Origin of the sequence: Methylophaga sp. UBA2496 (assembly GCF_002341635.1) — a bacterium.
Taxonomy (GTDB): domain Bacteria; phylum Pseudomonadota; class Gammaproteobacteria; order Nitrosococcales; family Methylophagaceae; genus Methylophaga.
The window spans coordinates 415,082-509,670 of record NZ_DDOK01000003.1 but is presented as its reverse complement, the minus strand read 5'-3'; the positions used below and the strand labels follow the sequence as shown (position 1 = coordinate 509,670).

The following is a 94,589-nucleotide window of genomic DNA, read 5'->3' as shown; positions in this document are numbered from 1 at the left end:
TGGCGTTGAAGGGTTAAATAATGCTCATTATTGGCAAAAAGCTCTCGCCGTATGCCCTATTGTCCATATCGGGCCTGCTGGCAGCGTCTGATCAGGCTGTAAAGTGGCTGGTGCAGCAATCAATGGCCTATGGCGAGTATGTTTCGGTGACCCCGTTCTTTAACTGGGTGCACCTATGGAACACCGGTGCCGCATTCAGTCTTTTTGCGAATGGTGGAGGCTGGCAGCGCTACTTTTTTATCGGAATCGCGGTAGTGGTCTCGATTTTTCTGATCAAGCTGATCCTTGAAAATCGTCATAAAGGAGAAGCCATCGCTTACAGTCTTATCCTCGGTGGCGCCATGGGCAACCTGATTGACCGGGTCTTTCGCGGCTATGTTGTGGATTCCTTTGATTTCTATTGGCGAGACTGGCATTGGCCGGCCTTCAACCTGGCTGATATTGCAATTGTCCTCGGTGCCTTACTTTTCGTTTCCAGCAGCTTGTTGGGTAAAAAAGCAAACACCAATGCCGAGCCGGATGGATCTGACTGACACCTACGCCTATACAACACCATGACCGAACTTCCCGACAACATCCTTCACCTGCCGCAATACCAAGTACTGGGCTGCAAATCAACCGACGACGAAATGCACTTCCAGGTGGACGTGCCCGATCCCATCGCCTGCGAGGAATGCGGCGTGCAGGGTGAGTTCGTACGGTTCGGCAAGCGTGACGTTCCCTATCGTGATCTGCCCATCCACGGCAAGCGGGTCACTCTCTGGGTGGTCCGCCGCCGATACACCTGCCGGGCCTGCAAGACAACATTCAGGCCCCAGCTACCGGAGATGGTGGACGGATTCCGTATGACACTGCGGCAGCATGAGTACGTGGAGAAGGAATCCTTCAACCACCCCTACACCTTTGTGGCGGCACAGACCGGCCTGGACGAGAAGACGGTGCGCGACATCTTCAACGCCCGCGCCGAGTTCCTGGGGCGCTGGCACCGCTTCGAGACGCCCCGCATCCTGGGCATTGACGAGCTATACCTGAACAAGCGCTACCGCTGCATTCTGACCAACATTGAGGAGCGAACCCTGCTCGACCTGCTGGCCACCCGCCGCCAGGACGTGGTGACCAACTACCTGATGAAGCTGAAAGACCGGCAGAAGGTCGAGATCGTCAGCATGGACATGTGGAACCCCTACCGGGCAGCGGTCAAGGCTGTGCTGCCCCAGGCCCGTATCGTGGTCGATAAGTTCCATGTGGTGCGCATGGCCAACGATGCCCTAGAGAGAGTGCGCAAGGGCCTCAGAAAGGAGCTGAAACCGTCCCAGAGCCGGACTCTCAAGGGAGACCGGAAAATCCTGCTGAAACGCGCTCACGAAGTCTCAGACCGGGAGCGCCTCATCATGGAGACCTGGACAGGCGCGTTCCTGCAACTGCTGGCCGCCTACGAGCACAAGGAGCGCTTCTACGGCATCTGGGACGCCACCACACGGCTCCAGGCAGAAGCCGCCCTGGACGAGTGGATAGCCACCATCCCGAAGGGCCAAAAGGAAGTCTGGAGCGATCTGGTCAGGGCAGTGGGAAACTGGCGCGAAGAGACCATGACCTACTTCGAGACGGACATGCCCGTCACCAACGCTTACACGGAGTCCATCAACCGACTGGCCAAGGACAAGAACCGTGAAGGGCGCGGTTACTCCTTCGAGGTGATGCGGGCACGAATGCTCTACACCACGAAGCACAAGAAGAAGGCACCGACTGCGAAGGTCTCTCCTTTCTACAAGAAAACCATCGGTTACGGACTGCCGGACTTCGCAGAGGGACTCAACTACGGAGTCGATCTATCAACCATCTGAGGGTGGTATCAGATTGATGGGGTGAAGGTGCCCCATCAACCATTAAATCCGTATACCCTGTTTATATTAGGTAGTGTGCATTGACTTAGTAATAATTTGGGATAAAAGTTGAGTATTGCTAAAGGCTTCAACCCCCTCTTCTGCTGTGTATGCATAGCTACAACAGTCAAACTGGAGTACGAAGCTATGCATTCAACGTTCGTATCAGCCATGGAGACATAAAGTTTGCGGCATCATGATGTCAGCGCAAGTTATGATAGATTGCTCAATCTGTAAGATTTTATGTTATGGGATTATTCTTGAAAGATATACGTCATGCTAGAAGATAAATTGCTTGGCAAACTTACTGGCTCATTGAATATTGTTGATAAAAGGAACATTAAAGTTATAAGTATCGAATATGCTTTGTAGTGGCAATTTTTCTTATGGTTCACCTTTAATTGTTGCTTCAAACTCTTACATTTAAGAGATATTTCAATCTTCTCAGTCATGATCTGGTTAGATGAAACTTTATGATTTTCAGTCTGAATTTTTTGCTCTTTAAGCTGTTTTAGAAGGCTGTTATTTATCGCCTTTATGTCTGAAATCTCATTGATTTTCTCTACTTCATCGACTTTTCTTTGCTCTAGCGCATCTAATGCACTGGCTTGCCGAACTAAAGATTCTTTAAAACTATTAAAATTTAAATATTGAGGTATAAATGTTTTATTTACAGAAGGACTTTTCGCTGCTTCTTTTCGCTGTTTGGAACTAACTTTATGTTTGTGGTTATTCTTAATCATTTCATGCCACTCTATGGCATTGCATGGAAAGTCATTTTTTAACGTTCTGTGAGTATTAGTAATGGCACTCTTACTGACCTGTAATTCTCGAAGATAAGGGTATTTGATAACTATCGAATATGCATTACGCCAATTTTTCCATCTATCATAACTCCAGCCTAAATGTTCAACGAATGCTTTCCATGATTTAAAACCTTGCTGTCCTACCAAACTGCCCTGAATTTCTTGATTTGAGGGCGTACCGTGCTTTCCTAAAAAAGGAATATTCTGGTAGCAAAATTCCACTGTATCAATCCACCCATTTTTACGTTCTAGAGCGAGCATGTCACTCAGCTGCAGCTTAAATAGTTCAGCATCTTTTATGTCAATAAACTTGGCGTTTGCTGCCATTATTCATTACCTCAATACGTAATAGGGTAAAAATTACCCCTTTCTGTTATGGTTTAATTCACCTAGGACTATAGTTATCGTCACCTTCTACTTGTTGATATTGCTCAACTAAGGCCTGACTTTTAGCTAATTCTTTTTTCAAAGCTGCATTTTCTACTTGGATTGCTTCCCAATGTGAAAGATTGTTTTGCATGTGCTCATATTTCTGATTGAGAGCCATAATCATCTGTTGTAATTTCTGTATCTGTGCCTGATTCTCAAGCTCTGTTGCTTTAAACTTTTTATCAGCCTCGGCTTGCTTATCCTTAATTGTTTTCTCTAAATGCTCAAGATAATCAGCTGACTGCTCTTCAGCATTTTTTTTGATGCTCAAGTAAACATCCCTTGTGTAGCGTTTTCGAGCTGGACCAATACGTGCTATATCATGGTGACTCGATACCTGTTCAAAAAATAAATCTTGTAACTTAGACATCTCTGAACGGTATGTACCTGTATAGGTTGTGTCTATCTTTTTGTATTCTTTGGCAGCAAATCCAGGGTGGAGACGTTTAGCGTTAGCATCTATTGTATAAACATGGATGTGAAAATAACTTTCGTCTATGTGGAGTACGGCAGAATCAATTTCACCAAATTGATTTTGATGGAACTCTATACAATCTTTGAAAAAGTCATCCATTGCATCGTGTTTTACCTTTCCGATTTTGACGGGATAACTGTATACAGCAGCAAGCAAAACGTGCGCATCAAACCGAACAGCTCGTTTTTTTAGCCCCCCATGCTTGGTATCCATTATATTTTGACCAGTGTCTTTCAGTAGTTTTTCAAGTCTTTTTGGCAAATCCTCAAGAGGTTTACCTGAAATTAATCTCACTGATTGAGGGACCTTGACGTGATTGCAACTCCCTTTAAATCTGATAGCCTCTTTCACGATTTTATCCACGGTGTTGCCATACTTCTTGGATGACAAACTGGATATCTTTCTTGGATATGTCTTTACGTGCATAAACTGGCTGAGTGTCATAATAAATTTCCTTGCTTAATATAGTAATGCTGAGCTCAAAAAGGTTGATTGATCTACTAACCTATAACCGACTATAGGTTAATGATTTATTGATCAGCTCATGCAGCCCTTCCCTTAGCCACAAATTCTTTAATATCTGCAAGCTCGTACCTTACAGATCCGCCCACTTTATGAAAATTGGGACCTTGACCCGAACTACGCCAATTCGCCAATGTTTGAGTGGAAACCTTTAATAGCTGTGCAACATCCGCAGCTGTCATTAGTTCAAAAATATTGCTGTCCATATTTACCTCTGGTTGTTGTTTACATATGAACAGTATACGGAAGATAAACCACCTTGATAACACCTAACACATTGATATTTATAATGTTTACTAGGTATAGCATCTTACTGTACATTTAATTATCGTTTGATAATTGCCATACAAGCGAAAAAGACAATAAAAATGGTGATTGGAGATAATTGAGATAAGGAAAATTTGATGTGAAGGGGATTTCATTAAATCACAGTAACCGCTTAGTTTAAGTATGCAATCTTCAGTTTGTTATGCTCATACTTGCCTGCGTTTGAAACTTTTTCTGAACAGAATAAAGTGTTTTTTCGTAGATTAGAGGCTCATCAATTTTGACGTTGATCAATTCTTGATAACTGATTTTGTTAACATTAGGCTGAATTCGGCCAGCGATTTTCGAGGGCTGTTACTTTTGGTACGCTTTTTAAGAATAGCTTCTTGTTTTTTCTTGCGTTTAAATAGCTCTCGGTCAATCAAAACAATTTACAAAGTTTTTTATCGTTTCGTTAAGCTTTCACTGTTTCATCTATAAGTTGTGACACCTGATTAAAAGCTTTTCTCAAAGTATCTTGCTCAGTAATGATATATCCACCAGTAACATCACTATCTGTGACATGATCCAACATTCTTTTGATGAGAGTCGTAGGTAGCCCGCAAGCTTCAGCAAGAGTAGCAAAGGTACGTCTAAGATCATGGCTACTAAACTTAAGATTTATATGATTAATAATGCGATTGATCTGTTTTTTAGGCACCCACATAGGATTATCTCCATCTAAATTTGGAAACACCCAAATGTTAGTTCCTGTCTCTTTGTGTAATTCTTCCAATGTAGGTATTAATCGATCTGGAATGGGCAGCATCACATCTGTGCCTGTCTTGGTATCAAATTTTGCCGTTTTGCCGTCAAGATCTACATTGCACCATTTTAAAGATAGCGCACTGCTGCTTCTAACCCCCATGCGAAGCAACATCAATAAATATGTTTTAGCTTTCTGATTCGTCAATTGCTCTACTGCATCAAGCCAGTTTTTTAATTTATTACTAGGAATAACTCGCTTTGAACGATTATTTTTATGCCAAAGCCTGCCATTTTTCAGTACCTTCGTTGGTGATTCTTCAATTAACTCAAGTGCTACTGCATAAAGCATTAATAAGCGAAAAATTCGCATAGTTCCATTAGCCGTTGTTTTACCAATTTCACTCAGCTCCTTAAACTTTGTCTGAACATCATGTGATGATATCGCTGAGACAGGCTTGCTCAGCCAATCACTCAAGTACTTCTCAGTTTTATATTGATAATCTTCGATTGTTTTAGGCTGAAGGCTTCTATTATCCAAATACAGAACAAGCAAATCAGCCAATGTGGTTCTGAGCTTCTCTTTCTTTCGCTTATTCAAAATTGGATCTTCATTCCTGGCCAATGCCAGTAATAAATGCTGAGCTTGCACACGGGCATCTTTAACATTCCAATCGGAACATTTCCCAATTGTGATGTTACGAAGTCTTCCCTGAACTCGCTTTCTGACTATATATGATCGATTACCTGACGAACTAATTCGGCATATGAGCTTGGATTGTTCAATATCTGTATATTCCATATATCCAGATTCAGGAACTGCAAGATTTTTGATTCTTGCTTGTGTAAAAATAATTTGGTTCGTCGCCACCCCAATCTCCAATGTAACTGCTATGTAACTTTTGAAAGTGATATCTCGGTAAAGATCGGGATCTAAAATGAAATACACTTTCTTCAAGTATCACATAAGCGACTGTCCTTGTTAATATTTTGGGAATTTTATTTGGATTAGCAATATAACCTGTATATGACTGTTAATCATTGGGTCGCTGGTTCGAGTCCAGCTCGGGGAGCCAATGATTTAAAGAACCTCAGCAAGTAATTTTTCTGAGGTTTTTTTATGTCTGAGATTTCACCATTACGTCTTCCATATATGCTTTCATTATTGACGACTTCAAACTGTAAACTCTCTTCATCTCGGCTGCTTCACCCAAACTTAATATATATATTCTCTGCACAATTAATAATATAAATATCTCACCCTATCTTCCAAAGCCTGCCTTTGGCTTACTTGACTGTGGTTCCATGGCGTTCAAAAAATTTCGGACACACGGGCCATTAATCCTGTTACCTCGTTGCTACTATCCCCCACACCGTTGAAAAGCCAACAACGCATGACAAATGTTTAATGGCTTTTTATGGCGGCTAACATAGAGGAAACAACATGACTAAAACAAAATTATCTTTACTGATGCTGTCGATGACCATTCCTGGTTACAGCGTTGCAGATGAGTTAGGCGAAATGCAGAAAAACCCTGACACCTGGGTGATGTCAGCAGGTGATTATGCCAACACCCGTTATAGCCAATTGTCTGAAATTAACCTCGACAATGTGCAGGCACTGAAAATGGCCTGGTCATTTTCTACCGGCGTTTTACGGGGCCATGAAGGTAATTCGCTGATTATTGATGATGTGATGTATGTGCACACGCCATTTCCCAATATCGTCTTCGCATTAGATTTAAACAATGACGGGGCGATGAAATGGAAATATGAACCTAAGCAAAACTACGATGAGACGGTTCCAGTTATGTGCTGTGACGTAGTCAATCGTGGCCTGTCTTATGGTGACGGCAAGATTTTCCTGAATCAGGCTGACACCACGCTGGTCGCTTTAGATATTAATACCGGTGAAATGCTGTGGTCGGACAAACGTGATGACCCAAGAACAGGCGCAACTAACACCGGTAACGCCAATGTGTTTAAAGACAAAATCATTGTCGGTATTTCAGGCGGTGAATTCGGTGTGCGTGGTTATGTTCAAGCCTACAATATGAGTGGCAAATCACTCTATAAAGCCTACAGTACCGGCCCCGATGACGAAATGATGGTTGATCCGCAAAACACCACTGCCATGCTGCAACCTATCGGCAAAGACTCTTCATTGAACTCCTGGCAAGGTGAGCAATGGAAAATCGGTGGCGGCACTACCTGGGGCTGGTTCTCCTATGATCCGGATATGAATCTGTATTACTACGGTACCGGTAATCCATCTACCTGGAACCCCTTGCAACGTCCGGGCGACAACAAATGGACCATGTCACTGTTTGCCCGAGATTTGGATACCGGCGTAGCCAAATGGATATACCAAATGACACCGCATGATGAATGGGACTATGACGGTGTGAATGAAAACATCCTGGTCGACCAGAAAATCAAAGGCAAAATGCGAAAAATGCTGGTGCATTTTGACCGTAATGGTTTTGGATACACCATGGACCGTGCAACAGGTGAATTGCTGGTAGCAGAAAAATTCGACCCGAGTGTGAACTGGGCCGATAACGTTAATCTGAAAACCGGCTTACCAGATCGGGTAGCGAAATACTCACCTGCAACCCATGGTGAAGATACGCAAACCACCGGTATCTGCCCGGCAGCGCATGGTGCAAAAGATCAGCAACCTGCTGCTTTTTCCCCAAAAACCGGATTATTCTACGTGCCCACCAACCATATCTGCATGGATCTGGAACCATTTGAAGTGGAATACCTGGCCGGTCAGCCGTATGTGGGTGCTGAAGTAAATATGTACGCCGCGACCGAAAACAATATGGGTAACTTTATTGCCTGGGATGCTCGCGAAGGCAAAATCGTCTGGTCTAATCCAGAAAGGTTCTCAGTCTGGTCAGGCGCAATGGTTACTGCTGGCGATGTTGTTTTCTACGGCACGCTGGAAGGTTACCTCAAAGCACTGGATGCCAAAACCGGTCGTGAACTTTGGCGCTTCAAAACCCCATCGGGCATTATCGGCAACGTCAATTCCTACAAACATGGTGGCAAGCAATACATCTCCATCTTGTCAGGCATTGGTGGCTGGGCCGGAATCGGTATGACCAATAATCTGGAGAATGATACAGATGGTCTGGGTGCAGTTGGTGCTTATAAATCACTGTCCAACTGGACGTCATTGGGCGGTGTGTTAAGCGTGTTTAGTTTGTAACTTAATTAACAGCAGCTTCATAATTTAGCCCGGCACTATTGAATAGTGTCGGGCTTTTTTCTTATCCAAAGCTGATATCAACAAACTCACCCTTAATCGCCGGGCCATTTTAGCTGGTGTTATCAAGTTTTAGCCCACACCAAGTAACCGTTCATCAGATAACCAGTTGTTAAATCATCTCACCGGTATAATTGAGAAAATCAATGATTAGCAGCAAAGTCTCTTCATCAACCGAAGCCGCCTGCATACTGGTGCCGGGAATCAACTCCTGAGGATCTACAAGGAAACGAGCAAGACTTTCTTCATCCCATACAATTTCAGCGCTTCGCATCGCCTCCGAGTAATCAGGATATATCCCGCTACCCGCTGTAGCTGAATATATGTGCTGCAGTCCCGGTGCTTTGCTGTGATCATTTCCAACCAGACTATGACACTGAATACATTGACTAATACCGGATTCAAGCTTTTTCAGCTGACTGTCACTTAAAGATGCCTTATCTGCAAAAGCGAGTACCACTTCATCCATATCTATAAGTTCCGTTGGTGTTATATACCCAACGCTCATATCGTCTGAGAATACAATGAGCTTTCCGTTGAGTTCAGCCAGATCGCGGATCCGCTTTCCATATGGTATCTGCTCAACATAAGCAACTCTGTCATCATGGAGCCTGACCCGGTAAAGTGACTCCGCAACAAGGCTGGAAATCAGTAGATCACCTTGCCAGTGCGCATGAAAATCATTCAAACGGATAATACCCGAAGGAGCAATCGAAGGAACCCAGGAAAACAACGGTGCAGCAAATTCAGCATGCCGACCAAACGAGTTTGAGAAAGGCATAGGGGAACGGCTGTAACTCGTTCCATAAGTTTCTACTGGCCAGCCATAGTGCACTCCCGGCTTCAGTATATTGAGCTCATCTCCCCCTCGTGCACCATGCTCAACTGCATATACGGTATCATTACTGACCGTTAGCCCCCCCATATTCCGATGTCCCTCTGAAAATACCGAACTTACTCCAGTATCAATATTAATGAGAAGAGACTTTCCATAATGATTGTTTGAATCAAGTGCTAGCTCCTCCCTCAGGAACTCTCCGTTTTCCAATATAATCAAGTCATCGCTGTATTGCGCGATACGACCTCCGGCCATCTGACCAATCACTGCCCAGAAATTCGTTTTAAGCGGAAGACATGGCTCAGACCTGTAAATAATTCTCCACGCATCACCGGATACCAACACAGTCTTCAAAGACTCATAGCTGGCTATGCTCTCCAATTCGTAACCTGCAACTATGTTTTGAAAACATTTCTCACTGGCGTTAATGTCGGTATAGGAAATCAGGATTGTCGTTGACTCATTACCAGAATGTAAAAGTAGATCGTTATATTTGAAGGGAGTCTTTTGGAATCTGACATTATTGTAGGCGGGATCGCTCTGCATCAAATTTTCATATGCCTGGTAGTCTATGGAGGGCACCGTGATCCGTGTTTTTTCCGGCCATTGCTGCTCTGTTCCAACATACAGATCACCAATCGGATCCAATAGAAGATAGAAGTCATCTCCAACAGCAATCGCACCACCAGTATAATCATAGGTACCGTAGTAACTCTGCCGGGCATTACTGAAACGCATCCACTCAACTTGCAGATTGAGCAAACCGGTTTCAATTTCCCCTGTTGTAATTCGTCTGGTAATTTCCTTCTGCGTACTGCCAATATCAGAGTCCTGATCCACTAAGTCGCTTTTAACTTTCCCTAACTTCGCATCCAGACTTTTCATACTTTCATATAGTAAACCAGACTGCGATTGATGCACTTTAAATCCCGCAAGCAATGACATCGAAATCGCGGCTATAAGGATGAGGGAGACCAGAAAAAAAATTGTGTAGCGCATATTTATTCGCCTTAGGAATAAATGGCAGTTTCAGTCAGTATATGCATCCTTTCCACTAAATTACCATCCTGAGCAGGATGCCACACACACCCCAAACTCAACCGTTTGATAAATACCGGCATTCAGGGGGCAGTATCTGAAAGATTCATATTTTTTAAACTGCCAATTGCCACGTCAGAGGATGTCGTTTTCTATGGCATGGTGAAAGACTATTTTTCCAAAAGTTATTGAACTTCAGTCGTTTAAAACATTATCAACATAGATAATTCTTAATAACAAAAAAACGCCGGCATTATGAAGCCGGCGTTTTGGTTGAATAATGAAACTACTTTGTTTATTTATCAGAAGTAAATTCCGGATAAGCGGACATACCACATTCGCTGATATCCATACCTTCCATTTCCTCCTCTTCATCAACACGTAGCTTGGCGAATTTATTGATAATCGACAAGACGATAAAGGAAGCGATAAACATCCAGGCAAAGGTCACCACGGTACCGATCAGCTGACCGGCAAATGTGGCATCCGGGTTGCTGAGCATGACCGCAAAGATCCCCCAGATGCCCGCAGTACCATGGACTGAGATAGCCCCGACGGGATCATCAAGCTGCATTTTATCCATTAATACAACGGAGAATACCAGCACGATACCGCCGACTGCACCGACAATCAGTGCCAGGCCAGGGCTTGGCATTAATGGTTCGGCAGTGATTGACACTAACCCGGCCAATGCACCACTGATGGTCATCGTTAAGTCGGTTTTACCAAACAGGAATCGTGCCAGTAACGAAGCGGCAACCATACCTGCTGCTGCAGCCATATTTGTGTTCACAAAGATTTTAGCGACAGCATTGGCTTCTTCGATGTTGGCGATTTTTAACTCTGAACCGCCATTGAAACCGAACCAGCCAAACCAGAGGATAAACATACCCAATGTCGCCATGGGTAAGTTGGCACCAGGAATGGCATGAACTTCACCGTTTTTGCCATATTTGCCTTTACGCGGCCCAATGATAATCACGGCTGCCAACGCGGCGGCGGCACCGGCCATATGTACAACAACTGAACCAGCAAAATCCTGGAAGCCCAGTTGATCGAGGAAGCCGCCACCCCATTTCCAGTAACCTTCTACCGGATAAATGAAGCCAACCATAAATACAGCAAATACCAGGAACGGCCATAAACGCATACGTTCAGCGACCGCACCCGAAACAATCGACATGGTTGCTGCAGCAAAAACCGCCTGGAAGATAAAATCCGCCATTGCTGAGTAATAAGGCGCACCTTCACCACCCGCTAATACCGATTCTGTTGAATTATCTTCACCCAGGAAGAAATCAATGCCCGGAATCCATGAATTGACCGGATCCGCTGGATACATAATGTTGTAACCAACAATGAAATACACCAGACAGGCGATACTATATAAAAGTACGTTTTTATTAAGGATTTCGACCGTATTTTTACTACGAACCAACCCCGATTCCAACATGGCAAAACCGGCTGCCATTAACATAACGATCGCTGTACACATCAGGAAATAGAATGTGTCCAGCGCATAACTCACTTCAATTGCAAGAGTATCCATTCTGTTCTCCTAAATAGCGGCTTCGCCGGTTTCACCCGTTCTGATTCGAACGGCTGACTCCAGCGATGAAACGAAAATTTTGCCATCCCCGACTTTTCCGGATTTGGCACTGGCAGAGATGGCCTCAATGGCTTTAGCCACATCCTCATCCCCTACCACTAATTCAAGTTTGATTTTTGGTTGAAAATTGACCGTGTATTCAGCTCCCCGATACATCTCGCTATGACCTTTTTGTCGCCCATAGCCTTTGACTTCGGTTACGGTAAGACCTGATATACCAATATCCTGAATGGCCCCCCTCACCAACTCGAGAGCATGCGGGCGAATAATCGCCGTTATCATCTTCATTTCTCGCTCCTGTTAATTAAAATTAAATTTAATTTACCCCGGCGAAACAATGAAAAATCCATGCCACGTATTTTTTCACTTTAAAGTCATACAGTTAGGTTTGTAACTTGGGTAGTGAGCGTTTTTATGCCCCAATTTGATGCAGAAAAGCGTTAAAAACGCACTGGCAACGTGCGCATTAACGCAAAATAGGCTTTCTTACTTTTTGAATGTGCGCTGATTCGTTCACTAACAAAGGCTGAACGCCTGATCCAAATCGTCGATTAAATCCTTCACATCTTCCAAACCGACAGATAACCGAACCAGACTGCCGTCAACATGAGCCTGTTTAAGTGTTTCTGCTGACAACCCATGATGCGAAGTGTAAATCGGCTGCGTTGCAAGGCTTTCTACCCCGCCAAGACTGGGGGCAATGGCAAATACTTTAAGCAGATCGATAAAACGCTCCGCCATTGCGGCATCACCATCAATGTAAAAACTGACCATGCCACCAAAGCCAGACATTTGCTGGCTGACAAAACTATGTTGCGGATGTGAGGCCAATCCGGGATAACAGGTTTTACGGACTTTTGGATGTGTATCCAGATAGTCGGCAATTAACTGAGCATTAAGATTGTGACGCTCTACTCTCAATGCCAATGTGAGCAAACTGCGAGACAGTTTATGGGCCACTTCGGTCGCAATGGTCTGCCCCAGATTTTTACGCCATTCATTGATAGCCTCCAGCTCCAAACGACGCCCTGACAGTACACCAGCCGTTAAGTCACTGTGACCACCAAGATATTTAGTGGCACTTTGCACAGTAAAGTCAGCACCTAGCCTGATCGGAGACTGATTAACAGGTGTCGCAAAGGTATTGTCGACCGCCAGCAACGCACCATTTGCATGAGCCAACTTAACTAATTTACTGATATTTTGCAGAATCAAGGTGGGGTTGCTTGGTGTTTCAATAAATACCAGTGCAGGTTGATGTGTTTTCAATGCTGTTTCTATTGCATTCAAATCGGTTTGCTGCAATAAGGCTGTTTTGAGACCCAACGCCGGCAATTGCTTATCTAAAAGCTGCCGGGTTCCACCATACACATCTCCCAGGCAAAGGATACCCTGCCTGGCAAAATGCATAAACAATGCAGAAATTGCGGCCATACCTGAAGAAAATGCCAGACTAGCTTCAGCCTGATCCAGCTGAGCAAGTTTATCTTCCAATGCAATGATAGTTGGATTCATGCCATAGCGAGTGTAGAAAGCACCCGGTGTTTTTCCCTCAATAACATCCCGCATGGCCTGCGTACTCTCAAATGCAAACAAACTGGTGTCATATAAAGGCGGTTGAGGCGATCCCTGGTTATTATGGTTGGTATCACTATGTATGCAATGCGTCATCGTCAGCTTTGATTTCATAAGCTCGGTATCCTGAAAGTATGATGGCTATCATCCACCATCAACATATTAAAAAACAAAACAAAAAAACCGGCCTAAGCCGGTTTTTTTTTAACGCTCTGTGAATATGGTCACCCCAGCCACAGTCCCGATGCAAATTTGTTACATTCACTTTCGGGACTGTGAGCAAGGCAAGTTCACGCTATTTCACGTTCAACGTACCTGAATCAAGGTTTGTTGTCAGTCACAGGATCGACATCCGGCTCGATGTCCCAGTAGACTTTGTCCAGACCTTCAGCCTGTGCATCATCTGATACATCCATGCCAATAGTATGTTTCAGAATAAACGACATCACCAAGGCTGTGACAATACCAAAACCAAGACTCACCACAATGCCAACCACCTGCATCAATACGCCAATTTCACCATGCTGGAAAGCATAGATGCCCTCTTCAATACCGAGGTAACCACCGCGCGGTACGCCTATGTGCAGCAGCCCCGTCATGATTAGACCATAAGAGCCTACACCGGCAAACAACGGCAGTAACTTATGTTCATCAATATTACGTTTTTGCATGAACTCATAAATCAAATACGCTACAACCGGCGCACCCAGTGCTACCAAAAACATCTGCCAGGGCACATAAACGTCAAAGCCTGATGCGCCAGCAACGTAACCGGCCAATGGGCCAAGCAGCAGATAACTGAATTTACGGGTTGAATAGGCCAGAATAGCTCCCATCAGAGCACCACCTGCCCACGCTGCTCCATAGTTGTTAAAGGCAATACCCACGCTGGTATCGGCCATTGTCACACTGACTGCCAATGCTTCAGGATCAAAGAAAAACAGACAGGACAAAATAACCATCGGCAGACCGGCAAAAATGGTCATCACACCGACTGTCAGCAGACCGAGGTTTGGTGGACGATATTCAGAGACGTTTGGATGCGCCGTGAACATGCCCGGACGAGGTCTCAGCTTACGCACAAACACCATTGCCATGCCGGCCGGGAACAGATAAACAAAGCCCACCCCAAAGAAATCATGGAAGCCCATATTGGTCAGTGGACCAACTGATCCCCAAGTCAACCAGCTCAGGATGGATGAAACAATGGTAGCAACAAAAGCAGTAATGTAATAAGCCGATGCTTTCATCCGTTCTGATACTGCAAAATGTAGCAACACATTAACAATACCGGCAAAACAAGCGAGGAAGAAAATAAAGATCTGGAAGTTATTCAAACCCGGAAAAACTGCCGGATCCACATTTTGCGCCATTGCATTTGATAGAGCCCCACCAGCCCACCAGTCTTTCATGGTATCAACCAGTGTGTAACCTTCCATGATGTAATATTGCGATGCCCAAAAAGCGAAACCAATCAGAAAGTAGGCAGTAAAACCGATAAAAAAACCGACCATCTTTTCTATCGTGGCGTTAAAGATATTACGTCTTCGAACTCCTCCCACATCAATCAGCATTAAGCCAATCACAACAAAAATAGCCCCGACTGTACCCGAAGCATAAACCAGGTTTTGCACAAGCATTCCCAAACTGACCTGCTCAGCAAACAAATTTGCGACTTCTGTTTCCATAAAAAGTATCCCTTATTATATTTTTAGCTGCGGATGGGAATTCAACCGCAGGGAACCGAATCTATGCCCCGGCCAAAGGTGTGTCTATTGCTCATTTTAATTACCACTTAGGGGGTAACAACCCTTGATATGGCTTATTTTTTAGGAATTAGCGATTATCTGGGGGATCTGGATGGCTGAATTTTTTTATAAAAAACGCGTATTTTCTTCGCAAACAAAATCTGCGTAGATGATTTTGATATTCTGCGGATCTGATAATGCTTGATTAAAGCAAGAACCACCGTTACAACAACAGCCAAGTTATTGTTTATAAAAGACTACACAAACTGAGTACTACTTCAGAAGGATTGTTCCTAATCCAGTGACGTTATTTAATCGGTGCGTCACTAACGAAGGAGACATTTTATGAAATTTCAAAAACAGGCTGTAAAAGATCCACAACCAACGATGGGTATTGATGGTATCAATGCCACATTGGGTGACAGCATCGTTTCGGACAGCAAGGACAAAACACTTTGTGCAGGCTTTTTTCACCTGAACAAAACGGATAAACCTCTTGTTTACACCTACGATTACGAAGAAATGAAGTATGTCGCTGAAGGCGAATTTTTCATTACAGATGAATCCGGTCAGAAAGTACATGCTACCGTCGGTGACGTGCTGTTTTTTGGCAACGGTGAAACCATTACCTTTGAAACACCAACTCGTGGTGTCGGTTTCTTTGTAGGTCAGCGTAAAGCGTTGTAATTTAACAGGGTCTGTTGATCTTTCAGAACATCCAGCAATGGTCGATATGAAGGATTAACGGACTCAGTTTCCCGGAAAACTCTCCGGGTCATGTCCAGTGATTGCTGCCGGCAAACCTGATGAAGGTTTGTCGGCAGCAATTTATGCGTTATAGCTTGCCGTCCTGTTGATGCTTCCAGACGACCGCCTCCAATCTTGAAGTCAGATTAAGCTTACGCAGGATGTTTTTGATATGCACTTTTACGGTGGTATCTCGAATATCCAGCTTGCGGGCAATCGTCTTATTGTTCATTCCCTCTGCCAGACATTCCAGAATTTCGTTTTCACGTACCGTCAGATTCACATCGTCAGCATTCACTTTATGATGCGGTTCGATGAGCGCATTCTTTAAAATTTCGGTCATGCTGTCCTGCAGCACAGTGACACCGACAGCCGCTTTAAGCAGATTGCTGCGCAAATCTTCCGGCTCCATATCCTTTAGCAAATAGCCATCAGCCCCGATACGTAATGCCTCAAGCAAATGCTCTTCTGCATCCGATACCGTCAGTACCACATAATGGGCATCCAAATCTGTCGCTTTGAAACGTCGTAATGTCTCCAGACCATTCATGCCTTTCATATTGAGGTCCAGCAAAACCAGATCCGGTTTAACGTCCAGCGCCAGATCCAGCCCTTCCTGTCCGGAAGCCGCTTCACCGACAATTTCAAAACTCGGATCATCCGAAATAATCTGCCCTACCCCCTTGCGAAATAAAGGGTGGTCATCAATCAGCAGTACTCTTATTTTCTCAGTCATTTTTTTCTCTCTTTAATAATTATTGTACTGATTTTGGTGTAAACACCAGCCGAACACGGGTGCCTCCATGGCGCTTGGCCATAACTTCTATATTGCCTCCCAGGCTGTTGGCACGTTCCTTCATGATGATCTGACCATGATGATCATAAGTGTTTGTCTTCGCAGTAAAACCTATACCGTCATCCTCAATGGTTAATACAACATTCCCATTCTGACGCAATTCCAGAAATATCGACACATTCTTGGCTTTCGAGTGCCGCACAATATTGGATAGCGCTTCGCGAAGCACGTGCAGCATATGAAATTCTTCATTGACCGTCAGGCGGCAATTGACGAGCCGATAGTCAAGATTGATGTTGATATTGGAACGCTGCGAAAATTCATCAATTGTGGTTTGTATAGCGTAGCCCAGACCACGTAAATCCATATGCACGCGGAAAGTGGTGAGCAATTCACGTAATTCACGATAGGCCGAATCAAGTCCCTGCCGGAGCTCACCCAGCATTTCTGCGCTTTTTACCTTATCATCGCCAGCAGACTGCAATCGGGCCAGTTGGATTTTCATAAAGGATAAAGACTGTGCCAGAGAGTCATGCAGCTCACGGGCAATCGCTGCACGTTCTTCCAGCACCGCAAGTCGACGCCCTTCTTCGTCATGACTATGAAATTTGGTCGCCATTGTCAGTAGTTTGGCGGTAATTTCCAGCACCTGAATTTCGGTATTTTCAAGAAACCGGTCTTTTTCAGTTTCGATCAACAAGATGCCTAATGCTGAAGCGGGGCCACTGAATGTCACGCCAACACAGCGAATTTCCTCTCCTTCCTGGTTCTGTGCCATGTAACTGGACATGCCGTTACGGTGAAGTTCATCGAATCTTTGGTTGTCCAGTTTCGGCGGTGGATGATGCGAAAAAATGATCTGTTCGCTGGTAATCACCGCCGCATCATCTGTATAAATAATCGCAACATTGCTGAAGTTCATCGCCCGCTCAAGTGAATAAAGCACTTTAAGCAACGTTTTTTCACTCAGAATCTCATGGCTGGTAATCTCGATGAAATTAAGAATGAACTCATGCGAGCGTAATAGAATAAGCAATTTTTCATTGGTTCGTTCAGCCCAGGCAACCTGTGATGCATAACCTTCTATCTTGGCTGTCATTTCAAAAATACGCTGCTCAAGGCGAGTAAACTCATCTGAATTCGGTTCATGCTTTTGCGCCGGGAACTTCAGCATCAGGAAGGTCTGCAACCTGTCCATGCGCTCAACCAGGAAACTTTTAGCCCCCAGCATAATGGCAATGATGCAACTGTAGAGAAACAAAAGGCTGATCACATTTAGCAAAGCGATCACCGAAATTTTGATTTCACTGTCCCGATGTAACGCAGCAGCCAGATTTTTATAGGAAAGTAATACATTCTCAGCCAGTCTTAGCTGAGTCGCCATGCGGATGTTAATTTTCGCCACACCATCAAAGTTTTTCTGAGCCTGTTTGACCTCGTCCAGTGCGGCTTTTAACGCATCATTTTTCTGATTCAGCATCCATGCAACGGATTCATGCTCGACATCCAGGTAATTTTTTTTCATTTGAACCAATGTTTTCTGCGCATCAGCAGGACGCAGATTGTTCAAATAAAATAAATGTTTATCCCAATAAATCTTATGTTCATTTACTTTCTCAATTGCACGTTGACTGGACAGCATATAATCCAATAAAAAAAGTGTTCCCGCCTGAATTAAAAGTGTTGTCATCGCAATACATAAAAGCAACGTAATCAGCTTGGAAAAAACAGCTCTTTGGCGTATGCTTTTAAAAATATATTTCAGGTCAAATTTCTTCAAAATCGGGCTTCCCGAAAAAGCTGTTCTCAAGGGTCGGAACAATGGGTCTCATCATATTTACCATGATCATGTTAAGCATGATCACAGCCATCGTATTTGGTACCTGGTGGGACAGTACAGCCCCATTCAAAATACATTTTGCCGTGGCAGCGGCAATATTTGCAGCATTATTTTCCGTTGTCATCACCATTGCCTTTTACCCACGTAGTCAACGGAAATTGATGCTGGCTGGCAATCAGACAGCCGACAGGAATATCGGTTGGGCCAATGATGTGGCAAAGCGACTGTCAACACCCTCTGCCGTCATTGATGGTTTTAATATCATTTTTGCCAATAATGCTTTCCTGCGTGAGTTGGGAATGAATGGCATGCGTGAATTGATCACAAATATGCCGCTCACAAATATCGTGCATCCGAGCAATCATGCGGCACTGACAAATTTCATGAGACATATGAAAAAAAGCGATGAACCGCATCAGACACTGACGCTCCGTATGCTTTATGTTGATGGCACCACCATACCTGTTCACATTTCATTGTCACCACTCAACTCACAAGGTGATTCGAACCTCAATTTGCTACAGTTTTCATCCATTACACAATCACAAAATGAGTCAGAATTAAAATCAGAAAAATTTAATTTCCCGAGTCTTTTAAATAATATCAGACAAATCATTTTTATAAACAATGTTGATCAGGAAATTATATATGCGAATACCGCATGGGAAATTCTTACTGACTTTAGTATTTCAGAATCAATAAACAAACCCTTTTTAAGTTTTATTCACCCTGAAGATATTTTGCTGGTTGAATCAAGAATGAATTCACTTATTCAGGGTAAACGTCAATATTTTCAAATCGAATGTCGCGTCATCACCAAAAACGGTTCATTTCGGTGGATTGAAATCCGTGCTTCACGCAGTTCAAACTTCAAGGGTGAACGTTCCAGTGTGATTGGCACACTGACCGACATCACCCAGCTCAAACAACTTGAAGCCTCCCAGAAACATAATCGTCATTCACCAGTTGATATGATTATGACCAATATTCCAAGCATGATTTACCGCTGTAAGAATGATCGTGACTGGACGTTTGAATTTGTCAGTGACAGTTGTCTTGAAGTCACTGAATATCAGCCTTATGAGCTGATAAATTCGAATAATGTGACCTATATGCAATTGATTCACCCTGAGGATCAGTCACGTTGCTGGGAACATGTACAGGAACAAATAGCCAAACAGCGCAAATTCCAGATGATTTACCGTATCTGTACCCGCACCAATAAGTCCCGCTGGGTTATGGAACAAGGCGAAGGTATCTTTTCCGCCAGTGGTGAGTTGCTTGCACTCGAAGGTGTCGTTATCGATCTAAGCAACGATAACCTATCGCAACTGGAGTTTGGCTTACGAGACATGCTGGAAAATCAGTCCAGATAAAATAAAAGCACCCCTGAAGGGGTGCTTTATCATGAAACATAAATCAATCATGATACAAACCATGAATGATTTAGAAAGATTTTGAAACACTGAAAGTAAAGATATTGTCGACCAAATCTTTATCACCAGCGAAGTCTTCACCGTCACTGTCAGTGTCAGTCCATGTTACTGCGAAGTCCAGGTCAAACATGGTTTTAGATACACCGATCAGGTAATCGGTGTAGCTTTCACCGAGATCGCTATCCAAATCCTGATAACCAATATGTGCCATCAAAGTGATGTCGTATGGCAGGCCATATTCAAAACCAAGGTTGTAGTATGTACCGTCTTCATCCAGATTCAGGAAGTTACTGGAGTGTGCAATACCGAAACTGAAATAGCTGTAGCTTAAGCTACCGTAGATTTCATTAAAGTCAGCACCGCCACCTGTACCAGGATAATAGTAACGAATCGCACCGATATCATAGCCGATACCAGTTTCGCCAATTTCATTGGCAAAACCACCGTAAAGGTTGAACTCTGAACTAAAATCAGCATCATCAAAATCTACATTTGATGCCCAGGTACCGACATACAATCCAGAGGCATGGCCGTAATCAATCCCGCCTTGAATGGTCGGGTTGTTATCGGTTTGTGAAATACCACGGAAAACGTAATCACTACCTAATAAGACATTGGCTGTTACTGAATGTGCACCGTCTTCGCTTTCCCATGCCATAGCTGTATTTGCTACTAACATGGATGAGGCAGCCAAGCAGAGTGCTGATATTTTTTTTAATTGCATTATATTGCTCCTGAACGGTTAGTTGTCGTTGTTATAGTGACCCACATCATCAAAACAATTAAAAATCAAATTGAAGTGGATAACCTTTTATCTGCAGCTGATCAGCGCTGCCCTGGTTGTGTGTCTTTTTTTGATGCGCTTTGTATATTTTTCTGTCTGAAAATATTTATCAGCGCACATTGAAACTCGCTTTATTCCGGCTGCGTACCCAATGACAGCTCGGCACCGTCTTCTAATGGTTCAAGCCAGTCGATGACCGTTTGTCGATAAAGATCCAGACCCTTGTATTCAGAAAGATCCGGATGCAGATTGGTGAGCACCCGACGTAGCCGTTTTGCCCATTTTGGATAGGTGACCAACTCATCCAGGCTAATCAGATAACCACGTACACTGAAAGCAATGGCATTACTGCGTGGCAGACGGAATAGCGCCTGCAGCTCAACCCGAAGATGTACTTTTTCGCCGACGTTCTCCGGCGTCACTGAAGCATTATCAGGTCCCCATAAAGGAAATTCTTCGGGAGAAGTATCCAGACGCGGATTGACCGTCATGGTCCAGTTCAGCCGACGTACCGGACTGCCATATTGCAGATGCAGCAAATATTTCAGTGCCCGGTCAAAAATGCCGATTTCATTTGCCTGCGGAACCGGACCATGCCATTCTTTGAACGACATACCGGCATCAAAGGCAATTGACCAGTCAGCCTGACTGGTGACCATCCCCATATCAGCAAATAAATCGTCATCACGATGATCCATGATGATCCAGTCACCCTGAACCTGGCGTGAGATATATTCAAACGGCTCCATCGGTAAGGTACTGGTATCACCAAAAGTAAATGTCTGATCAATTTCCAGTGGCTTGTTCACCCAGTGCCACTGATCACCGTTCTTGGTCAGCTCAAACCATTGCGGGTAATCCGCTGACAGTGATTCCATAATCAGTTCGACCATGTCCCACTGAGCATCCATCATGTGCGGCAAGGCAATATAACGCGTCGAGTCGCGTTCAAGAGTCAGGCGTCGATCCTCACATTCGGCAATGTAATGCTCATCAATATCGATGGCATGTTCAAAAACCGATCCGGGATTGGTTGAAACATGCTGCTCAATATTGACGCTGTACATGTATTCATCCTCGGCAAACGGAAACGGAAAACGCCGTATTGCCTCAGGTGAATTACGGAAAGTGTAATCATCCCGAAAAGTTTCTTTTTTAAAGGCTGGAGTATTCATAAGACGTCCTCAGATATTGAGTAATAATTTCTGACAGCGGGCCCTGGATACGCAGGGCATGATTTTGTTGCCAGACGCTTTTTCCGCATCAGACAGATAATGATCGTTGTGCATCAGTGCGCCATCGCACTCCAGAACTTCTACTTCACAGCGACCACACGCACCGCCACGGCAGAGAAAATCGGGTTCCAGGCCAGCCTCTTCCATGGCTTCGAGCATGCTCATATCACCCGGCACTTCAATTTCCATATTGGACTTGGCCAGCTGTACCATGAATGATTCACCGATAGGTGGTGCCAGGAACTGCTCACTGTGCACATGCGTTTTTGGCCAGCCCAAATCTTTGGCCGTCAGTAATAACGCATTGACCATCGGCTCCGGCCCACACACATAGATATGGGTACCCAGAGGCTGGTTGGAAAGAAGGTTCTGAAAATTAATCCGCTGGCCTTCACTCTCAATGTGCAGATGCAGACGATCGCCACACATCTGCTTTAATTGTTCGACAAAAGCACCATGTTCTGCTGAGCGGAAGGCGTAATGCATTTCGTAGTCATCACCCAGTCGATTCAAATCAGCGATTTGTGACATGAATGGTGTAATGCCAATCCCTCCGGCAACCAGGATGTGTTTTTTGCCCAATTTGGACAAGCTGAACAGATTGACTGGATAAGTTATCTGTAACTCGGAACCGACCTTGACACCGTCATGCATAAACACCGAACCACCGCGTGACTTCTCCTGTCGCCGAACCGAAATATGGTAACTGTCGGTATTTTCCGGTGATCCCATCAACGAATAAGGATTCCGATGAATACGCCCATTAATATTCATCGACACCACCACATGACTGCCACCGGAAAACCGTGGTAATGGCCGACCATTTTCTTCGACTAACGTGAAATGCTTCACCACATCGGTGACCTGTTCGATTTCGGCCACTCTTACGTTCAGGATACTCATGGATAAACCTCTTCAATCTGTGGAATGTTGCCCGGTTCTTCCGCATCGACCATCACCCCCATATAGGCACCAAGTCGCCGGGAAAAATGGTCACGGACAAACAGATGTCGACCACAATTGCTACATGGGAAGACGTTGTGATGAACATCACGGGTAATCGTTTTGCAGTGAACGCAATACACCGGTCTTGCCAGCGTGCCGCACAACTCTTTCTGCACATCAACATCCTGAACACCTGCCGCACGTGTTTTCTGCAATACTTGCCACATAAAGGCCTCACTACCAGCCACATAAAAGTGGGTTCCCATCGTGCAGTCTTTCAGCCGCTGTTCCAGATTATTCAGCAAGCTCTCTTCTGAATCACATAATTCAAGTTCTTCAGGCACTATTTGCTGAAGAATGTCTGAATAGTTTTTATTTGCCGTGGCTAAATCTGTGTACAGCACCTGAATGGGATCTTTGGGGTACATCTGCTGAAACAGTTTAAGCACGGCAATACCACCCTCACCCCCGGCAATCACCAGATGTGCCACCGCCGGGGTTTGCCACACCAGCGAATCGTAAAGTGGTTTGCTTCTAATCCAGTAACCTCTTTGCATAAAGATTTCCTCATTAATTCTGACAGAGCGAGGCCGGATCCCTGGCCACCGCCGTGCAGACTATTTACTTAGTTGTTCCGGATGAGTACGCAGGCGCATCGGATCATAGAAAGGCATTTTGGCCACATACGCTTTGACCGGCTGGTTGTCTTCCACCACGAGTTGCGTACCGAGTGCCAGATAATCCGGATGCAGATGCACCAGTGCCAGGGATTGCATCAGGTAATTGCTAAAACTGGCGCTGGTCACCACACCAACATCCTTACCGTTGTGGGTAATACGAGAGCCTGGTTCAACGGCTTCAGCGCTCCGACAGATAATGCCGGCCTGTTTGAAACGTTCTTTGCCTTTGGAGGCCAGGACAGCCGCTTTGCCGATATAATCGCCAGGCTTGTCCAGATCGACACCCCAGCCCATATTGACTTCCCAGGGAGTGGTATCACCTTCAGGCATTTCATAAGGGAAAAACAGCAGACCGGCTTCAACACGGGTCAGGTCAAGCGAATCCCAGGAGGCGGCAATCGCGCCAAATGGCTTGCCTTTATCAAGAATCATGTCCCAGAGATGAATGGCGTCATCCGCACTGCAATAAACTTCATAGCCACGCTCACCTGAGTAACCACCACGCGCAATTTTGATATCACAGCCAAATAGCTTCGCATCAACATGTCGGAAATATGGCAGCGTTTCTAAATCAAAATCCAGATGGGGATTCAGTATTTCCAGTGATTTAGGGCCCTGAAGCGACAGAATATGCACATCCAGATCGGGAGCTATCTGGACATTTTTACCCTGAGCGATCTTTTCCAGTTGCTGCGGTGTGGCACCACTGCCATGAGACAGACGGTATTTGTTTGGCGCATCACAAATCACCATAATGTCATCACATAACGCACCGGTCTCATCCACTTCCGCGGCCAATCTGGAAAACCCCGGTTGCATGGTGGTGACATCAATCGTCACCAGTTGATCCAATACCACAGTTGCATCAGGACCACTGACATTCAGAATATTCAAAGCCGATACGTCATACAGGCCTGCGCGTGTACGTACCGCAATCACTTCTTCGTCCGGATTGGATTTATAGCTCCAGGGAATCGGCATATTGTTCCAGGTATCCCCATCCAGTAAGGAACCAAGTTCCTTATGACGCACATTTAGGATTGAATTTCTAAGCATTATGATCTCCGCAGTCATTAAAATTTATGGCTAAACCAAACCATAGCCCAGCAGGCAATACTCTAAAATTCCCAAGATGGCGTACTCCCTATGGAGTAAATACCCTTCAGCTGAACGTATTCAGCAAAGGTCTAAAAAGGTTTGGGAAATTTGGATCAGGCAGACATGGATTTTGGAAGCTGGTGAATTCGTTGCTGAATTTGAATCATTTCCAGTACAACCTGGGCAGCCTCTTTGCCTTTAATACGGGCACGGCTGACCGCTTGTTCTTCGTTTTCAGTCGTCAAAATAGCATTGGCGATGGGGATACGAAAATGCTGTTGGATCTCGGTAATGGCACGAGCTGACTCGTTGCAAACCACTTCAAAATGATAGGTTTCGCCCCGAATAACGCAGCCCAATGCGATTAAACCGTCAAAACCACCACTTTCAGACAGCTCAGATAATATCAATGAGATTTCCAGTGCTCCCGGCACGGTAAATAACACAATGTCATTGCTGGCTACCGCCGCACGATTCAATTCATCAATACAACCACTGACCAACGCACTGCCTATCGATGGGTTAAAGCGTGACTGTACAATACCGATCCGCAGACCTTTGCCATTCAGACCCGCTTTCGTTGCTGACACTTTTAGATCATCTGTCATGCCGCTTTTCCTTCATGTAGGTCGCGAAACCAACGGGGATGTCTGCCAAGGCAGACACTGCCAGTTATCCCCGCCAGCCCGCGATTTAACTAAGTCTAATTGTGAATTAGCCCAGCCTATTCAAAATGGCTGCGCAACTCTTCTTCGATTTCAAAAATATCACCGACGATGCCGTATTTTGCGATAGTGAAAATAGAAGCACCCGGATCACTGTTCACCGCAACAATAGTCGGCACATGTTTCATACCTGCCATATGCTGAATCGACCCGGAAATGCCCATCGCAACATACAATTTGCAGGATCCGACGACCTTGCCTGACTGACCGACCTGACGGGATTTTGGCAACCAGCCGGAATCCGCTATGGGGCGAGAACAGCACAAGGTGGCATCCGCCATTTCAGCCAGCTCGCGGAACTGTTCCACATTGGCTTCTTCAGCAATACCCCGGCCTATCGACATAATGAAATCAACCGTTGTGATATCAATGTCATCAGCGCCACCGGCTTCAACAAACTCCAGGTTGGTACTGCGTGACCCGATACTGGTCATATCCTCAACAGAAACCGTTGGCGAAGCACTTTCCTCCGTCGCTTTGAATACGCTTGGACGAATGGTTAACAACACACACTGCTTTCCGGGGAAATCAAGTTCCACATTGACCTTCTGGTCATATCCGGAGCGTGTGGCCACCAGTTCATCGCCATCGTATTGCAGGCCGTATACATCGGTAGCAAATCCATAATTACCCTTGCGAGCCAGAGTAGCCGCGTAGCCGAGTGAATCCACACTATGAGGCAAAAGAACAACCTCCGGATCCAGTTTTTCCATCAGCGAAGTCACAACAGATTCAAAGATATCCGGATCAAACTCGACGCTGCCCGTCTTGACGCTGATGATTTCATCAACCCCGGCCACCGACAGATCCGCGACATAGTTTTCAGCCTGTTCACCAATCACTGCCACAACGACCTTGTCATCAGCCTGACGCAGTTCCTGCGCAGCCGCAATAACTTCCAGTGAGATAGGTCGCAGTTCGCCACGACGGTGTTCAGCAATTAATAAGAATGTTTTCATGGTTATTCCCCTTTGAACTCACGAATAATTTCAGCCAGTTTGGCGGCCTGTTCGGCAGGTGTGCCTTCGATCATCGAGGCCATACCTTTTTCAGGAATATACATACGACGAACACGTGACAAAGCAGCATCCACACCGACATCGCTGTCACTTAACCCTAGGTCAGCCAGACTGATTTCATCAACCGGTTTGGCTGCCGCCTGCTTGATACCGCGCAATGAGGCATAACGTGGTGTATTAATACCCAGTTGAATGGTCAGCACGGATGGACAATCAATTTCCACTATCTGTGACAGCCCACCCTCAAGTTCACGGGTGATTTTGGCTTTGTTGCTGCCAGGCTGATATTCAAGTCCTGCCACAACGGCGGCATGTGGCCAGTTCAGGCTGGCAGCCAGGGAAATACCGGTTGAACCGGCTGCATCATCGGATGACTGCACACCGGCAAATACCATATCCGGCTTTTCTTTCTCGACGACCGCTGACAGGATGCGACCAATCGTGACTGAATCAGAACCTTCCATGGCATCATCCCAAACCCGGATGGCACGATCGGCCCCTTTAGCCAGGCATTTTCTCAGAATGTCATCGACCCTTTCCGGGCCAACGGATACCACAACCACTTCGACTTCGGTGTCAGATGATTCTTTGATAACCATCGCTTCTTCAAGTGAAAAATCATCCCACTCGTTGAGGTCGTAAAGCAGAAAGTCCTCATCGACATCAAGCTCATCATCACGAATTTCGAAGTCTTCATCTAATGCAGCGACTTCTTTAACTGCAACCAGTATTTTCATCAGATTTCTCTCCTAGTTGACTGTATAAAACAGCATTTCTAAAGCAGCTAAAGCTGCAAATATTTCTGTGCAAACCATTTAAAAACCATGAATCGAACAGATAGATCAGGATCGTCATGCAGGCTCCAGCGGTCGTTATCATTCAACGCGGGGTTGGAGACCAGCAGCAGGCGATGTAAGTAATATGGGTCTTCAAGCAACGGCAGAAGAGTGTCGCGTTCAGCCTGTGGATTGATAATCACGCCACGCCGAATATCGGTTTGTTGGGAGCCGGACAATCTGATTAAAATGGCTTGCGGGGTGTTCGGGTTACTTGCCACACCGCTCAACACATCCACATCACTTTCTTCAGATAGCGTGCTGAGTACATCTGCTGGCGTATTCTTCTGATAAGCTACGCCTGCCCTGACCCAGACACTGCTGTCTTCAGCTAGTTGTCTGAGAATGTCGACAGGTGTCTGCGGATTTCTTGTCACGGCACGGCGAACTTCATCATTCTGGTCCGAAGCCAATTGATTGAGCAGCAAATCAGGCAACTTCGGATGACGGGCTACCCACTGTCTGACCCAATGGTCATCATCATCAACCAGTCGTTGCAGATTTTCAGCCGTCAGGTCCGTTCGACTGGCCAGAGTACGACGCACACTATTGGAGCTGTTTTGGATCATCTGATTGGCCAGTTCAGCACCTAATGATGGGTTGCCAGCCAGAGTACGAAGCACACTGACATCATCATGTTGAGCCAGAACAGCCAGTTTTTCCGAGTCTAACCTTGGGTTCGCTGCCAGGTGACGTAAAATGGTTGTATCCGTCTCATTAAATGCTGAATCCAACAAATGCTCAGGACAGCGTATATGTGAGACCACGGCAGATCGGATAAAGCAGTTGCCACGCTGGTACAGCGTTTCAAGCAACTCCGTCGGCGTTTCTGCATGAACCGCCAGTTCATTATCAAACATGCCGGGATAATGCTTTTCCAGGCACATCAGTGTATTGGCATCGGTATTTGGATGTGCAGCAATGGATTTGAGGATCGGTATATCATCCTCGCTCATTGCCAGACGATTCAATAATGTCGATGAGCTATGTGCATGCTGCGTCAACAGACAGAGCAACTGCCGGTCGTGACCACTGTTTTTGTAAATCGTGTTCAGCGTACCGGCGCGACTGGCAGGATTCTTATCCAGTCTTAATCTGACGGTTTCATCATCAATCTCTGCCAGCATTTGCAGGACTGCCGCGGGTGTATGCTCCCAACGGGCCAGCAGCAATGTATTACGCCGTTCCTCACAGAGTAAATCGCGTAACTGTTTTTTCTTCTCGCCCTGAGCCAGTTCATACACGGCCGCCGCGCTATGCAGATCACCACTGTTTATCACACAGTCAATCAGTGCATCGGCACTATTCGGCAGGCTGATATCAGGCGGAAACAACATCGGCATCGATGACCTCTGCTTCATCAAACTCGACGCATTCGTTGACCAGTTCAATCAGTTCTTTCACCACAAACTTGCCTTCATATCCTGCTGTTTTCAGTGCATCTTCAAACATGGTCAGATCTTTCGGACATGACACGATAAACACATCAAGCTCTTCAATTTCTGCGGCTTCACGCATGCGGTTCTCTGACGGCTTTTCAATGCCGACCGGATCCGGAATCCAGATACGACCACCACCCGCACCACAGCAGAAGGAGTTGTCACGATTACGGTCCATCTCGATCAACTCACAGCCAAGCAGTTTGATCAGTTCACGTGGTGCGTCATAGCCTTTGTTGTAACGGCCAAGATGACATGGGTCATGGAAGGTGACGCGGTAATCCAGTTTTTTACTGAGTTTGAGTTTGCCCTGTTCAAATAGCTGTTTGAGCAATGTGGTGTAATGCTGAATCTCAAATTCACCACCAAAATCCGGGTACTCATTACGAATCGTGTTGAATGAGTGTGGATCGGTGGTCACAATCGAGTTGAAATCGCATTTTTCCAGAGTACTGATATTGGCATTGGCCAGGAACTCATAGAGTCCTTCTTCACCGACCCGGCGCACATCATTACCAGCATTCATTTCAGCCTCATATAGCAAGCCAAAATCAACTCCCGCCTGCTTCATTAACCTGGCAAAAGAACGGGTCACCACCTGGTTACGCGGATCAAAAGACGCGTAGTCACCGACAAACCACATCACATCAACCGGTTCTTTACGGGCATCTTTAATAGTGAACGGCAATTCCTTGGTCCAGCGTGGACGTTTACGTTTCGATTCATTCATCGAGTTGCCGTTTTTGTGGATTGACTGCATGGTTTTCTGCAGTATGGGTTCCATATTTCCCTCATCCACCAGCTTACGACGCATTTGCACAATAATTGGCACATGCTCAACCGCAACCGGACAGATTTCCACACAGGCAAGACAGGTTCTGCAGGACCACAGCGTTTCCATAAACACCTGTCCCACATCCTTGCCATGCACATCCAGCTCTGCTTTTTCAGGCAGTTCCTTGGATTGCAATGATTTATTGGCAAACTCACGCAGAGACAGAATCACATCCCGTGGTGATAACGGTGCACCAACCGCATTGGCCGGACAGGCTTCGTGACAACGGCCACATTTGGTACAGGCATCCAGATTAAGTAACTGTTTCCAGGTAAGATCTGTAATGGTTTTGATACCAATATCTTCCTGATCTTCGGGAACACTCGGCAAACGCTTACCGGCCATCGGATCACGGAACATCAGCGAGCCTGAAGCGGTAAAGATATGTTTGACCTTGGTATAAGGAATCAGCGCGATAAAGGCCAAAGCCAATACACCGTGAAACCACCACAATCCCAGGCGGAAATTGCCTGCAGCTTCTGCGCCCATGCCCAGCCCCATCATCATATGCGCCATCAGCGCACCGATGGGTGACCACCAGCGATAATCCCAGACTGTCGCGGTATCACTTAACCAGACCAGTCGTGCCGCTTCCAGTAAAAAGCCGGTAAAACCAATGAGGATAAGCGCCCATAAAAAAGCCCAGTCTTCACGGCGGTAGCCGCTACGATCATAATCCGGATCGCCGGGTTCACGATCCGGACGGGCATAGTCAAGCTTGGGCAGCTTTAACCATTTTCTGCGATACATCATATAAATCAGGCCGGCAATCAGGCCAACACCAGCCAGATCCAGAATCAATGAAAACCACAGATAGAAGTCGCCATACCAGAACGTGATCCCAAACAGGGGTTCCAGAATGTCGTATTCGAGGGTAATCGTGGCTGTGCCGATAAACAGCAGCACAAAGCCGAAAAATATCAGTGCATGTGCCCGACCCGCTGACTTATCACGTCGTTTCAGGGTGCGATGCGTTGCCATGGTCTTGAACATATCTGCAAAGCGTGCAAAAAACTCACCCCAGGAAGCATCAGGCTTACCGCGGCGATACTTGCGAATCTGCACATAAACACCGTAAAGGAATATACCGATAGCGGTATAGCCAATTACGTAGAAAAGATAAATTGACCAGTTTGAAAAGTCTTCAAACAGAATACGTGTAATTTCATGTGCTTCATTCATGACACACCTACTTTCCTGGGAAATACATAGTGGTTGAGCAAGCGGAATGTGTGCTGCCAACATGGACAGCACACAACCGGTTCCTGCTATTTAGATCTTGTACTCAATTTCATGGTTACCACCCGGCATATGCGGTGTGCCCCAGGCAATTGTTTCGCGCTTGTATGGCAATGGGAATTGAGGATTTTCAGACTCAATCTCACGAGCAACACGATGACCGGTAAAGGTGGCATCTGCGATATATCGTGGTGCTTCAGCATCACCAATCAGATACACGCCTTTGATATCGTTCTCCGCCCATTCACTTTCACGCGCTTTGAGTTCCTGATAAAGCTTGTTATCAGATTTACGACCCGTGACCAGTACCAGAGAATCAAACTCAAGCCAGCGATGTGTTTTGTTCTCATCACGTGGCAATTTACCCGGTCCACGGTAGCTGCGACGGGAACCATCACCCCACATGTTGTAAATTTCCAGACGGCCCGGTTCAATGCGGCTGCAGAAATGATTACCGATTTCTTCGATATGCAGTTCATGCAGACGACGCATCATATTTGGATATTCCAGAGTGAATTCCATATATTTCGCCAGATGCACACCGGACACGATGGTGACCTCATGACCGTCATTGACCAGTTTTTCAGCCAGACTTGGTGCCATGAAATAACTATCCGCATTCAGAATAACGACACGCTTGCCGATTTTCTTTTCACCCGACATGACCTGTTCAGGGGTTAACTGATCCGGTAAAGAGGCATCTGCGCCCGGTATGGCTTCATGGGTCAGGCAGTTATCACCATTGGTATGCCATTTGGCACCGGTGGCAATAATCACTTTTTCTGCACCATATTCCAGTACGTCATCAGCCGTCAGTGCTTTTTGCCCCAACGCCAACACACTGTTTTTGTTTTTCTTGACCAGTTTCTGCAGCTGGGTTTCACGATAATCACGGTGATATCCCCACTCGCCCAGCCCCGGTAACGACGCAATCTGATTCAGATGACCACCGACTTTTTCAGCCGTATCGTATACGTGAACTACATAGCCTTGTTCCATCAGTACGCGTGCCGCTTCAGCACCTGAAGGACCCGCGCCAACAACCAATACTGAATCAGAGGAAGTGGCTTTCTTGAATTTTTCCGGATGCCAGCCGCGACGATACTCTTCACCTGCTGTGGCATTCTGCGTACAGATCATTGGCGGGCCACCGATTTCCCAACGGGAAATACACACATTACAGCCGATACAAACACGGATATCGTCGTAACGGCCTTCTTCAATTTTCTTCGGCAGGAACGGATCAGAGATAGACGGACGTGCCGCACCAATAATATCGGCATAGCCTTTGGTGACGATCTCAGTCATTTTTTCCGGATCGGTAAAGCGGCCTACACCCAGTACTGGTTTTTTGGAAACTTCTTTAACGAATTTGGTCCAGGGAACCTGGTGGCCCTGCTGATAGAACCGTGATGGACCGGCATCTTCGCCCCATTCAGCGATATCACCGACATCCACATCCCATAAGTCCACCAGCGGATCAGCCATCTGAATGAACTTCATACCATCTTCTTCAACTTCGATTTGTCCCGGCCCATACAGGGTATCCACGGCAAAACGAGTCGCAATGGCACAATCACTGCCAACGGCATTACGTACTTTTTCTAATGTTTCAAGCCAAAAACGTGCCCGGTTTTCTAATGAACCACCATATTGGTCAGTTCTTTTATTGTAATAAGGATTTAAAAATTGCAGTGGTAAGTAAGAGTGCGCACCATAGACATAAATAATGTCAAAACCGGCATCGCGTGAGCGATAAGCTGCATCTACATAGTATTGCTGGACCCGTTGAATGTCGCTCAGATCCATTTCTTTACAATAGCTCAGGGTTTCAAATTCTGATGCTATCTGGCTCGGGCCCATTGGGGTTGCCCGGCTTTCCAGACAAGGGGCATGCGCACCGCCGTACCAGAGTTCGACACCAGCCAGAGCGCCATGTTTATGGACTTCATCCGTCATGGCTTTCAGATTGCGTACATCGCCTTCATCCCAGATACGGGCTGACAAACGCATGGTGTCGTCAGATTCAGGATGGATAGAGCAATATTCTGTATTCATCGCCGCCCAGCCACCTTCAGCTTTCAATGAACGATGGGCGGCCTGGAAGCCGGGTTTATCTGAACCAGCACCGATACAGTGTGGTACTTGATAAAAACGGTTTCGAAGTGTTTTAGGACCGATCTGAATCGGTTCAAATAAGATATCGTGCTTGGGATCGCGTGCCATATCATGTTCTCCATTATTGTGAGTTCGGGCAAGCTTATTTTCAGCCTTGCCAGAGGCCACAACAATTCTCCTGATGTGTTACCACCTAGGAAGTATGAGAACTTTGAGCGAAGTAGTTACTCTGCCCAAGACAGCAGATGGGCTGTCAGCTATGGCCTTGATGAAGACCAACACTGCAATGCCATGCGTTTGAGTCAGATTATTTAATTATTATGCTGGAAAAGCCTGCTGAGCCTTTTCACTGTTAATCAGCCACCAGCACACTGCTGAAATACACAATAAGAATACCGAACAGCAATACCAGATAAGGCAGGATACCTGCCCGACAAATTATATTTTTACCATTTTCATCGAGGGACATATCTTCCCGCATCGCTTTCGGAAATATGCCTTTATCCACCAGATAATGACGCCAGATGAAAACCGGAACCACTAACAATGCCAGCAGAATCCCACTCATCAACGTTCCCTTTCCCCATACATTTGCCCCCATGCCCATCAGCACCAGATTGACGTAAGACAAAATGGTGCCAATCACTATCAATATCGTTGGAGCACGATAAGGCCTTTCCCAATTTGGCCTATCCAGACGATGTATCCAGCCGGCATTGAGATTGAGGAAATTGAAAATGATATAGCCCACATTCGAAGCAGCCAGCAAAAATACATAATCCGACATGCTCAGTAACAACAGATTGACAATCAGATTGGTCCACATCGCAGCCGTCGGGGCGCCCTGCTCATTGACCTTTGACAGATACCGCGGCAGCAGTCCGTCAATAGATCCCTGATACAGGGTGCGTGAGGAGCCCGCCATGGTCGTCATCACTGACAGCAATAATGCGAGCACCAGCATGACCACAAACATATTGGCAAACATACTGTCCCCTCCCAGAATACCCGCCAGTACGTTTGCGACTCCCATGCCACTGTAGATTTCTGCCGATAACATGCCATCATAAACTGCCGGTGCCACAACCTGACCCGCGCTATTGAGTGTTTCCCGCTCTACCAGTTGTCCCAGTCCCAGGTGCCCCTGAAAGGCCAGTGGTACGAGTGTAAATACCGCAATACACAATAAACCCGAAAAAAAGATGGCCTTGAAGGTATCGCTTTTGGGATTTTTGAATTCCCGCGTATAGCAGACCGCTGTTTCAAATCCATAGGTTGACCATGCGGCGAGAAACAAACCACCGGCCATCAGCTCCCAACCATCAAGATTCCATTCACCTTCGATAACATTGCCAATCGAGTCGTAGGCCAGTGGCGTTAAGGGTGTGATATTGGATAACGGTAAGTCCCCGGTAATAAGGGGTACCAGACCAACCATTAACAACGGCAACAAACCCGTCAAACCAAAAATCATGGTCGCTCGAGCCGAGCGAAGTATGCCACCGTTCTGGATGGCAAAAACCAGCAGCATCAATGTACTGCCGATAATAAAGGTGGCATTGATCCGTAAACTCAGACCATTTTTGAGATAGGACAAATCGACCAGCGTGATTTGCCAGCTATTGATAACGGCATCGGGTGCAAACAGGGCAGAAAGAATATAACCGGCGGCCAAACCTGAACCAATCGCCAGTACGGGTCCCCAGGCTATCCAGTTGCACCATACCGATATCGGCGCGATAAACTTGATATACCTGATCCAGGCCACGGCACCGTAAACCGATGCGCCACCGGTTTTATGCGGAAACAGCCCGGCGATTTCGGCATAAGTGAAAGCTTGCAGAAAGCCGAAACTGATAGAAATAATCCATATCAGCCAGGCTGGCTTGCCAACCGTCGCTGCCACAGCCCCCATAGAAAACAGCACAAGCGCCGGCACACCACTGGCCACCCAGAAGGCCCCGGTCCAGGTGATTCGTCTGTGCAAGGTGGATGAATCGGTTCCATTCTCAACCAGAAAATCAACTGCTGTCACATTGGCAGTACCTGAAGGCTCCTTCACCTGTTTACCCTTGTTTTTGTGACGACTACGGTTCTAAAGCCGTATGATTAGTAGTAACTCGCAACAATATGATTGCTTAAGACATGGGATGGCAACACACCTTTTGGTGTACACCCAAGGTGGTAGTTAAATAGCTTGCTGCATTTAAACGCATCAATAGGTTTTGACAAAGATCCTTGCACACAACAGAGCAGCCAGACTTATTGCAAATATGAACACAAAAGCCAGTATATCTGCATACGGATAACCCCAGAATTCAGTCATTGATAAACTCTCCCGATGAAGCATTCGAATCTAAAAGGCCGGTATCAAACATACGTTCTCGTCCAAAATCTGAGAGAGCGAATTCAAACTGTAAACGGTCCCTGGCGATAAAACTGCCATCGTCAAGCCGATGGCCGATACGGGTAATAAGTCCTGCTGAGGCCAGCTCATCTAAAGCAATGCTGAAATGGTTTATCCAGTAGTTACCCTTCAGCCCATACTCCGCTATTGCCTGATTGATCAGTTCATAATCCCACAGACTTTGGTGCTGACTAAGTGTCACCAGCAGAAACCCTTTTTGTGGCAGTTTCATGTTTCCACCTCACGCAGGGTTGAAATATTCTCTGCCGGCTCACGGAACATAACAAAGCTGCCAGTCACCGTCAGAATCAAACCCACAACAAAATACCATTCAGGTAAATCCAGCGTAAATACCATGACAAAAATCACCGCAAATACCCCATATAAGTTACCTATGGCCTCACCCCGACCAACGCCAATCAGTGAAAAACTCTTATAAAAAGCGGTGTAGCAATAAGCATGACAAATCGATGCCAAAACCATCCAGATCATCACCATTTGACTGGTCAGCATGTCCACCAGCAACGTCACAATCGGCAAATCAGTCAGCAGAAAGATCATCGGCAATACCAGAACACCCCAGAACAGAATTTCAAAACTGAAACGGCACTGTATACCGACATCAGGATCAGTGACATCCATCGCCCGTGACGCTACGGCACCTTCGGCCCCCCAGCCAATGGCTGACATGATGCCCCCGACATAACCCAGCCAGGCATAGTTTTCACTGATATCAATTTCACCGAACAGCCCGGGACCGTATATCACCACGCCGCCCATGATAATAATCGCCATGCCCAGTGCTGCGCGGCCGGAGATTTTTTCGTGATACCAGAGTCGTGCAATCAGCGCCCCTACCACGGGGTAAAACAATGAAGTAATCGCGGCGAACACCGGACCGACATAGCCCATGGCCATATAGGAACCGAAAATGGCCATCGGACCACCACACAAGGAAGCCAATGCATACCATTTTGAAATGCGCCTGAAACGCATGATGGTGCGGCCATAATCCTTCAGCTTACCCAGCATACCATTCCAGATCACCAGAAACAGCAACACCACTACCGCATGAATCCAGGTCATCACGGCCGTGGCGGCCAGACGCATGCCGTGGTCACCGTTATTGATACTGACGAAGGGCTCTTCGTACCACATCGCTGTACCCGGGACATACCATGCCCCCCAGAGAACAGCGGTCCATAAAGCCCAGGTAAATCCCCAACGCTGGCTGCGTTGAAAATGATTATGCAGTGCTTTATCCAGCGATATTGAAGACATTAAGTTTCCCTACAACGCCTGCATCAGTTCTGCCAGAACAGCATCCATCCCCTGCTCAGACTTTTCAGGTAATACATAGTCATCCACTACCAGACCAAATCCTGTCAAATTATGGATCTTGCGTGGGCGGGTCATCAGGCGCATACGGGTAATACCAAGATCCAGCAGGATCTGTGCGCCGATACCATAATCTTTCAACTCAATAGTTGCTGCAGGCAAGGAATCCGGACTACTGATCTGTCGCAGGATGTCATTTTCAGACTCATCGCGACGCAACAGGACAATGACACCGGCTCCTTCACGGGAAATTTTCTGCATTGATTCATAGACACTCCAGCTATGTGAATGCCTGCCAGCATCAAGCAACTCAATCACTGAAACCGGTTCATGTACCCGAACCAGTGCACTGGACCTTTTGGCCGGTTCACCGTGCACCAGCGCCAGATGCGTTTTATCAGTAGTGATATCCCGGTAACCGATTAGCTCAAATTCGCCAAAAACCGTTTCGATTCGTCGACTGCTTTTACGTTCAATCAAGGTTTCTGTCTGATGCCGGTAGGCAATCAAGTCCGCTATCGTGCCAATTTTCAGACCATGCTCACGGGCAAAGTTTTGCAAGTCCGGCAACCTCGCCATACTGCCGTCTTCATTCATAATCTCACAGATCACTGAGGCAGGCGTTCTGTCAGCCATCGCGGCAACGTCACAACCCGCTTCCGTATGACCAGCACGAGCCAATACGCCACCGGGTTGTGCCATCAGGGGAAAAATATGCCCGGGCCGGACAATATCCGTTGGGGTAGCATTTGCCGCCACAGCCGCTTGAACGGTTCGGGCACGGTCTGCAGCAGAAATCCCGGTGGTCACACCTTCCGCTGCTTCGATGGATACGGTGAAATTGGTACTTAACTGCGCCCGGTTATGTTTGACCATTAAAGGCAAATCCAGCTGGCGACAGCGTGTTTCGGTCAATGTCAGACAAATCAGACCCCGGGCATAACGTGCCATAAAGTTGATATGTTCCGCTGTAACGGCATCGGCAGCAATCACAATGTCGCCTTCATTTTCCCGATCTTCGTCATCGATCAGGATCACCATTCTGCCCTGACGTATTTCGTCAATTATTTCCTCAACCGGCGAAATCACAGGCTGTTGTGAACCGGGGAAACGTAAAGGTTCTAAAGGATAGTTCATAGCGATCACCTGTTTTTCTGCAACATGGCATAAGCCGAATGGTTATGAATGGATTCAAAGTTTTCACATTCAATAATGTAATCGACAATGGCGTCGCAGCTATTCAGCGAAGCAGCCACATCACGCACCAGATCTTCAACAAATTTGGGATTGTCGTAGGCATACTCCGTGACAAACTTTTCATCCGGCCGTTTGAGTAAACCGTACAGCTCACTGGAAGCCTGTTGTTCAATTTGCTCAATCAGCGATTTGAGGCTAATGATCTGATTCAACTCGGCCGTCACGGTAATCATTGACCGTTGATTATGCGCACCATATTCGGAGATTTTTTTCGAGCAGGGACACAGGCTGGTGACCGGAATCGCGACTTTAAGTTTGAGGCTTAGTGTTTCCTGCATATTGGCAATCAGCGTGACATCGTAATCCATCATACTGCTGACGCCGGAAACCGGTGCCTGCTTTCGAATAAAAAACGGAAACTGCATTTCCAGATGACCGCTGTCAGCCTCAAGCTGAGTCAGCATGGTGTTCATGAAGTCTGCAATACTCTCAGTGGACATAACCAGGTCAGGCGTTTCCAGCAGCTCGATGAAACGTGACATATGTGTGCCTTTGACATCATGAGGCAACTTTACATACATATTGAAATCGGCCACCACACGCACTGGTGCTTCATCCGCATCACTTTGAAAAAATATGGGGTAACGCAAAGATTTTATGCCGACTCTATCGATGATTAAGCAGCGTTTATCTGGCGTATTCTGAACATCTTCCAGTTGAATATGCAGGGGTAGGTTCATCGATCTATCCTTCTGTGTTTGGATTGCTGGTCAATCACCTGTTGTCTTCCTCAAAAAAAAAGGTGGATCTGCCTTTGAAAACAAAAAACTGCTGATTTTGCTGTCTGGCATGATCCACCCAAACGTCTCAACAAAGAGAACGGGTCGAGGAGAACCGTTGAAACTGAATAACACCCTCTCATTCAGCTACGATTAAATTATCTCGTTGTGCAAGGGGCCGAACAATTCCAAAGAAGTATTACTCCTTAATCATTAGGGCCTGTTGATATGCAAGCTCAACAAACCTTGGCCACTTTAAACCCGGTCACCATCAACTGTTACTGCAAAACCACGACTCTGTCAGAAAGCTTAACTGAGGCATACCACTCGGAAAACTGCTCACTGTAAGTACTCCTTTGGTAGTAAATTCAGTTGACCGAATATAACCATCAGTAAGGTAATTATCTGAAAGTAAAGAAAAAAAATAACCCGGCACGAGGCCGGGTCAAAATGGGGTGACACTGTCACCCCCGAACGTGATACCGCCTGTCAGTCAGAAGCAACCGGTGATATTCCCCGATGCTGCTCCATAACCTTGTCCAGACCGGCACTGCGATGTGCCGCAGCGGCTTCAGCCAGTTCGCGATTCTCGTCACGGATCTGTTTAATGTGCCACCAGATCCAGAAAACCACCCCGGCAATGGTCAGCAACATTTCGCTGCCAACAAAGGGATAAATAGCCCCAATCGTGTCAGGATTGGCCCATGAACTGATTCCTGTAGACATAATAGTCTCTCCTATTCAGTTATTTATTGATGTACTGTCTTTCAACAGTTTCGAACTCAGATTCGGTCTTGGCAAAATATGGGTACATATCCAGCCCCCGATAGGTATCAGCACCAGCCAATTCAACCTCACGTGGCTCACGCAGAATACCCATTTTCTGGAACAGCTTGGCCAGCAGGTATGTGGGCAAGAAACCCAACAGACCGAACATAATAAATGCACCGATCAGGTTGCCCAGTGGATTAACAGCCGGGTAACCGTCTTCAGTTACACCAAACCAGCCAACACTCTCTACCCACCAGCCACTCAGATCAATCGGCGCGGCAGCTGGATAGCCCCATAACATAAAGCCAGCAACAATTACCCCGAAAGTACCGGCATAACCGTGCACCGCTACGGCACCGACTGGATCGTCAAGTTTGAAACGACGTTCCACCCAGAAATGCAGTTTGTAGGCAATAACGGCTGCGACGGCACCAATAAACATGGCTTGTATCGGGTGATACAGATCATTACCTGCAGACGCCGCAATAATACCGGCCAGACCCAGTGAAAGCGTCCAGTACGGATCACCACGACTCACCATATAACCCGCCATCAAACCACCAGTCAGTGACATGATGAAATTGAATGTAATGGCTGAAAGCGTCGTTGGCATCAGATAGATATTGGTCGTTCCCATCCGCAATGCACCTTCTGTACCGATATCAATGATGGGAATATTGCAGGCAGCATAAAAGCCCCAGAACCCGGCATAGATAAGCAGCAGACCGAAACAGGATAACCATGGGTTGTGACCTTTAATGTCACGGATTTCACCATTTGGTCCGAACTTACCAATACGGGGTCCCAAAACAATGGCCAATGCCAGACAGGCACCACCAGCCACACCATGAATAACACCGGAGGCATAGGCATCATGATAGCCCATCAACTGCACCATCCAGCCTTCTGCATGCCAGCCCCAAGAAGCATCGATTACCCAGGTCACTGAACCGACCAGTACAGCAATAACCAGAAACGCACCGGTTCTTACCCGTTCAATTGCCACCCCGGAAACAATCGCAGCGGCTGTCCATGAGAACAACAGGAAGGCTGCCCAGAACACACCACTTATATTGTCTGAAAGATTAGGTCCCATAGACTCAGACCACGGTAATGCAGCCGCAGTAAAGTCATTACTGATTAATGGGCCGAATATTCCCGGACCCGCATTGAAGGCCCAATACATCCACCACGAAAACAAAAACCAGGTAATCGTCACCAGTGCCAGCACCATAACGTGCCGTATGATTGTCTGGTTAATGTTCTTACGTCGGGTGGCTCCTACCTCGTATGCACATAATCCTACATGTATCAAAAACATCATTACTACCGTTACCCAGTAGTAAAACTCAGTAAATATCGTTATTAAACCGCCTAACTCAGTACCCATCGGCTCTCTCCTCCAAATGTCTGTTTTACTTTATGTTTTCTTTGAGCGGTAATCATCCTCACCGACAGAACACTTCAGTAAAACGAGTTGTGGCTTACGCCTTTTTATTAAACATATCCCTACTCTTATATTAAGTAGAGAATCACATAGTCATTAAAAGTTATAAACAAAATTTAATGCCATGATCGACACTAACGTATTAGTTTTTAAAAAAGGAATACTCTAAATGGTGTACCCCTAAGGTGGTAGGCGTTTATTTCTTTACAAAAACACTGGGGACAAGCTTAAATTCCACAACAAAACAAACCGTAAAAATTAAATATATTAGTTCTTATACTCAATGAAAATATTTATATTTATGTTACTTTTGCGCAAAATAAACTGAATTTTCCTGCATATAACTTGAGGGAATAAAATGAGATGAAGTTTTATCTGACAACTATAAAAATTATCACAATGTGGATACAAAACAATATGTTAAATAACAATATCAAATAACATACTATGAGGTGAAAATTGGAGGGAGAGATAATATCAGACTGGAAAGATTAAGCTAAATAATTACAAAAAAAGCACATAACTAAACATATATAAAAACAACGAATAATCGCCTCAGAAAAACCTGCTTTAAAAATAAATACAAACCTATAAAAAACAAAGCAAAATCACTTAATTTAAATATTTAGTTATTTCTAACTAATAAATTACTCATATACACATAAAAAAAGGACCAATACTATAGCGTCATAATAATTAAGATAACGGGGTAAGTTTATCCAAATTAATTAAACACCATAGCACTGGTCCTGTTCTGATGAACTACAAAATACCGATTAATTATTAACCCATATTATTCCCTGGAATCCAGTTTGTACCTGCCAGTGGAACCCTCGCCATTGCAGCGGATTCTACTGTTAAGGCCACCAGATCTTCAGGTTCCAGATTACGCATATCATTTTTGCCACAGGCGCGTGCCAGCGTTTGTGCTTCTAACGTCAGTACACGCAAATAGTTAGCGATACGGCGTCCACCTTCGACAGGGTCCAAACGCTTACTCAATTCCGGATCCTGAGTGGAAATACCGGCTGGATCGCGACCTTCATGATAATCATCATAAAAACCGGCCGCTGAGCCAATGGCTTTAAACTCTTCATCATATTTAGGATCGTTACATCCCAGGGCGATCAAGGCGGCTGTACCAATAGCCACTGCATCTGCACCCAAAGCCATACACTTGGCTACATCGGCACCGTTACGGATACCACCGGAAACGATCAGCTGTACTTTACGGTGCATACCCATTTCCTGCAGCGCCTGAACCGCTTGAGGAATTGCCGCCATAGTCGGAATACCGACATGTTCGATAAAGACTTCCTGGGTTGCCGCTGTACCACCCTGCATACCATCAACAACAATGACATCAGCACCGGCTTTCACTGCCAGCTTCACATCATAGTAAGTACGAGTCGCACCAACTTTGATATAGATAGGCACCTGCCAGTCAGTGATTTCGCGTAATTCAAGGATCTTGATCGCTAAATCATCCGGGCCGGTCCAGTCTGGATGACGACAGGCACTGCGTTGGTCAACACCCATCGGCAAGGTACGCATTTTGGCAACACGTTCGGTAATTTTCTGCCCTAATAACATGCCACCACCACCGGGTTTGGCACCTTGTCCCAAGACCACTTCGATAGCATCCGCTTTACGCAGGTCATCGGGGTTCATACCATAACGTGATGGCAGGTACTGATAGACCAGTTTACTGGACTGACCACGTTCTTCCGGCGTCATACCACCGTCACCGGTCGTTGTTGATGTGCCCACTGCAGAAGCACCACGACCCAACGCTTCTTTCGCATTGGCAGATAAGGCACCAAAACTCATACCGGCAATGGTGACCGGCGTTTCGATAACGATCGGTTTTTTGGCAAAACGGGTGCCCAATGTGACCTGGGTATTACATTTTTCACGATAACCTTCCAGTGGATAACGCGACATACTCGCGCCCAGGAATAACAAATCATCAAAATGCGGTAATTTGCGTTTCGCACCCCAACCACGGATATCGTAGATGCCGGTATCCGCTGCCCGACGTATTTCGGACATAGTCGCCCGATCAAAAGTCGCTGACTCACGGAGTTCAGTAGTATATTTTGTTTTCTCGCTCATAATAGATTCCTCGTAAAATCAGCATTAATACGCCGAAGCGTTATCGACTTTGAAGTTGTATAGTTGGCGCGCAGAACCATAACGTTTGAAAGCGTGGGGATCTTCCTTGATACCAGCGCGTTCAAACAGCTCAATAAGCTCTTCAATATGCTGAGGTCTCATCTCTTTCTCGACGCAGTCCGCACCCAATGACTTCACTTGGCCTTTAACGTAAATGTGAACTTCATACAATGAATCACCCAACGCATCACCAGCATCTCCGCAAACCACCAGCGTACCTGCCTGCCCCATAAAACAGCTCATGTGGCCGACACTACCGGTCACGACAATATCCGAACCTTTCATGGAAATACCGCATCGTGAACCGGCATCACCTTCTATCACCAACAGCCCACCGATTGAGGTCGCGCCAGCAGATGAAGAGGCATTGCCTTTCACGCGTACACTGCCTGACATCATATTTTCAGCCACGCCTTGACCGGCACTACCATGAATCACGATATCGGCTTCTTTATTCATGCCACCACAGTAATAACCGGCATGCCCCTTGATATCGATTTTCAGTTTCTGGTCAACGCCAACAGCCAGATTGTGCTGTCCTTTAGGGTTAAGCACTTCCCATTCTGTTTCGGTGCATGCTGAGGCCTGATCATGTAAGGCCTGATTCAAATCACGTACCGTCTCTTTTGCTAAATCAATTGTTTTCATTGTGTTCCCCTTAAGCACTTCTGATCAGTTACTACCACGTTCCCAAACGTAGATAGTTGACGGTTCCGGTTCCCAAACTTTGGCGTTTTCAATGCCAGGTAAGGTCGTTAATGCCTGATATTCCGACGCCATCGCCACATAGTCATCGGTTTCTGCAATGACCGCCGGTTTGCAGGCAACAGGATCACGCACCACTGCAAATCCGTCTTTAGTACCGATGGTAAATGTGTAGAAACCATCTAACTCTTTTAAAGCGTTTTCCAGGGCTTGATGCAAAGAATCACCCTGTTGCAAACGATAGGTCAGATAACCCGCTGCCACTTCAGTGTCATTCTCGGTATCAAAATGAATACCATTGCGTTTCAGTTCCTGACGCATACGGTTGTGGTTAGACAAAGAACCGTTATGCACCAGACACAGATCCATCCCAGTTGAAAACGGATGGCTTCCCGCCATGGTCACCGCTGATTCAGTCGCCATACGGGTATGGCCAATAATGTGTGAACCTTGCATCTTGTCCAGATTGAACATATTCACAATACGTTCTGGCAGGCCGACTTCCTTGAGGATTTCAATCGAACTACCGGCACTCATAATCAACACATCCGGATGGTTTTCACGCAGATAGTTCTCGACCAAATCAGCGTCAGCTTCCACTTTGAAAACAGCAACTTTATTGTTCTGAAACCAATCAACTTTAGTAACCAAGGCTTCTTCAATCGCTTTGGCCAAAGCTTCCCAGTCATAATTTTCATCTTCATGACGCAGGGTGAATTTGATACCTGACTCGACGGCATCACCATAAATGGCAAAACCGGCACTATCAGGACCACGTTCTGTCATCGCAATCATCATTGGGGCAAACAACTCACCCAATCGACTTTGATATTTATCATTTTTTAAATAAAGACCAACAATTCCACACATTAGATTTCTCCTAAAAATTCTAACTAGTCAGCTGCTTAATAAAATTCAGCGTAACGATCAATTTCCCAGTCAGAGACATGCCGCATATATTCCACCCATTCCATGTGTTTCAATTCCAAAAACTCATTTGCCAGTCCTTCGCCCAAAGCCCCCTTAACGACACTGTCTTTTTCAAGTGCCAGCAATGCTTCATGCAAATTCTGAGGTAAGATATTGATACCTTTTTCTCTCAACTCCATCGGGCTGAGGTCATAAAGGTTGGTGTTGTGACCCTCGCCCGGATCGAGCTCTCTTTCAACACCATCGAGACCTGCAGCAATAATCGCCGCCGTGGTCAGGTAAGGATTGCATGAGCCATCCGGTAGTCGCATTTCAATGCGGCCGTAAGGAATACGCACCATGGTAGAGCGATTGTTATCGCCATAAGTGATGTAAGCCGGGGCCCAGGTTGCACCCGATAAAGAACGACCTACCACCAGACGTTTGTATGAGTTAACGGTGGGGGCTGCTAAGGCACACAATGCCGGGGCATGTGCCAGCAGACCAGCCATAAAATGGTAAGCCATCTTGCTCAGGCCATGTCCGGCCGGATCACTGTCATCATGGAACAGACATTTTTCACCATCACCAATCGAAATATGCAGATGCATACCATTACCGGGACGGTTACTGAAGGGTTTTGGCATGTAGGTACAAATCATGCCCAATTCATTGGCAATCTCACTGGCTGCCATCTTGAACATAATGAAATCATCTGCACTTTTCAGGCAGTCTGCATAGGTATAGTTAATTTCGAACTGACCGTTAGCATCTTCGTGATCAATTTGATAAACATCCAGACCGACTTCAATCAATGATTCAGTCAGTTTTTCCAGGAAGACACTCTGACGTGTGATGCCTTTATAGTCATAGCAGGGCTTCTGCAACGTGTCGCTGTCTTCAAACGGATGAATGTGACCATACTCATCTTTTTTGAGCAGCGAAAATTCAGGTTCAAGACCGGTAAACATCGTCCAACCACGGGCTTCAAGTCGCTTTATCTGATTTTTTAATACAACACGAGAATCGAAGTTATAGGGTTCGCCATTGACGTGTCCGTTACAGATAACTCTTGCATAACCAGGCTGCCATGGAATAAGTGACAAGGTCGATAAATCACCCATCGCCATGTAATCAGGACCGTTTGGCTGGATACCCATGCCACAGATAGCACCACCGGCAAAACCCGCACCGGTTTTAATGATGTCTTTAAGATGTGCAGAAGGGACCGATTTAACCTTGGCCACGCCATGAATATCGACAAACTGTGCTAGGACATATTTGACGTTGTTGTCTTTAATAAATTGTTCGGCCTGTTCTAATGTTTTCATCTCTTTTTGCTCCTGGTTATCGGTGATAGGCTGGCTAGGTTTGGTTTCAGGTTCATATTTCATAGCTTGCCTTCTGGATTGATTTATTCAGCAACGGGTGACTTAATTACTATTGAAAAACTGGTTGAATCCAACCGGTCCGCCGCCTAACTCTTTGATAATGTCCAACAGGGTTTCCCACAAATAAACGCCAAAAGTACCATCGCACCAGAGACGCATCAGGGACTGCCCTGCAACTTCCTGTCTGAGAACAATCACAGAGACACCTGCTATTGAGGTCATCGCCAGTCGATTGTCAGCCAGCATTGGCCCGCTCAGATCAATTGCACATACCTGGGCCAGTAGCTCATCAAGCAACTCACCACTCAAAATAAAAGACGCATCATTACGTAAAACAACATGAACGCCATCGCCACTTTGCAACTGTTCACTCAAACCTTTGCATTGCTGAACACCAATCGGATCTTCCAGCAGGAATTCACTGCTACCCAGGCGCATGACCAGTGTCTCGTCATGACGACTCCAGCTGTTTGCTGAAGCAGGCAATTCGACACCTTTTGCCTTTAAGGTATCAGCAGCGGCGGGCCCCTTGATAGCAAAACGTGACAAGCAGCTGACATCACAGATCGTCAGTTTTGCCGCATGACGACTTTCCACATCCGGATCCGCATAGCGATTCGCAATCGCCATACCGTTGATAAAACCCAATTCAGGTTTCAGAGACGTCTGGGCAAACGCAACTGAACTTTGTAATACAACATTTTGCATATGCCGACTCCTTAACCCTGACTCAAACTTAGAAAAGCGTCTTCTACTACTTCAGCCATTTCCATCCGTCCACTATCAGTGCGGATGGCAAACTGATTCCCTGCCTTGGCCTGCTCAGGCAGCACAAAGGCGAAGCCAATCACCCGGTTTACATATTCACTGAAAGAAATACTGGTTACCCGGCCGGCAATCTCGTCATTTTCAATCACCAGATTGCATTCCTTGGGCATTTCACTGAAATTCTTATCCAGGACAAACCTCACCAGTTTTTTCTTTAATGGTTTTTTCTGCAGGATTTTCAGGCTGCGCTGGCCGATAAAGAAGGGTTTATCCATTGCGACCAATGAATCTGCATGTGCTTCAAACGGATTAGTCAGGCCATCAGTGTCATGACTAATTAAATGATGACCCATTTCCAGACGCAGCAGACGCTGAGCATCGGTACCAAATGGACGGATACCATAGGTTTTTCCCGCATCCATAATTTTCTGCCAGACATGTAAACCGGCACTGGACGGGACATGAATTTCAAACGCCAGATCCGAGACAAACGCGACTCGCATCACTCTGGCTTTAACCCCGGCTACTAATGCTTCCCGATATGCGCCCTGTGGAAACGCCTCATCCAGCAAATCCAGCTCAGTCACTTCACTGAGAATGGAACGGGATGAAGGACCAGCCAGTGTCATAGCAGACATCACGCCTGTCAGGTTGACCAGCGTGACCTGCATGCCCCAAAGCTGCAGGTTACGTTGCATTTCACGGTAAACCGTGGCGGCATTGGATGAGTTGGTAGACACATAAAACTTGTCTTGATCCAGTCGTACTGCTACACCATCATCAACAATGACCCCGGCTTCATCCAGCAACATTGCAATACGGCTGTTACCGACTTTCTGACTGGCAAATTTGCCGGTATAAAAACGCTCCAGAAACGCAGCAGCATCTTTGCCGAAAACTTCGATTTTGCCCAAAGTACTGCCATCAATCATGCCAGCGGATTTGCGAACCGCCAGTGCTTCCTGTTGCACAGCCTGCTGGTTGGATATTTTTACGCCTGCAGGCAGATAGTAAGCTGGACGCATCCATACACCGGCTTCCATCATCACTGCGCCTTCTTTCACATGCCACTCATGCATGGCAGTCAGACGATGTGGATGAAAACCACGGCCCCCGAGGTGACCAATCGGTGTTGGATGGAAAAATGGTCTTGCCGTCGTTGAACCAATTTTTTCAACGGGTAAATCCCGGATACGCGCCAGAATACGAATGGCATTCATATTGGAATGTTTGCCTTGACTTGGCCCCATACCCACTGTGGTAAACCGTTTCATCAACTCAATATTGTCAAAACCTTCCTTCGCCGCATTGATAAAATCCTTGACCTGGATATCTTCATCAAAATCAACAAAGTTTTTAGCTTTGGGGTGATTCACAATCGGATAAGGATGGCTGGGGGAATTACCACGATGAGCGGTAACCTCAACTGGCGAAACAGTCGTTTTACCAAGATAGCGTGACGCTTCAGCCCCTGCCCGTTTGCCATCCTGCATCCGTTGCTCAAGTTCGAATATGCCGTTCACTTTACCGGCAGCAAATACACCATCAGGTAATTGATTTGGTACAAACTGCTGAACAGCCTCGTCATAACGCATCTGAGTACCGGCCTGATAAAGCAAAGCCGCTGCAGGTGCCCAGCCAGCACTCATCGCAACACCATCACAATGCAATACGACTTGCTGATGAAGATCCGCTTCAGCGGTGGCTTCATCATAAGCACAGACGACAACCGCACTGACACCCATTTTGTCAGATGTCGGCACCACTTCGTAAATACAACTGCCCAGATGCACGGCGATACCCGCCTGTTTGACTTTTGCTGTCAAATCACCATCAGCACCCGTCTGGCGCATATCAATAACAGCAACTATTTCCACATTGGCAGCAGCCAGATCCAGTGCCGCCCGATAACCATAATCATTAGCGGTAACGACTATGCCTTTTGTAAAGGGTTTAACGGAATAACGATTAACAAGACGTTGTGCCGCAGAGCTGAGCATCACACCGGGTAGATCGTTATAGCGAAATACAGGTGGTTGTTCAAAAACGCCACTGGCCACAATGATCGATCCGGCACGAACTTTCGTTATACCGCGTTTTTCAACAATGGGAACCAGATGGTCAGTGTAGTAACCACCCGCATAAGCATCCGCAATCACCCGGATATTGGGATGATTGAGCACATTTTCTGTGAGCTGTTTTAACAAAGAACCGGTATTAACGTCAGCGGCCATGTCATAGGTCAAACTACCGCCAATTTTGCGATTTTCATCGACCAGAATAACCTGACTGCCAGCATCAGCTGCTTCGAGAGCTGCAGATAGTCCTGATGCCCCCGCTCCAACGACCAGCACATCGCAATGTGCATAGCGTTTGGCGCGAGTGATTCGCGGATAGTTAAAATTGACTTTCCCCAGACCAGCCGCTTTACGGATCTTGTCTTCCCAGAATGGAAACATCCATTTAGGTTTATGGAACGTTTTGTAATAAAAGCCCACCGGCAGAAACGCCGATATCTTGTCGATATACCGACCTTTATCTTTTAATACACCACCATCGGTATTGACTGCCGTCAGCTGCATACCGTGGGTAACCGGGATCACATCTGCACGTATATTGGTGTCCTGACCATCGGTCATCAATGCATTGACATCATGATTGGCAAAACTCAATAAACCACGGGCACGGTGATATTTAAAACTGCGACCCAACACTTTAATGTCTGCAGCCCAAAGTGCACTGCTGATGGTATCGCCTTCATATGCTTCGATTTGTTGGCCTTCATATTCGAAGGTCAAGGGCATATCACGGTTGATCCATTCATTCTCTTGTTCAGCGATACGCAATGTCATGCCTTATTCTCCTGACCGTAAAGATAGGTCCTGCTGACTTTGTCAGTCAGTGTGTTTCTCTCTGCAATAAACCAGGTGCCACTTGGGCCGTGGTACCACCACTCTTTTTTCAATCCCGGCGCACCATGGCGATGATGCACATAAGTGGCCCACTCTTTATCACTGCAGGTATCTGCGTCTGGCATCTCTCTGTATTCCCCGCCATAGGTAAATTCACTCACCGGGCGGATGCCGTTAACTGGGCATTGAAGTAATTTCATCTTGCTATCCCTAAATCAGTGGCCGACCGAGGCTGCGCCTTTTTCACCGGTCAGCTCATAGTCTTCAAATCGTGATAAACGGAATGATCTGATCATATCCGGAGCCATATCTCTGGCGATGGTTTCAGCCATGGTCTTGCCGCTTATTGGGGTGGCTTTAAAGCCCCAAGTGCCCCACCCAGCATCGATATAGAAACCTTCCACTTCAGTTTTGCCCATGATTGGGGCAAAGTCCGGTGTCAGATCCGCCATCCCAGCCCATTGCCGAACCACCTTCACATTACCGAGGAATGGGAACATATCGGTGATATGCGAGGTGAGGCCTTCCACAAAGTCCAGAGATGAGCGGGTTGAATGGATTTCGTATGGATCCAGTGAAGACCCCATAACCAATTCACCGCGAGAAGACTGACTGACATAAACATGTAAGCTGCCTGATACCAGAATCGTATCGAGCCAGGGTTTCATTGGCTCGGTCACACATGCTTGCAACGGATGAATGACAATCGGCGTTTCAACATCGACCATTTCGCAAATGCGTGGTGTAAAACCGGCAACGGCTGATAACACGCGGTTGGTGCTGATATACCCCTTACTGGTCTGCACGCCGACTACCTTGCCGCTTTTCACGTCAATCCCCGTCACTTCCGTACTCTGGAAAATCTCTACGCCCATTCGATCAGCCTCTTTGGCATAACCCCAGGCAACAGCATCGTGACGTGCGACTGAACCCGGCGCGTGATACAACGCACCCAGGATCGGTGCCTGACCACTGCATGAGATATCCAGTTGCGGGCAGGCTTTAGAAATCTCATCAGGACCAACCACATAGCTTTCCACGCCAACATGTTTGTTGACTTCAGCACGCCAGCGCATAGTGCGCATAGCGGAATCGGTATGTGCCAAAGTGAAATGGCCACGGTTGGAATAAAACAGGTTAATGTCGAGCTCTTCAGAAAGATCTTCAAACAACTTAACACTGGCATTGTAGAAGTTGACGCCTTCCGGAGTCAGATAGTTTGAACGCACAATGGTGGTGTTGCGCCCGGTGTTGCCACCGCCGATATAGCCTTTTTCCAACACCGCGACATTGGTGATGCCATGATCTTTTGCCAGGTAGTAGGCTGCAGCAAGTCCATGTCCGCCACCGCCGATAATGACCGCATCATAGGTTTTTTTAGGTTCAGTACAGTCCCTGAAAAAACGGGGTGCCGGATGTTCTCGGCTCAGTGCATATTTCAAAAGTCTTAATGGCATTTTTGCCCCTCAATAAAATGTTTGCCATCCCATCTACTACCTATGGGGTATATGGAACTACCACCTTCTAGGTAAACTTTGTTTCACTTGATGAAACCTTGAGTTCATTTACTCATGTCGGAAATCGGATGTCAACACCTCTTAGAAACTTTTTTTCATCTTATGAATCTTGTTTGCATTATGAGCAAAAAAAATCGTGTATGATCAAGGTTCTATTAATGTAGCAGGTTAGGAGATTTAAACGGCGTGAGCGAAAAACAAGAGATGAATGGAATCGAAAACAATACAAAATCACTGGACAAACACCTTGGCAACACGCTGCGCCATCTTCGACTCGATAATGGATTGACGATTGCCGAAGTTGCCTCACGGGCCAATCTGAGTCGCGGTATGCTCAGTAAGATTGAAAATGGCCTGACCTCACCGAGTCTGGAAAAACTGGAGCATTTGGCCAACGCATTAGGTGTTACCCTGTCAAAATTGTTTCATGATTACGATACCCCCAGAGGCGGGGCTCAATATGTGAAGAATGGCGAAGGAATGGAAGTGGTCCGTCGTGGCACAAAATCCGGACACACTTATCATTTGCTGGCTTATGATCAGGGCCCCAAAAAATTATTCGAACCCTTTCTGATCTCGCTGGAAGAAGAAAGCGAGGTATTTGCCCCGTTTGAACATTCGGGTATCGAATTTATCTTTATGCTGGAAGGCAGGCTTGAATACACGGTCGGTGACGAACGTTATATTCTGAATCCGGGCGACTCTCTGACATTCAATGCCGAACAGCCGCATCGTCCGGAAGCTAAATTAAAAATGCCTATCCGCTACCTGGCGATTATTTATTACGATAGCCTGGATGCGATGGAACACGAGCAGGATTAATGAACCTTTCGGTCTGTGTCTCTTTTATCACCGCTATGGCGTAAGACTACGGTGCTAATGATTGACCAATAAGCTGGCCATACCCTCAAAGTGCTGCATTAGATTCTGTTTCAGCGCCGGTTCATAATCCAGCCTTTCAATGGCTAATTGCATGGATGCCAGCCAGGCATCTTTATGCGCTTCTGTTATATCAACATGGTCATGAATTTGTCGCACATTGGAATGTCCCCACTTCTCGGCATAAAGTTTCGGCCCGCCAAACATACCTGAGAAAAAATTGAACTGTTCCATGCGCGCATGCGCCATACCATGACCACGCAAATGCAGCAGATGTATCGGCCGACCCACTTCTGTTGTCTCCAATACATCACAAAACGTATTCACTAACTTTTCAACACCTTCAGCCCCTCCCAGGCGATCATATATGGACGTTTTTCTAAGATTTGCTGACGCCTTCATAACAGGACTCCTGGATACTTGTTTAAATATCATTGAGTCTATCCCTGTCTGCCAAAAGAAGTTAATACACAGGACTAAGTACTACTTAGAAAGTAATTAGCTGATCCGGCGATAAACATTAGGGCTTGTTGATCTTTCAGAGCCGCCTCTGTTGTGACTGAAAATGCACCAATCAAGGCGCGAAGAGTATGATTTAGTCGTTCTAAATAAACGACAAGCAACACAGGCCGGCGCGCGCCTCCCTGGCGCGCCGGCATACAGTCCATCCGTGGACATAAGTGGTGCATTTTCAGCCACAACCCGCAGGGCTGGGACTATTTTTCCGCCCCACGGCGTTGGAAATGAATTATGTAGAACAACTACATCGCATCATTTCCGCCTTGTTGGACGGAAAAATAGCCTCCAGCAGTGGTGGCTCTGAAAGATCAACAAGCCCTAGCATGAGGTTCATTAAGCAATTTCAATCAACACCTCACCGGGTGTGACCCGATCACCTTTGCTGACATGGATTGCTGTGATTTCTCCATCAATATTGGCCAGTAATTCGGATTCCATTTTCATCGCTTCAATAATCATGGTTGATTGACCGGAAGCCACCTTATCACCAACATTCACTAATACTTCAACCACATTGCCCGGTAACGGCGTGCTGACATGACCCGGATCGCTGGCTTTTTTACGGCCTTGTTGCGCGCCATCCGAGACAAATTCACCGATGGTTTCAAATACGACCTCTTCAGGCATACCATCAACTGATATATACATTTTGCGTTTCCCACCACCCACATCACCGACACCAGTAATGGCGACATCATAGGTTTCACCATGAACATCGACTTTGAACTCAGTGGAAACGGTGCCTGAAGCCTTATCCTTACTCGCTGGAATCAACGGTTCAGGTTGCAACGTGCCATCCAGACGTTGTTGCAGGAATTCACGACCGATATCCGGGAACATGGCAAAGGTCAACACATCCTCTTCGCAGGTGGCCAGATCGCCAATTTTCGCCCGGAGCTTTTCCATTTCCGGTGCAATGGAATCCGCTGGGCGTGACTCCATCACCGTTTCATTCCCAATCGCCTTACGCTGCAGTTCGGCATTAATCGGTGCCGGTGGTTGACCGTAGCCACCCAGCAAATAACGCTTAACCTCATTGGTTATGGTTTTATAGCGCTCACCACTTAATACGTTATACACCGCCTGCGTGCCAACGATTTGTGAGGTTGGCGTGACCAAGGGTGGAAAGCCCAGATCTTCACGCACTCGCGGAATTTCAGCAAAAACATCACGAATACGATCCAAAGCATTCTGCTCTTTCAGCTGATTCGCCAGATTGGACATCATCCCCCCCGGCACCTGATTGATTTGCACGGACACATCTTCGCGGGTGAACTCGCTTTCAAACTGATGATATTTTTTACGCACTTCACGGAAATAATCAGCAATTTCCGACAGTAAATTCAAATCCAATCCGGTATCCCATTCAGTTCCTTTTAGCGCCGCCACCTGACTTTCAGTAGCAGGATGACTGGTGCCGCCAGCAAACGCGGATATGGCTGTATCAATCCGGTCAACGCCTGCTTCAATGGCTTTTAACTGACAAAGCGGTGCCAGACCAGATGTGGAGTGACTATGAATCACCAGCGGCAAATCCACAGCGGATTTAATCGCTTTAACCAGCTCATAGGTTGGATACGGGGCCAGCAGACCAGCCATATCTTTTATCGCAATGGAATCCGCCCCCATATCCCGGAGGGTTTTGGCCTGCTCAACAAATAATTCAGGTGTGTGTACCGGACTGGTGGTATAGCTGATGGTGCCCTGGGCATGTTTACCGGCATCTTTCACGGCTTTTAAAGCAGTTTCCAGATTACGCATATCGTTTAATGCATCAAACACTCGGAATACATCGATGCCATTTTCTGCGGCTTTGGCGACAAAAGCCCTGACTACATCATCGGCATAATGCCGGTAACCCAACAGGTTTTGACCACGCAATAACATTTGCAGACGCGTATTTGGTAAAACGCCTTTTAATAAACGTAAACGCTGCCAGGGATCTTCTTTCAGATAACGCACGCAGGCATCAAAAGTCGCCCCGCCCCAGACTTCCAATGACCAGTAGCCGACGCGGTCCAGCTTTTCACAGATCGGTAACATGTCATCGGTACGCATACGGGTAGCAATCAATGATTGATGTGCATCACGCAGTGTCACATCGGTAACTTGGATTTGTTTCATTACAATTCTCCGGATCTAACTTGTTTTACCAGCCTGCATGGGCAGCAATGGCCGTAGCCAGGACTAATGCTAATGCGGTGGGATGACGTTTATCTGAATAGGTCAGTAATTCGGGATGGGCAGCCACAAAGCTGGTATCGAACTTTCCGGCTCTGAAATCAGGATGCTTGAGGATTTGCTGATAATAGCTGGCAGTGGTTTTAATGCCATGCAAACGCATATCGTCAAGCGCACGACGGCCACGATCCACCGCATCTTCCCAATCCAATGCCCAGACCACTAATTTCAAACACATCGAATCAAAATACGGTGGGATTTCATAACCTGTATAGATTGCCGTATCCACCCGAACTCCCGGTCCGCCGGGCGCATAGTAATGGGTTATACGACCAAAGCTAGGCAAGAAATCATTTTTCGGATCTTCGGCATTGATACGGAACTGCAAAGCAAAACCACGATAGTGAATATCTTCCTGCCGGTAACGCAGCGTTTCACCGGCGGCTATGCGTAATTGTTCACGGACAATATCAATCCCGGTGATCTGTTCAGTGATGGTATGTTCGACCTGAATACGGGTATTCATTTCCATGAAATACACCTGATTACCGGTCAGCAGAAACTCAACCGTTCCGGCATTTTCATAGCCGACCGCCTCAGTAGCTTTGACGGCCAGCCCACCAATATAATTGCGTTGCTCCGGAGTCAGTTGCGGGCTGGGAGCAATTTCAATCAGTTTCTGATTACGCCGTTGAATAGAACAGTCACGCTCATATAGATGTACAACGTTGCCATGGCTATCAGCCAACACCTGCACTTCGATATGCCGCGGATTCACAATACACTTTTCCATAAACACTTCAGCTGAGCCAAAGGCTTTGGTCGCTTCAGAAATGACCCGGGGAAACTGCTGTTTGAGTTCTGCAGGCGTATCGCAACGACGAATGCCTCGACCACCACCACCGGAAGTGGCTTTGAGCATGATGGGATAACCAATTTCCTCGGCAACCGTTAATGCTTCACTAATATCTTCAAGGTTACCGTCAGAACCGGGAGTGATTGGCACGCCAGCTTCACGCATGCTGTCACGAGCGGCTGTTTTATCGCCCATTTTTTCGATAACCGACGCTTTAGGACCTATAAAGATGATGCCGTTTTGTTCACATAATCGGGCAAACCTGGCGTTTTCAGAAAGAAAGCCATAACCGGGATGGATGGCATCACAGCCCGTCTCTACCGCCAGATTAACCAGTCGGACCGGATCCAGATAGCCTTCCAGCGGGTTTTCGCCCAACGAATAAGACTCGTCTGCACGTTTGACATGAAGGGCATAACGATCCGGTTCGGTATAAATGGCTACAGAACGAATACCCATTTCGGAACAGGCCCGAATGATTCGGACAGCAATTTCGCCACGGTTGGCGATCAGAATTTTTTTCAACATAGCTCAGCCTCGGCCAAATTTGTTTGCTAAGCGTAGAGCAAATTAATGATAAACAAAAATCAATAAAATATAATTCATCGATAAGTAATAACTTATCAATCTATTTACAGGTGCAAAACCATGGCACTCAGCCTGCAACAATTATTATCTCGCCTGTCATTCAGACAAATGCAGGTATTTCAGGCGGTCTATCAACATAAGGGATATCGCAAAGCAGCGGAACATCTAGGCCTGACACAGCCTGCTGTCAGCTCGCAAATGCGCCATCTTGAAAACGCACTGGAACAACCGTTGTTTGAATATATTGGCCGTCAGCTATATTGCACCGAAGCGGGTGAGCGTGTTGCCACGTTTATTGACCAGCTGTTTGGTCAAATGAGCGAGTTGCAAAGTGAATTGAATTTATTACGTGAAGCCCTTTCGGGCGATTTAAGACTGAGTATTGTGAGCTCATCGCAAACTGTTGTGCCGCATTTGATCAGCAGCTTCCTCGAAGAGTTTCCAACGGTCAATTTGCATATTGAAGTCGTTAATCGCAGTCAGGCTTTGGAGCGATTAAAACTGAATATTGATGATCTGGTCATTATGGCAATGGTGCCAGAAGGTCGGTCATTATCGACACTGCCGTTTCTGAATAACGAGTTGATTGCTGTTATACCCGCACAGCATGCGTTGTCAGAAAACATGAGCATATCCGCCAAACAGTTTTTTGCGGAACCAATGTTGATACGCGAAAACGGTTCAGGGACAAGATTTGCTGTGGAGCATCACTGCCAGCAACATCGCCTGCAACTCAATCCGCTAATGGAAATGGGCTCAAATGAGCTCATTAAACACGCGGTCATTGCCGGTCTTGGTGTCGCGATTTTGCCAAGACTGAGTGTGATGGCGGAATTACAAACCGGCATACTCAAAACCGTGGCGATACCGGACTTTCCAATTCGCCGCTCATGGTGTCTGGTACACCCTATGGGTAAATACCCTTCACGCGTGGCTCAGGCATTTATTGATCACATTTATGCAAGTCTGGAACAGATCCACAGACATTTCATTGACGTTTAAGTCAAAAATATGACCCGGGAACATCCCTTTATTCATACCTCTTAATAAACACTTAAAGTTAAGGTATTTATACTCAATAATCCTATAAGAAAATATTGGTAAACAAAGGAGAGTGAAATGTTACAAGACAACCATGAACGTTATGGCACGTTAACACGCGTTTTTCATTGGGCAATAGCGGTAATAGTACTGCAACAGTTTTTCAAATTTGCAGATCGCATCAATGATGGCGAACACTGGTTAGGTGACACATTCGGTCCCTGGCATGTTTCAATGGGTGCGGTGATTTTAATTCTGACTATCGCCAGATTGCTATGGACGTTAAAGCAAAAACCACAGCGACCAGTAAACCCTGGCCTGGACGGCGTTATTGCCAAAATAGCGCATCGTTTGATGTATTTTTCAATGCTCGTTATGCCTTTTCTGGGCGCATTGTACATTCACGGTAAAGGCTACCCGGTCAAAGTCTTTGGTTATGAACTGATTGGCAAACCAGCAGATGAAGTACCGTGGGCACTCGCACTGGGTGAATGGCACTCTCCTTTTGCTTTTTTATTGGTATTTCTGGTTGTCGCCCATATCGCCGGGGCGTTATATCATCACTTTATCCAGAAAGATGATGTGTTAAGACGCATGGCTGGTTAACAGCGGCATAAAAAAAAGCCTTGCAGCTTATAAAGCTGCAAGGCTTTTTTATGACATTTAAAATTTATAACTGGCTTAATTGCTCAACTATTTTGCCCGTTAACTCATTATCACTTTCTTCAGCTGCCATGCGTTGTGCCTGTTCAAAGGATTCACGAGCTTGCTGCGGCATTTCCAGGGCTATATATAAACGGCCAAGATGATAATGGAATAATGCAATAGCATTGTTACTTGAAGCTGCTTTTTCCAAAGCCGGTCTGGCATCGTCATAATTACCCAGCTTGTAATTCACCCAACCAAAGGTATCCGCAAAATACGGTTGCTCTGAATCACGGAAACGGCTGGATAACGTGAGTGCACGTTGCAGGTTTTCCGGTGATTCAAATTGTTCTGATAACAAACTCGCTAAGTTGTTCGCAGCAACATCAACGGAAGGGTCTCGAGCGATGACCTCTTCATAAAGCACACGCGCTTGTTCAAAGTTACCTGCTGACTCATAACTCGAAGCCAGTTGCATTGAAAGAATATTGTTTTCAGGATTCGCTGCAAGCCCCCGTTTGAAAGTTTCAATGGCTTTCTCGCTGTTTCCCTCACGCGTATGAAAGTCAGCGATAAAACGATAACTTTCAATCCAGCCGGGATGTTGTGAAGCACCTTGCTCAAGGGTCTCAAGAGCCTTTGTATTATCTCCGGTATCACGATAGACACTTGCTAAAGCAGCATATCCATTAATCTGTTCAGGATGATCGCTAATATGCTGGCGCAAGTATGTGACTGCGGCTTCATGCTGCTCGACTTTCATATGAGTTGCGGCCAATCCTTGTAAAGCTGGATTCAGACCTGGATTTAACTCAAGCGCCTTTTCAAACTCTACAATCGCCAGCGTGTAATCTTCCAGTCCCTGATACATCTGTGCACGTAACAAATGATTGACGGCCGAATCCGTTTCCAAACTATTCAGCGTATCTTCAGTTCCTGCCCAATCCTGTTTAAGCATTCTCAGTTGAGCAAGCGCCTGTAACAAGTCCTGATTTTTGCTATCTCCTCGTAAAGCATTCAACAGTACCGTTTCTGAACGGTCCAAATCATTATCACGAATCATCATCTGTGCTACAGCAAGCGCTGCCTGAACATTTTTTGAGTTTGCTGATAAAGCTTGTCTGTAACTGCTTTCTGCCAATTGTTCAGAACCAGAATTAGCATAAGATTGTGCCAGCAGCACCAATGCCTCATCGGCATTAGGATTGTTTCTGACTAAAATTCGAAGATTACTGATTGCCGCATCGTATTTTTCGCCTCTTAACTGAAGTTTGGCTTTAAGTAACAATGCCATTTCATTTTCGGAGGACTCTGCCAACACTTGATCCACAATGGTTTCAGCCTCATCAAAATTACCTTTAGAGGCTTCAATAGAAGCCAGGTTGATCTGGGCTCTGAAACCACCTTCACTGTTTGGCTCAGCCTGAATGATGGTTTTCAAATCGTCTACTGCTTCGGATGATCTTCCTTGTTGAATAAGCATTTCTACGCGTACAAAGCGATATTCAATATTATCCGGTTCTTGTTGAATAAATTTATCCAGTTGATTTATCGCCTCGTCGGCATTTTGAGATTCGAGCAACTTGATATACACCAGTTTTGCTTCTGTATCTTGCTCATTCGCCGCAATAAATTTCTGTAATTCAGATTTGGCATCTTCATAACGATTCAAGCCATCGCTTAGTAATTTCACTAAAGAAAATACAACCCAGCTCTCTTCCGGATAATCCACCATGATCTCACGGTACAGACGTTCCATGTCCTGATAGCTTTTTTGTTCATCATAAATTGCCAACTGAATCATTTTTATTGGCATCGCTTCAGGATGAACTGCTAACGCTTTTTCTGCTGCACTCAGCGCGTCAGGATACTGTCGCAATTCTTTATAAATCATTACCTGGTAAGAAAGTGCATCCAGCGATTTCGGATCAATTTCAAGCGCCCTATCAATATCTTTTTGCGCCTGGCCAAAGTTTTGCTGCTTCATAAATGCATTCGCACGCAATAAAATTGCTTCGATATTATCCGGTTCAATGGCGAGTACTTTTTCAGCACTGCTCAGTGCTTCTTCAATTTGCCCGGTAACCACCTCCATCTGACCTAATTTAAGCATGATTTTGGGGTTATCTGGATCTAATGATTGAGCAGCACGCAGATTGGCATACATCTCTTTCCATTTTTGGTTCTTTTCATCTATTAAAGATAGCTGATAATAAGGTTCTGCTTCGGTTGGGTTAATTTGAATGGCATTGCGGAACTCTAAACGCGCTTTATCATATTCACCTTCAGACATCAGCGCCTTACCGCTCTCGATAAACTTTTCGGCTGACTCCTCAGCAGAGCCACAAGCCGTAACAGCTGTCAGCAAGGCCATGGCAATAATGGATTTTTTTAATGTTTTCATAGCGATCATCCTGATTTAATCTGCAATATATCTTTTTAATTCCGGACCCGTCTGATCCATCAATAATTTTATTCTGGCATCGGCATCTTTCAGCGTCTCTCCGGGAGAGACTGGAGTGACATACCTCACAAGCGCGCCATCGGTACGGTTTTCAAGAATCGCATCATTAAAAAGATACCACTTATTTGAATACTCATTAGCGATGATACGCCCCCTCCCCTGGAACCAATAATAAACCAGCTGTTCCTGATCACCATTTTTAATGACAACGCGGTTTATGGGGTGGCCATTTACTTCATCTCGCCTGAAGTCTGCAATCTCCCAACCGCCTCCGGGGATACAGACCCTTGGCGAATGTGGCGAGACCCCTTTACGCTGGGTTTCATAATAGGCCACATAGAGATTCACCACATTTCTATCAATACCGGTGTAATTAACAAACAGGTAATCACTCATTCCCAATTGATCAATGACTCTTTCATCAAGTTTGTCATGCTGGCCAATCCAATCAGTAAACTGCAAAGGAAAGCTGATAAAGCCTTCGTGTGCAGGCACCTCTTCCTCCCGGTTATCCACAAACTTTGTTGAAAACAAAGCGATAATTAAAATCAAAATGACGACAATAAAGGGTTTATAGGAATAGGGTTTACTATTAATGCTGAACATATTATTCGAAGGGGCGTGATCGACAACGCCAAATAATTGTGACAACGTCTTGCGGCTTGGCGCTATTTTTTCCAGCAATACCACCAGCAAAAACAGCAAGGCAGCGCACGCCATAAAGATGATCCAGCCTTCAAAGTCATGCAGAAAACCTTCTGCCATTGAAATGCCCCAGTTATCCACCATGACGCCGATAACACCAATACGGAAACTGTTCATTAAAATTGTGATGGGGATGGTCATCAAAAACACGGTGGCGCGTTTCCAGAAAGCAGCTTGATAAAAATATGCCGCGATAAAGCCGAGACTCATCAGCGGAAACAGATAGCGTAAACCACTGCAGGCTTCAACGACCTGAAGCTTGTAAACACCCAGATCAATAATATTACCTTCCAGAAAAACCGGTATCTGGAACAGGCGAATGACCTGCACACCTATCCAGGATGAGAAAAGCTGTAATTTTGCGGTGAGTAAGACTTCAACAACATAGGGCAAGGGAATGGCAAACAACAGTAACAAAATAGGAACATAGGTATATTTTGTTGCTTTACCGACAGTTATCATTGAAAGGCCAAGCAAAACTAATATGAATGAGTATTGTATTAACAAATAAAGCGCGCTGATTTCACCTACAAAGAAAATACCCAAAGCGATAAAGATCAGTACAACACCTGACCACATTGGTGGCCCCATTGCGCTACTTATAAGGTGGCGTTTTTCCCACAGGATGAACAGGGTAACCAACGGGATCAAAAAACCATGGCTGTATTCTTCTTGAATCATCCATCGTGAGACAGCTTCTGAAAGGCCTGACCAATAGGCGATTATTGCCAGTGTCAGTGCGAGGATAAACATCCCTGTCATCTTAATATTTAACAACTTTGCGCCCCATCCGGTATATGTAATTCACATTCAAATCAGATTAACTTGAATCTTTGTAAAACGCTACTCAAACGCAGTAAAGTTATGATCTTGGCAGGGAAATCTTTAAGTAGCAATTCATTTTGCTTTTGTTCAAGCTGGGCCTGGAATGTTAATAATCTGGCAATAGCCGACATTGATAAATACCGTATTTCTGCACCATTAATAATAACGTCTTTACCACTCAACAATGCCGATTGCAGTACATTTTCAAACTCAATTGCCTGCCCTGTATTAATGCTACCTTTAAATCTAACTGTGAATTTATCCTGTTGCGGTAACGTATCAGCAAAAACTTGGCCATTGCCAATATCTGCTTTATTAACCAGTCGTCGAGAATAAACTGCCAAGGGCAACGTTTGTGTCACCAACATTTTTATAAACCTTAAGCCATCACCAAGATAGCGTTTGTATAATTTGGGTTCCTGTTTAATCCGCCATAACCACTCGAAACCGTAACGCTGCCACTTATCAGGCGCACGCTGCACATTACCCGCAACAAAATTAATGACCGCTCCCAGATGACTGATTACCGGTGCATTCAACCTACTGCGATTATGCATAATCCAGCGCTGTCCTTTTTTCGCACCAAGTGCTACTACGATAAAGTCAGGCTCACAGCCATTAATGTGGTTAATAATATCTTCCGTACTCATCTCTTCAATTGAGACAAAACCGGGATCATAAAAACCGCAACTTTCCATACCTTGACTACTTTCGTTCAATTCATGATGAGCTTTTACTGCGATGCCGGCTTCACCACCAAAGAAAAACACCCGGATTTTTTTCTTTCTTGGCTGATTGGACAGAAATGCAAACAAATCTGAACCTGCAACACGTTCGTAGATAGGTAAGTTAAGAAACCTGGCAACCCATATCAATGGCATTCCATCAGCCACGACCAAATCACTTTGTATCACCGAATTATAAAAATCCGGATCATCTTGGGCCATAACAGTGAAGTTAAGGTTCGGAGTAGAAAGAAAGCATGGGATTTGCTGGTCAATGGATTTGGAAATAATGTCAGTAGCATCGCTTAGTGACACAGCATCAAAAGGAAGTCCCATGAGGCAATATTGATCTTGACCAACGGCTAAACGTGATTTTGATCCAGGTGGGTTCATTATGAATGTCTAATATTAATTGATGACTTAATTAACTTTAAAAGCCTTGCGACGTTTTTATTCAATAAAAACTCATCTTCGACTCTTTGTTTACCACCTGAAATAATCCGTAATCGCGTATCAGATGAATCCATTAGCTGACATATCGCTTTTGATAGTTCCATATCATTTTCTGGGGGTACAGTTAATCCAGATAGGTTATTTAAAACAAGCTCCGGAATACCTGAAAGCTCAGTCGAAATCACCGGCACCTCACAAAGCATGGCTTCCATCAACACAACTGGTATGCCATCCATATCACCGTTGCTATCTTTTTTGCAAGACAATACAAACACATCTAAACCACTAATAAACTTTGCAACCTGATCATGAGGCAAAGCACCAACAAATTGCACGGATTCTTCGGTTAGCTCAAGCGAAGTTACTTGCTGCTTTAATGCGGTCTCCAGCGGACCGTTACCAGCAATTTTTAAACAAATCTTTCGTCCATCTCTAATTACCCCAGAAAGAGCACTGATTAACGTATCAATACCTTTTTTCTCAACCAGGCGGCCAACGGTACCAATCGTAAAAATATCATTGTTTAGTAATGATTTAATGGGAGGCTGCCAGCTCTGGTCTACACCACATCTCACAATTTGTATTTTTTTGGTATCAGCTTGTAAATCAGCAAGAAACCGACGGTTAAATTCTGAAATAGTGGCAAAAAAAGCAGAACGTTCCACTTTTTGTTTGAGTAACCAACCTCTTTCAAATAAATCATTCGCATGGGCCTGGACACTAAATTCGATCCCCACCATCGGCACAGCGTACATCGCAATATCGGTAGGAATATGGGCAAAATGAACATGCAAATGTTGAATTCTGGCTAGTTTTAATTGTTTAGCCAGCGTTGCCGCATAAAAAAAGCGATAACAAAGTCCTAAAGCAGAACGTGAAATCAAACCTTGCCGAATCACATCACCTGACAGTCTGCCTAATGCTTTTAGATAACCAACAGGGTGCCTAATTATCATGGTCACGTTATCGAACAAAACCTGCCATTTAGGCGTTTCGTACAAGTGAAATACATCACCTTTCAAGTCACTAAGCGATGCTTCTGAAGCTATATGGGCTGGACGATGAACAGAAAAAGGTTTAACGTAGGCACCCTGTTTGCCTAGCTCTAATATTTCGTTATAAACAAACGTAGCAGAGAGGGCAGGTATTTCTGGAGCCAAATAGGCAATTCGTAATAAAGATTCGGCCTTATCAGGCATACTGTTTTTCCCATACCCTTGCCTGCCGGGCATTTAAGTCTTCTGTTGCTTTGGCTTTGCCCTTTAACAAACATTGCCATTGATACTGATTAATGAATTTAACCAGTTCTTTATCCGCAAAACGTGGTTTACGCTGCAGCATACTTTTTACATAGCCCCACCACATAGCTGCGCCCCCCAGTAAGTACGGAGGATGCAACATCCGAAATATTGATGATGCTGTCATGTAGGTCAGGCCCGTCCCCATAAAATACTGACCAAAGCCATGGCGCATTCGGCCCGTAAAAATTCCCTGCTGACTGGACCCCATGGGACGTAAATGAATAAACTGTAAATCCGGCTCATCCCAACTCACTGCAATCCAACCAAGTTGACGACATTTATGACAGTCAATCCCATCCCACATTACCTGACGAACAAATCCACCAATCGCTTCAAAACAGGTACGTCGATAAAACTTGGTCATACCGACCGACATTTCATCACCACATTTTTCGCTTATTAATTCGGCGGTTTTTTTATCCCGAAAATAGGCTTTACCACTACAGGTCCCAATACGAGGGTTTTGCTGCATACGTTGGATCAAAACTTCGAAGTATCTGGATGGTAAGTCTAAATCCAGATCAAACTTACAAACATAATCAAATTGAGAAACATCAACCTGATCGTAACCGTGATAAAAAGCCTCAATAACGCCGGGGCCCACGCTGCGATGCCCACGATTTTCACGCGTAATGATTTTTATAAACGGATATTTCTCAGCATAGTCAGACAGAATGTTTGGTGTTTCATCAGTAGAACCATCATCAACAATGACCCATAAATCAGGCTGGACGGTTTGATTCACCACACTATCCAGCGTAATTCGCATGTATGCGGCTTCATTTCGACAAGGAGAAACCAAAAGATACGACATAAAGCTTTTCCTTACTCAGTGTTATTTATATTCGATAAGCTGGCTTTTAAGTCCAAGCTTTTTGTTTTTAAAAAACTGCAGCATGCCGGTCAATTGTGGCCATTTGCCAACGACATTGGAAACAGCATAAGCAAAAGCCACCTTGACATCACTCAAATGAGGGCGGTATCGCATGGTTAACCTGAGAATCTGCAGTGGATACACCATAAAAAGCACAAGCATAAAAGGCATTATCAGTGACAGCACAATAATTGCCAAAGGCAGCAGGAAAGACCAGAAAAGAATGCTTAGGCACTCTGACTGTTTAAATTTTTCGGAGGACTTACCATGTAATGCATATCCCTCCGCATAAGCATGACCCGCCCTTTGGTTGCGCTTCCACCACTGACTGAAGCGTGTCATTGCAGCATCATGCAGAGTCATTTCAGCATCCAAGCGCATCACTTTCCAGCCCAGTTGACGCATTCTGAAACACATTTCGGGTTCTTCTCCGGCAATCAAACTATCTTGATAACCATCCACCGATGTTAATGCAGAAACACGAAATAAAGCGTCGCCACCACAAGCTTTGGCTTCACCGATTGGCGTATCCCACTCAATATCACATAACTGATTGTATATAGTTGCTGTTGGATAACGCTCTCTACGACGACCACATACGGCTGCAAAATCAGGATGTGATGATAAAAATTCAAAAGCTAAACCTAGCCAGGAGCGCTGCACTTCGCAATCACCATCTACAAATTGCACATAATCCAACTGTGGATTAGATTCAAGTAAAACCGCCAGGCCTGCATTACGAGCCCTTGCAGCTGTAAAAGGCTTTGTCATATCCAGTTCAACAACTCTAACGCTCATTTCCAGTGCCATCTCAACACTGCCATCGGTTGAACCAGAATCAACATATACGATATGTTCGATATCATTACACAAGGATGTTAAACATTGCTTCAGACGATCGCCTTCATTTCTCCCTATGACTACTGCTCCAATAAGCTTTCCACTGTAATCCATAGAAGCAGTCATTCCTTTTAGATAAATCTAATTATTTTGAGTTTATAGAAACAACTTTTCATCAACATCATAGCTATTTTATTAGTCTTGCATCGGTAATTTTTGCACTTGATGAATAGTTACTTAAATCTAGCTCAATACCTAATAGTTTTCCCAAGTTTTCCAAGTCATCATTAAATATTTGCACTAGCTTTGACATGTGTTGTTCGTCAATTTGTGGCCGATTCTTTAATGTAAGTTGCTCTTTGACCTTATCCCGGAACGCTTTAGGGATAAGATTTCTTCTTAACCACGCTAATAACGGATGATTAATAACAAAATCATAGCCTTTAAAACGACGGATTCGATCACTTGAGACATTTTGTTCCGGTAAATTTTCATACCAGATAACTGGGGAGGAATATCCCAAAAAGCGAGTCACCTTTTCCAATTCATATTGTGGTCTAACTCTAAAAGCCTCAGAAAAGGCAATATGAATATTTTCTGCACCATAAGCATCTATGAAGGGGGCAAGCTGCATTGAGTAACGACTGTAATTTACAAGCTCATCAAACTCATCAATTGCCTGATTAATATTAACTTTTATAACATTTTGCGACCACTGATGAATGTAGTGAGAAACTAACCGGTCAATTGGATGGCGAATAACATAAATTAGTTTTAATGAAGGCAAATAGGCCTTCATTCGTTCTATCGTCTGGGGGTAATCGGGTAATTTTGTATAGTGCGTACTGGATTCACCACAAATATCGCCAGCGTCTGAAGCAGAGTAAAGATTGGCATACCAATCAAGCCCCAATTCATATATCTCATCATCACTGAAGAAATTTGGCTCTTTAGGGGTCGACATAAAAAAACCCGGCTGTAATGCCAGTTGCTCATGCAGCGTACTAGTGGCACTTTTCATCGCACCAATAATAATGAAATCAGGTTTGGTCATAATCATCAGGATGTGTATATGGCTTAGTCGGATTTAAATAATTTATCCAGTTATCCTGCCACTGCTTCGCGACTATCTTAGATTTATATTTATTTGAAAGCAGGCTTCTTATAAAGGCAATGAATGCGCCTAATGACCATAATATATTGGCTGACAATAAACCACTTTGGCCATACAGTTTATAAAAATAAAGGGTACGCGATTCGTAGAAATATCTTGGTACACGTTTACGTAATTTTGTTTGTGATTTTACTGGTGAGCTGCCACCACGAAGATGTACAACATGTGCCTCGGGGTTATTTAACACTTTCCACCCAGCCTTTAACGCACGAAAGCTAAACTCAACATCCTCATAATACATAAAAAATTTTTCATCCAATAAACCAATCTGCTCGATCACTTCTGCTTTGATCAAAATACATGCAAAACTTGTCCATTGATAATAATCTGAATAATCTTTTACTGGTTGAGCAACAACATACTTTCTGAATGCTTTAGTTATTAAGCTGGTACTTGCCGAATTGATGAACTCACTGATGGGGGTATGAAACCGGAAACAACTTTCCTGTGCTTTGCCAGAAGTAGACTCCAATCGTGGACTTATTAATCCTGCCTCAGGATGCTTGTTTGCTGTTTCTAAAAGAAGACGAATGGCACCAGGTCGGACAGTGGTATCACTATTCAGTAATAAGTAGTTTTTAGCTTTTACAGATTGAATGCCAAGATTATTTCCACCAGAAAAACCTTTATTAATATTTGAAGCAATTAAATTAACCCAAGAGTTTGCTGCATTTTCCTTGAGCCACTTATCGAGAATTAAGAGTGAATCATCTCGGGAGTCATTATCAATTACGACAACTTTCATGACGGAAATATCAACTTCACTGATCAATGACTCCAAAACACTTACAGTCAAGTGAGGTGTTTTATAGTTAATAATAATAATTGCTAAATCAATCATGTTGTTTCATCACATAACGACAGTTGTCAATGCGGTTCTGGAAAGTCTTTTCAAAAGTATGCGATTTGGCAAATTCAATGGCTCTTCGAGATTTGTCAGCGACTTCATTTCTGTTTGAATTAATCTCAATCAATTTTTCAACCAGAGTATTAATACTCCTTAACGGTACTTCCCATCCAACATCTGCAATCTTCAGAATCCCGCTGTGTGCTTTGTTTGCATAGCCTAATATCGGCACGCCGCACGAATAGGTTTCAAGATAAGTACATGAAGGATCACTTTGTTTGTGACAGCAAATAAAGACGTCAATATTTTGCTGGATGAAAGGGACTAATTCAGATTTATAATCAACTGCTCCATGAAAAGTTACAAAGTTCGAAAGTTTTGCCTTGTCAATTTCACGACTCAAGAACTCATTCAAATCACCATCACCAAAAATATCTAAATGAAAATCTACTTTTTTTTTCTTCAGAATCTTGGCAAATTCAATTAAATCATCAGCACCTTTCATGGCAGTAATACGCCCGGAAAAAGCAAGTCGCAGAGTATTGTTACTTAATAATCTACTAAGCCGTTCATTTAGGTTTTCATTGCTTATCAGCATGTCGACTGTATTGCGTGAATCAAAATATAACAGTGCTGATTCAGCATCTTTTATTCTATTCTGATAAGCATTATAAGCGGGTGTTCCATTTGCTTGTAAGCCATCAGCATAAACCAAAGATGAACGGCGCTTTAGCTCCATCAAGAGCAGCCAGATCGTCGTCTTTATTTTTTTGAAAAAAGATGCACTGGATAAAAAATTAATTTGTATACGTGTTTCCAGTATGTACTCAATGTAATAAATACATTTAACCTTATATAAATGACAAATTTTAGATAAGCCTAAATTGCGAAACTCATCGGCCGAAACAAGCGCAACATCAACTCCGTTTAAATGTTTTATACCTGGCTTTTCATCATCATCAAGAAACACGAATTTTATCGGTGATGCTTCTTTAACATATTCCACTAAACCAAATTTCGGGAGCGGCGCTGTACTTTTTCTTATACAAACCTGCAACGCTCCTCCCCAAAGTCTCTGATATATGCTTAATCCATCATAGAACTTTCTGTCAAAGAACTTTTTGTCGTTCTCTATCCAATACCCTACAGAAGGGATAAGGCATAGTTTACTCATGGGTATACATCTGACTTATAGTGACGAAATACATTAAATATCCTTGGATGATTCCAAACTATCTATTAAAGCTGACTCGAATTGATCGCAGGATTTCTCCCATGAATTCTGTTGCGCGGTTTCAAAGGCATTCTCTGATAATTGCCTCCACTCTTTTTCAGTTGATTTTGATATCAAATTAATTGCGCCAGCTATTTTTTCGGCACTGTAATCATCAACTAATATTCCATTTTCTGGTGTTATCAGATCAGTGGCAGCACCTGCTGGAGTGGCTATTACCGGGGTTTTACAGGACATAGCCTCTAATATTGGCAAACCAAACCCCTCTTTGATACTAGTAAACAACCACGCATCACATGCTGAATAAATATCTTTTATTTGATTTTGATGAGGACTCAAAAAAAACTCGGTTTTATCAGGTAGCGGCATATCCAGGGTTGGGCTCTCAGCAGCAAAGACCTTTACAATCAATTCCGGATTCGTTTTTCTAGCAAGTTCAATAGCATCAATGGCTATTTGAGTCCCTTTATAATGTCTCGGAGAATACATAAAACCCACTGTTGCTGTTGTTTGTTTCTCTCTTGCAGGTGAAAAAAACTGTTTGCTGTCGACACCGTTTAACACAATAGCATCCACCAAAACATCTTCGTAAGTTTTCAGGCAATCGGCAATCCAGCCAGAAACAACAATCTTTTTGAATGGTAACCTGAACGTTTGCCTTACCCGCTCCACAGGAAGCCAGGGGTGAACCTCATAATGCTGAATAAAATAGATTTTCTGCCCCTTGGACTCAGAAAATTTTGCGACCCATTCGGCTGTGTTCCAAAAGGTTGCAATTACAACCTCTGCATCCGGAATATCATCTTGTGTTACGTTTTCATGAAAAGGTAACTCATGCAAACCAGCCTTTTGATGATCAAAATATGGGCAAGTCAACTTTGACGGACGCTGCCCTTTAAGTAACCTTAAAAATACTTTAAGTTTTTGTTTAAACGTTTTTTTTGGGGGAGATGGATATAGAACATTAACTTTATGGCCCCGCTCTGCCAAAAGTTGAGCATATATACCAACCACTCGCACTCCACCGGTAAGGTTCAGCTCAGGAAGAACAAACGTAACCCTCAATGCAGATCCTTTATTATTTTTATATTAAAGTCCATGTTCAATATTTAACTTTTGGCAAACTGATTTTTTCAAACTACATTCTTTAAGTTCAAGGGGATAACTATTCCGGTAGTGAATCTAAATAACATTCCAAAGCCGTTGTATTAGTTAGATCCACATCATCAAATGTAATAATTTGGCCTGGCTCAATCTTTCTGATGACAGGTGTATCTTGCAACAAGCAAATTGGCACAGCATTTTTATGATTTTTAATCTCTAACACATAACCGCGGGCATCGAACCCCCCAGCACCTTGCAAAATTTTATCACCTGGATTTAATTGTCTTTTTGCAACCGCCCCAGCTGTTATAGTTGGTGATGAGGAGTTATTAATTAATACGCCTTCACCATTAATTACACGACGGAAAGTATTCATTACTTCCAAATGGGGGATATGGAAAGGTCGTACAAAAATATATGCTGTTTTTTTAGTTGTTTTTAACCTGCTCAATGCCAAATATCCGGGAAGCAAGTTTGCTTCTTCGTGATCTGCTAGAATTAAGACTCCTGGTGGCGCGCCATTGCATAATAAATATTCACTCACGGGGGCACCAAGTGCTTTGGCTGCATCAACCAAATAATCAAGGTCTTCTAACTTTTCAACCGTTGCGCCTATCATTCCTTCCTTCGCAATTGCTGCATTTAATCCATTTGCGACCAGAGCCTGCTCTATCTGAAGTTTGGTACCATCTGTAAATGAGGTAACTTGGGATAAGGTAAGTTTTTGTTTATCTGCCCAGTAACGCATCTCCTCTTCTACCGGGTTCGGATTAAGAAATCCTTTTAAATTTACATAAGCCAGAGGTTCACATCCCATACCTACAAGCTCTTGTTTAAGTCTTGCTAAACATCCAGGCTGATCACCATCAGCTTCACTTATATAGGCTCCACGTTTGATAAAGTAAGATGCTGATGTCACTTGAAACTCAGCATCTATTGTAATAACTTTTTTATCTGTTTTAACAACTTCTGATATCACTCTGGTAGCGTGTAAGACATCACCTGAGCACTCAAGGATTAAATCCGATTCGTCAATTAGCTCCTGAATGGATTGTGTATACAAGCTTTGAGGCAATTGAGGTAAGTCATTAAAGTCGAGTTTTCTGCGGGTTAATATCTTTGATACGGTCATATCAGAAGACTTAAGAAGCATTTTTGCTACACCATAAGCAATAAAGCCTGTTCCAACTATACCAATTTTTGTTTTATTCGACACGCCCCCTCCCTTGGTCATTGCACTACCCATCTTTCAGTACATCTTGAACCTATGTATATCATTTGCAACTAACACTGCCAACAACAAATTACTTATGATAAATTTTACATTGTTATTTTTTCAAACAATGCTGCCTTTTAATATGGTTTGTTATAAGGCTATACTAGCTATGTCAACTAATAATATGAGTCTCTGAATGTCTTCACAATACGACTTAATTGGTAAACTTGCTCAATATGAGCATTTAATTGTTCTTAAGGATTGGCTAAATTTTTTACAACAGCCACCACAAAAAATAGTACTTTATTCTGATCTCGATCAAGCGAAAGTCGAGCAAGATTTAAAATCATCAGGCTATACGGGGACACTCATTTTGATGCCCTTTGTTGAGGGTGATGATTTAAAAAATGATGAAACAAGCATTCTGGAAAAACTGGTTGCTCAATGTAGTGCAGAAATCTATGTATCCATCAACCTTGATACGCTGGCATATACTTCTGAAAAAAATTGGTTACCAGAAATAATTGATGATTTGATGCAAAACAAATATCAGTTTGTTACTGGGTGTGGAATCATCTTTGAGGCAGATCAGCCAATAGAAGGGACCGAATATTTAAAAACTCAACGTTTTAGCTATAATTTTTGCATTATGAAAAAAACTTTATGGCAGGAAATCATGGATGAGTTCCGTGATGCTGATATAGATGAAAGCATACGCAGATTTCATTGTGAATGGGCTATCGAGCAAGGTCTTCTCAAATACAACTATTGGGGCCGAAGACGTCTGGACTCGATGCACTGGCGTGTTTTTCATGTACAGGAATGGGGGCCTAGAATGGCCAAAGTACGGCGAGACTTTTTTGCTGGAAAAGGTATTAAATCGTATGCGAATAAAATTTTTGAAAAAACAAAACACCCTTGGGAGCAATATTATAAATACCCAAAGCCAAAGATATTAAAACGGTTTCGTATCTGGCTGGGTGAGAAACGACGTCGTTTAATATCAGCTAATTAATGAAACTAGATAATTGCCTAAAAAATAAGCCACAAAGAACATTGGCAACATTAAAAATTCGCGTTTGATATTTAATATGCCCGCTTTTTTCATCATGAAGAGAGTCGTCGGTATATTCGCCATATCAAGCAATCCAATAAAAACTATTGCACCGATCAATCCATAAAAATTGTGAGCCAGCGGCAATCCAATAAACAAAACTGTTACCGTTACCATCATCATAATAGCGTGACTTTTGGAATCACCTCGAGCCATTAAGCAGGCTGCCGCCATATTGAAGCCAACAAAGACAATTGAAACCGACAGCACTTGAAACATCCAGCCGGATTCCAGATAACGCTCATCATACAAAAACGCAATAATCACACTGCCAGAACTGGCTAAAAATCCTGCAGCTGTCATCGTCAAAAAGTCGACCCTTAAACGCAGTCGATAATAGACTGATTTTATTTTTTCAGGATTTTCTCTAAAAACCTCACTCAGCATGGGATAGAATACTGAACCGGCAAGTTTTTTCATGATTTCACGCGCTGCATTTGCCATAAAAAAGGCAATGCTGTAGATGCCCAGCATTTCCGGCGTTAACCATGCCCCCAAAAATAACCTATCCCCCTGTGATAACAAAAAACCTAATATTGACCCCAGAAAAATCCACTTACCAAAATGAATAATGTCATGGAAATGCTGTTTCTCAATTCTAAAGCGACAGCGGTCACCTAAGCTGGAATGATGAGATAACAGCATTTTGGCGATGGCTGAGATCAAACCAGCAAGCACTAACACCCATATTTCGCGCCAAAACCAGGCCACAGAAACCATCACTACCAAACCAATTGCCTGGCTGAACAGTTCAATCGAAATAACCTTTCCAACAAGTAACTTCCTGTTAAGTAAAAAAAGATTAACAGAGTTACAACCGGCCAATACTGCAGTAAATGACATAACCGCAAGTACGTACGGTAATATCGGATCTGCATAAACTGAATTTTCCGGGAAAAAGTTCTGTTGTTGTGCAAAAAATAAAGCCAGACTTATTAATAATGCAATGATAAAGATCAGAATTCCACGAAGGATCTGGACACTCCAGGCCGTATCCAGGTAACTTTGGTCCTCCCCCTTTTTGCTTTGTACAATGTTCTGCTGTAATCCAACATCAGAAAACATTGCAATCCCCATCATAAATACCGTCACAAGTGCCATTACACCAAACATGTCCGGTACCAATAGTCGGGTCATGATCAGGTTGCTGGCTAATCGAAGAATTTGTGAACTCATATGGCCTGCAAACACCCATGCGGTAGATGTCGAGACACGTTTTTTCAGGGATAAATTGTGCATAGTCGCTTATCGGTTTGTTTGTTAAGATGCGTTTTTAAAAAAATATTGTGAGATCATGTCTGAGTATATCCAAACGGTTCTTGTTATAACGGTTCTCACGGGAATTACCTACAGCCTGATGAATAAAGCACTGGCTGGCAACTTCAATATCAAGCAGCTTAAAAAATGGCAGTTCTCATGGTTATTAATGCTTTATGGTGCCATTTTACTTAAAAATATATGGTTTATTGCCGCGGCGGTTTTTATTGTTGCGAATGTTAAAATAGCAGCAAATTCAATCCAGCGAGTATATTTTTATCTGGTTTTAATCTGCACGATACCACTTATCGATGCACAAATACCCGGCTTTGCTGGTATACAAAACCTTTTCCTATTAACTTATCCAAACTTGATGATTATCAGTTTGTTACTGCCAGCACTCATTAGTCTAAAATCATCCCAAAAATTATTTTCCATTCCTACCGATAAATACATAATCACGTTTATTGTTTTAGTTTCCTTATTGCAATTCAGAGATAACACTATTACTAATGCCGGGCGTGAATCCTTTCTGTTATTTATTGATATCTTTGTGCCCTATTACGTTATTACCAGATTAATTAATACCCATGAGCGTCTTAAACTAGCACTTACTGCTTTATTTATTGGCATTATTCCTTTTGCGTTAATCGGTGTATTTGAGTTATTAAGCAGTTGGTTTATGTACACATCCATCGGCTCTGAAATTGGCTTTAAAAGTGCTTTCAATCAATATCGGGATATCCGTGGTGGTGGATTGAGAGCCATGGCTGTATTTTTTGGACCGATTGTTTTGGGTTATGTGATGATTTATGCTGGTGCCATCTTATTGTACCTGCAACACTTCATAAAAAACCGAAAGTTAGGTTTGTTGGCTTTTGGTGCGATTATCTTATGTCTACTGGCAACAAAATCAAGAGGTCCGTGGATAGGCTTTGCTTTAATGACAATGATGTTTATCTGGACCGGTCGAAATGGTTTTGGAAAACTTGTTAAGTACGGTATTTTGGGATTAGGCCTGTTAATACTGGCAAGTCTTACCCCTGTGGGTAGTAAATATGTTGAACTTCTTCCCTTTGTAGGTGATGAGAGAGCTGATACGTTTGACTACAGGGCCCAACTGCTTGAAAACTCCATGATTCTTTTTAAGAAAAACCCTTTATTTGGCGACATTAATTTCAGAAGCACTCCTGAGATGGAGTCTCTCCGCCAAGGTGAAGGCATCATTGACGTAGTAAATACTTATATTGGAATATTGCTTCCTTACGGACTAATCGCCCTGTTGTTATTTGTAGGTGTATTCGTATTTCTGATTTTTCGGTGTCGAAAGATTATCAAAAGACCAGATATTGATATAGAATCAAAGCTGATTGGTAGAGTTTTTATTAGCTGTATTGCTGGAGTAATGTTTACCATTTTTACCGTGAGTTCTGTCAGCTATATACCAACGTTTTACTGGGTTCTTATTGCCTTATCTTCTGCTTATATTAATATCAATAAAAACCGAAAACCTGGACTAAATAATGAATTATCATAGAAGAAAGTTGCTAAAGAGTGGACTTTTAGGTGTTATAGGCATTTCTATTTTTAATATTGGGATTTTACATTTTTTAAGAAAATCTGACATACACATAACAACTATAGGAAAAGACAGCTTTTTACTTAACGGTTGGCTAATCACCAAAAATGACCTTCGAGATTAATAAAACTAGTTATGATTATTAATTTCAATGAATACTCAAACGCATCAGAACGAAGTTATGATTTTTGTATTTGTGGTGCTGGTGCTGCAGGAATAACGTTAGCATTAGAACTCGCAAATAAAGGTTACATTATTGCGCTTTTTGAGGGCGGAGATAAAGAATATAGTCAGCAATCGCAAGACATTTATGCCGGTGAGGTTACTGATACGAATCCCTACTGGCTTGATCTTTTCAGATTACGATTTTTAGGTGGAACTACAAATCACTGGGCTGGCAGATGCCGCCCTTTTGTTAAGTTTGACTTTGAAGATAAAATTATTAATGGGCTACCTGGCTGGCCTATATCGTTTGATGAAATAAACCAGTTTTTACCCAAAGCCATTGAGGTACTTGAGCTAGAAAAAGATAATACATTTAAACCTGCCGAAGGGACTAAGATTAATAGCGAGAATTTTATTCCGGATATTTATGCATCCAGTAACGTTAAGTTTCGCGATAAATTTCTAAACGAACTCAATAAACATAGTAATATTGATTTATTCGTAAATGCCAATTTAGTTGATATTAGGTTGAAAAACGATTTTAAAACCGTTGATTCAATAACCATTCAGAACTACAGAAACCATCAACAAGGCTTTTCAGCACGCAAATTTATTATTGCAATGGGTGCCATTGAAAATGCGCGAATTCTACTAAACTCCAACTCTCAAATTGCCGAAGGCATTGGCAACCAAACGAGAATGGTTGGTAAATGTTTTATGGAGCATTTCAACATCCGTTTAGGAGAATTTGTTTCAAACAAGGCGGAATGGGGAGAAATCGAAGCTATGCAATTTATGACCTCTCCTAATTTTGCTAAAGAAATGAATACCGGTTTGAGTAACATCACTTTTGGAACCGTCAGTCAAATCAAGACTTATGGAAGAACTGCAGAATTAAAAGCACTATTTAACAAACTTTCATGTAAATTTGGTTTATCAGAGAGCTTACAATTTTTATATCGCCATGACTGTATTGGCGAAGGGATCATTTCTACACTTTTTGAACAGTTCCCCAATAAAAAAAGTCAATTAAGCTTAATTGATGAAAAAGATAATCTTGGTTTGAACCGTCTAAAGTTGAATTGGGAACTCAGTGAGGCAGATGAACACTCTATTAGAACAACAGCAATAGCAATTGCAGAAGATTTTGCTAATAGTAACCTTGGACGAGTAAAGTTAAATTCATTTATTACTAATCATGATGAAAAAATCGAGATTTCTCACCATTCTCATCAGATGGGTACAACTCGTATGTCCTCATCAAAACAATATGGCGTTGTAGATGAAAATTGCCGCGTTCATGACACAGAAAATTTATATGTGGCTGGTAGTAGTGTCTTTGCGACAGGAGGTGGTGGGAACCCAACTATGCCTCTTTTACAATTAACATACAGATTAGCTGATCATTTAACATCTTTTGAATAACTGTGGTGATTGATTCATCAAAGTTAATCAATAAGTATAATCCATATAACTGGTTATGATTTAAAGCAGCCCATCTTTGAGAATACGCTTTGCAAGCAACTCTCCGATAATTCGGCATCCCAATGGCGTAAAGTGTCCATGGGATCTTTCATGGTATATAAGGTGGCTAGCTTCTGCCGATTTTTGCAGCTCGACAATGGGACTGACAACATTAAACTCATCTCGTAAAAATTCATTTAAGCTGGATTGAAAATCAACCCGCGTTTTTCTTGTTGGTATTTCAAGAATTAATAAATTTGCCTGATTTTCTTCAGCGACTTTTTTAATTTCTTTTAACAAAAATAATGATAAAACTTCTTTACGAGAAGGTTGTTTGTTCTCGATTTCTTTAGCAACTTCATCTGTAACTTGTGACTTTTCAGGCGGGTCATTACGTTTTACCAGCAAATCTTTAATGGTATTTGCTGCCCAACCTCTGAACCAGTTATAAAAATGACTTTCACCGGCTAACCAGCGATAAAAACTGAATTGATAAAGAAATTCACGAATTTCAATACCAGGTAAATAGGTTGCATTTCTACGGACGAGTTGATTATTTTCAACTTTAAATAAGTTAGACCGAATATTGTCATCCGGATCCGTATCATGCCAGGTGACCAAAACTAAATCCGGCTGGTATTTAATGCCTTCATTTTGCAACATCAACAGCTGTTCAGCTGTACCATAACCGGAAACTGATAAGTTAATAACCTCAACCTTCTGATCAAGCGTGCTCATTAATTCCCGTCGCATCACTTGCGTGAAGGTGTCTTCCAACTCCACTTCATAGCCCATTCCAAATGAATCACCCAGGATAACGATTCTTTTCGTTCCATCAGGCTTTTCATAAGCATATTCAACATCTGAGCGGATACCCTTTGAATTTGTCCGCATGATCACTTCAAAATCAGGGGATTGATGCTTATACACCTGGTTCGGCATATTGACCCGGATACCGAAATCACCTGCTTCAACATAGCGAGGTAAGATTGGCTGTGGCTCAAAAACACGCATAAAAGCCTCAGCTGCAACAAATATCCAAATCAATATAAAACTATATTTGAATAAAATTTTAATGTATTTAGAAAGCAAAATAGATAAATTCCTGTCCACCGGTAGCCGCTAAAACAAGTAATGACATAATAATATAAACCCATATATTAAGTCGGATAAACCAATGCCAGTGCTGCATGGGATTTAAATTATTCGCTTTGTACTGAAAAACCTGGAAGATGATTAAAAACCAGGAATAAAAAAGCAGTGTTTTTAATAGCTCCAATGTCTGGGGTGTGGTGAGTGGGTTAAAAATAATGCCTTCCAGATAGCTCACAATCGTTGCAGGACTATCAGCCCGGAAGATTAACCAACCAATACACGTTAACTGGAAAAAGAAAATTATCATTAGTACCTTTTTCCATTGTGGATAATTTCCTCCCATTTCGGCATCTATTCCTAAAGCCCTATATATTGCAAGTAAAGCGCCCTGATAAAAACCCCATATTACAAAAGTCCAGGCTGCTCCATGCCACAAGCCACCTAAAATCATGGTTAACATCAAGTTCCTGTATGTCAGGAGTGAGCCTCGACGGTTCCCTCCCAATGGAATATAGAGATAGTCTCTTAGCCAGGTAGAAAGACTAATATGCCAACGACGCCAGAAACTGGAGGGATCGGTTGCAAAATATGGCAAACGGAAATTTATCATTAAATTAAAGCCAAATAATTTTGCGGTTCCTCTGGCAATATCAGTGTAACCGGAAAAGTCACAATAAATTTGCAAGGCAAATGCATATAAAACAATTACCAGGCTTAAACTGTCCGTCGGTGGTATACCCCCTGCTGGTGCACCCGATGCATAGTATTCAAAAGTTGGATTAACAATCTTTGCCAGGTTATCCGCAATAACCAGTTTCTTGAATAACCCCCAAAATATCAGCCAGACACCCTCTCGAATATCCGACCACTCCGGGGTAGGTCGGACTTTCTGAAACTGAGGTAAAAGAAGTTTACCTCTCTCAATCGGGCCAGCAACAAGTTGAGGAAAGAAAGAAACATACGCTGCAAACTCGGTTAGTTTTTTCGATGCTTTTATTTCACCCCGATAAACATCAATGGAATAACTCATCGTTTGGAACGTATAAAAGGAAATACCAACCGGTAATATAATATCTAAAGTGAATGCCCCAGGGGTGTATCCAAACAGCGATTCAGACATGACAACAAAGCTATCAGCAAAGAAATTAAAATATTTAAAGAACCCCAGTATTGCTAAATTTGTAGCAATACTTATAAATAAAAATACTTTCTTTCTATTATGTTGGATAAATCCAGAAAACTGAGAATAGAGAATATTTGCTGCAACAACGACGACTGAAGTAGCTATAAAAACCTGCCAACCAAGGGAACTAGCTAACAAATTTGACCAGTCAATCGTGAGCCTGAGAATATTTAAATCAAAATTGATTGCATCATACTGAATCACCAGGAAAATCAGTGCTGAGACCAGCAGAGATGCTGAAACTTGTATTCTGTCTTTTTTGGATATTTCCCCCTCATCTATCATCTGTGCCATGCAGTAATCGACTGCAGTGGATAAGACGATTAGAAACAGGAAACGAACATCCCAATAACCATAGAAAAAGTAGCTTGAAATAACAATCAATGCATTTTGTGCAAATAATTGTTTTTTAAGAACCCAATAGGCAATTAAAACAATAAATAAAAATATTGCGAAATCAAATGATGTAAATAACAAAGGGCTTATTCATCCATAAATTTATTTAAAAGTATCTTTTAACATATTATTTAATATGCTATATCCCATTTCATTTAAATGCAGTGTATCAAGAGAAAAATTTTTATCAGTTTTTAATCCATTAGTTAATTTCGTTGTTGGATCCAGAATATATACGCCATCTTTATCTATTTTTTTTATCCAATTATTGATATTTACAACAGCGCTATCAATATCATCCGACCATAAGAAATACCATTTCCCCTGAGGTGTAGATGCTGGAATAACTGTTATCAAATATACATCAATATCATGCGCTAATAATGTTTCAATTATATTCTGGAGATTATCCTGAACAGTTTGAATAATTTTATCGCGCTTATCGGGTGTAAAGGCTATTGCCTTAAGATCATTGATACCTAATTGCAGAACCACAGCATCAGCATTGATGGCCAATATATCATTCTCAACTCTCAATGCTACCTGTGCGGTCGTTTGTCCCCCAATACCACGATTAATAAACTCAAAACCATCGATCTGTGGTATTTCATCCCACATTTGTATGCGTGAATCACCAAATAGAACTACCCGGTAGCTGGTTGAGTTGATACTGTCAGATTTTAATCTCAGATTATCTGTCTGGTAAAAGCGTTGCTGTGAAGGGTCCAATCTCACTTCAAGCATTTCAGTATAAATGCTGTGAGAAATCTTCAGCAATATGAAACTTATCAGCAGTAAAACACCACTGATCATAACAATGAAGCGTCTTGATAATAGAAATTTACTGACCATCATACCCACAAAAATTAAACCTTCAGATGATTCTATCTTATAGTCTAAAGAATATCAGTCAGAAGACAAAAAAAAAGCCCGGTAAAAACCGGGCTTGATAATAATTAAAACTTAGAGACTTATCGAATTAAACATTTACCTCTAGCAAAAAATCTACATTCTGATGCACTCTCATTAGTATAGTCATTCTGCATAGACTCAATAAGATTATCATAAGTAAAGTTACTGCTACTTGTTGGTCTTGGGCTTGCCCAGGACGGACGCTCAAAGCTTGTAACTGTTTCAGTATCATTGCCTGAATCGACGACTTCAGTCTCAGGTTCAGTAACAACTGGTTCCTGTTGCACTGGAGCTTCAGGCGTGTTTTCAACTACTTCTGTTTCAGGCTCTGTAACAACTGGTTGCTCCTCAACTGGGTCTTCAGGCGTATTTTCTACCACTTCTGTTTCAGGTTCAGTTACCACTGGTTGCTCTTGTACTGGCTCTTCAGGTGTATTTTCTACCACTTCTGTTTCAGGCTCAGTAACAACAGGTTGCTCTTGTACTGGCTCTTCAGGTGTGTTTTCTACAACCTCAGTTTCCTCTTCAATAATATCGATAATTGATACACCATTGTGTAACGTACAGGTGTTTTTAGACGTATCAGTATTGATATTTGCATCATACTTATCAAAACAATCTGTTTTTGTATCAACTGGCAATTTAATATCATTATTCATAACATTAAATTTGTTTACTCCACCGATTGAAACACCATTTCCAGTTAAGTGATTAAGGATAACTTTATTATTTTTAATAGTGATATTTTTCGATTTAACACTATTCTCGATTTTAGATGGAATTTTTATACCAGCACGTAACTCGCTACCTTCATCGATAATCTCGTTACCTTCAATGATTGCACCATCACAAGAAGCACAGCCAATACCGACATTACCAACATTAATCAATTTATTATTTCTGATGACCGTGTTGGTGAAATACTCATCTTCATGAGAATAGCCTGGGTCAATACCTATGCCCCAGCAGTGACCAGAAGTTTTTCCCAAATCCTCTTTTATAGTGTTCCCTTCAATAACAAGGCCGTTAAATTTACCATGGACAACTAATGATACACCTGAACAAACTCCATCATAACGGGCTGATTTATATAAAAGGTTATTCTTTATTTTCATACCATTAGCTGGCTTGTGAGCTCCAAGGTATATGTTATGTGTGAGAATGCGTTGTGAATAACCATTGTTTTCAAAAACATTATTTTCTATCGAACAGTCCTGACATGAACCATAAAAACCTTGGTAAAAATTACCGATTATAGTACTGTTTTTCACTAGAAGCCGGTCATTGATTCCGTTGGTACCAGGATTTAAGTCGCCTGCGCCAGCCGAGCGAATACCAATTCTAAAACCTTCAATATGAAGGTTCTCAATAGTAACGTCATCGACATCGTTATACATATCTATGCCATTAGCTTTGCTTTTAGAGTCGCCCATTAAGGTTAAGTTTTTTACAACATAACCACCATCCGGATCTGCATTTGCCCCTTCTTGAAAGCGAATTGAGGTGTTTCCATTGCTGACAATAAGTGGTTTGACTAAGTTTTTGTTACCATAATCACCAATTGTACAGGTACTAGAGGCTGTACATTTTTTATTATAAAGATGAACCCCTTTTGACTGTGGAAACACACCACCACGACAAAAAAGTACACTATCCCCAGCATTCATTTTATTGAAAGTGTCCATTGCTTTTTCATAGCTTTTGAATGGTTTCGCTTCAGTGCGGCCATCGTTGCTGTCGTTACCGTTATCGCAAACGTAGTAATTTTGTGCTTGTGCAGTGGCACTGAGCGTGCCTAGTAGGAATGTCGCCAGTAAAATTAATGACTTTTTCATTTCATCTCCCCCCAATTAGTAAATAGATGATTGCGTGAATGATGATATGCACAAAGGTATTTTGAAAAGGTGATTGGAATCACATATTTAGTTTCATTTGTCATGGCGTTCATCATAGTGTGAAGCAGACCGCAATTATCTTCTCTAATAATTGCTGAGAGATTTTGCTCTAGCCAAGAGTCGATGATTTTAATACGCTTTTAGTATAAAAATCAAAGATAAAAAAAGCCCGACGTTTCCGCCGGGCTAAAAATCCCCTGGGGGGCAGAGGATTTTTTAAAACATTCGATAAAGCAGGGATGATGCCTGCTTCATAAGTTTATTGAGTAGATTCTATTGTTTTAGAATTTAATTCAATGTGAGCTCGGTCACACTTTGAATGTGATTTTTGAGATTAGCTTAGTTGTATGTTGTGTTGTTCAAGCAACCAGCTTTTAACGCGCTTTACGTCCGGATTTTCTGAAAATTCAGTTCTCACAATACGAGAAGCTTTTTTATCCCGCATCATTTCCTGAATCAATGTCACATCAACTTCGAGTTTGTTGTCGGCAAAGGCATAAACAAGTGCAAAGTCACATAGATTATTTATACGTCTGGGAATACCTTCGCTATAACAGTAAATAACAGCACAGGCTTCATTAGAAAAAATCTTTTGTTTTGCACCAGCCACTTGCAGTCGATATTCAATATAGTTTTGTGTTTCAGGAAAGTTTAATGCTTTCAAATGAAACTCAACGCCTATCCGTTGCGCAAACTGAACCAGTTCAGGTTGATTTAGTTTATCAATCAGTTCAGGCTGCCCGGTCAATACCAGTTGAAGAAAAATATCCGAGTCTATATTGACATTAGATAAGAGCCTTAACTCCTCCAATGCCTGCACAGTTAGATTTTGTGCTTCATCCACAATCAATACGACTCGTTTACCTTGAGCATGCTGCTCAACTACAAATTCAATATAGTCGCGATAACGCCCGGCATTATCAGTAGCGTTTGATTCGATCTCAAGCGAGTCAAGTACCCAGGTCATTAACTCACCAAATGATTCATGGGTGTTATTAATCAATCCGATAACACAGTCACCTTCAATTTTGGATAATAATGCTCGGATAAGTGTGGTTTTACCTGCACCAATTTCGCCCGTCACTACCGTAAAGCCGGCATGGCTCATCAGTCCGTACTCCAGCATCGTCAGGGCTTTTTTGTGATTGGGACTCAGGTAGAGAAAGCGAGGGTCAGGAACCAGATTAAATGGTTTATGTGTTAGTCCAAAATGCTCTGTATACATAAATTAATAATTTTGATGTTCAGGGGCTCGTGAACATTTATTGATAACGGTTCCCATAAGATTAGTGCCTTCAAGCATTTGCAGTACTCTTAAAATGTTAGTTTCAGGGTTTTTACCGTCCTCTAAAACCAGAATCGTGCTATCAAAGTAGTTACTCGCCAAAAGGACGTCATCAGTTTGAAGTACGGGTGGCACATCAAAAATAATTACCCTTGAGTCATATTGTGATCTGATATCTGAGACCAAACTGGCCATTTTAGGGCTGGATAACAGTTCGGCTGAATCCTCTGCCCGACCTAAACCGGGTAAAATAACCAGGCGTTTAATACCAGGATTAATCAACACATCGGAAAGCGGGTGGTCACCCGATAAATAATCTTTTAATCCTAGTTTGACATCAAGGCCGAAATATTTGGCAATACTCGGATTTCGCAGATCCATATCTACCAGCAATACTGTTTGGTTTAATTCCATTGCAATTGCAATCGCGAGATTGGCTGCAACGACCGATTTACCTTCACCTTCTGTGGGAGAAGTAACGGCCAGTGATTGCCAGTTATTTCCTCGCATTTTTTTCAAAACCTGAGTACGTAACATTCTGAATACCGCGGATTGCGAATTATTATAAAAGCCAGCAATTAACCGTTTCCGGTCTAACTGCTCGTTTGAAACATTAACGACTTTTGTTTGGGAATATTCAATTGAATCAATTGGCGCAATTAACGGATCCGTTGCCTTATTTTTCGAACCGGCATCAGCAGCAGCTTTCTCAGGAGCAATGACCTCTGGTTTCGTCACTGCTTCTGCATGCCTTTGTTTCGCCTTATCAAGGGCTTTTTGGATTCTATCCATATAATTTACTTACCAATAATTGAGTAATATTTTTAAAGTACATTAAGTTTATTCATGACTTTAAACCATAGCACTTCCAAATTCATAATGTAGAAGTGAATCGCTGCTATGCCGGCAATAATCATTAAGATGAACACAATTAATATCCGAATCCTGTTTACTCGCTTTCTCCGTTTATCATGCTCAGTACTGATCACCGGGATTACAACCAATGGTGTTTTACCTACCAGTTGACTGATTTGACTGTACCCGCGCACACCACCGAAAAGTAGCTCAATGAGAATAGCCATTCCGGCACCGGCACCCAGCGAGCCAACAAACGCCATTGCCATCAGTTTTGGCCGATCCGGTTTTTCAGGTTTTGCTGAAACCCGGGGAGGCTCGATTAATACAAAACTTTCACCTTTACTTTCAGATTCAAGTGTCTGTGCTAATTCAGCTTCTAGCTGCTTGGCACGTAACTCTCGATACTGGTTGAGTTTGTTTTCATGATCCCGCGTCAGGTCAAGGTATGCACGTTGCACCTGATTGGTTTTGTAAACTCGTTGTTCGTATTCAGCAAGCCTCTCTCTTAGCTCATTCTGCCGCTGGCGCATGCGCGCTACTTCGCGTTTGGTTGCATCAATTTTAGCGGAAACTTCTATATATACAGGATTAGATGCCATTCCCTGCTGTTGTCCTGGAGAATCACCAGCAACATCTTGTGGCAAATCTGACAACATTTTTTCAATCCTGGACACTTCCGCTTCAGCGGCTTTCATATCAGGATGTTCAGATGCATATCGTTGTTTTAAATTTTGTAAATTTGATTTAGCCTCGGCCAATTGATTCTCAAGCTCTGATCGGGGTGATGCAATAACACCAAGCTCTGCTTCCAGTGCTTCAATTTGTCGTTTAGTTCTTTGCAAATCGGGATGATTGGCTGAGTATCTGCTCTGCATGCTGCGATATTCTGATCTAAGTTGTTGCAGTTCAGTTTCAGCTGTCGTTGGTTGGTTTGGTGCAGCAGGGTTTTGACCGACAGCATCTCTTGGGATCATGGATAACTGAATGCCCATGGTACTGATTTGATCGTTCGTCACCATAATTTGATTTTCCAGCGAGGCTATTTCCTGCTGAATTGACTGTACCATTGCCAGATTGTAATCCAGCAAATCCGGTAAGCTATCGCTGTATTGATCTCTGAACTCGGCAATCTCGGTTTCTGTTTTCTGAACTTCTTTTTGCATCCGGTCACCTTCCAGTTTTAAAAAACTGGTGGTTTCTTCAGCTCTGGCGGTCCGAACCCGTACATTTTCACTTAGAAATTCTGTCACGATATCATCAGTGACCAGTTTTGCTTTTTCTGCTGACTCATCGATAAACCAGACTCTGAATGCAATACTGGCTTGCTTGGCACGACCACTTGCCGGATCCGTTACATTCGCCTGCACAATTTCAACGCCGACATTTTGCTTAAACCGATCAACAATGTCGGAGGTTGAGGCTTTATTTTTACGTTGCTGAACATAGAGATTATGCTTTTCTACCAGAGGAATAATTCGATTCGTTGTCATCAAACGTTGTCGAATCAATTCAATACGCTGGTCGGCGTAACTGGTAATCGTGGTCCTCACAAGATCATCCGGTATATCTTGTGACTCAATTAAGATCACGCCCTGTGATTTAAAAATTGCTGGCATAGTCATTACAACGTATGCCGACACTGTCATTAGAATTATCGCCGGTATGATTACCCAGTATTTTCGACGCCACAGGATATCAAGGTAATCGCCGATACCCTTTGTTTGTTCTTCTTCCATCTAACTCTCTATTGTTATTTACGGATTTATCTAGCGAGAATAAAGCAGACCGCCCCAATCGTAATTAAGCGTTAAGAACACCATATTACTCTCTGCATCCTGGGCGGTATCACCCTCCTGTTTGCGGAATTGATAACCAAAATTAAGAGCAATATTTTCTTCAAGTCGCCATCTTAAACTGGGTGAAAACGTCATATAGTCGCGATCAGTATTATCAAAGTCGCTGGCAGATGTAGTCTGTTGATAAGAAGCCAAAAGTCCAAAATCCAATTGACTTGCAATTTGACGTTTCCAATCAACCGAAATACTTTCCTGTTCATTCACGACACCTTCACCGGATGGATTAAGTGCTTTTGCAATTTTAACTGTAATGTTATTCAAATCACCTTCATAAATGGCTGATAATGAATAAAGCGTGCCTGAGCTGGTATCTTTAAAAGTTGGTCCATTGATAATGTTGTTTTCACTATCAAGCGTATTGTAGCCAACCTGTCCTGCAAGAGACCAAAGTTCTGATAACCGGTAGGTACTGGTCACATTTAAATTATAGGCTTCATATTCAGAAGTTCGATTTGCAGCTTCTGCCTCATAGTCAATATAGGTCAGTGCAAGTCCGGCTGAGAGTCGCTCTGTAAAGTTTCTTCTCCACCCTCCCGTCAAAGAGTAGGTTTCGTTATCAAGGAACTGATTATCATCATAACTTCGATCCTGATAACTCAGGTTTGTATAAAGGAAGTCTCTGGCGGTAAGTTGATATTGATAACGAGGGGCTATTGAACGTGTTGTTACCGTTGCATCCGATGCAAAATCACCAGTATCCTCTGCCGCGATAGTACGTTGGGCACGCTTGGAATATTCAGCATCCAAACCATATTCACTGCGTTCATGTGTGGCACTACTTGAAAACAGTACAAAGGGATCCTGACGATCCAACTCACTCAGACTGGTAAACCTTTCAATTCGATAACCAGCATCAATTCCAAGAAATGTATCTTCAGTCGTTCTTGAAAGAAATAGTGTCGGGGTGATTTCAGTACTAAAACTCCCTTCCTTATCCTCCCGAAGCTCGACATTATCGTCATATCTCAGCGTTGGAGATAAATCAGCATCAACAAGATATTCAGCAGCCATTACTGAGTTTGAAAGCAACATAAATGACGGTAAGATGCTGTAAGCTAATTTTTTGTTCATGCTGACTCCTCCGATGAGTATTTATTCAAGGAACAATCATAATATCACCGCTTTCCAGCATGATATTCGACTCTAGGGATCTTCCTTGTTTTATGCGGGCATAATATACGGGAATCGTACGTTGTTGTGTTCCTTCACGTCGCAGAACAATAATGTCATTTTCTTTTGCAAATTGCGCTAACCCCCCAGCAAGACTTAAGGCCTGCATGGCATCAAGTGGTTGACTCATGGCAAATGAACCCGGTGTCACCACTTTGCCAAGAATATGAATCGTATTTCCACCAACAACATCAACCGTTACGGTCACAACTGGATCAGAAATATAGTTAGCTAACTTTTCACGGATTTCATTTTCAACCTGAAAAACGGTTTTGTCTTTAGCCATTAACTGACCGGCTAGCGGAAATGAAATCGTTCCATCCGGCAGAATGACAACTTCTTTTTTTAAAGCATCTTCATTCCAAACCGAAATGCTCAGCCTGTCACCCGCGTTTAATGTGTAATCAGCCTCAACAGCATTCGCTGTGCCGAACATAAAACTGGTCATCAAAACCAATACAAAAAACAATTTTTTCATAACCGTACTCCGTCGTTACAGAAAACATCTAGAAACGATATTAACACTATTAAGAATAAAAAAAAGGGGGCCGAAGCCCCCTTTCCTTAAACTAACAATATTGTTAACTCTTGTGAACTTATTAAGCAGCTGCAGCGTTCTGTGCTTTACGACGTAAGCCGAAGAAACCCAGAAGTGCAGGAGCAAACAACCACAATGCCGCTGGAATTGGCACTGCAGAAACGTTCAATTTGTAACCAGCAACATTCTTGATGCCATCCAGCAAGAAGAAGTACTGAGTACCTGCAGTCAACATAACCGTTTGTGAGAAGCTGAAAATGCCAGTAAACGGTGATTCACCAGCTGAGAAAATTGGTGAGTTATCACCAAAACCAACATTGATTGATGAATGATTCGACAAACTCGCACCGATCGCTTCAAACGTGATTAATGCTTTGGTGTTTTTGTCAGATTGTAAAACAAAATCTGAGTACCATGTGACACCTAAGCCAAGACCAGACGCACTAACATCACTTGAGTTATTAGAATTAATTGTCTGAGTAGCTCCACCCAGAAAACCACCTGTACCTGCAAGTGTTAAGTCAAGCGTCGCAGCATTTGCACTGACTGCAAACAAGAAACTAACAACAAAAAGCATCGCTTTTTTCATAATAATACCCTTTAAATAGAAAAATTTAAGCAATGCAACCCGGCCATCTTCGTTCTAGCCAAAGATCCGTGGCTTTCCGACCCCGCCTCACGACAGGTTTGGCTATAAAACAAGATATTTCTATCTTGCGTTCAGTGTATCTCCCAGAAACATCTCTCAGGAGTACGACTAAAAGTTAACAGCTTTCACGCTGCATTAAAACTGTACTTTGGTACTAGACCTTAAAAAAAGTGTGATGAAGCTCAAAACTATGAAACAAATAACTCTGCTAAGCATTTACCCACAAACTTGCTTAGCTATTCAGCCGATCATTACCTCTTATAAACCCGGTTTAACCTAAAACACCTGACTAATAGTCATTCACACCATATTTCTTTACATACGGGTAAGGTATACAACCCCATAAAATATATACAGTAATTACTGTACTGATCCAGTTTAGGCTGTTCAGCTTACAAAAATGTGACACTACCATGGCTGTGCGGGATAAAACATCAATACACATCACTTCCTTTAAAACCACGAATTATCGTCAGCAAAATTATTTTGATATCCAATAACAAAGACCATGTCTGAATATAAAGCAGGTCGTACTTAACCCGCCCCTCCATTTTGTCGAGGGTATCTGTTTCTCCGCGAAAACCATTAATCTGCGCTAAACCTGTTATGCCTGGCTTAACTTTGTGACGAAGCATATAACCATGAATTTTTGCACGATATTCTTCATTGTGTGCAACAGCATGTGGTCGTGGCCCAACAATAGACATCGAGCCGCCAAGAGAATTAAAAAACTGTGGTAACTCATCCAGTGAGGTTCTTCTTAAAAAGCGACCAAAATGCGTTACACGACTATCATTTTTTGTTGCCTGAGTGACCGTTTCACCATCTTCAGTAACCGTCATCGTCCGAAACTTCCACACTTTAATTTTTTCACCGTCCATTCCATAACGGGTTTGTTTAAAAAACACTGGACCTTTTGACGTTGTTTTTATTCCAAGGGCTATAAACAGCATTGGAATCGCAATAAGAAAAAGAATTAATAAACTGAAGACAATGTCTTCCAGACGCTTAATCATGCTATCAATACCGGCAAATGGCGTTTCGTAAATACTGATTGCCGTGATACCCTGATAATCTACCCATCTGGAGTTGAGCAAATTAAAGGTAAATAAATCCGGGACCAGGTAAACGGATGCAGTGGTATCGGCCAGTTTTTCAGTCAGTAAACGAATGCGTGCCTCAGCGGCTAAAGACAGGGTAATGAAGACAATATCGATCTTTCCGCGACGGCAGTCTGTTACCAGATCTTCGATACTACCAATGACAATGGTCTCTTCATCCTCAAGACGGCGATCCGGTGCAGGCTTTCGATCATCGTAGAAGCCGGAAAAACGATATCCGGTCCAATCCATATCATCAAATGATTTTTCCAGTCGATAGCCCAAATTTGTTGCGCCAACTATGGCGACACGACGAGTATTCAATCCTTTTGAGCGCATGATGCCTAAAACCATTCGCACAATGGCATGCCAGGAAATCAGTTCGATGGGGGTAACGATAAACCAGATAATCAGAAATGGCGTTGCATAGGTTTGTTCATTAATAACTATCCGTTCAATAGCAACCAGTATTGCAATACTGGTTCCCCAGGAAAATAACACGGCGGTTACTTCATCCCGGACATAGGTCCCACGCCATGAGCGATAGGCATCCTGTGACTCTGCAAAAAAATGAAACAGTATGATTGAAAACAATAATGACCAAACATGTTTAGGCTGCCAGTCGATGGCAAACAAATCCATCAAGGCTACGAATGTCACCAAAATAATAGCGCTATCAATCAAACGGGAGATTGCATTGATTTTTGAATCGAAATGTCGGATCTTGCTTTGCGCCATAATGGGTCTCAGGTAACCTCTTTATTTTTTAATCTATTTTCGGTTATAGCTATCCTGCAGGCGGATAATGTCATCTTCCTCCAGATAACTGCCGGATTGTACCTCGACAATTTCCAAAGGCACCCGCCCAGGGTTTCTTAGACGGTGAACACTGCCCAAAGGAATAAAGGTTGATTCATTCTCTCCCAGCAACATCACTTCATCATCACGCGTCACCTCTGCAGTACCGCTAACCACCACCCAATGCTCGGCTCGATGATAGTGCATCTGCAATGACAAAGATGCGCCGGGATTCACAGTAATACGTTTCACCTGAAAACGTTTTCCATAGTCCACCGAATCATAACTGCCCCACGGCCGATAACATTTCCGATGGGTATGAACTTCTTTGCGGTTTTGATTACTCAGGGTTTCAACAATATTTTTTACATTTTGTGCCTGGTCTTTATGCGCCACCATGACGGCATCATGCGTTTCAACTACCACTACATCATCCAGCCCCAGTACAGTAACCAAACGATTCTCACTATGAATATAGGAGTTTGTGACCGAGTCGATAATGACATCGCCAACCAGGACATTGTTGTTTTCATCCTGCGGAAACGCTTCCCATAAGGAAGACCATGATCCTACATCGCTCCATCCTGCATCTAATGGAACAACCATGGCTTTGGTCGTTTTCTCCATTACAGCATAATCAATAGAATCACTCGGACATTGTTCAAAAGCGTCACTATCTGCACGAATAAAATCTAAATCGGTAATAGATTTTTCAATCGCTTTTTTACAGGCAACCACCATTTCCGGATGATACTGTTGTAATTCGTTAATGTATGAAGATGCCTTGAACAGAAACATACCACTGTTCCAGAAAAAATTTCCTGCAGCTAAATAGGTTTCAGCGGTTTTTTGGTCTGGCTTTTCAATGAAACGTTTTACGTCACTCGGTTGATCTTTTTTTACAGCTTCGATGTAGCCATATCCAGTGTGGGCTGATTGAGGCTGGATGCCAAACGTGACCAGTTTACCCTGTTCAGCAAGTTGCTTAGCCTGTTCAATGGCGTGATGAAAAGCCGTTACATTTTGTATCAAATGATCTGCTGCCAGAACCAAGAGTAATGGATCGTCTCCATTTTCAAGTGCTTTAATTGCTGCCAAAGCAATGGCTGGAGCAGTATTCCGGGCACAAGGTTCTAAGATGATCTCCCTGGCGGACATCTCAATTGTCTGTAATTGTTCTGCCACCATAAATCGGTGTTCAGTGTTACAAACAATCAATGGGTTTTCTACATCATCCAGACCACCTAATCTAATAAGCGTATTCTGAAATAACGACGATTCACCAAATAGTGACAGAAACTGTTTAGGCTTGTTTTTTCTTGATAAAGGCCAAAGTCGTGTTCCGGTACCCCCAGAAATTATCACTGGAATCATGACAAGTAATCCTTAGCTAAAATGTTTCATTCTGATGCCAATGCCATGCCGTCGCAATAATTGACTCGATATCGGTGTAAGCAGGTTGCCAGCCTAGAACTTGTTCAGCTTGTTTGGCATCAGCAACTAATACTGGCGGGTCACCCGCTCTGGGGCCTTCTATTGTATACACAATGTTCTGTCCAACGACTTTTCTGGCAGCCTTAATAACGTCTAAAACACTAAAACCATTACCATTACCCAGGTTGAAAGCAAATGCACCAGCATGTTTTTGCAGGTATTCGCCTGCTAGTATATGCGCAGAAGCAAGGTCACTCACATGAATATAATCACGTATGCAGGTACCATCAGGTGTTAGGTAATTATCACCAAACACTTTCAATTCTGATGTTTTTCCGGCAATAACTGATTTAAGAATATTAGGAATCAAATGTGTTTCAGGCTCGTGACGTTCGCCGATCTCACCGTCAGCATCAGCACCACAGGCGTTAAAGTAACGTAATGCAACGGACTTTATACCAAATGCATGATGATAGTCACCCAGTATATCTTCAATCATTTTTTTGGACTGGCCATAGGGATTGATTGGTAAACGTGAATGCTCTTCGTTTATTAATTCTCTCTCAGGCATGCCAAATACAGCCGCTGTTGAGGAAAAAACCAGTTTGTCATGCCCGGTGGCCACCATGGCATCTAATAAGTTTAACGTGCCCACAACATTGTTACGGTAATAAAGGGCTGGATTTTGCATGGATTCACCCACCAGCGATTTCGCACAAAAATGCATTATCAGATCGAATGGCCCTTCATCCTGCAAAATCCTGATTAAGCTATCAGCGTCAAGAATGTCGGCTTCAATAAACTGACTCCAGCGAACTGCTTCACGATGCCCCGTGCTTAAATTATCGACGACGACACTTTGATGATTTATTAACGCCAGCGCTTTGCAAATATGCGAACCAATGTAACCCGCACCACCGAGAACTAACACTTTCATTTAACGTATTCCTTGTTTCGCCCACAATCAATGAAATTTACCTGAGCAGAGTTCATAGCCCTCGTTGCCTATTAAAAAAATGGTTGAAAGAGTGTTTTGAGCGAAACTAAATAGTCATGTTGTACGAATACAATGTATCAGTCTACTGATAACTGGAATAAATGTACCAACATGCAATTCTTGAACTTCACAGGCAATTACTTTAGCTTAACGTCATCACTTTTTTCCACAACAGTTTGATAAGGATCTCGTCAATGGCTGTAAAAAGTCTTATAAGAAAATGTTTATTTCCTGCTGCCGGTTATGGCACACGATTTCTCCCGGCAACTAAGGCAATGCCAAAAGAAATGTTGCCGATTGTCAGTAAGCCGTTGATTCAATATGGTGTTGAAGAAGCGATGGAGGCAGGTATAAGCCAAATCGGTTTTATCACCGGACGCGGTAAACGCGCTATTGCTGACCATTTTGACACTAGTTTCGAACTGGAACATCAAATCAAAGGTACATCCAAAGAAAAGTTTTTGGATGATATTCGTTATCTGATGGATAACTGCGAATTTGTGTTCATGCGACAACGTGAAATGCTGGGTCTGGGTCACGCCATCCTGACCGGCGAGCCGATGATTGGCAACGAACCTTTTGCTGTCATTCTGGCTGATGATTTATGTGCTAAACCTGATGAAGGTGGCGAACGCGCGCTCAGCCAATTAGTTGCTTTGTATGAACGTTACCAATGCAGCATTGTGGCGATTGAAGAAGTACCTGCTGATGAAACTCATAGTTACGGGGTTATTTCCGGTGATGAGATCGCTCCGGGAATCTATCAAATCAAGGATATGGTTGAAAAACCTAAACCGGAAGAAGCACCAAGTAACCTGGCCATCATTGGTCGCTATGTGCTGACGCCTGAAATTTTCGACTATTTACGTAAAACCCAGCCAGGCACTAACGGTGAAATTCAAATTACGGATGCGTTACGCCTGATGGCACAGGATCGACTGGTTTTAGCCGTTAAGTTCAAAGGCCGTCGTTTTGACTGTGGCAGTGTTGAAGGGTTTGTGGAAGCCACAAATTACTACTACGAACATGAGCATCTGAATAAATCAGTGTAAGGCTAGGGCTTGTTGATCCTTCATA

General features: G+C 43.8%; 77 protein-coding genes and 1 riboswitch. Of the genes, 12 read left to right on the top strand and 65 right to left on the bottom strand.

Annotated features, from left to right (window positions below; genetic code table 11):
- Positions 1-20 precede the first annotated feature (20 nt).
- Positions 21-533: a signal peptidase II gene (lspA, locus tag B2W60_RS03210; protein ID WP_004863699.1), complete on the top strand. Its 513-nt coding sequence runs from the start codon at positions 21-23 to the stop codon at positions 531-533.
- Between the two features lie 21 nt (positions 534-554).
- Positions 555-1,844, top strand: a complete 1,290-nt coding sequence (locus tag B2W60_RS03205; protein ID WP_136554460.1) for an ISL3-like element ISPpu12 family transposase — start codon at positions 555-557, stop codon at positions 1,842-1,844.
- 293 nt (positions 1,845-2,137) lie between these two features.
- On the opposite strand, the gene B2W60_RS03200 is transcribed toward B2W60_RS03205, so the two are convergent.
- The 4 genes from B2W60_RS03200 to B2W60_RS03185 all read right to left on the bottom strand — a co-directional run bounded on the left by B2W60_RS03200 (position 2,138) and on the right by B2W60_RS03185 (position 5,997).
- Positions 2,138-3,016: a hypothetical protein gene (locus tag B2W60_RS03200; RefSeq protein ID WP_136554462.1), complete on the bottom strand. Its 879-nt coding sequence runs from the start codon at positions 3,014-3,016 to the stop codon at positions 2,138-2,140.
- 58 nt (positions 3,017-3,074) lie between these two features.
- Positions 3,075-4,037 (bottom strand): plasmid recombination protein, encoded by a 963-nt coding sequence (locus B2W60_RS03195; protein WP_292361820.1) that lies wholly within the window; start codon positions 4,035-4,037, stop codon positions 3,075-3,077.
- 98 nt (positions 4,038-4,135) lie between these two features.
- Positions 4,136-4,321, bottom strand: a complete 186-nt coding sequence (locus tag B2W60_RS03190; RefSeq protein ID WP_211116142.1) for a helix-turn-helix transcriptional regulator — start codon at positions 4,319-4,321, stop codon at positions 4,136-4,138.
- A 515-nt stretch (positions 4,322-4,836) separates the two neighbouring features.
- Positions 4,837-5,997, bottom strand: coding sequence for a tyrosine-type recombinase/integrase (locus tag B2W60_RS03185; protein ID WP_168800187.1), 1,161 nt, complete (start codon positions 5,995-5,997; stop codon positions 4,837-4,839).
- Between the two features lie 573 nt (positions 5,998-6,570).
- Here B2W60_RS03185 and B2W60_RS03180 point away from each other — a divergent pair.
- Positions 6,571-8,343, top strand: a complete 1,773-nt coding sequence (locus B2W60_RS03180) for a methanol/ethanol family PQQ-dependent dehydrogenase (RefSeq protein WP_292361819.1) — start codon at positions 6,571-6,573, stop codon at positions 8,341-8,343.
- 169 nt (positions 8,344-8,512) lie between these two features.
- Here the strand turns inward: B2W60_RS03180 and B2W60_RS03175 are convergent, their stop codons facing one another.
- The 5 genes from B2W60_RS03175 to B2W60_RS03155 form a co-directional block, all read right to left on the bottom strand.
- Positions 8,513-10,237, bottom strand: coding sequence for a PQQ-dependent sugar dehydrogenase (locus B2W60_RS03175; protein WP_292361818.1), 1,725 nt, complete (start codon positions 10,235-10,237; stop codon positions 8,513-8,515).
- A 334-nt stretch (positions 10,238-10,571) separates the two neighbouring features.
- A complete protein-coding gene (locus B2W60_RS03170; RefSeq protein WP_292361817.1) occupies positions 10,572-11,825 on the bottom strand; it encodes an ammonium transporter in 1,254 nt (417 codons plus the stop codon).
- A 9-nt stretch (positions 11,826-11,834) separates the two neighbouring features.
- Complete coding sequence (locus tag B2W60_RS03165) at positions 11,835-12,173, bottom strand: P-II family nitrogen regulator (protein ID WP_292361816.1); 339 nt, start codon at positions 12,171-12,173, stop codon at positions 11,835-11,837.
- 228 nt (positions 12,174-12,401) lie between these two features.
- Positions 12,402-13,574 (bottom strand): trans-sulfuration enzyme family protein, encoded by a 1,173-nt coding sequence (locus tag B2W60_RS03160; RefSeq protein ID WP_292361815.1) that lies wholly within the window; start codon positions 13,572-13,574, stop codon positions 12,402-12,404.
- A gap of 206 nt (positions 13,575-13,780) precedes the next feature.
- A complete protein-coding gene (locus tag B2W60_RS03155; protein ID WP_292361814.1) occupies positions 13,781-15,148 on the bottom strand; it encodes an ammonium transporter in 1,368 nt (455 codons plus the stop codon).
- A gap of 405 nt (positions 15,149-15,553) precedes the next feature.
- Between B2W60_RS03155 and B2W60_RS03150 the strand changes: the two genes are divergently transcribed.
- Positions 15,554-15,895, top strand: a complete 342-nt coding sequence (locus tag B2W60_RS03150; RefSeq protein ID WP_292361813.1) for a cupin domain-containing protein — start codon at positions 15,554-15,556, stop codon at positions 15,893-15,895.
- A 148-nt stretch (positions 15,896-16,043) separates the two neighbouring features.
- On the opposite strand, the gene narL is transcribed toward B2W60_RS03150, so the two are convergent.
- Together narL and B2W60_RS03140 are read right to left on the bottom strand one after the other, a co-directional pair.
- The gene (gene narL, locus B2W60_RS03145; RefSeq protein WP_292361812.1) at positions 16,044-16,691 is read right to left on the bottom strand and encodes a two-component system response regulator NarL; all 648 of its coding nucleotides are present in this window, start codon (positions 16,689-16,691) and stop codon (positions 16,044-16,046) included.
- A 19-nt stretch (positions 16,692-16,710) separates the two neighbouring features.
- Positions 16,711-18,441 carry a histidine kinase gene (locus B2W60_RS03140; RefSeq protein ID WP_292361811.1) on the bottom strand — a complete coding sequence of 577 codons (1,731 nt, stop codon included), beginning with the start codon at positions 18,439-18,441 and terminating at the stop codon, positions 16,711-16,713.
- 131 nt (positions 18,442-18,572) lie between these two features.
- On the opposite strand from B2W60_RS03140, the gene B2W60_RS03135 reads away from it, so the two are divergent.
- Positions 18,573-19,967, top strand: a complete 1,395-nt coding sequence (locus B2W60_RS03135) for a PAS domain-containing protein (protein ID WP_292361810.1) — start codon at positions 18,573-18,575, stop codon at positions 19,965-19,967.
- A 70-nt stretch (positions 19,968-20,037) separates the two neighbouring features.
- Here the strand turns inward: B2W60_RS03135 and B2W60_RS03130 are convergent, their stop codons facing one another.
- The 26 genes from B2W60_RS03130 to B2W60_RS03005 form a co-directional block, all read right to left on the bottom strand.
- Positions 20,038-20,751: a TorF family putative porin gene (locus B2W60_RS03130; protein WP_292361809.1), complete on the bottom strand. Its 714-nt coding sequence runs from the start codon at positions 20,749-20,751 to the stop codon at positions 20,038-20,040.
- A 191-nt stretch (positions 20,752-20,942) separates the two neighbouring features.
- Positions 20,943-21,986 carry a heme-dependent oxidative N-demethylase family protein gene (locus B2W60_RS03125; protein ID WP_292361808.1) on the bottom strand — a complete coding sequence of 348 codons (1,044 nt, stop codon included), beginning with the start codon at positions 21,984-21,986 and terminating at the stop codon, positions 20,943-20,945.
- Between the two features lie 9 nt (positions 21,987-21,995).
- Entirely contained in the window at positions 21,996-22,949 is a 954-nt protein-coding gene (locus B2W60_RS03120; protein WP_292361807.1) for a PDR/VanB family oxidoreductase, read from the bottom strand.
- Complete coding sequence (locus tag B2W60_RS03115) at positions 22,946-23,548, bottom strand: dimethylamine monooxygenase subunit DmmA family protein (protein WP_292361806.1); 603 nt, start codon at positions 23,546-23,548, stop codon at positions 22,946-22,948. Before B2W60_RS03115 ends, B2W60_RS03120 begins: the two co-directional genes overlap by 4 nt.
- A gap of 60 nt (positions 23,549-23,608) precedes the next feature.
- Positions 23,609-24,727 carry an aminomethyltransferase family protein gene (locus tag B2W60_RS03110; RefSeq protein WP_292361805.1) on the bottom strand — a complete coding sequence of 373 codons (1,119 nt, stop codon included), beginning with the start codon at positions 24,725-24,727 and terminating at the stop codon, positions 23,609-23,611.
- A gap of 155 nt (positions 24,728-24,882) precedes the next feature.
- Positions 24,883-25,377 (bottom strand): 6,7-dimethyl-8-ribityllumazine synthase, encoded by a 495-nt coding sequence (gene ribH, locus B2W60_RS03105; protein WP_292361804.1) that lies wholly within the window; start codon positions 25,375-25,377, stop codon positions 24,883-24,885.
- Between the two features lie 116 nt (positions 25,378-25,493).
- Positions 25,494-26,453, bottom strand: a complete 960-nt coding sequence (locus tag B2W60_RS03100) for an electron transfer flavoprotein subunit alpha/FixB family protein (protein WP_292361803.1) — start codon at positions 26,451-26,453, stop codon at positions 25,494-25,496.
- Positions 26,454-26,455: 2 nt separating this feature from the next.
- Positions 26,456-27,250: an electron transfer flavoprotein subunit beta/FixA family protein gene (locus B2W60_RS03095; protein WP_292361802.1), complete on the bottom strand. Its 795-nt coding sequence runs from the start codon at positions 27,248-27,250 to the stop codon at positions 26,456-26,458.
- A 47-nt stretch (positions 27,251-27,297) separates the two neighbouring features.
- Positions 27,298-28,686: a HEAT repeat domain-containing protein gene (locus B2W60_RS03090; RefSeq protein WP_292363621.1), complete on the bottom strand. Its 1,389-nt coding sequence runs from the start codon at positions 28,684-28,686 to the stop codon at positions 27,298-27,300.
- On the bottom strand, positions 28,670-30,805 hold the full coding sequence (locus B2W60_RS03085) for a heterodisulfide reductase-related iron-sulfur binding cluster (protein WP_292361800.1): 2,136 nt from the start codon (positions 30,803-30,805) through the stop codon (positions 28,670-28,672). Before B2W60_RS03085 ends, B2W60_RS03090 begins: the two co-directional genes overlap by 17 nt.
- Before the next feature lie 90 nt (positions 30,806-30,895).
- The gene (locus tag B2W60_RS03080) at positions 30,896-33,148 is read right to left on the bottom strand and encodes an FAD-dependent oxidoreductase (RefSeq protein WP_292361799.1); all 2,253 of its coding nucleotides are present in this window, start codon (positions 33,146-33,148) and stop codon (positions 30,896-30,898) included.
- A 184-nt stretch (positions 33,149-33,332) separates the two neighbouring features.
- The gene (locus B2W60_RS03075; protein WP_292361798.1) at positions 33,333-35,042 is read right to left on the bottom strand and encodes an APC family permease; all 1,710 of its coding nucleotides are present in this window, start codon (positions 35,040-35,042) and stop codon (positions 33,333-33,335) included.
- 256 nt (positions 35,043-35,298) lie between these two features.
- Positions 35,299-35,619, bottom strand: a complete 321-nt coding sequence (locus tag B2W60_RS03070) for a hypothetical protein (protein WP_292361797.1) — start codon at positions 35,617-35,619, stop codon at positions 35,299-35,301.
- On the bottom strand, positions 35,616-36,668 hold the full coding sequence (locus B2W60_RS03065) for a DMT family transporter (RefSeq protein ID WP_292361796.1): 1,053 nt from the start codon (positions 36,666-36,668) through the stop codon (positions 35,616-35,618). Before B2W60_RS03065 ends, B2W60_RS03070 begins: the two co-directional genes overlap by 4 nt.
- 9 nt (positions 36,669-36,677) lie before the next feature.
- Complete coding sequence (gene ribBA / locus B2W60_RS03060; protein ID WP_292361795.1) at positions 36,678-37,862, bottom strand: bifunctional 3,4-dihydroxy-2-butanone-4-phosphate synthase/GTP cyclohydrolase II; 1,185 nt, start codon at positions 37,860-37,862, stop codon at positions 36,678-36,680.
- 5 nt (positions 37,863-37,867) lie between these two features.
- On the bottom strand, positions 37,868-38,662 hold the full coding sequence (gene folE2, locus B2W60_RS03055) for a GTP cyclohydrolase FolE2 (RefSeq protein ID WP_292361794.1): 795 nt from the start codon (positions 38,660-38,662) through the stop codon (positions 37,868-37,870).
- Between the two features lie 528 nt (positions 38,663-39,190).
- Complete coding sequence (locus B2W60_RS03050) at positions 39,191-39,427, bottom strand: hypothetical protein (RefSeq protein ID WP_292361793.1); 237 nt, start codon at positions 39,425-39,427, stop codon at positions 39,191-39,193.
- A gap of 19 nt (positions 39,428-39,446) precedes the next feature.
- Positions 39,447-40,862 carry an ammonium transporter gene (locus B2W60_RS03045; RefSeq protein ID WP_292361792.1) on the bottom strand — a complete coding sequence of 472 codons (1,416 nt, stop codon included), beginning with the start codon at positions 40,860-40,862 and terminating at the stop codon, positions 39,447-39,449.
- An 840-nt stretch (positions 40,863-41,702) separates the two neighbouring features.
- Positions 41,703-43,034, bottom strand: coding sequence for an FMN-binding glutamate synthase family protein (locus tag B2W60_RS03040; RefSeq protein WP_292361791.1), 1,332 nt, complete (start codon positions 43,032-43,034; stop codon positions 41,703-41,705).
- A gap of 24 nt (positions 43,035-43,058) precedes the next feature.
- A complete protein-coding gene (locus B2W60_RS03035) occupies positions 43,059-43,742 on the bottom strand; it encodes a protein glxC (RefSeq protein ID WP_292361790.1) in 684 nt (227 codons plus the stop codon).
- Between the two features lie 24 nt (positions 43,743-43,766).
- A complete protein-coding gene (locus tag B2W60_RS03030) occupies positions 43,767-44,669 on the bottom strand; it encodes a class II glutamine amidotransferase (protein WP_292361789.1) in 903 nt (300 codons plus the stop codon).
- Positions 44,670-44,704: 35 nt separating this feature from the next.
- Entirely contained in the window at positions 44,705-46,102 is a 1,398-nt protein-coding gene (gene glnT, locus B2W60_RS03025) for a type III glutamate--ammonia ligase (protein ID WP_292361788.1), read from the bottom strand.
- Between the two features lie 39 nt (positions 46,103-46,141).
- Positions 46,142-46,807 (bottom strand): sarcosine oxidase subunit gamma, encoded by a 666-nt coding sequence (locus B2W60_RS03020; protein ID WP_292361787.1) that lies wholly within the window; start codon positions 46,805-46,807, stop codon positions 46,142-46,144.
- An 11-nt stretch (positions 46,808-46,818) separates the two neighbouring features.
- Positions 46,819-49,719: a 2Fe-2S iron-sulfur cluster-binding protein gene (locus B2W60_RS03015; protein ID WP_292361786.1), complete on the bottom strand. Its 2,901-nt coding sequence runs from the start codon at positions 49,717-49,719 to the stop codon at positions 46,819-46,821.
- Entirely contained in the window at positions 49,716-49,979 is a 264-nt protein-coding gene (locus tag B2W60_RS03010; protein ID WP_292361785.1) for a sarcosine oxidase subunit delta, read from the bottom strand. The genes B2W60_RS03015 and B2W60_RS03010 overlap by 4 nt, the downstream gene beginning before the upstream one ends.
- Positions 49,980-49,994: 15 nt before the next feature.
- Entirely contained in the window at positions 49,995-51,236 is a 1,242-nt protein-coding gene (locus B2W60_RS03005) for an FAD-dependent oxidoreductase (protein ID WP_292361784.1), read from the bottom strand.
- A 246-nt stretch (positions 51,237-51,482) separates the two neighbouring features.
- Here B2W60_RS03005 and B2W60_RS03000 point away from each other — a divergent pair, with 246 nt between their 5' ends.
- Positions 51,483-52,118 carry a helix-turn-helix domain-containing protein gene (locus B2W60_RS03000; protein ID WP_292361783.1) on the top strand — a complete coding sequence of 212 codons (636 nt, stop codon included), beginning with the start codon at positions 51,483-51,485 and terminating at the stop codon, positions 52,116-52,118.
- A gap of 54 nt (positions 52,119-52,172) precedes the next feature.
- Here the strand turns inward: B2W60_RS03000 and B2W60_RS02995 are convergent, their stop codons facing one another.
- The 3 genes from B2W60_RS02995 to B2W60_RS02985 form a co-directional block, all read right to left on the bottom strand.
- Positions 52,173-52,577, bottom strand: a complete 405-nt coding sequence (locus B2W60_RS02995; RefSeq protein WP_292361782.1) for a group II truncated hemoglobin — start codon at positions 52,575-52,577, stop codon at positions 52,173-52,175.
- A gap of 450 nt (positions 52,578-53,027) precedes the next feature.
- Positions 53,028-54,818 (bottom strand): sodium-extruding oxaloacetate decarboxylase subunit alpha, encoded by a 1,791-nt coding sequence (gene oadA / locus B2W60_RS02990; protein ID WP_292361781.1) that lies wholly within the window; start codon positions 54,816-54,818, stop codon positions 53,028-53,030.
- 25 nt (positions 54,819-54,843) lie between these two features.
- Positions 54,844-56,259 (bottom strand): acetyl-CoA carboxylase biotin carboxylase subunit, encoded by a 1,416-nt coding sequence (locus tag B2W60_RS02985; protein WP_292361780.1) that lies wholly within the window; start codon positions 56,257-56,259, stop codon positions 54,844-54,846.
- 120 nt (positions 56,260-56,379) lie between these two features.
- On the opposite strand from B2W60_RS02985, the gene B2W60_RS02980 reads away from it, so the two are divergent.
- Both B2W60_RS02980 and B2W60_RS02975 read left to right on the top strand, forming a co-directional pair.
- Entirely contained in the window at positions 56,380-57,321 is a 942-nt protein-coding gene (locus tag B2W60_RS02980) for a LysR family transcriptional regulator (protein ID WP_292361779.1), read from the top strand.
- A gap of 117 nt (positions 57,322-57,438) precedes the next feature.
- Positions 57,439-57,966, top strand: coding sequence for a cytochrome b (locus tag B2W60_RS02975; protein ID WP_292361778.1), 528 nt, complete (start codon positions 57,439-57,441; stop codon positions 57,964-57,966).
- Positions 57,967-58,030: 64 nt separating this feature from the next.
- Here B2W60_RS02975 and B2W60_RS02970 read toward each other — a convergent pair whose 3' ends face one another.
- From B2W60_RS02970 to B2W60_RS02920, 11 genes are all read right to left on the bottom strand, one after another.
- The gene (locus B2W60_RS02970) at positions 58,031-60,409 is read right to left on the bottom strand and encodes a tetratricopeptide repeat protein (RefSeq protein ID WP_292361777.1); all 2,379 of its coding nucleotides are present in this window, start codon (positions 60,407-60,409) and stop codon (positions 58,031-58,033) included.
- Positions 60,410-60,424: 15 nt separating this feature from the next.
- Entirely contained in the window at positions 60,425-61,927 is a 1,503-nt protein-coding gene (gene xrtD, locus B2W60_RS02965) for a VPLPA-CTERM-specific exosortase XrtD (RefSeq protein WP_292361776.1), read from the bottom strand.
- 62 nt (positions 61,928-61,989) lie between these two features.
- Positions 61,990-63,117: a WecB/TagA/CpsF family glycosyltransferase gene (locus B2W60_RS02960; RefSeq protein WP_292363957.1), complete on the bottom strand. Its 1,128-nt coding sequence runs from the start codon at positions 63,115-63,117 to the stop codon at positions 61,990-61,992.
- A complete protein-coding gene (locus B2W60_RS02955) occupies positions 63,117-64,376 on the bottom strand; it encodes a glycosyltransferase (RefSeq protein WP_292361774.1) in 1,260 nt (419 codons plus the stop codon). Before B2W60_RS02955 ends, B2W60_RS02960 begins: the two co-directional genes overlap by 1 nt.
- Positions 64,369-65,292 (bottom strand): glycosyltransferase family 2 protein, encoded by a 924-nt coding sequence (locus tag B2W60_RS02950; protein WP_292361773.1) that lies wholly within the window; start codon positions 65,290-65,292, stop codon positions 64,369-64,371. The genes B2W60_RS02955 and B2W60_RS02950 overlap by 8 nt, the downstream gene beginning before the upstream one ends.
- Positions 65,293-65,313: 21 nt before the next feature.
- A complete protein-coding gene (locus B2W60_RS02945) occupies positions 65,314-66,306 on the bottom strand; it encodes a glycosyltransferase (RefSeq protein WP_292361772.1) in 993 nt (330 codons plus the stop codon).
- Between the two features lie 73 nt (positions 66,307-66,379).
- A complete protein-coding gene (locus B2W60_RS02940; RefSeq protein WP_292361771.1) occupies positions 66,380-67,246 on the bottom strand; it encodes a sulfotransferase family protein in 867 nt (288 codons plus the stop codon).
- Positions 67,233-68,207 carry a glycosyltransferase family 2 protein gene (locus tag B2W60_RS02935; RefSeq protein WP_292361770.1) on the bottom strand — a complete coding sequence of 325 codons (975 nt, stop codon included), beginning with the start codon at positions 68,205-68,207 and terminating at the stop codon, positions 67,233-67,235. Before B2W60_RS02935 ends, B2W60_RS02940 begins: the two co-directional genes overlap by 14 nt.
- Positions 68,200-69,387 (bottom strand): glycosyltransferase, encoded by a 1,188-nt coding sequence (locus B2W60_RS02930; RefSeq protein WP_292361769.1) that lies wholly within the window; start codon positions 69,385-69,387, stop codon positions 68,200-68,202. Before B2W60_RS02930 ends, B2W60_RS02935 begins: the two co-directional genes overlap by 8 nt.
- Before the next feature lie 33 nt (positions 69,388-69,420).
- Positions 69,421-70,461 carry a glycosyltransferase family 4 protein gene (locus B2W60_RS02925; protein ID WP_292361768.1) on the bottom strand — a complete coding sequence of 347 codons (1,041 nt, stop codon included), beginning with the start codon at positions 70,459-70,461 and terminating at the stop codon, positions 69,421-69,423.
- 151 nt (positions 70,462-70,612) lie between these two features.
- Positions 70,613-71,767, bottom strand: coding sequence for a hypothetical protein (locus B2W60_RS02920; protein ID WP_292361767.1), 1,155 nt, complete (start codon positions 71,765-71,767; stop codon positions 70,613-70,615).
- A 196-nt stretch (positions 71,768-71,963) separates the two neighbouring features.
- On the opposite strand from B2W60_RS02920, the gene B2W60_RS02915 reads away from it, so the two are divergent.
- Complete coding sequence (locus B2W60_RS02915) at positions 71,964-72,782, top strand: hypothetical protein (RefSeq protein ID WP_292361766.1); 819 nt, start codon at positions 71,964-71,966, stop codon at positions 72,780-72,782.
- Here the strand turns inward: B2W60_RS02915 and B2W60_RS02910 are convergent.
- On the bottom strand, positions 72,771-74,120 hold the full coding sequence (locus B2W60_RS02910) for an oligosaccharide flippase family protein (RefSeq protein WP_292361765.1): 1,350 nt from the start codon (positions 74,118-74,120) through the stop codon (positions 72,771-72,773). The two genes, B2W60_RS02915 and B2W60_RS02910, sit on opposite strands and share 12 nt — an antisense overlap.
- Before the next feature lie 55 nt (positions 74,121-74,175).
- On the opposite strand from B2W60_RS02910, the gene B2W60_RS02905 reads away from it, so the two are divergent.
- Together B2W60_RS02905 and B2W60_RS02900 are read left to right on the top strand one after the other, a co-directional pair.
- The gene (locus B2W60_RS02905) at positions 74,176-75,675 is read left to right on the top strand and encodes an O-antigen ligase family protein (RefSeq protein WP_292361764.1); all 1,500 of its coding nucleotides are present in this window, start codon (positions 74,176-74,178) and stop codon (positions 75,673-75,675) included.
- Between the two features lie 177 nt (positions 75,676-75,852).
- Entirely contained in the window at positions 75,853-77,307 is a 1,455-nt protein-coding gene (locus tag B2W60_RS02900) for a GMC oxidoreductase (RefSeq protein WP_292361763.1), read from the top strand.
- Positions 77,308-77,367: 60 nt separating this feature from the next.
- On the opposite strand, the gene B2W60_RS02895 is transcribed toward B2W60_RS02900, so the two are convergent.
- The 13 genes from B2W60_RS02895 to galE all read right to left on the bottom strand — a co-directional run bounded on the left by B2W60_RS02895 (position 77,368) and on the right by galE (position 93,452).
- On the bottom strand, positions 77,368-78,438 hold the full coding sequence (locus B2W60_RS02895; protein WP_292361762.1) for an SGNH/GDSL hydrolase family protein: 1,071 nt from the start codon (positions 78,436-78,438) through the stop codon (positions 77,368-77,370).
- Positions 78,428-80,101 (bottom strand): MBOAT family O-acyltransferase, encoded by a 1,674-nt coding sequence (locus B2W60_RS02890; protein ID WP_292361761.1) that lies wholly within the window; start codon positions 80,099-80,101, stop codon positions 78,428-78,430. The genes B2W60_RS02895 and B2W60_RS02890 overlap by 11 nt, the downstream gene beginning before the upstream one ends.
- A gap of 21 nt (positions 80,102-80,122) precedes the next feature.
- Entirely contained in the window at positions 80,123-80,875 is a 753-nt protein-coding gene (locus B2W60_RS02885; protein ID WP_292361824.1) for an SGNH/GDSL hydrolase family protein, read from the bottom strand.
- Positions 80,876-80,991: 116 nt separating this feature from the next.
- Entirely contained in the window at positions 80,992-82,767 is a 1,776-nt protein-coding gene (locus tag B2W60_RS02880) for a hypothetical protein (protein WP_292361760.1), read from the bottom strand.
- 394 nt (positions 82,768-83,161) lie between these two features.
- Complete coding sequence (locus tag B2W60_RS02875; RefSeq protein WP_292361759.1) at positions 83,162-84,052, bottom strand: ExeA family protein; 891 nt, start codon at positions 84,050-84,052, stop codon at positions 83,162-83,164.
- Positions 84,053-84,055: 3 nt separating this feature from the next.
- Positions 84,056-84,904, bottom strand: a complete 849-nt coding sequence (locus B2W60_RS02870; protein WP_292361758.1) for a CpsD/CapB family tyrosine-protein kinase — start codon at positions 84,902-84,904, stop codon at positions 84,056-84,058.
- Positions 84,905-84,936: 32 nt separating this feature from the next.
- Positions 84,937-86,706 (bottom strand): GumC family protein, encoded by a 1,770-nt coding sequence (locus B2W60_RS02865; protein ID WP_292361757.1) that lies wholly within the window; start codon positions 86,704-86,706, stop codon positions 84,937-84,939.
- Between the two features lie 30 nt (positions 86,707-86,736).
- Positions 86,737-87,897, bottom strand: coding sequence for an autotransporter domain-containing protein (locus B2W60_RS02860; protein WP_292361756.1), 1,161 nt, complete (start codon positions 87,895-87,897; stop codon positions 86,737-86,739).
- A 25-nt stretch (positions 87,898-87,922) separates the two neighbouring features.
- Positions 87,923-88,474, bottom strand: a complete 552-nt coding sequence (locus B2W60_RS02855) for a polysaccharide biosynthesis/export family protein (RefSeq protein ID WP_292361755.1) — start codon at positions 88,472-88,474, stop codon at positions 87,923-87,925.
- A 121-nt stretch (positions 88,475-88,595) separates the two neighbouring features.
- Complete coding sequence (locus tag B2W60_RS02850; protein WP_292361754.1) at positions 88,596-89,123, bottom strand: hypothetical protein; 528 nt, start codon at positions 89,121-89,123, stop codon at positions 88,596-88,598.
- Between the two features lie 30 nt (positions 89,124-89,153).
- A riboswitch (cyclic di-GMP riboswitch) is annotated at positions 89,154-89,236 on the bottom strand.
- Positions 89,237-89,617: 381 nt separating this feature from the next.
- Positions 89,618-91,021: an undecaprenyl-phosphate glucose phosphotransferase gene (locus B2W60_RS02845; protein WP_292361753.1), complete on the bottom strand. Its 1,404-nt coding sequence runs from the start codon at positions 91,019-91,021 to the stop codon at positions 89,618-89,620.
- Between the two features lie 33 nt (positions 91,022-91,054).
- Positions 91,055-92,455, bottom strand: coding sequence for a mannose-1-phosphate guanylyltransferase/mannose-6-phosphate isomerase (locus tag B2W60_RS02840; protein WP_292361752.1), 1,401 nt, complete (start codon positions 92,453-92,455; stop codon positions 91,055-91,057).
- Between the two features lie 16 nt (positions 92,456-92,471).
- Entirely contained in the window at positions 92,472-93,452 is a 981-nt protein-coding gene (galE, locus tag B2W60_RS02835; RefSeq protein WP_292361751.1) for a UDP-glucose 4-epimerase GalE, read from the bottom strand.
- 254 nt (positions 93,453-93,706) lie between these two features.
- Here galE and galU point away from each other — a divergent pair, with 254 nt between their 5' ends.
- On the top strand, positions 93,707-94,564 hold the full coding sequence (gene galU, locus B2W60_RS02830) for a UTP--glucose-1-phosphate uridylyltransferase GalU (RefSeq protein WP_292361750.1): 858 nt from the start codon (positions 93,707-93,709) through the stop codon (positions 94,562-94,564).
- Positions 94,565-94,589: the final 25 nt, after the last annotated feature.

Excerpts from the sequence above, each read along its gene's own strand:
- lspA (WP_004863699.1), top strand. The coding sequence starts at position 21 with ATGCTCATTATTGGCAAAAAGCTCTCGCCGTATGCCCTATTGTCCATA.
- B2W60_RS03205 (WP_136554460.1), top strand. The coding sequence starts at position 555 with ATGACCGAACTTCCCGACAACATCCTTCACCTGCCGCAATACCAAGTA.
- B2W60_RS03200 (WP_136554462.1), bottom strand. The coding sequence starts at position 3,016 with ATGGCAGCAAACGCCAAGTTTATTGACATAAAAGATGCTGAACTATTT.
- B2W60_RS03195 (WP_292361820.1), bottom strand. The coding sequence starts at position 4,037 with ATGACACTCAGCCAGTTTATGCACGTAAAGACATATCCAAGAAAGATA.
- B2W60_RS03190 (WP_211116142.1), bottom strand. The coding sequence starts at position 4,321 with ATGGACAGCAATATTTTTGAACTAATGACAGCTGCGGATGTTGCACAG.
- B2W60_RS03180 (WP_292361819.1), top strand. The coding sequence starts at position 6,571 with ATGACTAAAACAAAATTATCTTTACTGATGCTGTCGATGACCATTCCT.
- B2W60_RS03175 (WP_292361818.1), bottom strand. The coding sequence starts at position 10,237 with ATGCGCTACACAATTTTTTTTCTGGTCTCCCTCATCCTTATAGCCGCG.
- B2W60_RS03170 (WP_292361817.1), bottom strand. The coding sequence starts at position 11,825 with ATGGATACTCTTGCAATTGAAGTGAGTTATGCGCTGGACACATTCTAT.
- B2W60_RS03165 (WP_292361816.1), bottom strand. The coding sequence starts at position 12,173 with ATGAAGATGATAACGGCGATTATTCGCCCGCATGCTCTCGAGTTGGTG.
- B2W60_RS03160 (WP_292361815.1), bottom strand. The coding sequence starts at position 13,574 with ATGAAATCAAAGCTGACGATGACGCATTGCATACATAGTGATACCAAC.
- B2W60_RS03155 (WP_292361814.1), bottom strand. The coding sequence starts at position 15,148 with ATGGAAACAGAAGTCGCAAATTTGTTTGCTGAGCAGGTCAGTTTGGGA.
- B2W60_RS03150 (WP_292361813.1), top strand. The coding sequence starts at position 15,554 with ATGAAATTTCAAAAACAGGCTGTAAAAGATCCACAACCAACGATGGGT.
- narL (WP_292361812.1), bottom strand. The coding sequence starts at position 16,691 with ATGACTGAGAAAATAAGAGTACTGCTGATTGATGACCACCCTTTATTT.
- B2W60_RS03140 (WP_292361811.1), bottom strand. The coding sequence starts at position 18,441 with ATGACAACACTTTTAATTCAGGCGGGAACACTTTTTTTATTGGATTAT.
- B2W60_RS03135 (WP_292361810.1), top strand. The coding sequence starts at position 18,573 with ATGGGTCTCATCATATTTACCATGATCATGTTAAGCATGATCACAGCC.
- B2W60_RS03130 (WP_292361809.1), bottom strand. The coding sequence starts at position 20,751 with ATGCAATTAAAAAAAATATCAGCACTCTGCTTGGCTGCCTCATCCATG.
- B2W60_RS03125 (WP_292361808.1), bottom strand. The coding sequence starts at position 21,986 with ATGAATACTCCAGCCTTTAAAAAAGAAACTTTTCGGGATGATTACACT.
- B2W60_RS03120 (WP_292361807.1), bottom strand. The coding sequence starts at position 22,949 with ATGAGTATCCTGAACGTAAGAGTGGCCGAAATCGAACAGGTCACCGAT.
- B2W60_RS03115 (WP_292361806.1), bottom strand. The coding sequence starts at position 23,548 with ATGCAAAGAGGTTACTGGATTAGAAGCAAACCACTTTACGATTCGCTG.
- B2W60_RS03110 (WP_292361805.1), bottom strand. The coding sequence starts at position 24,727 with ATGCTTAGAAATTCAATCCTAAATGTGCGTCATAAGGAACTTGGTTCC.
- ribH (WP_292361804.1), bottom strand. The coding sequence starts at position 25,377 with ATGACAGATGATCTAAAAGTGTCAGCAACGAAAGCGGGTCTGAATGGC.
- B2W60_RS03100 (WP_292361803.1), bottom strand. The coding sequence starts at position 26,453 with ATGAAAACATTCTTATTAATTGCTGAACACCGTCGTGGCGAACTGCGA.
- B2W60_RS03095 (WP_292361802.1), bottom strand. The coding sequence starts at position 27,250 with ATGAAAATACTGGTTGCAGTTAAAGAAGTCGCTGCATTAGATGAAGAC.
- B2W60_RS03090 (WP_292363621.1), bottom strand. The coding sequence starts at position 28,686 with ATGTTGTTTCCGCCTGATATCAGCCTGCCGAATAGTGCCGATGCACTG.
- B2W60_RS03085 (WP_292361800.1), bottom strand. The coding sequence starts at position 30,805 with ATGAATGAAGCACATGAAATTACACGTATTCTGTTTGAAGACTTTTCA.
- B2W60_RS03070 (WP_292361797.1), bottom strand. The coding sequence starts at position 35,619 with ATGAAACTGCCACAAAAAGGGTTTCTGCTGGTGACACTTAGTCAGCAC.
- B2W60_RS03065 (WP_292361796.1), bottom strand. The coding sequence starts at position 36,668 with ATGTCTTCAATATCGCTGGATAAAGCACTGCATAATCATTTTCAACGC.
- ribBA (WP_292361795.1), bottom strand. The coding sequence starts at position 37,862 with ATGAACTATCCTTTAGAACCTTTACGTTTCCCCGGTTCACAACAGCCT.
- folE2 (WP_292361794.1), bottom strand. The coding sequence starts at position 38,662 with ATGAACCTACCCCTGCATATTCAACTGGAAGATGTTCAGAATACGCCA.
- B2W60_RS03050 (WP_292361793.1), bottom strand. The coding sequence starts at position 39,427 with ATGTCTACAGGAATCAGTTCATGGGCCAATCCTGACACGATTGGGGCT.
- B2W60_RS03045 (WP_292361792.1), bottom strand. The coding sequence starts at position 40,862 with ATGGGTACTGAGTTAGGCGGTTTAATAACGATATTTACTGAGTTTTAC.
- B2W60_RS03040 (WP_292361791.1), bottom strand. The coding sequence starts at position 43,034 with ATGAGCGAGAAAACAAAATATACTACTGAACTCCGTGAGTCAGCGACT.
- B2W60_RS03035 (WP_292361790.1), bottom strand. The coding sequence starts at position 43,742 with ATGAAAACAATTGATTTAGCAAAAGAGACGGTACGTGATTTGAATCAG.
- B2W60_RS03030 (WP_292361789.1), bottom strand. The coding sequence starts at position 44,669 with ATGTGTGGAATTGTTGGTCTTTATTTAAAAAATGATAAATATCAAAGT.
- glnT (WP_292361788.1), bottom strand. The coding sequence starts at position 46,102 with ATGAAATATGAACCTGAAACCAAACCTAGCCAGCCTATCACCGATAAC.
- B2W60_RS03020 (WP_292361787.1), bottom strand. The coding sequence starts at position 46,807 with ATGCAAAATGTTGTATTACAAAGTTCAGTTGCGTTTGCCCAGACGTCT.
- B2W60_RS03015 (WP_292361786.1), bottom strand. The coding sequence starts at position 49,719 with ATGACATTGCGTATCGCTGAACAAGAGAATGAATGGATCAACCGTGAT.
- B2W60_RS03010 (WP_292361785.1), bottom strand. The coding sequence starts at position 49,979 with ATGAAATTACTTCAATGCCCAGTTAACGGCATCCGCCCGGTGAGTGAA.
- B2W60_RS03005 (WP_292361784.1), bottom strand. The coding sequence starts at position 51,236 with ATGCCATTAAGACTTTTGAAATATGCACTGAGCCGAGAACATCCGGCA.
- B2W60_RS02995 (WP_292361782.1), bottom strand. The coding sequence starts at position 52,577 with ATGAAGGCGTCAGCAAATCTTAGAAAAACGTCCATATATGATCGCCTG.
- oadA (WP_292361781.1), bottom strand. The coding sequence starts at position 54,818 with ATGAAACAAATCCAAGTTACCGATGTGACACTGCGTGATGCACATCAA.
- B2W60_RS02985 (WP_292361780.1), bottom strand. The coding sequence starts at position 56,259 with ATGTTGAAAAAAATTCTGATCGCCAACCGTGGCGAAATTGCTGTCCGA.
- B2W60_RS02980 (WP_292361779.1), top strand. The coding sequence starts at position 56,380 with ATGGCACTCAGCCTGCAACAATTATTATCTCGCCTGTCATTCAGACAA.
- B2W60_RS02975 (WP_292361778.1), top strand. The coding sequence starts at position 57,439 with ATGTTACAAGACAACCATGAACGTTATGGCACGTTAACACGCGTTTTT.
- B2W60_RS02970 (WP_292361777.1), bottom strand. The coding sequence starts at position 60,409 with ATGAAAACATTAAAAAAATCCATTATTGCCATGGCCTTGCTGACAGCT.
- xrtD (WP_292361776.1), bottom strand. The coding sequence starts at position 61,927 with ATGTTTATCCTCGCACTGACACTGGCAATAATCGCCTATTGGTCAGGC.
- B2W60_RS02960 (WP_292363957.1), bottom strand. The coding sequence starts at position 63,117 with ATGAACCCACCTGGATCAAAATCACGTTTAGCCGTTGGTCAAGATCAA.
- B2W60_RS02955 (WP_292361774.1), bottom strand. The coding sequence starts at position 64,376 with ATGCCTGATAAGGCCGAATCTTTATTACGAATTGCCTATTTGGCTCCA.
- B2W60_RS02950 (WP_292361773.1), bottom strand. The coding sequence starts at position 65,292 with ATGTCGTATCTTTTGGTTTCTCCTTGTCGAAATGAAGCCGCATACATG.
- B2W60_RS02945 (WP_292361772.1), bottom strand. The coding sequence starts at position 66,306 with ATGGATTACAGTGGAAAGCTTATTGGAGCAGTAGTCATAGGGAGAAAT.
- B2W60_RS02940 (WP_292361771.1), bottom strand. The coding sequence starts at position 67,246 with ATGACCAAACCTGATTTCATTATTATTGGTGCGATGAAAAGTGCCACT.
- B2W60_RS02935 (WP_292361770.1), bottom strand. The coding sequence starts at position 68,207 with ATGATTGATTTAGCAATTATTATTATTAACTATAAAACACCTCACTTG.
- B2W60_RS02930 (WP_292361769.1), bottom strand. The coding sequence starts at position 69,387 with ATGAGTAAACTATGCCTTATCCCTTCTGTAGGGTATTGGATAGAGAAC.
- B2W60_RS02915 (WP_292361766.1), top strand. The coding sequence starts at position 71,964 with ATGTCTTCACAATACGACTTAATTGGTAAACTTGCTCAATATGAGCAT.
- B2W60_RS02910 (WP_292361765.1), bottom strand. The coding sequence starts at position 74,120 with ATGCACAATTTATCCCTGAAAAAACGTGTCTCGACATCTACCGCATGG.
- B2W60_RS02905 (WP_292361764.1), top strand. The coding sequence starts at position 74,176 with ATGTCTGAGTATATCCAAACGGTTCTTGTTATAACGGTTCTCACGGGA.
- B2W60_RS02900 (WP_292361763.1), top strand. The coding sequence starts at position 75,853 with ATGATTATTAATTTCAATGAATACTCAAACGCATCAGAACGAAGTTAT.
- B2W60_RS02885 (WP_292361824.1), bottom strand. The coding sequence starts at position 80,875 with ATGATGGTCAGTAAATTTCTATTATCAAGACGCTTCATTGTTATGATC.
- B2W60_RS02880 (WP_292361760.1), bottom strand. The coding sequence starts at position 82,767 with ATGAAAAAGTCATTAATTTTACTGGCGACATTCCTACTAGGCACGCTC.
- B2W60_RS02875 (WP_292361759.1), bottom strand. The coding sequence starts at position 84,052 with ATGTATACAGAGCATTTTGGACTAACACATAAACCATTTAATCTGGTT.
- B2W60_RS02870 (WP_292361758.1), bottom strand. The coding sequence starts at position 84,904 with ATGGATAGAATCCAAAAAGCCCTTGATAAGGCGAAACAAAGGCATGCA.
- B2W60_RS02865 (WP_292361757.1), bottom strand. The coding sequence starts at position 86,706 with ATGGAAGAAGAACAAACAAAGGGTATCGGCGATTACCTTGATATCCTG.
- B2W60_RS02860 (WP_292361756.1), bottom strand. The coding sequence starts at position 87,897 with ATGAACAAAAAATTAGCTTACAGCATCTTACCGTCATTTATGTTGCTT.
- B2W60_RS02855 (WP_292361755.1), bottom strand. The coding sequence starts at position 88,474 with ATGAAAAAATTGTTTTTTGTATTGGTTTTGATGACCAGTTTTATGTTC.
- B2W60_RS02850 (WP_292361754.1), bottom strand. The coding sequence starts at position 89,123 with ATGAAAAAAGCGATGCTTTTTGTTGTTAGTTTCTTGTTTGCAGTCAGT.
- B2W60_RS02845 (WP_292361753.1), bottom strand. The coding sequence starts at position 91,021 with ATGGCGCAAAGCAAGATCCGACATTTCGATTCAAAAATCAATGCAATC.
- B2W60_RS02840 (WP_292361752.1), bottom strand. The coding sequence starts at position 92,455 with ATGATTCCAGTGATAATTTCTGGGGGTACCGGAACACGACTTTGGCCT.
- galE (WP_292361751.1), bottom strand. The coding sequence starts at position 93,452 with ATGAAAGTGTTAGTTCTCGGTGGTGCGGGTTACATTGGTTCGCATATT.
- galU (WP_292361750.1), top strand. The coding sequence starts at position 93,707 with ATGGCTGTAAAAAGTCTTATAAGAAAATGTTTATTTCCTGCTGCCGGT.